The following is a 115,343-nucleotide window of genomic DNA, read 5'->3' on the forward strand; positions in this document are numbered from 1 at the left end:
CTCCAAATTTCTTTGTGGGTATTATTGTCATTTACACGGTTGGGTATTCAGACTCACAGCCGTTGATCCTCAAATATAAACCATACACTCAAACACCGCTTCTCTCGCCATACTTATGAAGCAGTTTTCAAGACCGAGCATTTTCTCAGCATCATTTGCGAAAACAGCTTTCTGATAACAACTGTCGGTCTGCTTCCAAAGCTCCACCTGACGGGAGATAACATCATTGACTTTCAGTTCCATATCATCAAGGTACTTCATGATTTTCCCTTCATTAACGAGCCTGCGAAGCCTGTCGGGACAATGGCTGTCAGAGAAATGAAGATGATACCTGATGAAGTCGGTGTTGTAGGTCTTGCTCTCCTCGGTCTGCGTATCGGCGTTGAAGTGGGTGACGGTAACAGTGTTAGTGTCAAGCTTCCACAGCGGAACGTATTTCTTTTTCAGTGGGCTGTATGCGGTATGTTCGCTTTTATATCTGCTCATACCGTCCACCTCACTTTATGGGCTTTATCATTTCAAGGACGAGCTGTGCGCCGACCTTGAAGCCCTTGCGGAACTCATTGCGGTTGGAGAGATTATGCAGTTCAATATCCGCTGACTGGTACTCATCGAGGATTTCGTCATTAACGGGATAGGCTTTTTTTAGTTCGACTTCTGCCTTGACAAGCCTGTCGAGGGCAGCCTTGTATGAACCGTCCATATCTTCGATCTCGGTCAGGTGGAACAGGTCATAATCGTAAAGTTCATCGAGAATATTTCTACTCATAATAGATACCTCCATTTGGTAGGGTGAGGGATAACGCTTCTCCTCGCCACGATTATTATAGTTTTCATTCTCTGAATACCGACGAGATTGTCATGTCCGTCAGTTCAACTTTTGTTCAACAAAGTTGAACCAAGTTACGATAGAACTTGAAATTTACAACAAGAGCGTTTGCTCTGAATTGCAGATTTTATCGTAATTTCGGCGCTTTTTGAAAAACAGCAAAAGTAAGTGAAACGATACTACTTAGCTCAAAGAGATAATTTCAAATTATTGCATATCAAAGATCGCTCTGTTTTTGGCAGGGCGATTTTTTATTTATGCGCTATTGCATTTTCCCATAATTTATGCTAAAATAATAATAAAGGAGCGATGCAAATGACAAGATTAATCTACCCCGTACTTGCACGGCAAACGACTCTTCCCTTCTACCTCGCGGGAATCGGCATTTCCGACCCCGAATATCACGCCGTCCGCGAGAATGGGCTTACGTCACACCAATTTCTTTTTACCGAAAAAGGCAAAGGCGTGCTTAAAATCGGAGGAGAAACTTACGCGCAACAACGCGGCAATGCCTTTTATCTTGCGCCAAAAACTGCGCATGAGTATTATCCATCAGACGATGAATGGTGCACACGCTGGCTGGTTTTTCGCGGAAAATATGCAGACCAGCTTATGCTTGAAATGGGATTTTCAAGTTTCAACAAAACAAATGAGCTTGATATGCCGAGATCTATAAGTATGTTCAATCGTCTTTATTCATGCGCTGAAAACCCTATAAATCAAGGTGAAAATGCTTCTGCATTACTGTACGAGATCATCATGGCAATGCGCACGGCAATGCTGTCAGGCGACAAAAGTACGACAGATCTAGGCGACATAACTTCACGCGCAATAATGTATATTGAGCAAAATTATGCAAATGATATTCAAGTTGAACAGCTGGCACAGCTTTCGGGAGTGTCGGTGCAGCACTTCTGCCGCGTGTTCAAAATGCGCACGTCTATGCGTCCGCTCGAGTACATTGCCAACCGTCGCATTGCCGCCGCAAAATCGCTGCTGATAAACGCCTCGCTTGAGATCGCCGAGATAGGCAGACAGGTAGGCTACCCCGATCGAAATTATTTCAGCATAGTTTTTCGCCGAATAGAGGGCATATCTCCGCGCGATTATCGGCGCGCCAAAGGCTGCGCAATGCTTTAATGCTAAAATCATAATAATATGCAAAAAAATTTAGCTTGACCAGTCCGCACGCAAGGTGTATAATTATAAAAAACGGAGGTCATCATGCTGGAAAGAAATGTTTTTATAGACGCTGCCGACGCCGATATGCGCGAAAATATGCGCTGGCGCGGCACAGGAATGGTCAGCGCGAACAACTCATCGCGGCTGATGCTCGACTACAAAGCGCAGTCCCCCGATTCATATTGGAAGATCATGGAGTTGACGTTCGGCAAAAGCGGCTTGTGTGTGAGCCATTTAAAGGTTGAAATGGGCAGCGATGTTAATTCGTCATCGGGTACCGAGCCCTGCGTTATGCGATCAGCCGAGGAAAAGCCTGACATTACTCGCGGTGCAGGCTTTCAACTAGCCGCCGATGCGAAAAAAATCAACCCCGATCTTACGCTGGATATGCTTTGGTGGAGCGAGCCGCGTTGGGTCAGCGATTCCGAAAACGTTTTCGAAGCACGTTATGAGTGGTATAAGCGCACGCTGATCGCGGCATACGAGACTTACGGTCTTAAATTTGATTATGTTAGCGCGGTACAAAACGAGCGCGGCGCGGATCTTGAGTGGGTGAAATACCTTGCGGCGAGCCTGCGTGGCGAAATAAACTGCCCCTACGACTTTTCAAAGATCAAAATAGTCGGCGGTGAAGAGGTCTGCACTTGGAATTTTGCTGACAATATGCTTCAAGACAGTGAACTTATGGAAGCAGTTGACGTTATTGGCAGCCACTACACAAGCCGCTCAACGGAAAGTGCGCAGGTAATTGCCAGCAAAAATGGTAAAGAACTTTGGTTTAGCGAAGCCAGCTCGCCTATGGCGTATGCTGAGGGCGTGAGGCGCTTTAACAAATCGGGGCTGAGCGGTATAAACGGCGCGCTCGACATCGCAAACCGCGTTATCGCGATGTATCCGCAGGGTAAAATGACACTGCACGAGTATCAGCCCGTCATTTCTGCCTATTACGATGGTGTTTGTTATTGCCATAAGTCGCTTGTTACAGCATATAAACCATGGAATGGTAATTTTATTCTTGAAAATGGGTTTTATACAGCACTGCATTTTTCACAATTTATTCCTAAAGGGTGGAGATTTATCAAAAATGCTTGCTTCTGTGACGGCGTTGTAGGCGGCGACGGTCACGCAATGGTCGATGTAAAATTCAGCTATCTGACCACCGTTAGTCCGGATTTTAAGGATTATTCTATCGTTGTAACCAATACTTTACAGCAACCGATCAAGTATACTTTTACAGTAAATGGAATAAGAACAGAAAATAAGCCCCTAAACGTCTGGGAAACTCGCGGAGTGAGCGATATGTCTAAACCTTTTGACAGCAAATTCTTTGTTAAAGAGGGCATAATATCCACCACAACCAGTGATAAATTGACTAAGTTTGATGTAACAATACAGCCGATGTCTATTGTCACGATCACAACGCTTGAGCCGAAGTTCACTAAGCCTATTCAAAATTCGTCAAATGAAATTTTTGCATTGCCTTATCGAGATGATTTTCGTTATTCTGACAAGCCAGCCAGTTTTCTGCATGGTCGCGGCGGCGCTCCACTCTATACGACCGACCAAGGCGGCGCATTTGAAGTCGAAAACGGCGCTCTTGTTCAGCAGATCACGCAGGAAATGCGCGCGAATGAGTGGGGCTACACCCCCGAGCCGACCACAACTCTCGGTGACGACCGCTGGTTCGACTATTCCGTTTCGGCAGACGTGGAATTTGCATCGTCAGACGCGCCCGAGAGCAACTACGTCGGCATCGGACTGCGCCACATTCTTGCCTGCGACGCAATGAGCGGATATTCTCTGCGGCTTTACGAATCGAAAAATTGGAAATTGATGTATGACGACAGCATAATTGCGAGTGGATTCGTTTCCATTTTTGGCAGACTTACACTGTTAATTCTGCATGATTTATTGCGAGCATATGTCGGAAATCAGTTGGTAATTGAATACAGAGTTCCCAGTTCGCTTTCGATTGCAAGTGCAGGACGTGCAGCTTTGTATAGTTCATATAACAAAAATTCATTCAAAAACCTTGCAATTGAACCGCTTGGATCTGACGATGCTTACACTTATGCCGAGCGTTTTGACGATACCGATATGCGATTTGAGTACTTCGGCAACTGGGAGCACGAACTAATGAGCAGTTTCAAAAATTACAAGCGTACGCTTTCCAAAGGCACTGTTGGAGATAGCCTTATCTTCAAATTCACAGGCAGTGGCTTTGGAATAATGGGAGCGCAAATCGGAACATCGCAAGTAGAAATGACCATTGACGACGGTGAACAAATGCTTATAACTCCAGCAAGATCAAAGGAAAGAGCTATTACCTGCCGAGCGTTTGATCTATCGGAAGGCGAGCACACTGTTGCGATAAAAGTTATCTCAGGTGACTTTTATGTTGACGGTGCAGAGGTATACCAATAACTGTTTCATATATTTGCATTAGCGGTACGCCGTCTAACGGTTGCACGTTCGTAAAGCCGGCATACCGCAATACTTGCATGAACCGCGCTGCAAATGTCGCGATAATATCCCTTATCTTCTCCGTTCAAATATTCATCAATTACCTTCTCCAATGATTGATATTTATTGTGCTTATTGACCGCACTCATTAGTTTAGAATAGTTATCAATAAAATACTTTTGCAGGCGCAATTCATAGCCAATATGCTCTCTGATATTTCCAATTTTGCCATCCGAGTGTACTGCACAACAGAAATCGCAGACGTAGTGCGCCATCTCGCCAAGCTGAAAAAGCGCCAAAAATGTGCTTTTATTTTCCAGCCTCATCAGCCGCCGAAAGACATATTTTGCCGAACTTTGGTAAAAATGCGGATGCAAAAACTGCGTTGGCAGCAGGTCTGGCGCGGCTGCTCCCAGTGAGAATACCAGCTGCTCTGCTGAATTAAGTCCCGCACGAATTGCCGCGATCTTTGCGATGAGAAAATGTGTCTTTGTTTTCATAAGTTGCCTCCCGATGATCGTCTTGATTTCAGTTATCTGCACTTATTATATCCTGAAAATTGTAAATAATTCTCGTTATAATTTTGTACATATATTAAATCAAGCATATTTGCCTAAAAATCATTAGCAATTTACCGCACAATTACGTCGATTTTTCATATTTTATAATTTCACTTCAGCATTATCAGCAGCATCTCTCGTTGTTCAATACACTCATGCCTGTTCCACCTAGAGATTCCATTTATAGGATTAAATGGTCTGCTCATTTCAGCCGAGATAATTGTCAGTATCGCTGCACTGCTCGGCATGGCAGTTTGAGGTAAAACAAATATTTGCATAAAAACCCCCGTAGGCGCGTGGTCTGCGGGGGTTTAATTTTAGTATTAAATTGTCAAAATCCACCTCTTAGCCGCTTTCATAATTTTTTCCACATTAACAAATAACCCCCCGTTCAAAAACGTTCAAGCAGGGGTTTCAAAGAGAGCTGATAGTCGGACTCGAACCGACGACCAAGGGCTGTAGATAAAGCGACGTCAAATCATATTTTAATTTTTGTGTGTAACCGCCGTAAAATCGGCATTTACGCCGCTTCGGACAGTTCATTTCCAGCTGTGAGCTTACCTACAAATCTGTAGTAGATTTCGATCTGCTGAAACGTACTGCCGTCCTCGGTTTTCTCCCTGTGATGAACAACTATCTTGTCAATCAGCTCGTTCAGAATGGATGCGTCCAGCTTGTCAATTATGGTGTATTTCTTGATAACATTGATGAAGTTGTCCGCACAGTCGGACTGTTTTTTCAGCTCGTTGATTTGGGATTTAAGCTCGGGCAATAATCTGCGTATCTCCGCTTGCTCCGACTCGTAGCTCTACGACATGGATTCGTACCTCTCATCGCTTATCCTACCAAGCACGTTGTCCTCGTAAAGTCTGCTTATGATCTTGTCAAGCTCCTCACAGCGTTTCTGTTTTCTCTCATAGTCCGACTTGAGTTGTTTTGCCTGTTTTTCCGAGTCTGACTGATATTTACGGCTTAAAAGCGACTTAAATTTATCAGTGTCTTGACGATATCGAAACAGATTCCGCTGAATGTCTATCAGCACCAGATTATAGATATTATCAAAAGTAATGTTGTGCGAGGCGCAGTATTCTTTCCCGTGAGTCTTGTACATCCAGCAAGAATATGCTCCGTGGTAACTGCCGTCCTTGTGCTTTTTCTAAGAATAGGTGAGTGCGTGACCGCAGTCTGAGCAGTAAAGAAGTCCCGCAAACATCTGAATTTCTCCTGTTTTAGCAGGACGGTGTTTAGAGTTTAAAATCTTATGAACCGTATTCCATAATTCGTGCGTGATAATTGGCTCGTGGCAATTTTCCGCAACGATCCAGTCCTCTTTCGGATTGCTGACTTTCTCCTTGCTTTTCATGGATTTATTTCGCTTTTTGCCGTAAACCAACTTTCCGAGATACACTTCATTATCCAGTATCGCACGGATAGAAGTAACGTGCCAGTCAAATTTCTTTCGCCAGTAGTCCGACTTGAAGTAGTCGGGATTGTTGAGATTAAAATATGCAATAGGCGTCAATACCTTTTCTTCCCGAAAACTCTTAGCCATTTTGTTGTAGCCAATACCTTCCGAAGCAAGCCTGAAAATTCTGCGGACTACCTCAGAGGCAGGATTGTCAATAATCAGATGATGTCTGTCGTTCGGGTCAATTTTGTAACCAAACGGAGCCTTTGAACCTATGAACTGTCCTGCTTTTGCCTTCGCTTTTTTCGCCGCTTTTGTCTTTTTTGAAACGTCACGGGCGTACATTTCGTTCACCACATTTTTGATAGGGAAGAGCAGATCGTCACCGTTTGTAAGGGAATCATAGTTATCGTCCGCGGCAATAAAACGAATATTGCGCTCCGTAAATCGCTGAACATACATACCTGTTTCAACGTAATTACGTCCAAATCGTGAGAGGTCTTTAACGATAACAAGATCAATTTTACCCTCGTCGATGTCCGAAAGCATTTTTTGAAATGACGGTCTGTCAAAATTTGTTCCGCTGCAGCCGTCGTCGCAGTAGAAATTGTAGTTTGTGATTTTATGGCCTTTGCAGTACTGCTCAAGCAAAATCTTCTGAGTTTCGATCGATACACTTCCGCCGTAGTTCCCGTCATCGACCGAAAGTCTGCAATAGAGCGCCGCCTTGTAATTCTGCTGTTTTTTCATAATAACTCCTTTCCCGGCGGCGGATTTAATAAGCTTCTGCGGTATTTTCCGCAACAAAAGTATATCACAACGATCTCCGAAAAGCCAGTAAAATCCGCTGTCCGTAAAAACATTTGTTGAATGTTACTAAGTCCGTTTGATAAATTTTCACATTGTAACTAAGGAGCAATTACTCACACGCTTTATTCCCTCTTTAAACTCGTCGACGACCTCTCCGACCTGCTCACCCGACTCAAGCTTTCGCAGCATCAGTCCGCTTAGGCTGTCGGCGGCATTTGTTTTACCCTCGAACGCCGACCACACTCGGTATGTCACGCCGTTGATGTAGTGGTCGGTGTACTCCAGTGACTGCACTTTGGGATCGCTCTCGCACAGAGCCTTGTCAAGATTGTATTCTCGTTTGTAAACTTTACCGATGTTCTTTTTTTGCATTCAATTATCGTCCTCCTTGATGTCATTCGGGTTGTTTTGCTTGTGATTTTCTGTCCGATCATTTTAAACAGTCCTTTCATGTAAATTTTTGTTCGTCTTGAAACATTACACCGCCTGAGTAAGATCAAATTCAAGCTGCTCATCAAAACAAAAAACTCGTACACATTTCAGTTTCACGATTTGGCGAAAGGATACAACTATCCCGTTGCTTTACATCGTGCCTGATAATATGTACGAGCTTGACGCTCTGAGTTTAAATATTTTATGTAAGTGATAGGCACACTATTTGATTTTCATTTTATGTTGAACGCTGTCGTTCTGTTTTTAGTATATCATTTTAGAAAGTTTTTGTCAAGTACGGCGATACTTAATTTATATTCTGACTGACTCCTGCAACAACCCCTGTAAACACGCCGATGTACCGCACTTTTTCTCGTTTGCGACCCCTTTAGCCGACCGATTTATCATTTACGACCCCATGAGGCGACCGCTGACAATATGCACAAGACCTACTCTGAAACGTCGTAATTTCGGCGTTTTTGCGGTCAGCTTTGCTGTCCGTTGTGAGGGTCATGGCGGCTTCAGACGCCATGACTTTAACCTGCTCTGAAATATTTCACTTTGCTTTAACTGCTGCATATCGGAGATTTGTGCAGATTGACGAATTGCTTAAATCAGCTATTTCAACTGACAAACCGATTTTGCTTTTGTTATCGCCCACATCGGCTCACAAATCGCTTGTGTCGGGTTTTCAGTTGCTTTTGCTAAACTTACCCGACGGAACAGTTACGCCCACACGTTGCCCACGTTCGCCGATTTTGGTTGACAGTAACTTTGAAATGTTGACAGTAAAAATACGTTTCAATTTTTACCGTCACACCTTGAAAAGCAAGGTTTTACAAGTGTTTTCAGACTTTTTGAATCAGCCTGTTGACAGTAACTCCGCTGCCGTTTTTACTGTCACTACTGTCACGCTCTGATAGCTTTTCCTACTTGAAAAGCTCATTCTCATAACAGAAGAATGAAAAACAACAATCGGATTGTTTTTTTCTGATGCTCCGTTTCGTTACGCACCTAACGACCTCTTTTCTGAGTAGCGAGTATGCATACATTCTTTCTTCTGCTATATTAATATTACTTAGTATGTTATCTTCAAGGTATCTCTCTGTGATACGGAGGGTATCGCAATTATTATAGTCAAACAAAAAAACTGTACATATTTTCAGTTTCAAGATTTACGCAAGAGGATACACTCATCACTCTGCTATGTAATTGTGCCTTAAATATGTACGGGTTCTAAACTTTAAAAGTGTTTGCTTAATGTATGTAAGTGTTATTTCAATTTAATATTATATCAATTGCGTGTTTGTTTGTAAAACGAGTATGCAATTTTTAGCCGTAATGCAATCATCAAATAAGATATTATTTGCATTTTTTCAATTACATATTTGAGAAAAGGCCGTTGCACAGATTTTTAGTCTGTACAACGGTCAATTAAAATAACTTACATTATGCTGATAGTATTCAATAGTTTATCATAATTATCATCAAATACGAAAATGTAGTCACCGCAGGATTCAAAAGTGTACGAACCGCCTTCTTTGATCTCATCAACTGACTGCTTTTTAATAAGACTCCAATCCTCAAGCGAATATGTCAGATATTTACCTTTATAATAGGTTATTGCTTTTTGGGAGTTGGCATAAATGATTCTTTCGTGATTTTTAGTTTTCTTTTCTTCAAAATGTGATGTTTCATAATTCCATAAAATAATTCTGTCACCGTCAATTTGTTCAGATACATTATCTGTAAATCCTTTTGCGTAATGTGAATACTGTGCTATGATAATTAAATATTTATCAGATTGTTTAATCGGCTGATATGAATAATCAATATTAAAAGTTGTCCCGGATTCTACGACTTTACCATTATCTATATTTATTATATAATAGTTGTTTAATTTCCCTGATTTTAGCGGAAACAATATCAATTTATTATCATATAAAGATGCTGTCATATCAGTTTTAGATAAAAAAATCTGTTTTGCATTCTTCTTATTATATACATTGCAAAAAACTGTTTTTTCATTTTTATCAGTTATTTTCAAGTAACAATGATTGCGGTTATTGATAATTTGTATATTGGCAGAAAAAAAATTTTTTTCAACAGTTATATTATAGTCATATGGGCATTTATCTAAATCAATTATTTTCATATCATCAACACTACTATATGCTTTTATGTCATAACGCATATTAATATCGGAATAATTAAGAACATATAATATGTCATCGACGAAATACATATCGTAAATACTATGTGATATGTTATGTATTTTAATAACATTACCAAAATAGTCGAGCTGAAATATTTTTTTAGAATCAACTGAGGGAGAAAAGAATATAAATTCCTCGTCGGCTGTTACAGTAGAAGTTTTTGCAATAGAGATATTACATATTTTATCTATATTTCCTTTTGAATTTTTACAATAGATTCCATCAGAGTCAAGATAAACAATTAAATCTTTAACATGACAAGCATGAGAATAATTATCTTTAACATGGATACTAATATCGCCCTGATTTGTGAATAAATGTCTTAAAATAAGTAAGCCGATAATTATAAATATTAGCGGAAACGCAATCATATTTTTTCTATATTTTTTTCTCATAATAATCCTCAAATTTCTGATTTCACAAAAGCACCTATTAATGAAATAAAACAGGCTGATTGGCAAAATGTTAATGTAAATCAGCCTGCTAAATTATCATATTGAAACGCTGAAATAAAACCTTATTTTTTCTGTATTAAATAACCCACATCAAAAATACAACCCTCTTTATTCGCGATTTCATCAATAGAATTAAAGTAGGTCGTATTTCCATCATTGTGTTGTGCTTCAGTATAGTTGCTGTATCTATTAAATGTCGCTATCATACCTGAGTTATCATCTTTTATTCCAGCAACAGAATGCTGTTTTTGATATGTGACAACTTTTGCGAATGCTCCTAACTCAATTGAACTTTCGTACTTATATGAAAAATAAGCAACATTACCATTTGTAAACTCGCTATCCATTTCTTGAGCTAAAGCATTGCCAAAATCAAATGCATATTCTAAATCACCAATTTTAGGGTTCTTGTAAGTTTTATATGTTAGGTTGAGAGAGTCTAGCCAATCCGATACTTTATCCGGGTTACTACCATAAAAACCATCTTTTAAATAATCGGTTTTATTGGAAAATAATCCACCAGTAACTATATCTAAAACTAAAGCATTATATTCAAACTCTGCTGCGGTTTTGAAAAAGTTAACATTTTCACCAGCTAATGTTGCTGCATTAAAGGCTGCCATTAATTCGCATATTACTCCATGCATAGGCACATCTGCAAACATTAATCCACCATCATCTGAAAAATTTCCGTTGGATTGATTAATAACTAGCATCTTTTCGTTATAAAAATATATATTTTTATCATCGCCATATTTTTTAAGACCAATTTTGGTATTATTCGTGTAATTTTTCATGGCTCTATTGATTTTATCATTAGAAGTATAAGTCCAGCCAACATACTGCATATAAGCATCGCCAAACCTCGTCCAATCAGCAATAGCACAAGTCATAAATCTTGCATTATTTATTCTATCTGTTGATACTGAAATTTGATTGTTTTTATAGCTTAAGTATAAAGGTTTACCTATAGTATCGTTGTTTTCATAATACAAAACTTTTGAGCGTATCACCAGACCATTTTCGCCAAGCAATCCTTTAGCACCGTTATTATAAGGTAGTACTTCCCATATTTGTCCCTGCAAGTTTAAGTCATTGCCCATAAATACAGAATAACTTCCGTCATCATTTAAGTTTAGGGTCAATACCAATTTTTCATTATTCAAGGCATGAATTTTATATCCGGCATCGCACCATTCAAACTTAAATTTCTGATTATTGTTACCTGTATAATTATACATTATCAAAGGCGCCCCTGCGTTAGTGGAGTTGTCTTTTACATCCATATAGTATTCTGGATAAATACCTACCATTTTAGCAAGATAATATGTCTCTCCATCAAGAAAATCATATTTATCGCCTAAAACGTCAGGTTTATCCAAAGGATAAGGATCTTCAATATCCGAATATCCATCACCATCTGAATCGTCATTACTTTCAGGGTTAGAATTCATTATAAAATAATAACCAGCAGTTACTTCCTGCTCTTTGTGATCCATTATAATAGTCTTATAAATCGGTACAGGTTCAATTTCAACACCATCTTCTAATCCGTCATGGTCAGTATCGGGCAGATCGTATCTGGTATGAACTATCTGTCCGTTCTGAACTCGTATACCAGCTAATTCAAATACATCATACAAGCCGTCATCGTCCGTATCTTCTGTATCAAAGAAGGTGTCAAGAGCAATTTTTGAATAAATATCCGCTAAATCATTAGTCGTAATGGCTTTATAGAATTCGCCGTGTGTCATATTTGCCATATGTTCAAGAATTCTATCGTCAGAACCGTTGCCAAAACCAATAGTGTAAATTGGAATTCCCAAATTATCTGCGGTTTTTAAATATGAATCAGAAACACTACATCCACCATCAGACATAAATATAATCATTTTTTTAGGAGCACCGGTCTGTGTCTTTAGTAAACGTATTGATTCATTTATTGATGCGTCAAAATTATTGCCTCCGATAGAATAAATCTTATTCAGCGAGTTTAATAATGTGGTTTTTTGACTTACAGAAGTAAAATTACAAAGTATCTGTGGAACGCTATCTTCAGCTATAATAGCTACATTATCCTTATTTCTTAGAACATTGATAAACGATTCAGCAGCTTTCTTTCTGCCTGCTTCATAGGGATCGTTATATTGCATACTACCTGAACAATCGATAACTAATACTGTACTTAATCCGATTGGAATATGGTCATAAAAACTTGGATATAACTCAGTAGACCATGCCTTATACCATTCTTCCCTATTAACAATCATGTATTTACTAAAGTGCGTAGTCTCCACACTTACATCCACACTTACAGTAGAATTCTCCTCATCAAGCAAGGTATCCAGCTCAACAAAATTATAATTTTCTTCATCATACCATAAAAACAGCAGATTGTCAAACTCGGTATCTCCAAGTTTGGATTTATCCACCACATAAGTAAGCGTAGCTTTATCAAACTGGGAAGTCGTTTCTATCGAGAAAGGCTCACCCACAAGACCGACAACATCAGAGCAGAGTATATCCTTATTCATAATGCTCTCAACGGTTGTTGTCTTTTGAAGATTTCCCGTACCCTCCATAGATACACGGACTTCTGTAACGGCACAATCATCGTTTTCGACTTCATGAATAAATGTCTGTAAACGCTTTTCATCGCCGTCGGAAATGCCGTTGCCATCGCTATCGGGATTCAAAGGATCAGTTTCAAAGTAGATCTCGTCGCCGTCCTCAAGCCCGTCTTCATCGGTGTCAACCTTAAGCGGATCAGTCCCGTAAGTGTTGATCTCTTCTCCGTCTTTAAGACCGTCGCCGTCGGTATCCTCATTGTAAGGCCCTGTGCCAAGCTCATATTCCTGTCCGTTAGAAAGTCCGTCATTGTCAAAATCTTCATCATAATCTGACACACCGTTTTCGTCGGTATCAGGCTTTGTTGGATCGGTTCCAAGCGTTAACGCTTCGTACCCGTCAGGAAGATTATCACCGTCCGTATCGGGATTATAAGGATCAGAGCCTATTTCCTTTTCGATAAGATTTGGCAGACCGTCATCGTCTGTATCGGCAAGATACTGCCAGTCATCAAATGTCCAACTAAGTTCTTCGCTTTCAGTGCCGACCAAATCAGCCCACGAACTGCTGTAATTGATATTAGCTCCGTAGCCGTCGATAACAACATTCTGCGCAATGATAAGTCCGTTCATATTGAAGTTGTCGCAGTCTATGGTAACAGTTCCAAATGGAGCATAGATCAGTCCGTTTACCGAAGCCTAACTGTTTGAGATGTCAATATCACCGAATTTTGAATAGATAACCGTGTTGTTGCCGTTGAGATTTCCGCCGGAAAGATCAACGTCTGAAACTGCTCCGACAGCGTTATTCAGGCTGATATTACCGTCTAAATTCAGTCTGCCCGTTACATAGATCGGATCATTTATATTCAAATTCATATCGGAATATGTGAAGTCCTCGTCGTATGTATCACAGTTTTCGGTGAAATATTTGTCTGCAAGCTTGGTATGAATGAGTATCATATCCTTGTTGACGTCAAATACATCTTCGGTTTCTTCTCCCTCCGTATTATCTTCAATATCGTCATAATCTGTAACAGTGCCGTTGATATTGGGATACTGAGCGGTTGTCGAAAACACGCCGTTTGTATATGCACTGCCATTAAGTGTAAAATAATCTGTATTGACAGCAATACCTGCGGATTCATCAGCCGCAAAAATCGCATAAGGATACCTAGAGATTTCCTCGGCAGACGCAGGAATGACCGAGGCTAGCTTGCTGTCATAGCTAAAGCCAGTACTCCGGATAGCGTTCGCTTGAGCCGTGACTTTGTTTTGAGTTTGAACATATCTTTTCCCTCCATATTTCTTTTTTTGAATTCACAATAAAACTTATAAGTTAAAATAAGCTTTATATTAACAATTATAAAACATTTTAAAGACAAAAGCAACATTATTTAATAAAAAAAAATACAAAAACTAAAAGTTTGTTATATGCTACAAAAATATATAAATTTATTATGCAACGTAACACATACGTTCGACACGTAGCGACATTTAGCGACAAATATAAACAGAAACGATTTATTGATGTTTTCAGATAGATATTTAATTTCTTGAAATAAAAGCAACAACATAATAACCCCCGCTCAAAAACGTTCAAGCAGGGGTTTCAAAGAGAGCTGATAGTCGGACTCGAACCGACGACCTGCGCATTACGAATGCGCTGCTCTACCAACTGAGCCATATCAGCAAATATAACATTAACATTATCATTTTATCACAATTTTTTTCTCTCGTCAAGTGCTTTAATAGTTTTTTTACATTTGCTCATCGCATTGCCGCTTCCGAGATTGCCGCGAATATCAGCACCGCTAGCGCCGCCGGGCTTATCTGCCCCGAGTACGCCGCCAGCGCGAATATCCCCGCGAAACATACCCACGCCAACGCCCGCCGCGCGCCCTCCTTGAAATACAGCGCCGCCAGCCTGCCGCCGTCGAAATGCGCGAACGGCAGCATATTGAAAGCCCCGAGCGCCGCGTTCACCGCGCAAAATTCCCGCAGACCCGCCATGTGCGAAAGCCACGCCAGAAGAAAATTCACCGCGCACCCCGCCGCCAGTATCGCCCCCTCGCGCCGCCTGCTCAGCAGACCCCACCGCGGCACTATCTTGATGCCGCCCGCGTAAAAGCAGACCCGCTCGGGCGGTTGATCGAGCAGACACATTGCCGCGAAATGCCCCGCTTCGTGCAGTATGCACCCAAGCAGCGCCGCGAATATCCCCGCCGAGCCGCCGCCGCCCGCGAAAAATGTGAACATCACCACAGCGAAAAATCCGAAGCAAAAACTTACCCGCACCCCGCCGACTTTCGTTTCCAGCACGCCGCCACCCCCCGTATATCTTATGCCGCCGCCCGCCCGATAATGCAAAAACCGCGCGGCAGATCTCTCCGCCGCACGGCTATGTATCGCTACTGCGCGTTTTCCTTTTTTATCCTGAATATCATCCGCAGCATTGGCGCTAAAAGTCTGGGACTTTTTACAACTACTACCTTCATACGAAATACCTCCCTGTTTTGATGTATTTCATACTATGCGCCCGCGCCGCGTTTTGCTACTCCAGCCTGCTCTGCACTATCAGCAGTAGCCCCTCGGTGAAGCTGATCTCCGCTCGCTCGGCGGTTATCTCGTTCGAGATGCCGATGGGGAAATTTGCGCTGATCTCGCCGTTTTCAAGCGAGTACTTCACGCCCCTCAGCGTCAGTCCGCGCACCTGCTGCGTGTATGCGAAAAGCGAAAGAGAATAGCCCTCGCGCCGCGCCACGCTGTATTTCCCCGCGCCCGCGAGCATTATCTCCTCGCCGCAGCTCAGTATGCGTCCGCGCGCGCCCTCGCTATTTATGAAAGCCAGCACCTGCACGTTCGCGAAAGTGTGGTCAAACCTGCCGCCCATCGCGCCCAGTATCGTGATGTCCCCGCAGCCGCGCCGCAGCGCTTCCCGCACCGCCGCCATCAGGTCGGTGTCATCCTTCTCGCAGGGATATGTGATGTGCTCGCAGTCATCGGGCACGAAATTCAGCGAATCGTAGTCACCGACAGCTAAATTCGGCACTGCTCCCAGTTGCTTGCAGTTTTTGTAACCGCTGTCCGCAGCGATGATGTACGCGCCCCCGAGTTCAAGCCCGTCGGGCAAATGCGGCTCGGGGCGTCCACCTGTAAATATTATGCAGCGTTTCATATAAAACGCCTCCGTTCCTTATTTATGCTCCCATTCTTTTAGCTGCTTCGCCTGCTCGTACATTTCCTTGTAGCTTTCGTGCCGCGAAGCCGCTATCTCGCCGCGCTTCACCGCCTCTATCACCGCACACCCCTTTTCAGACGTGTGGCTGCAATCGGGAAAACGGCAGTCGTCGGTGTACTCGGCAAATTCGCGGAAGCAGCCCGCCAGCTTGTCCTTGAAGATTATATCGTACCTGTTCGTGTCGAAGCTTGAAAATCCGGGCGTATCTGCGATGTACCCGCCCTCGCCCGTCGGGAAAAGCTCAACGTGGCGCGTTGTGTGCCGCCCTCTGCCCAGCTTGCGGCTTATCTCGCCCGTCGAAAGCTCCAGCTCGGGGAAAATGTTGTTCAGCAGCGAGGATTTTCCCGCCCCTGTGTTGCCCGTAAAGGCGCAGAGCTTGCCGCGTATAAATTCGCGCACCTCGGCGCTGCCCTGCCCCGTGGTGTTGTCCGCAAGGAACACGGGTATGCCCGCCATGCGGTACGGCTCGGCTATCTGCGTGCAGTCGCCCTTATCGGTCTTGGTGATCACCACCGCGGGCTCTATCCCCTTGTACTCAGCTATCGCGATGAATTTGTCGAGCAGCAGGAAGTTCGTGCCCGGCTCTTTCACCGATGTCACAAAAAGCAGCGCGTCGAGGTTCGCCAGCGGCGGACGCACCAGCTCGTTCCTTCGCGGCAGTATTTTTTCAATAACTCCGCCGTCCTCGGTCGAAAATTCCACCACGTCGCCGCACATGGGGCTTACGCCTTTTTTCCTGAAAATGCCTCGCGCTTTACATTCATATACGCCGTCGGAGGCTTCTACTGTGTAGACGCCTCCGATAGCTTTGATTATTGACCCGTTCATGCTTATCAATACTGCTGGTCTGTGTTAGAGTTCGCGTCGGGCTGCGAATCAGCAGGCTGCGTATCGGGAATGCTCTCCTCAGGCAGAGTCGGCGTTGTGGTGGTCTCAGCGGGAGTTATCTCCTTCAGCTTGTCCTCCGCCAGACTGCCGGAAAGCTCTATTGTTTCCTTATCGTAGTCGATGTTGTAGGTCGCGTATCTGATATATCCGTTAGATTCGTTGTTTCTGATATAGATTATCAGCGTTTCGGTCTTTTTGCCCGAGATCTCTATGCTTACAGTTCCGCCCATTACGGTCTCGCCGTTAGATATGGTCTTGGTGTAAGCCACGCTGCCGTCGCGGAATACGTCGATGGTGTACGCGCCATGCAGTCCGTCGCTCGGCATCGGTATTCTCAGCGTAAGGTCTATCGGGTCGGTCTCGCCTGTGGAAACGTAGATTATTACCTTAGTTCCTCTATCGACATATGTGCCCTCGGCTTCGCTCTGGTCTACTACCTTGCCCTTGTCGCCGTCGTGCTTCTGCTCCTGTACCTCGTAATCCAGCTTGCTCTCCTTCAGCTTTGCGATAGCCTTAGACTGCGTCATGCCTACTACGTTAGGTACTTTGACCTGTGTTTCAAAAGGACCCTGGCTTACGAATATCTTTACTTCCTTGCCCTCGGGGTACTCAGTTCCCGCCTCAGGCTCGGTCTTTACTACCATTCCCTTGGCAACGTTGTCGTCGTAGATCTCAGTTACTATCGGCGTGAAGCCTGCGCTGGTGATCTCGCTTCGTGCTACCTCGGCGTCTTTGTTTACCATGTTCGGTACGGTGATAAGGCGCTGACCCTTGCTGACAGTTACCTGAAGCGTAAAGCCTTCGCGAACGGTCTTGCCCGTCTGGCTCTGCCACATGATTATGCCTTCCTCGTACTCGTTCGAGTATTCCTCAGTCTTTTCAAATACAAGCTTGTCCTTGTACTCCTGCTCTACCTGTACGATGTTCTGTCCTACGAAGTTCGGTATAGTAACATTTCCCGTGTGGGTAGCTCCGGGGCCGAAGTTCGAGATAGCGTAGTAAGCTATTACCAGCGAAGCGATTATTACGACCGCCACGGTCACGGCGAGCATTATCGGCACTACATAGCTGCGCTTTCTGCCGTCGTCCTCATCGTCATCGTCCTCGTCGTCGTAATCTTCGTCATCGTAGTCATCGGGATAATCTTCATAATCGTTCTCGAGATTATCCTGATAGTTGTTATCGTTCTGGTCGATGAGCGGGTCGAAATATCTTGTAGAGCCGCCCACGCCCGCGGTCTGATCCTTATAGCCGAATACTACCGTCGGGTCCATCTTAAAGGTATCTATATCGCGTATCATCTCCGCCGCCGACTGGTAACGTCTTGCGGGGTCTTTCTCTATCGCGTGCAAAACTATCTCTTCCAACGCCTCGGGTATAGAGGGCATAATATCTCTAGGCGGTACGCACTCTTCCTGCATATGCTTGAGAGCTATCGCCACGGGGGTATCTGCGTCGTAAGGCTTCTTGCCCGTCAGCATCTCGTATAGCATTACGCCTACCGAGTAGATGTCGCTGCGCTCGTCGGTCATATCGCCTCTTGCCTGCTCGGGCGAGATGTAGTGTACCGAGCCGACGGTCTTGTCAGAAAGCGTCTTGCCGTCGATGCGTGAGAAGCGCGCAATGCCGAAATCCATGACCTTTATAGTGCCGTCCTCAAAGAGCATTATGTTCTGCGGCTTTATGTCGCGGTGAACTATGCCCTTATCGTGCGCGTGCTGAAGAGCGCGGAGTATCTGCGTGATGAAGTGCAGAGCGTCCTTCCAGCGCAGCGCTCCCTGCTGCTCTATAAAGTCCTTTAGGGTTATGCCGTCGATGTATTCCATTACTATGAATTTCACATCGTCCGTCAGCCCTACATCGTATATCTTTACGATGTTCGGGTGCGAAAGTACGGCTATCGCCTTGCTCTCATTTCTGAACCTGCGGAGAAATTCCGCGTTGTGCGAAAATTCATCTTTCAGTATCTTTACAGCTACGGTGCGGTTCTCCACGGTGTCTACCGCTTTGTAGACGTCCGCCATTCCTCCCGAACCTATCTGCTCGGTTATCTCGTAGCGATCATCGAGCTTTGTGCCGATATAATTCATAAATTCCAACTCCGTTTCTTTATGTTTCTTTCCTTACCAAATTTATCATTAAAGCGCCCGTGCGCTAAGTTTGCTTGATCTTATCAGTTCGCGATGACAGCGGCTGAGATATTGTCTTTGCCGCCGCAGGCGTTGCAGTAGTCTATCAGGTCTGACACGCCTTTATCCAGATTTTTATTGAACACGCTTTCGTAGATAAGCTGCGGGTGGCAATACGCCGTAAGCCCGTCGGTGCAGAGAAACACCGCGAAATTTCCCGTTTCCTCCACCTCGAAATAATCAGCCTCTACCTTCGGCTCTACGCCTACTGCCCGCGTGATTATATACTTCATTTTGTGGTTCTGCATTTCTTCAAAGGTTATCTCGCCGTGCTTGTAAAGCTCGTTGACGTATGTGTGGTCGTCTGATATTTGGCGAATACCGTCGCCGTCCATCATATACGCCCTGCTGTCGCCCACGTTTACTATATACGCGGTCTTATCCTCTACCAGTACGGCAACGCAGGTAGTGCCCATTCCGTTTTTCTCGATGTCATCGCAGCTTTTTTCGTAAACTATCGAGTTTGCAGCCTGCACAGCGGTGACCATCAAATTGCGTATGCTGTTAGGCTTCATGCCCTGCTGGTAGCCTTCCGATATGCGCCTGTATATCTGATTGGCAGCAAGATCGCTTGCTACCGAGCCTGAGGCTTCGCCGCCCATTCCGTCGCACACAACGGCGAGAGCTGCGTTTTCCGAAAGAAATCCCGCACATATCTTGTCCTGATTTTCATTTCTCACTCTGCCCATGTCGGAATTGTAAGACAGATACAAAACGGATCACCGTCCTTTATCATTAAGTTTAGTTCATCTCGTATTCTCTTCTAAGCTGACCGCAAGCCGCCTCTATATCAGCGCCCAGCGTGCGCCTTACGGTGGCGTTTATCCCCAGCTCGTTCAGGTATTGCTGAAACCTGTGCGCCGCCTTTCGATCAGATGTAAAGCTGCGCTCTTTTATCTTGTTCACGGGGATTATATTTACATGACAGACGAAGTCTGAAAGCAGCGCCGCGAGCTTTTTCGCGTCCTCGCGCGTGTCGTTGTGCCCGTCTATCAGCGCGTATTCAAAGCTTATCCGCCTGCCCGTTTTTGCGAAGTAGTGCCTGCAAGCCGCCATCAGTTCGTTTATATCCCAGCGGTCGTTTACCGGCATTATCGCGCTGCGCTCGGCGTTGTCAGGCGCGTGCAGCGATATTGAAAGCGTTATGCCCAAGTTAAGCTCGGCAAGCTCATATATCCTCGGCACAATGCCGCAGGTGCTCACCGAAACATGCCTCAGCGACATACCGAAGCCCTGCGGGCATGATAGCAGCTTTAAAAACCGCACCACGTTATCGTAATTATCCATCGGCTCGCCGATGCCCATAAGCACCACGCCCGATATTTTGCGCCCGCTCTCGCGCTGCGCCGTGTATATCTGCCCAAGTATCTCGCCCGCCGTAAGGTCGCGTTTGTAGCCCGCGATAGTCGAGGCGCAGAAGCGGCAGCCCATCTTGCAGCCCACCTGTGTAGACACGCAAATGGTGTTTCCGTAGCTGTATTCCATCAGCACCGATTCTATATGGTTGCCATCATCGAGCCCATATAGATATTTTACAGTATTATCGGTACAAGATTCAAGTGTTTTGCATACAAATAGTGATTTTATACAGAATTTTTCTTCAAGGCGCGCTCTGAGTTGTGCAGATAGATTAGTCATTTTATCAAAGCTATCGACATTTTTGACGTGCAGCCACTCAAATATCTGCTTCGCGCGAAATTTCTTTTCGCCCATCGCCAGTATCTCCGCCTCAAGCTCTTCGGGATAAAGGCTGAGTATGTCTGTCTTCTGCTGCTCCAAGTTAACACCTCTCAAATCATCTTCTCACAAATTTTGCTATAAAGAAGCCGTCTGAATCAAAATAGCTCGGCAGCACGGTAAGTCTGCACTCCCCGCCGAACTGCTTTGCGGCTTCGCCCAGCGGCGCGGGTTCAAACTCGGGATGCTCGCGCAAAAATCTGTCCGCCACCTCGTCGTTCTCCGCGCGCGAAAGCGTGCAGGTCGAGTATTGCAGCACGCCGCCCTGCTTCACATACCCCGCCGAAGTTTCCAGTATCTTGTACTGTACTTCTGGCAGTCGGTCAAATTCCGCGAGGTCTTTGTACTTTATCTCAGGCTTGCGGCGAATAACGCCCAGTCCCGAGCACGGCACGTCGCAAAGCACGCGGTCAGCCATCGGCAAGCTCTCGTTAAAAGCTTTAGCGTCGTTCTCAGCCGCCGTAATGCAGCCCAGCCCGAGCCTTTTCGCGCCGCCCGCTATCAGCCGAACGCGGTTTTTGTGAAGGTCGAAAGCCATAAGCTCGCCCCTGCCGCCCATCAGCTCGGCTATCGTGAAGCTTTTTCCGCCCGGCGCTGCGCATAGGTCAAGCACAGTTTCGCCCGCCTGCGCACCCAGCGCTCCGCAGCATATCCTGCTCGAAATATCTTGAACGTGAAAAAGCCCTTTCTTAAAAGCCTCCGCCGATTCGGGCGAAGCGCCCGCTATGTTCACGCAGTCGGCGAAATGCGCGTTCACCTCAGCGCCAAATCCCTCGGCGCGCAGCTCTTCGCAAAGCGCTTCGGGCGTGGTGAGCGTGGTGTTCACCATAGCTGTCACGGGCGGTCTGCCAAGCGAGGTAGCGAGCATCTGCTCAGCCGTCTGTCTGCCATATTCCTGCGCCCACTTTTTCACGAGCGGCAGCGGGCAGGAGTATTCAAAAGCCAGTTTTTCGAGCGGGTTTTTTTGCTGCGGCAGCTTTTTATCCGCCCGCAAAAACGCCCTCAGCAGACCGTTTACATAGCCCTTTACCGCGGGGTTGCGGTTTTTCGCCGCCAGTTTTACCGCCTCGTTCACCGCCGCCGATTCGGGCACGGAGTTCATATATAATATCTGGTAAAGCGCCGTTCGCAGTATGTTGCGAACCTCGGGGTTCAGCTTGTCCGCGGGCTTCGCCGAGTAGCTTTTTATTATCTCGTCAAGCGTCAGCCGCCTTTCGAGCGTGCCGTAAAACAGCGCGGCGCAAAATTTCTTTCCCTGCGCGTCAAGCTGCGAGCGGCTGAAATGCTCGTCAAGCAGTATGTTTGAATAAGAGCTGCTGCCGTCTATCCTGCAAAGCAGCTTTACCGCTGTTTTTCTGGCGTTTTCCAAGTCGTTTTTCTCCTAACTAATTAAGTTCCTACGGTTCGCTCGTGAGCACAGTTCCCGCCTTTACGGGCTTGCCGTTTAGGTAGTCCTGCGCTTTCATGCGCTTGCCGCCCTCGGCCTGTATCTCGGTAAAGCGGATAACTCCCTCGCCGCAGGCTACGTCAAAGCGTTTGCCGCCTACAAATTCGCCCGCCTGCGCCTCAGTTTTCTCGCGCGAGATGATCTCTGAGCGGTAGACCTTTATGCGCTTGCCGTTTAGCCAGCAGAGCGCGCAGGGCGCGTCCGAAAGTCCGCAAATGTGCTTGTGCACCTCAAAAACGGGCTTGCTGAAATCTATCGGGCACATATCTTTCGTGATGATGTGCGCATATGTCGCGAGCGAGTCGTCCTGCTTTACGGGTACAGCCGTGCCGTTTTCCAGCGCCGCCAACGTTTCAAGCAGCATATCAGCGCCTAGCTCGGCAAGTATATCGAACATATCAGCCGAAGTAGCGTTCTCGCCGATGTCTACCGCCTTTTGCAGCAGCATATCGCCCGTATCCAGCCCCTCGGCGAGCTGCATTATCGTAACGCCCGTTTGCGCCTTGCCGTCAAGCACTGAGCGCTGTATCGGCGCTGCGCCGCGGTATTCGGGCAGCAGCGAGGCGTGTATGTTTATGCAGCCGTACTTAGGTATATCAAGCACCTCTTTTGGCAGCAGCTTGCCGTACGCTGCTACTACTATGCAGTCGGGCGCGCATTCTTTCAGCACGCTGATGTACTCATCCGCTTCCTTTTTAAGGCTCTGCGGCTGGTAAACGGGTGTGCCGTGCTCCAGCGCAAGCGTCTTTACGGGCGGCGGCACAAGTTTGTAGCCCCTGCCTTTCGGCTTATCGGGCTGGGTAAACACCGCTTTTACGTTGTGCGCGCCGCTTTCATAAAGCTTTTCAAGCGCCTTTACCGCAAAGTCGGGCGTGCCCATGAATACTATATCCATATATCGCTAATTCTCCTGTTGAGTTATCAGTCGTTCTCAGGCTTCAGCCATTCTTCAACTATGTCTACGAAAAGCTTGCCCTCTAAGTGATCCAGTTCGTGGCATACCGCCTGCGCGAAGAGGTCTTCCGCCTCCATCTCGTACCATTCGCCGTTTCTGTTCTGCGCCTTGAATTTCACGCGCTTCGGGCGGGTGGTCATTCCCCACTGGTTCGGGCATGAAAGGCAGCCCTCCTGCACATACTGCGTTTCGTCAGAGCGCCACGTTATCTCGGGGTTTATCAGCTCGATAACGCCCTCGCCCACGTCTATGACTACTACGCGGCGCAGGTAGCTCACCTGCGGGCCTGCCAGCCCTACGCCGTCCGCCGCGTGCATGGTTTCAGCCATGTCGTCGAGCACCGTGTGCAGCTTTTCGCCGAAGTCGGTAACGGGTCGGCAGACCTTTCTGAGTACGGGGTCGCCGTTTTTAACGATGGTTCTTATTGCCATAAATTTATCCTTTCGCGATTCATGATCCTATATCGCCGTTTATGTCAGCCGAAATGCGCACCTCGCTGAACCTGCGGTCTTTCATGAATCGCACCATGCAGTCAGAGATCAGCGCGTGAAGCTGCTTTGAAACGCGGCATTTTATTATTATCCTGTATCTGTATCTGTTGTTTATCCTGCCCAGCGTGCATTGGGTAGGGCCGAGCACGCGCAGGGGTATCTTTATCTGCTCGTTTACTATCTTGCCGCGCAAAGTCTGCAAGAAGCTGCGCGAGCCTTCTATCGCGCGGCTCTCCATCTCAGATGAAAAATTCACCGCGCATATATCGCAGTACGGGGGAAAAAGCAGCGTTTTTCTCAGCGCCGTTTCCTCCTCGTAAAATTCGTCGTAATCCTGCTGCGCCGCTAGGTTTATAACGTAGTGGTCGGGCACGAATGTCTGTATGAAAGCCCTGCCGGGTTTGTCGCCCCTGCCCGAGCGCCCCGCCACCTGCGTTATCAGCGAAAAAGTTCGCTCGTAGCTGCGGAAGTCGCCCGTGAAAAGCGCTTTGTCGATGGAGATTATCCCCACCAGCGTCACATTCGGGAAATTCAGCCCCTTGGCTATCATCTGTGTGCCAAGCATTATGTCGTACTCGCCGCGCTCGAAAGCCGAAAAGCTCTCTTCATACGCCCCGCGCGTGAACGTTGTATCCGCGTCCATTCTCAGCAAGCGCGCCTGCGGGAAAAGTTTTCCCAGCTCGTCCTCTACTTTCTGCGTGCCCACGCCGCTCTGCCGCAGCTTTTCGCTTCCGCAGGCTGGACATTTCGTCGGCTGAGCCATCGAAAATCCGCAGTAGTGGCACATCAGCCTGCCGTTTTTCTTGTGAAAAGTCAGCGGCAGACCGCAGTTAGGGCAGCTTACAGGCTCGCGGCACTCGGCGCATGACATATACGTCGTGTACCCCCTGCGGTTGAGCAAAAGTATAGCCTGTTCGCCCTTTGCGAGCGTTTCGCTAACCGCTTCGGCAAGCTTTCGGCTGAAAATGCTGCCGTTGCCCGCCGCCGCCTCGCTCTGCATATCTATTATCTCCACCTCGGGCAAGACCGCGTCGGCGTAGCGGTGGCGCATCTCAAAGAGGTGGAACCTGCCCGTTTTCGCGTAGTAAAAGCTCTCGATAGAGGGCGTTGCCGAAGCCATCAGCAGCACGCAGCCGTGGTGGCCGCAGCGCTGTATAGCCGCGTCGCGGGCGTGGTATCTGGGCGATTGGTCTGATTTGTAAGTTCGCTCGCCCTCTTCGTCCATTATTATCAAGCCTATGTTTTCCAGTGGGGCGAACACCGCGCTGCGCGTGCCTATGACTATCTTCGCCTTTCCGCCGCGTATGCGTTTAAATTCGTCCGCGCGCTGCCCCAGCGAGAGCGAGGAATGCAGAAGCGCTATCTCGTCGCCGAAGTACAGCTTGAATTTCTTCACCATCTGCGGCGTTAGCGATATTTCGGGCACCATCATCAGCGCCGTCCTGCCGCTTTTCAGCACGCTGTCTATCAGGCGGAAAAATACCGAAGTCTTTCCGCTTCCCGTAACGCCGTAAAGCAGCGCGCCCGCGGGCTTTCGCGCGTCCACGAGCTGCATTATGCCCTCGTAAGCGGCGGTCTGCTCGGCGTTCAGCTGTATCTCTGTTGGGTCGCGGCGTTCACCTGCGTCGGCAGTCGCCTTGCGCATTACCTCCGTCTTGTAAACGGTTATCGCGCCCTTTTCCTCCAGCCTTTTCAGCACGGCTTTCGTGCAGCCCGTCATGTAGCAGACTTCCTCGGCAGATGCGCTGCCAAGCTCTTTCAGCAGTTTTACCACCGCGCTCTGCTTCGCGCTGAGCTTTTCGTTCGCGCCGCCTGCGAGCATAACCTCGCTCAGCCGCACCATCTGCTCGGTTTCGTCGCCTACCGCGCGCTTGAAAAAGTCGGCTTCCTCCAGCGCGCCTTTATCCAGCAGCGAGCCTACCAGCTCTTTCAGGTGTTTCTTCTCCGCCTCGCCGGCGCCCTTTTCGGGGCTGAGCAGCTTATCGGCGGCGCTCTGCGTTTTAGCCGCGCGCACCTGCTCTATCAGCGCCAGCTCCTCGCCCGTAAAGGCGTTTTCGTCCAGCCCGATATTCGCGAGGGTGTAGTGCGTCTTTATCTTATAAGAAAAGCCGTTTGGCACCATTGTCTTGTAAGCGTCGAAGTATGTGCAGAAAAGGCTGCTCTTCATCCACTCGAGCATGTTGAGCATCTCGGCGTTTATCAGCGGCTCTTTATCTATCAGCGCAAACACAGGCTTCAGCTCGGCGTTGTAATGTTCCAGCGGGTATATCGCTATTATCAGCGCGACCGACTTGCGGTTTCCCCTGCCGAAAGGCACGAGCGCCCTCATTCCCGCCTGCGCCTTATCCGCAAGCTCCTCGGGCAAGATGTAGTCGTAGTGCTTGTCGAAGCTCATCGAAGCGCCGTTTATCACGGTCTTTGCGGCGAAGTAACTTCCCCTCATATGCCGTATTTATCGGGTATCAGAGTCTTACCGCGGGGTCTTCTATAAGCTTGTATTCGCCGGAGGCAAATTCGTCTACCGCTTTTTTTACAGGGCGCTCGTCGAGCACCTTTTTCTCTTCAAAAGCTTCCTCAGTTATCTCTCTCGCGCGCTTTGCAACGCCTACTACGAGTGAATAATAGCTTTCATTGTTCTTTAAAATCTGTACTGCTGCGGGTCTAAGCATTTTTAAGCACCTCATCTATAATTTCTTTCTGGTTCGCGGCTTTAAAGCTTTCCAGCCCCTCGCCGCCGTTTTTTGCTGAATGGAATATATTTTTCAGGTCGCTGACAGCCTTATCGAGGTCGCCGTTGACCATCACATAATCGTAATCGTAAGCGCGCTCTATATCGCCCTTAGCGGTAGAAAGGCGCTTTTGTATCATCTCTTCCGTTTCGCCCGATTCCTGCGCACGGCGATGCAGCCTGCGGTCGAGCGAGCTTATCGAGGGGGGCAGTATGAAGAGCATTACGGCTTCGGGCATCTTCGCCTTTACCTGAAATGCGCCCTGCGGCTCTATCTCCAGCAGCACGTCTATTCCTGCGGCAAGCTTTTGCTCTACGGGCGCTTTCGGCGTGCCGTAGCAGTTCCCGCTAAATTCTGCGTGCTCTAAAAAGCCGTCGTTTTCCGCCAGTCTGCCAAATTCCTCGCGGGTGATGAAGTTGTAGTGCACGCCGTCAAGCTCGCCCTCGCGCGGCGCTCTCGTGGTGCACGATATGGAATTGAATATCTCGTTATCGCGGCTAAGCTCTTTTATAAGCGTGCCCTTGCCGCAGCCCGATGGGGCTGAGATTATAAAAAGCTTTGCGTTATTCATCTTGGTCATCCTCCGTTTTGCCTGCGGCTCTGCCGTAAACGCTTTCAGTCGAGAGGGCTGAGAGCACAACGTGGTCGCTGTCCATAATTATCACCGACCGCGTTTTCTTGCCGCATGAGGCGTCTATGAGCGTTCCGCGGTCGCGCGCTTCCTGCACCAGCCTTTTTACGGGCGCGGATTCGGGCGCTGCCACCGCTATCAGCCTTTCAGCCGATATGAAGTTGCCGAAGCCTATGTTTATCAGCTGCATACGCTTTTACTCCACGTTCTGTATCTGCTCGCGTATCTTCTCAATCTCGCTCTTTAGGTCTACCACCGTTTTTGTGATCTCTAAGTCTGAGCATTTCGAGCCTGTGGTGTTTACCTCGCGGTTCATCTCCTGCACCAAAAAGTCGAGCTTTCTGCCTACCGGCTCGCTGCTGTTTATCAGCGTGCGGAACTGCGCTATGTGGCTGTGCAGGCGCACCGTTTCTTCGTCCACAGCAGTCTTTTCCGAGAATATCGCCGCCTCGGTAAGCACCCTGCTGTCGTCTATATTGCGGTCTTTCAGCAGCTCGGTGAGCTTTGCGTAAAGTTTCTCGCGGTAAAGGTCGTTCACCTTGGGCGAGCGCTCCTCTACGCTCTTCACCATCTGCTCGATGAAGCCCAGCCGCGAAGCGATGTCGTCGTGCATCTTCACGCCCTCCACCTCGCGCATCTCTACGAATTTTTCGAGCGCGCGCTCGGCGGTCTGCTTCACCTGCTCCCACACCTGCTCTTCATTTTCCTGCGTTTTCACTACTGTGAAGAGGTCGGGCAGGCGCATTATGTCTGAAAGCTTCAGGTCGTCCTCAACCTCAAGCTCGGGGGCGGCGGCGCGCAGCGCGTCGAGGTAGCCGTGCGCTATCTCTTTATTCACCGTGATGTCGGCGTTCACGCCCTCTTTATTGTAGATGTAGACCGAGACTTCGACCTTGCCGCGGGTTATCTTTCCGCCCAGCAGCGATTTCAGTTTCTCGTCCAGATAGCCGTAAGCGCGGGGCGTGCGCGCCGTAAATTCGTAAAAGCGGTGGTTCACCGAGCGGATCTCCACCAGTATCTCTCTTTCTTCGAAAGCGGCTCGTTCTCTGCCGAAGCCGGTCATAGATCTCAGCATTTTCAATACCTTCTTTACTTCATTTATAAAAGCACAAATTATCCTATCATAATATTATACCACTTTTTCGGCTCAATATCAAGAGTTGTTAATGATTTGTTGCTTATTTTTTTACCGTTTATTCTTACAGACATATGCCATAACGTCCGCCGCGCCCTGCGCTATGAGAACATTGGGGTAATTCGCAAAATCTTCCGCCATAGTAGAGCCTGTCAGCACTCCCGCGAAGTCTACGCCCGCTCTCTGCGCCGTTTCCGCGTCGATGAAGCTGTCGCCGACGTAAAGCGTTTCCGACTTTTCCGCGCCCAAGCCCTCTATACATTTCAGCAGGCCGCAGGGGTCGGGCTTAGCCATGCCGCTCGGCACGTCCTCGCCGCCTATGATAAGGTCTGCGGGCGTTTCACCCGCCTGCGCAGCGAAAGTATCCGCTATGCGGTAGCGGTATTTCGTAGAGCAAATGCCTATCTTCACGCCGTGCGCGCGCAGGTCTTTCATAGCCGCTATAACGCCGCTGTAAAAGAAGGTGTTTTTCACCATCACCTCGTCCGCCTTTTTGACGTAGGCGACGCGCATATCCTCGCGCTGAGGGTTATTCGGCGTATCGGTAAGCAGGTCGAAAGCGTCTACCAGCGTCATGCCTATCGTGTCATATATCGTCTTATCGTCCTTTGGCGGATAGCCGAACTGCTCTAAAACGTGCTTGAAGCATATCAGTATGCCCTTCGACGAATCGGCGAGGGTGAGGTCGAAATCAAAAATGCAAGCTTTGTACGCCATATTATTCCACCGTTACCGACTTAGCAAGGTTTCTCGGCTTATCTACATCGTTGCCCTTGAGCACGGCGGTGTAGTAAGCGATAAGCTGTAAGGGCACTACCGCAGGCAGCGGCATGAGTATATCGTCGATGGTCGGCAGACCTATCTTATACTCCGCAACGTCGCTCTCGATGGTCTTGTAGCTGTGCGTAACGAATATTACCGAAGCTCCGCGCGCCTTTACTTCCTTTACGTTGCTGACGGTCTTGTCAAAAAGCTCGCGCTGAGTAGCCACCGCGATAACGGGCATACCCTCGGTAACAAGCGAGATAGTGCCGTGTTTCAGCTCGCCCGCCGCGTATGATTCGGAATGTATGTACGAGATCTCTTTCAGCTTCAGCGAGCCTTCCATAGAAAGCGCGTAGTCAAGACCTCTGCCGATGTAGAGCAGGTTGCCCGCGTTTATCAGCTTGGAAGCTATGTACTTGCACTGCTCCGCCTGCTGGAGAACTACGTTTATAAGGTCGGGCACGCTCTGTAGCACGCCTGTAAGTCTGCGGCACTCCTCTTCGGAGATAGCACCCTTTGCGAAAGCCAGCTCGAATGCTATCAGGTAGAAAACCGCTATCTGCACGATGTAAGCCTTTGTGGAAGCTACCGAGATCTCAGGGCCTGCGTGGGTGTAAAGCACCATATCGGCCTCGCGCGCGATGGAAGAGCCTTTTACGTTTACAATGGCGAGGGTATCAGCGCCGACGTTTTTGGAAAGGCGCAGAGCCTCGAGCGTGTCAGCCGTTTCGCCCGACTGCGATACTACTATAACAAGGTCTTTATCGCTGAGAATAGGATTGCGGTATCTGAATTCGCTCGCTACGTCTACCGTTACGGGCACGCGCGCGAGCTGTTCTATAACGTATTTGCCTACCAGTCCCGCGTGCATAGCCGTTCCGCAGGCTACTACGAAAATGTTCTGATAGCCCGAAAGCTTCTCAAGCGTCATTCCGCACTCGCTGAGGTCTGGCATACCCTCGTTTATGCGCGGGGTGATGGTGGTCTTTATAGCGGTAGGCTGGTCGTTTATCTCTTTGAGCATAAAGTGCGGGTAGCCGCCCTTTTCAGCCGCTTCCATATCCCAGTCGGCGGTCATTAGCTCTTTGTCTACGGGCATACCGTGAATATCGTAAATGCCCGCTTTGCCGTCGTCGAGGACCACTATCTCGTCCTGATCTATAAGGTAATAATTTCTTGTATACTTGATTATAGCGGGCACATCGGAAGCTATGAAAGCCTCGTCTTCGCCAACGCCTACTATCAGCGGAGAATCCTTGCGCACGGCGTAAACGCGGTTCGGAAAATCTTTGAACATCATGCCCAGCGCGTAAGAGCCTTCTATCTCGCCCAGCACCTTCTGTATAGCCGCCATGGGGTCGCCCTCATAGTAATAGTCGAGCAGCTTTGCAACTGTTTCGGTGTCAGTCTCGCTCTCGAAAGTATAGCCTTTCTTTATCAGAAAAGCCTTTATCTTCTGGTAATTCTCGATTATTCCGTTATGTACTATGGTAACTCTTGCGCTGCCGTGGGGGTGAGAGTTTATGTCAGAGGGTTCGCCGTGGGTAGCCCAGCGGGTGTGACCAATGCCGCAGGTGCCGTTTATCCAGCCCTCTTTTTGCAGCTTTTGCTCCAGTACGGCAAGTCTGCCCTTTGATTTTGAGATCTTTATTTCGCCGTTTTCAAAAACAGCCACTCCTGCCGAGTCGTAGCCGCGGTACTCCAGCTTTTTCAGCGAGTCTAGCAGCACTTTTGTGCAATCTTTCTTTCCTACATATCCTACTATTCCGCACATGATAATTTACCTCCTGTTCGGACTGTTGTGTATATTGCTTATAGTTATCCTCGTTGGTTTACATAATATGTATATCCGCACGTTTCTGCATACAGAAATACACATTATATCATACCACATAACGCCGATAAAATCAATAGTATTTTTATGAATTTACGCAACTTTTTATCCCACCGCAAAAAAGCGCCCCCGCGCCGCTTGTTATTGCGGGCGAAAGCGCTCCATTGTGTTTTTCAGTTGTGAAGTCTGTATCAAACTCTCTCTGCGATGAGCGTACCCATCTGCGAGCAGCTTACGGGCTTGCAGCCCTCAGACATTATGTCGCCTGTTCTGTAGCCCTCTTCGAGAACCTTGGTAACGGCAGCCTCTACCGCGTCGGCTTCTTCTGTCATATCGAAAGAATATCTCAGCATCATAGCCGCCGAAAGTATAGTAGCTATCGGGTTCGCCTTATCCTGACCTGCGATGTCGGGTGCAGATCCGCCGCTCGGCTCATACAGACCGAACTTAGTTTCGTTCATGCTTGCGGAGGGCAGCATACCGATAGAGCCAGTTATCATAGAAGCTTCATCTGAAAGAATATCGCCGAACATATTTTCAGTTACCATAACGTCGAACTGCGCGGGGTCGCGAACCAGCTGCATAGCGCTGTTGTCTACCAGCATATGCTCAAGCTCTACCTCGGGGTAATCCGCCGCCACCTCGGTAACTATCTTTCTCCAAAGGCGCGAGGAATCGAGAACGTTCGCCTTATCTACGCTGGTGACTTTCTTTCTGCGCTTCATAGCTACCTCGAAAGCCTTTACAGCTATACGTCTGATCTCTTTTTCGTTGTAGGAAAGGGTATCTACCGCGGTCATAACGCCGTCAACTTCCTCAGTCTTGCGTGCGCCGAAGTAAAGTCCGCCCGTAAGCTCGCGCATTATCAGCATATCGAAGCCCTTAGCCGAGATCTCTTCTTTCAGCGGGCAAGCTCCTGAAAGCTGCGGGTAAAGCAGGCAGGGACGCAGGTTAGCAAAAAGACCCAGCTCCTTGCGTATCTTTAGCAGACCTGCTTCGGGGCGCAGGTCAGCGGGAAGCTTGTACCAAGGTGATGTGGTGGTGTTGCCGCCGATAGAGCCCATCAGCACGGCGTCGCTCGCCTTGCACTCAGCGATGGTTTCGTCGGTAAGCGGCACGCCGTTGACGTCGATAGAGCAGCCGCCCATAAGAAGCTGAGTATAATCAAACTTGTGTCCGTACTTTTCAGCCACCTTATCGAGCACCTTCATAGCCTCGGTAACTATCTCAGGGCCTATTCCGTCGCCCTTTATAACAGCGATCTTCTTATTCATCATGTATCATTTCCTTTCAAAGGGATTTTGTCATAATACAATTATAACACGTTTATCTCAAAATTGCAATAGCGCGCAAAAAATATCCCGCAAAGCGTTTTCAGCCCCGCGGGATATTTTCTCATAAGTCATTTGTCATTTGCAGACAGTGTTTTATTTTTTCAGACGTGCATTCTTTATCCTGCCCGCCGCGAGCATCAGCCCTTCGGTAAACACGGACATAGGTATCAGCCCACACTTAAAGCGAAGCAGCAGCCCCGTCACCGCCCATATGCAGACCTCTGCCGCCAGTATCGTGAGCGCGCGGCGGCGGTATACCCGCACCTCGGCTTCGTCGAGCGGCTTGTTGTGGTCTTCTACGGGGGAAAGCAGCGCGCAGAGCGCCGCGCCAGCCGCCATGATCACAGCGTACCCCGCCGCACCAAACGGCAGGAGTTTCAGCGCAGCCAGCACCGCGGCTATCATCGCGAGCGATAAAAAATAGCACCTCAGCGGAGTTTCAGAGTGGTATCCTCCGGCATAGCTTCTCAGCGGTATGTAGCAGACCAGAAAAGCTATGCTTTCAAATACCATGCCGAAGATCAGCCCTACTGCCGCGGTGCTTATGATGTTGAGCAGCATGGTGAGCGCCATATCGAAGCCGTAGCGGTAAAGCGCCGCCTCGCTCTCGGCTATCACTCCCCTGCCGCAAAGCCCGCGGGTAAGCTTATCTGCGGTTTTCTCAAACATCAGAATTTGCGGAGCTTCTTGCTCTCAGCAGGCATTTCGGGCTGGTGCGAGATAAATACGCAGGTGGAGTTTACGTTAGAGATGGTAACTGCCATAGCCAGTGCCGCGAAAACCTTGCCTAAGCGGGTGCTGATCTTAAAAAGTTTGCTCTTCAATTTTTTCACCTCCCAAGTTTTCAATTTGTATGTACATTATACACTACTTTTTAAAACTTGTTTGCTGAAATGTAGTGAACTGCCGGGGAAATGTCAAAAATAACATTCAGCCGCTCTTTTGGCGAGCGGCTGGGTTATCAAAATCTTCATATTTATATATATTGTGCCAATTTGCATTGGTTTACGCTGCGTACATTATCAGCGAGATCTCATACCAGTTATCGGAAACTTTGGCGCGCATATCGCCGCCGTATTTGTGAACTATCCGCTCCACGCTTTTCAGACCCAAGCCGTGGTTTTCGTGGTCGCGCTTGCGGCTGCCGTCCTCTGGCATTATGCCGTCGAAGGTGTTGCCGAAATACACTTTAAGATACCCCTGCTTATAGCGAATGCTTATCTCCAGCTTTTTACGCTCGTCAGCTGGCAGCTGTTCAAGCGCTTCTAGCGCGTTGTCGGCGAGATTTCCTATTATTACGTTCAGGTCAAATTCGGTGAAGCTCAGGTCTTTCGGCACTACTATATCGTACTTCTGCTCTATGTTATCGTGCAGGCGCGCGAGTTTGTAATTGAGCATACTGTCGATAAGGTCGTTGCCGCTGTCTATCAGCTTTTTATCCGCCGCCGTGCTGCTTTTCACAGTTTCCAGATACTCCAGCGCTTCGGCGTACTTTTCCTTTTCTATCAGGTCTTTCAGCCGCAGAAAATGGTTGTCCATATCGTGCTTCAAACAGCGTATGCGAAGCTGAGATTGCTGAACTACCTCCAGCTGGTTTTGTATAGCCTTGTTCTGGCTCTCCATCACCTCTCTTTCGCAGCGCTCAGAGAAGAGGTCTATCACGTTATCGTACAGGTAGAAGATGTCTATATTTATCAGCAGTAGTATCACCGCGGTGATGAGCGAAACAGGGTTCAGACCCTTAGCGGCAAAGTAGGCTATGAATATGCTGCCCAGCGGCACGAAAAGCAGCGTGACGTAATACATAGCGGGCGTTCTGCCGAGGATGTCTTTCTTCATATGCAGACACTTGTTGCTGAGGTCTGCCGCTGCAATTATCACCAGCGATGTCGCGAAGCCCTCGCTGAATACCGCCGACTCTATATGCATCATATTCTGCAAGGTCATGACGAGCACGTCGCAGCCCATCGTGATAGCGTATATCGCCGCGACGTTCAGCACCCGCCGGATCATACCCTCTTTGTAAAGAAAAGTTATCGCGAAAAAGGGCAGGATGTTTGAGGCAAGCGTTATCGCCCAGTTGTGAAACAGCAGGTACGCCCCGCTGTTTATCGCGAAATACGCGGTATATAGGGCGGCTTCGAGTTTGCGGCTTCTGCTGCGCTCTTGAAAAAATACATTTGCGAACATATACATACCGTATATATGAAATAAGTTGGAAAACAAATAAAATAATGTCTGCACTCCTTATTTCCTCCTCATGAGTTTCTCAGTTATCTCCATTCTGTTCGCCCTGCTTACGGGCAGCTGTTCGCTGTTCACGCCTATCATTATCACAGAAGCGGACGTGAATTTCTCAACGAAATTGATATTTACCAGATATGATTTATGTATCCGCACAAAATCTCTGAAACGCGAATCGCGCTCTATATCAGCCATTTTGCCGTAAAAGTTATAGTCGTTATTCAAAGTGTGTATTACCAGCCTTCTGCCGTCGCTCTCAAAATAGCGTATGTTTGAGATGGCAACGCGGTTGATTATCTTATTTGAAAGAAACTCAAAGACATTTTTGCCGAATTTATAATCGGCAACATAAGAATCCAGCAGCTCTTTCATGCGCTTGTAACACACGGGCTTTTCGATGTAGTCATACGGGCGTATCTTTATCGCGTCGATGGCGTATTCCTTGTATGAGGTAACGTAAACTATCGCCGCGTTGTCGTTTCGCCATATAGAGCGCAGTCTTTTGCCAAACTCTATACCGTTCATCTCCCCGCCGTCTTTCGAGAACTCTATGTCTAAAAAGATCAGATCATACATATCCTCGCGCATAACGGCGTTCATCAGTTCCTCGCAGGAGGTGAAGCATTTTACTTCAAAATCCATATCTGAGGTGGTAACATACTCCCCTATATATTTCCTTATGGTATCGCAGATGTTTTTTTCGTCGTCCGCTATTGCCACTCTTATCATAAGTAATGCACCGCCCTTTCGTATTTATTGTAGCATTGTTTGCACTAAAAATCAAGTGTTTTTAGAGAAGTTTGTCAAATTTAGGCGAAAAATTATTGCATAAAATTTCCCTGTATGCTCCATAATATTTCCAAAGGGGCTGCGCTTTCCGATTTCGCGCACCGCCCGTGCGGCAAGCCGCTAAGAATTTTAAATCGGGGAAAGGCTTGAAAAAATATCATGAGATCTATCAAAGACAGTAAGATCGCCAAGCTCATCGGCGGAAAAGGCGCATACATCACCCTCGCGGCGGTAGTGCTGGCGGCGGGCGGCGCAGGCGCTGCGGCTTACGGCAAGGCGGTAAAAAACGCCGAGAAAAGCTTCGACTATTCGTTTTCCCAAAGCGGGCTTTCATCGCTTTCCGACTCTGCCGCGCAGGCAGACAATAAGCAGAGCGGCGTGGCGAAGGACTCTTCTTCATCTTCTCGCGCGGAAGACCCTGACGAAAAGACCCAGCCGAATGTTATGCCCGTAAACGGCGATATTCTCGAACCGTTCAGCGGCGGCGAGCTTGTGAAAAGCGAAACGCTGAACGTTTGGAAAACCCACGACGGCGTAGACATCTCCGCCGAAGCGGGCACGCCGGTAAAGGCTATGAACAAGGGCGAGGTAACGCAGGTGGAGAAAGACACGCTTTGGGGCTACACCGTTATCATCGACCACGGCAGCGGCGTTATGGGCTACTACTACAATCTCTCCTCAGCCGTTTCGGTAAAGGAGGGCGACAAGGTGCAGTCGGGGCAGGTTATCGGCGCGGTAGGCGAAACTGCCGAGATCGAGGCGGCGAGCGGCCCGCACCTACACTTCGGGCTGAAAAAGAACGGCGAGTGGATAGACCCCGTTTCGTTCATCGACCCCTACGCGAACAAGTAACGAAAAAAGACCGGCTGAGCACCGGTCTTTTCTTATGTCTGTATGTTTGTATCACTTTTCCTGATTGAAATATACGTCGTACCATACTAGGAAGGTGTATACCGTCCAGATCTTGCGCGAGTAGTCGTAATGACCTGCGCGGTGCTCGTCGAGCAGCTCTACCAGCTTATCGGTATTGAAGAACTTCTGCGAGTCTGCCGAGAGGAACTTATCTTTTACAACGTTGTAGTATTCATCCTCTTTCAGCCATACGCGTATAGGCACGGGGAAGCCGAGCTTTTTCTTGTTTGCGGTCTGCGGCGGGCAGGCTTTCAGCGCGGCAAGGCGCATAGCGTACTTAGTGTTTTCGCTTGTAACGCGGTATCTCTTCGGTATGCGCTCAGCAAGCGTCATTACTTTCTTATCGAGGAAAGGCACGCGCAGCTCGAGCGAATGAGCCATGCTCATCTTATCCGCTTTCAGCAATATATCGCCCGTCATCCAAAGGTGCAGGTCTAGGTACTGCATCTGCGTTACGGGGTCGTTATCAGCGCACTTATCGTAAAAAGGCTTGGTGATAGCCTGCGGGTCGGGGGCGGAGGTGTTTATTTTCAGCAGCTCCTTGCGCTCCTTCGGCGTGAACATATACGCGTTGCCGATAAAGCGCTCCTGCAAGTCCTGACCGCCGCGGATAAGGAAGTTTACGCCGTGTTTATGCGGCAGGTGCGAAGCAGCCTTGCCTACGGCTCTTCTTATCGGCTTCGGTATCTTCTCGTAGCTCGCCATATCGTCGGGGTTATGGTAGATATTGTATCCGCCGAATATCTCGTCAGCGCCCTCGCCAGAGAGTACTACCTTTACCTTTTCGGCAGCAAGCTTGCAGACGAAGAAGAGGGCTACCGCAGCGGGGTCGGCGAGCGGTTCGTCCATATGGTACTGTATCTTCGCGAAATTGCCCCAGTAATCTTCGGGGGAGATAACGCGCGAGGTATTTTCTTTGCCGATGTACTTCGAAAACTCCTTAGCGTAGCCTATCTCGTTGTACTTTTCGTCCTCGCCGAAGCCTACGGTAAAGGTCTTATCGACGTTTGCGACAGCGGCAACGTAGCTGGAGTCAACGCCGCTCGAAAGGAACGAGCCTACCTCAACGTCGGCTATCTTGTGCGCCGAAACGCTGTTTTTGAAAGTATCGGTAATGTCGTTTACCCAGTCTTCAAGCTCGGGCTTTTCATCGGGGGTAAATTTTATCTCCCAGTAGCGCTTTACATCGAGCTTGCCGCCGCAGTAGGTGAAGTAGTGCGCCGCGGGCAGCTTGTATACGTTCTTGAAAAACGTTTCGGTGGTGGGCGAATATTGGAAAGTAAGGTAATTTTCGAGCGCCGAGGTGTTCAGCTCTTTCTTGAACTCGGGGTGCTCGAGGAAGCTCTTTATCTCGCTGCCCCACATGAGCGTTTCGCCGAATTTGCCGTAATACACGGGCTTTATGCCGAAGAAATCGCGCGCGCCGAATACTAAGTCTTTATTTTTATCGTAGATAACGAAGCCGAACATACCGCGCAGCTTATTCAGCAGCGTTTCGTAGTCCCACTGCTCGTAGCCGTGGATAAGCACTTCGGTATCAGCCTTGCTCTTGAACTTGTGTCCCGCTGCGATAAGCTCTTCGCGCAGTTCCTGAAAATTATATATCTCGCCGTTGAAAGTGATGGCGACAGAGCCGTCCTCGTTGAACATAGGCTGGCTGCCCAGCTCGGAAAGGTCGATTATGGAAAGTCTGCGAAAGCCCATAGCCACCTTTTCGTCAACGTACTTGCCCGCCTGGTCGGGGCCGCGATGAGCTATTCTGTCCATCATTTTTTCCACCACGATGGAAGCGTCGTTTATATGGTTGGTAAATCCAACGAAACCACACATATGTAAATTACCTCCTGGTCAAATGGTCTGTAAAATTGAGTACACTATACATTATACTACAAAGCTGCGCTTTTTGCAATGCTTTTTCAAAATTTTATTGCGCAAGCATTTTGGCTATCACTTCGCGCGCCTCGTGCAGGTCGCGGCAGATGTGCACCGCTTTTTCGCGCATCTCGTCGTCGGGCGGCAGTATGTCGGGCACCATTACGGGCTTCATTCCCGCAGCGTGTGCCGCGCGTATACCGTTGTACGAGTCCTCTACGGCTATCGCCTCGGCGGGGTCTGCGCCCAGCTTTTCGCAAGCGGCGAGGTAAATATCGGGCGCAGGCTTGCCGTGCTCAGCCATATCTCCGCCTACCACGACGCTGAAATAGTCGAGAAATCCCGCGTCGCCAAGCTGGCTCGTCACGGTAACATATCTGGTAGATGAAGCCAGCGCGGTAGGCACGCCGCTCTCTTTTAGGAAGTCGAGTATCTCGCGCACGCCTGTCTTTATCGGCATGCCACGCTCGGCTATCGTCTTGTGCATCAGGGCGGAAAGCTCGGCGCGCAGACCGGCGACGTCAAGTCCCTCACCGTAAGCCTCGCGCAGGATAACTATGCTCTCGGGCGTAGTTCTGCCGATACAGCGCTTGCAGACCTCTTCTATGCCCTCAAGCCCCTCGCGGTCGGCGAGCAGCTTCCAGCACTCCAGGCTGAGGCGCTCGGTATCGAAGATAACGCCGTCCATATCAAAAACTACTGCTGATATTTTTGCTGACATTTTTATCCTCCGTTTACTTGAAATACATATACAGATTGCACTTTATCATGCCGTTATACAGCTTGCGCTTTTTGTCTGCCTTTTTGCCGAAGAATTTCTCAAAGTCCTCGTCTGGCGAGATTATCACGGCGGGGTGCGAAGAGTCGGGCTTTATGCGTTCGCCAAGGCGCTTGTAAAGCTCTTCCGCCTGCTTTATCTCAAGCATTCTCTCGCCGTAGGGCGGGTTGCAGATAGTTATAGAGCCTTCGGGCGGGGTGAATTTCATAACGTCCTGCTCTTTTACGGTTATCTTTGAAGCCACGCCCGCCTTTTTCGCGTTCATGATGCTGAGGTCTACCGAAGCTGGGTCGATGTCTGAGCCGTAGGCGTGGAAAGTTCCCTCGCGGTCGAGCTTCTCCATAGCCTCAGCGCGCTCAAAGCGCCAAAGCTCGGCGGGTATTTGATCCCACTTCTCCGCCGCGAAGCTTCTGCGCAGACCAGGCGCAACGTTCAGCGCCTTGTAAGCCGCCTCGATGAGAAAAGTTCCCGAACCGCACATGGGGTCGCAGACGACACTGTCCGCGCGCACGCGTGCGAGGTCGATTATTCCCGCCGCCAGTGTTTCCTTTATCGGCGCGGCGTTTGAGGTGCGGCGGTATCCGCGCTTGTGCAGACCCTGCCCCGTAGTATCGAGGTAGATGGTGCATACGTCTTTCATTATGTTGAACTGAAGCTGGTGCAAAGCGCCGTCCTCTGCCAGCCATTCCATGTTATATTTCTGACCCAGCCGCTTGCACGCCGCCTTTTTGATGATGCTCTGGCAGTGCGGTATGCTGTGCAGTTTTGAGTTAAGGCTGTGACCCTTTACGGGGAATGCGTCGTTTTTGCCGATGTACTGCTCCAGAGGCAGCGCGTATGTGCCCTCGAAGAGCTGCTCGAAAGTTTCCGCGCGGAAGCTTCCCAGCTCTATCAGCACGCGCTCTGCGGTGGCAAGGCAGATGTTCGCCTTAGCTATCAAAGCGGAGTCGCCGTCGAACGATATTTTGCCGTCGGTAACGGTAAGGTTTTTGCCGCCCAGCTTTGTTATCTCAAATTTCAGCACGCTTTCCAGTCCGAAATGGCAGGGGCAGCAAAGTCTTATCTTCTGCATAAAAACATCTCTCCTGACAAAAAAGGCTGCCGCACTTTTTCGTGTAACATCGTCGTTACGGGTGCGGCAGCCGCAATATTTTTGTGATACAGGCTGCGAAGAAATTATCCGTGGTAGCCTGAGCAGGTCTGCGGGATATTCGAAGCCTTGTAGTAGCCTACGTCTGTCGAGCCGCAGTAATCTCCTGCAATAAGTCCCGTTTTGGTGCAGTAGCGAAGCTCCTTTACCGAGTCGGGCATTTCAAAATCGTGGTTCTTTTCGTTTTCAGCAACATCGCCGAAGAGGTTTTTCCATATAGCGCCGATGTTCTGGTACTGGTCGGTAGGTATCTTCTTCCACTTCTCGTAACCTATCCATACGCCGCTCACATAGTCGGGCGTGCAGCCTACGAAGTTCAAGTCTACCCAGTCAGACGAAGTACCCGTCTTAGCGGCAACTACGGTATTGTTAAGGCGTGCATAGCGTCCCGTACCTTCCGATTCGGTGACTACCTTCTGCATCATCTTGTTCATAACGTAAGCGGTCGAGTCGCTTACAGCCTGCTTATAGCCGTCGCTGTGCTCGTAGATAACTGTTCCGTCGGCTTCCTCTATGCTGGAAATGTAGGTAGTTTCATACTTCTTTCCGCCGTTGCCGAATATCATATAAGCGCCTACCAGCTCTTCGAGACACATACCCTGATGCATACCGCCGACGGTCATAGCCGAGTAGTCGGGGTCGTAATCATCATCAAGGGTGGTAACGTCGAGCTTTTCCTTGAGGAAATTGAAGCAGTAAGCGGGGGTCATCTTCTGTACGAGCTGCGCGGGTGCGGTGTTGAGCGACTTCATTATCATCTGCCAAGAGGTGTAGCTCTTGCCCGACCAGTTAGCGCTCTCGCCGTATTCCGAGTAGTTTACAGGCCACTTTTCATTCTGTCCGTCGTTATCGGCGTCTATCTCTATAGGCTCGTCCACTATCAGCGAGGAGTAGGTTATCAGGTCTTGATCCAGCGCGGGCGCGTAGGAAGCTATCGGCTTGATACACGAACCGGGCGAACGCCTGCCCTGCGTTACTCTGTTGAATATAAGACTCTTTTTCTTCTTAGTTCTGTCGCTGACTATCGCCTGCACTTCGCCGTTGTAGTTCATGCAGATAAAGCCTGATTTCAGCTTGTCGCCGTCAAAGCTCCATGTCTGGAAGTTGGAGTTATCGCGCATCTGCTCCTCCATCTTCTCCTGCATATCTATATCCACAGTGGTGTAAACGGTGTAGCCGCCCTCGTTAAGGCGGGTCTGCGCTTCGTCCCAAGAGATGCCCTTCACTTCCGAGATCTCGGTTATCGCCTGATTTATAGCGGCGTCCATGAACCAAGATGTCGGGCCCTGATCGTCGGGAATATCATTCTCTTCCTCTACTGAGGAGAAATCGTGGTCGCCGTAAACTTTGAGCTTGTCAGCCTGCTTCTGCGCCTTGTCGTACTCATCGTCCGAGATAGCGCCGTTTTCCAGCATTTTGTCAAGACAGTAGTCAAGACGTATGCGGTTTTTATCCTTATGCTCCAGCGGATTGTACATAGCGGGGCCTTTTATCATGCCCGCGAGCGATGCCGCCTGCGCAAGGTTCAGCTCGGAAACGTCCTTCTTGAAGTAGAAGTTCGCCGCCGCCTGTATGCCCACTATCTCGTCCACCGAAGTACCGAATTCGATAACGTTTAGGTAAGCTTCGATGATGTCTTCTTTGGTGTACACCTTTTCGACGTTTATCGCGCGGAATATTTCGCGTATCTTACGCTCTACGCCCTCAGCGCCGAGCGCCGCGTCATCGTCGGTGATGTTCTTTATCGTCTGCTGCGTGATGGTAGAACCGCCCTGCTGCGAGCCGAGCAGCGTTTTCGCGATAGCTACGAATGTACGCTTAAAGTCTACGCCGTCGTGCGAATAAAAGCGCTCGTCCTCAGTGTAAACGAAAGCGTCCTGAACGTAAGAAGGTATCTGCTCGAGGTCTACCCAAGCCGCCTTGCGGTTGGCGTTCTTTATGCCGTAATACAGCAGGTACTCTTCCGAGTCCTCGTCGTCCTCATCGTAATCGGGATTTTTATACATAAATCTCGAAACGTTGCTGGTAACTACGTTTTCGTCGAGGCTTACAGTAGTGGTAGTATCCGCAAAATTCAGTATATAGATGGTAAGCGCCGTCGCGAATATCGAGCCTGTAATGATAACTATCATAAAGCAGGAAAGCGCGAGCGTGCCGACTATCTTCAGCACTCTTACGAAAGGGTTCACGCCGTTTTTATTGTTCTTCTTTTTGTTGTTTTTTGCGCGCTTTGCGTCTTTATTTCCGCTGCCGAAATTTGCGTTTACGTTAGCGTTAGGGTTCGCATTAACGTTTACGCGGTTTTGCGGCGGGCGGTTTCTCATATTCTGAGGGCGCTGGGCACGCGGGTTATTTCTCTTTTTCTCTTCCATAATCAAAACCTTTCTCTGCTTTGATCGAGTAGCTAATAAACAAAACGGGGACGCTGATAACGCCCCCCGCATTGTTTCATTGTAAATTAGTCTTCGTCGTCAGTCTCAGCATCAGCAGGAAGCAAAGCTCTCATGGAAAGACTGATTCTCTTCTTATCAAGGTCAATCTCAGTGATCTTAGCTTCAACGGTCTGACCTACTGAAAGAATATCAGCAACATTGTCAACTCTCTGATTAGCGATCTGAGAGATGTGGATAAGTCCGTCGATACCGTCGATGATCTGTGCGAAAGCGCCGAAAGAGGTGATAGAAACTATCTTAGCAGTTACTACCTGACCAACCTCATAGTTAGCCTTAAAGATCTCCCAAGGATTTTCGGAATCCTTCTTGTATACGAGCGATACCTTACCGGTCTCGGGGTCGATGTCCTTGATGCGAACTTCGATCTTATCGCCGATGGATACTACGTCGGAAGGATGCTTTATTCTCTTCCAGCTGAGGTCAAGCTTGCGAACAAGTCCGTCTACTCCGCCGAGGTCTACGAATACGCCGTAATCGGTGATGGACTTAACTTCTCCCTCGATAACGTCGCCAGCCTGTGCGGTTTCAAAGAACTTAGCCTTTGCAGCCTCTCTCTGCTCGCGCTCTACGGCTCTGATAGAGCCTACAGCCTTCTGTCTTGCCTCGTTGACCTCAAGGATCTTGAACTCTACGGTCTTGCCCTTCATATCGTCGAGGTTGCCGCCGCGTGCTACTGCCTGCGAAGCGGGTACGAATACGTTGACGCCGTTGGAAGCAACGATAAGGCCGCCCTTTACGACTCTTACTACGCTGCCGGTGAGGATAGTGCCCTCTTCCTTAGCTGCTGCGATCTTTTCAAGACCCAGAGCTGCGTCTACCTTCTTCTTAGAGAGCTGTACTATGCCCTCCTGGTCGTTGGTCTGGAGAACTATCAGCGCGATGGTCTCGCCAACAGATACTACGTCCTCAGGCTTCTTTGTAGGATCGTCGGTAAGCTCGCCGGGCATGATATAGCCGGTGTGCTTGGTTCCGATGTCAACGATAACTTCGCCGTTGCCGTTGATAGCGGTAACTACGCCCTCTACCTTCTGACCCTTATGTATCTTCTTCAGAGTCTTCTCCATTTCCTCCGCAAAATTAAATTCTTCTTCAACATTGTTCAACATTTCACTCATGGCCTGTTGTACCTCCTTGATTATATAAGCCGGGGTTGAAGCACCGGCAGAAATCCCGATAAATCTTGTTTTCGATAAGTCTTCGTCTGCCAGCGTACTTTTCAGCTCATCGGCATTCTCTACCTGTATGGTGCGGCAGTGCTTTTCGCAAACCTGCGCCAGCTTACGGGTGTTAGAGCTGTTTTTTCCTCCGGCAATTATCATCAAATCTGCTTGCAGTGAAAGCTTTTCGGCTTCCTCCTGTCTGGTTGCGGTAGCGCTGCATATAGTGTCGAATATCTCGGCGTCGGGCATTGCCTGCGCTATGTATTCCCTGCACTGCTCCCACAGTCGTTTGTTGTAGGTCGTCTGCGAAAGCACGCACAGCTTTTCGCCCGCAAGCGGCTTTAGCCGCTCTTTCAGCTCGTCCATATCGGCAAATACATACGAATCTCCCTCGCAGAAGCCTCTTATGCCGCACACCTCAGGGTGGCTGGCGTCTCCCGCGATGAGCACTGTTTTACCCTCTGCGGATTTTTCCAGCGCTATCTTCTGTATCCTGCTGACGAACGGGCAGGTAGCGTCAACATACTGTGCGCCGCGCTTTTCCAGCTCGCGGTAAACAGCCCTGCTCACGCCGTGCGAGCGTATAATAACTGTTTGTCCCGGCTGCACCTCATCAAGCTCTATGGCTTTACAGCCGCGTGCTTCGAGGTCTGCGACGACGTTGCGATTATGGATAATCGGACCTAATGTCACAACATTATTTCGGTTATCTAATTTATTATACACTATTTTTACGGCTCTGTCTACACCAAAACAGAAACCTGCGGACTTTGCAACGCAAATTTTACAATTTATTAACATTTAATGCACCAATTCTGTAATAGAATTCATTATCTCCTTCTTCAATATCTTCAAATTTTTAGGACTGGCGTCGGTAGTGCCCAGCTCGGCGGGGTCTATCGGTTTGCCATAGCGAACTACCACTTTCTTTTTGCGGCAGAGCTTTTCGCCCTCAAAATTTATTCCTACGGGCACTACCTTGGTCTGCGCGACAGCCGCTATCAACGCCACGCCGGTCTTGCCCTTGCCTACCTTGCCGTCTTTAGAGCGTGTGCCCTCGGGGAAGATAACAAGGTTTCTGCCCGACTCCAGCTTTTCTATCGAGGTGTCGATGACCGCGGTATCGCCCGTGCCGCGTACTACGGGGAATGCGCCCCACGCCTTTATCAGCAGGGTGAAGAAGATGTTCTGCTTAAAAAGCTCTTCTTTAGCCATGTAAGATATTGGCACACGCGTCATCAGCGCGATGAATACCGGGTCGCCGTAGCTGCGATGGTTTGAGGCGAAAATGTTTCCGCCGTCGGTCGGCACATTCTCCACTCCCTCGTAGCTCAGCTCAAAGAAGTGCTTGAAAATAAAGCGGACGAATGGGCGTACAACGTTGTAAAAGCCCTGACGTATAGGATTTATCTTATGCGTTTTGGTGATAGGGCGTACCTCCATCACGGGCTTGTGGCGGTCTGAGCATTTTAGTTCAGATTTTTTTTTTGAGCCGTCGGGCTGTTCCCTTACGGCGTTCACTAGGCGCACTATCTCATCCGCCGCCTGCTCTATCGTCATGCTTGTGCTGTCTACCAGCGTGGCGTCCTCCGCCTGTTTCAGCGGTGCGATCTCGCGGTGGGTGTCGTTATAGTCGCGCTGATTTATGTCGGCGAGCACCTCTTCGTATGTCGAGGGGTCGCCCTTTTCGGAAAGCTCTTTGTACCTGCGGTTCGCGCGCTCCTCAGCCGAAGCTGTGAGGAATACTTTTACCTGCGCGTTTGGCAGAACTACCGTTCCAATATCCCTGCCGTCCATTATTATGTCGTTCTCAGCGGCTATGCTGCGCTGAGTGTCCAGCAGAAATGCCCTTACCTCTGGGTATTTGGAAACTGCCGAAGCCGCCATAGAGATCTCGGGCGTGCGTATCTTATCGGAAACGTTCTCGCCGTTTACCAGCACCGCCTGCGCGCCCTCTATGTAAGTCAGCCTTACCGCAAGCCCATCAAGTACCGCCGCTACCTGCGCGCCGTCGTTGACGTCAGCTCCACGGGTGATAGCGTAGTAGGCGATAGAGCGGTAAAGCGCCCCCGTATCGACGTAAACAAAGCCCAGCTTTGCCGCCACGGTTTTGGCGATGGTAGATTTGCCCGCGCCCGAAGGGCCGTCGAGCGCAACGTTTATGCTCATTATCTTTTACTTCCTTTCGGGAAAATATTCATCTTTACAGTGAAAAGTCACATTTATATTATCTCACATTTTTTCAAAAAAATCAAGCGGCGCGCAAAAAAATCACCTAATTTTCATCTTTTGCGTATCTGCCATGATCTGCTTTAGAAGCTCTGCGCGCAGGCGTATGCCGTGGCGAAAGCTATCTGCAAATTAAAGCCGCCCGTGTAGCCGTCCGCGTCGAGCACTTCGCCTATAAAATGCAGACCGCGCACCAGCTTCGACTCCATAGTTTTCGGCGAGATCTCTTTCACGTCCACTCCGCCGCGGGTGATTATCGCCTCGCTGACGGGGCGCAGACCCTTTACTTCAAATGTGAGGGCGTGTATAGCCGAGCAAAGCGCCGCGCGCTCCGCCTTAGTTATCTGATTTACCTTTTTCTCGGGCGGTATGCCGCTGCGCTTTATCACAAGCGGGATAATGCTTGCGGGCAGCAGTCTGCCGATCGAGTTGTCAAAATCGCGGTTGGGCACTTCGGCGAAGTCGCGCTGCACGCGCTCGTCAAGTTTTTTATCGTCAAGCGCGGGCTTTAGGTCTATTGAAAAAGTGTACCTGCCCGCCGTTATGTCCTGCATATGCGCCGAGGCGGAGAGCACCAGCGGACCGCTCATGCCGAAGTGCGTAAAAAGCATCTCGCCCTGCTGCTCGAACACGGGCTTGCCCGCCGAGTTGTCGGTAACGGTGAGCTTGCAGTTTTTGAGCGAAAGCCCCATAGCCTGCGCGCAGTCGCTTCCGCAAAGCTCTACCGGCACCAGCGAGCCGCACAGCTCGGTAACGGTGTGCCCCGCCTGCCGCGCAAGCTTGTAGCCATCGCCCGTAGAGCCTGTTTTTGGGTACGAAAGCCCGCCCGTCGCGACTACTACTTTATCGGCGCGGTACTCGCCCCTGCCGCCAAGCACGCCTTTCACCTCGCCGCCCTCTATTATAAGGCTGCGCGCCGAGTCTGTAACTATCTTAACGTCGGCGCAGTTCACGGCGTTTATCAGCGCGCCCGAAATATCCTTGGCGTTATCGCTGACGGGGAAAACGCGGCTGCCGCGCTCAGTTTTCAGCTCTATCCCCAGCGACTCAAAAAAAGCCATAGTGTCCTCGGGCGAAAAGCGGCTGAGCGCTGAGAAAAGGAATTTTGAATTTCGCGGTATGTTCGCCATCACCGTCTGCACGTCGCAGTTATTGGTAACGTTGCACCTGCCTTTTCCCGTAATGTTCAGCTTGCGGCAGGGGTGTTTCTCGTGCTCCAACACCGTTACTTCGTGCCCCAGCCACGCCGACTGCACGGCGCACATCAGCCCCGAAGCGCCCGCGCCAATTATCAGTATTTTCATTATATTGCTGTATTCTCCAATTTATTTATTACTGTAAACTTCGTACTCTTCCCATATCTTTTCCAGTTTTTCAAAGCTCTTGCGCACCTTTTCGGTGTTGCTTATCGAAACTGCCGCTATCAGCGCGTTTATAAGGCTCAGCGGGGCTACCAGCGAGTCGGCGAAAGAGTTCATATCGCTGCGCGCGATAAGCAGGTCGTTTGCAAATGGCGCGAGCGGTGAAGCCTCAGAGTCGGTAACGGCGATAACGTGCGCACCGTGCGCCTTAGCATACTCAAGCATCTGCGCGGTCTGCCGCGAATAGCGCGGGAAGGATATGCCTATGATAACGTCCTTGTCGTCTATGCGCATAAGCTGCTCAAAAAGCTCGCTCGTGGTGGTGTTTCGCAGCTGCTTGACGTGCGGGAACATAAGCGAGAAGTAGTAATTGAGGAATTTTGCCAGCGGCTCGGCGCTTCTCGCGCCCAAAATGTATATCGTGTTGCAGCGCTCTATCGCGCTCACGGCGTTGGAAAAGTCGGTCTTTGAAGTTTCTTCCAGCGTCAGCCTTATCTTCTCGATGTCGCGGGTCAGCACCTGTTTCAGTATGTCCTCGCCGCTCAGCCTGTCGTTCGTTACCTCTATCCTCTGCACCGCCGTAAGCCTGTTTCGCATAAGCTCCTGCAGTGACCTTTGCAGCGCGGGGTAGCCGTCGAAGCCCAGCATAGAGGCAAAGCGCACCACGGTAGATTCGCTCACGCCGACTGTTTGACCCAGCTTTTGCGCCGTCATGAAAGCCGCTTTATCGTAATGCTCGAGTATATACGCCGCTATCAGCTTGTGCCCTTTCGAGAGCGCAGGCGTCTGCTCTTTGATTGTAGTAAACAGATCTTTTTCCATCTTAATCCACTTCTTCTCCCTATTCAAACATTTCAGCCGAGCGTTTTTTTAGCCGCTCTTTGCGCTTTTCGGTAAGGTCGCGCCTGATATGCCAGCCGTCCTCCGCGCGCTCGAGAATGTCGCCCTCTTTTACAGCTTCGCCGCCCAGCGCTTCAAGCGGCAGGTCTTCGTGCTCGCCGCCGTCGCCGATGAGCACGGCGTATCCGCCCTCCTGCCTATCTACCGAATATATCATATCATTTACCGCCTTTCGCGGCGTCGGCGGTGTCAAAAGGCTTTACGGTAAGCCCCTTGCCGTCCGACTCAAATGCCAGACTGCCGTCCTCAGCCGTAACGTACACATTTTTGACGTACTTGCATATGCGCGAGTACGTTTCCTCGTCGGGGTGGCCGTATTTGTTATCCGCCCCGCAGGAGATCACCGCGTACTGCGCGCCCACCTCTTTCAGCCACTGCGATGTGCTCGAAGTATCGCTGCCGTGGTGACCGACTTTCAGCACGTCCGCTGAAACATCGCAGCCGCGCTCCAGCAGCTCGCTTTCCTCCTGCTTTTCGCAGTCGCCCGTTATCAAAAAGCTGTTTTCGCCGTGCGTCAGCCGCAGCACCACCGAGTAATCGTTGAGATTTGAATACTCGCCCTCGGCGGCGTAGGTCTGCACGCTTATCTCGCCCAGCTCGAAGCTTTCGTTGCGGGCGGCGCGTATCTTCAAGCCTTTGTCCGCCGCCGCGTCGAGCAAGTCCTCGTACACCGAGGAAGTGGGCGTGAGGTCGTCGGGCACGCGCGGCATTATTATCTTGCCTATCTTAAAGCCCTCTACTATCTCCGCCGCTTCGCCTATATGGTCGGCGTGCGGGTGGGTGAGCACCAGATAATCCAGCTTTTTCACGCCGCGCTCTTTCAGATGATTTATCAGCGTGTTTTCGCCGTCGCGGTCGCCCGTGTCGATGAGCATATATTTCCCATCGCTGCAAACGAGCGTGCTGTCGCCCTGACCCACGTCTATGAAATCTACCTCGGCGTCGGCGTTTTCGGCGGCAGGCTTATCGCCCGCGGCTGTTTGGAGTACACCCGTTTTCTCGAGCACGAAAATCGCGAGCGCCGCCATCAGCACCAGTACGGCTTTTATAAGCTGCGCGCCCGCCTGCTTTTTCGCCCTGCCTTTATTTGCAGCCATGCCCGCTCATCGCTTCTTTCTGCCGTTCGGCTTTACGCGCTGAGGGGTCTTTGCGGCGGGATTTCTGCCATTCGCATTTCTGCCGCGGGCGTTTCTTTCCCCGCGCTTAGCCTGCTTTTCGCGCTGCATTTTCAGGTATACCGAGTCGGGGCGGACGAGCTTGCCCGCGCCGTTTCCGATGAGGTCTTCCCTGCCCGCCTTGCAGAGCGCTTCTATCACTCTGCGCTGATTCTCGGGCTTGTAATACTGCAAAAGCACGCGCTGCATAGCCTTTTCCTCCGGCTTTTTCGCAACGTACACCGGCTCTAACGTGTAAGGGTCGAATCCGGTGTAGAACATACAGGTCGAAAGCGTGCCGGGGGTGGGGTAAAAGTCCTGCACCTGCTCGGGGTGTATGTGGTTCTCTTTTAGGAACATCGCCAGCTCCACCGCGTCTTTCAGCGCAGAGCCGGGGTGCGAGGACATCAGGTAGGGCACCAGGTACTGCTCTTTGCCCTTCTGCCCCGTTATCTCGTAAAACTTTTTCTGAAAGCGCTTGTACGCCTCTATATGCGGCTTGCCCATTTTGTCGAGCACCGCCGCCGAGCAGTGCTCGGGCGCTACTTTCAGCTGACCGCTTATGTGGTACTCTATCAGCTCGCGCATGAAAGCTTCGTCCTTATCCTCTATCAGATAATCGTAGCGTATGCCCGAGCGTATGAAAACCTTCTTTATCTTAGGTATCTTGCGCATCTCGCGGAGTATATGCAGATACTCGGTGTGGTCGACGTGCAGATTTTTGCAGGGCGAGGGCGCTAAACACTTCTTGCCCTTGCAAAGTCCGTATTTGAGCTGCTTTTCGCATGAAGGCCCGCGGAAATTTGCGGTAGGTCCGCCTACGTCGTGTATGTAGCCCTTAAAGCCCTCCATCTCGGTGAGCTTGCGCGCTTCTTCAAGCACGCTCTCTTCGCTGCGAACGGTCACGCGCCTGCCTTGGTGCAGGGCTATCGAGCAAAAGTTGCAGAAGCCGAAGCAGCCGCGGTTGTGCGTTACCGAAAAGCGCACTTCTTCTATCGAGGGCACGCCGCCCTCTTTTTCGTAGCAAGGGTGATACGCGCGCTCATACGGCAGCGAATACACCTCGTCAAGCTCTGCCGTTGTGAGCGAGAGCGCGGGGGGATTTTGCACCAGCATTTTGTCGCCGTGGCGCTGAATTATCGTCTTGCCGTACACCTCGTCCTGCTGGTCGTACTGTATACGGCAGGATTTCGCGTAAAGCTCTTTGTTCTCAGAAACTTCCTTGAAAGATGGGCACTGCACCGCTCCGTAAGGCGTTTCGCGCGGGTCGCAGAGGTAGCAAGTACCGCGCACGTCGCGTATGGTCTTTACGTCCTCGCCCGCCGCGAGCCTGTCGGCTATCTCTATCATCGAGTGCTCTCCCATGCCGTACATCAGCAGGTCGGCGCGGGTGTCTGCCAGTACCGAGGGCATCACCGTATTGCTCCAGTAATCGTAATGCGCAAAGCGGCGCAGAGATACTTCAAGCCCTCCGCAGAGCACTGGTATCTCGGGCGCGGCGTTTCGGCAAAGGTTGCAATATACAGTAGCCGCGCGGTCAGGGCGTTTGCCGTTTCTGCCGCCCGCCGAGTATGCGTCGTCGGCGCGGGGGCGCTTCGCTACCGTATAATGCGCCACCATAGAGTCTATATTGCCCGCCGATACCAGCCACGCAAGCTTAGGCAGACCCAGCCGCAGTACGGACTTCGGGTCTTTCCAATTTGGCTGAGCTATCACGCCTACTGTGTAGCCGTGGTGCTCGAGCAGGCGGGTGATTATCGCCGCGCCGAAGCTCGGGTGGTCTACATAAGCGTCGCCCAGAATGTAAACAAAGTCGAGCTGGTCTATACCGCGCTCGCGCATATCTTCTTTTGAAATAGGCATAAAAGCCATGATATTAAAACCTCCGAATGGGTCAAGGGTTATTTGGGCGGCTGATACCGTCAGCTTCTGCCCTGTCTTTCATACCACTCTTCTTTTGTCAGCAGTATCTTTCTCGGCTTCGCGCCCTCCTGCGGGCCGATTATGCCCATAGCCTCTATATCGTCCATTATGCGGGCGGCGCGGGGAAAGCCCAGTTTCAGCTTGCGCTGTAAGAACGCGGTGGAAGCGTTGCCCGTTTCCACGATTATCGTTATCGCCTGATTTACAAGGTCGTCGTCGGGGTTTATCGAGATCTCGGCGTCCTCCTCGTTTTTCGGCTTCGGCATATTCTGCTCTACCTCGTGGATTATCTCCTGATTATAGTCAGAGCCGTGCTCAGTCTTGAGGAAATTTACCACCTCGCGTATCTCGGCGGTAGATGCAAAGCCGCTCTGTATACGCATAGGCTTCGGAAAGCCGACGGGTTTATACAGCATATCGCCCCTGCCCAGCAGCTTCTCAGCGCCTACTTCGTCGAGTATTACGCGCGAGTCGGTGTTGTTGGAAACCATCAGCGCGGTACGCGAAGGTATATTCGCCTTGATAAGACCTGTAAGTACGTCAACTCGCGGCGACTGCGTAGCTATCAGCATATGCATACCCGCCGCACGGGCGAGCTGTGCCAGCCTCATTACCGATTCCTCTACCTCGTTCTTCGCGGCGAGCATGAGGTCGGCGAACTCGTCTACTACTATTACTATCTGCGGCAGCTTCGTGCGTTCGCACTCAGGGTCGCTCGCCAGCATCTCGTCCACCATCTCGTTGTAATCTTCAATATTCTTAGTGCCGTTTGCTTCAAAAAGCTTGTAGCGGCGCATCATCTCGTTCACCGCCCAGCCCAGCGCGCCTGCGGCTTTCAGCGGCTCGGTAACTACCGGTATCAGCAGGTGTGGTATGCCGTTGTACATGGGAAACTCTACCTTTTTCGGGTCTATGAGTATCAGCTTTACCTCGTCGGGCGAAGCGTGGAATAGAATGTTCAATATGATAGAGTTTGTAAATACCGATTTACCCGAACCGGTAGTACCCGCTATCAGCATATGCGGCATACTCGCGATATTGCCGATGACAATATTGCCCTCGATGTCCTTGCCGACCGCGAAAGAAAGCTTGCCCTTAGCGCGGCGGTAATCCTCGCTGTCGATAAGCTCGCGCATCGAAACGCTGTCGCGGTGGATATTCGGTATCTCTATGCCTATCGCGGGCTTTCCGGGGATAGGCGCTTCTATACGAACGCTGTCGGCGGCGAGATTAAGCGCTATGTCGTCCGCCAAGCTCGTTACCTGCTTTACCTTTACGCCCGCCGCAGGCTGAAGCTCGTAGCGGGTAACGGCAGGGCCGCGGTGTATTCCTATAATGCGGGTCTTTACGCCGAAAGTTTCCAGCGTTTCTACCAGCTTCGAGGATTTTTCCTGTATCTCGCGCTGCACCTCTTCCTCAGAGCAGGTGCGCTTCGCCTCTTTGAGTATCTCTACGGGCGGGGCGATGTAAACGGGCTTGCCGCTCTTTTCTTCGGCAAATACCGCCGTCTGTCCGCTCGGCTCTATCGTTATCTTAGGCGGACGCTGCGGCTCTCCCGCCGCTTTTCTTATAAGCTCGTCCAGCTTTATCTGCTCGGCAAGCTTCTGCTTTTCCTCAGCCACCTGCTCGGCGCGGGCGGCGTTTTTCGACTTTTTCTTGCCGTCGGGCTTTTTAGCAGGCTCTTCCGCTGGCGCGGGCTGTTCGGGCGCTTCCTCCCACGGCGGCAGGTCGTCGGCGTGGGCTGGCTCATCGGGCACGCTGCCGAACTGCTCCGCCTTGCCCTCTGCGGCAAGCTCTTCTTCACGCAGCTTTTCCATCTGCATCTTGTGTATCTTCGCGATGTCTACGCGGCGCTTTTTCTTTTCGCGCGCGCGCCTTTCCGCACGGCTCTCGGCAGGCTGCGGGGTGTCCGCCCTGCGCGCAGGTTCGGCGGGAATATCGCGGTCGTCGTAATAATCCTCAGCCGCGCGCTCCGCCCTATCCTCGGCAATAGCCTTCGCCCCGCCGACGAACGGGCGCGAAAAAGCCCGCAGCAGCTGCGGAAGCGTAATATCCGAAAGCAGCAGCGCGAAAAGCACTATCAGCAGTACTATTATAATAGCAGCACCCGTTTTGCGGAAAAGCGCCAGCAGCGTCCAGCCGAACACCGCGCCCGCCAGTCCGCCGCCATGAAGCGTAACGCCGTCTAGGTAAAGTCCGCGCAGTTTCAGCCAAAAGCTCGCGCCCTCAATGGGTCTGCCGAAAAATATCTGCGCCGCGCCGCTCAGTAGGAAGATCATTACCAGCCCCTGCACTGCGCGCGATATGACCGCGCTGCGCGATTTTTCCGAAGCTATCGTGAGCGCCAGATAGATTATGAAAATGCCGAATACGAACACCGAAGCGCCCAGCAGACCGCGGTTCAGGTCGTAAAGCGCGTTCCACAAGCCGTCGCCTTTCACGAACGTAACTATCAACTCAAAAATGCCGTAAAAGAACATTATGAAAGACCAAAAGCGGCGGCGTTCGCGAAAGCGCGCCTGCTCCATCTCCTCAAGCTGCTTTGCCGTAGGCTTTTTCGCGCGCGTTTTTGCCGCGGAAGAGCCGCCCGAGGACTTTTTCTGCCCAGCCGCGCTCTTGCTTTTCGCCGACTGCGTTGTTTTTTTCTCTGCCAATTTATGTACCTCAATATAAATATTTTAAACTCTCTATCCTAATACTTCAAATATGTAAAAGCGGAAGTTTCATTCCGCCTTTTCTATCTCCTTATACAGCCAGCCGATGGCGTCCGAAAGCCCGCCCAGCTCGTCTATAAGCCCGCATTTTACTGCGGCTTCGCCGTCTATCACCGTGCCGACATCCATTACTATCTCGCCCGTAGCCATCATAAGCTCGCGAAATTTTTTCTCAGTAACCGACGAATTATCGGTGATGAAGCGTATTATCCTATCCTGCATTTTCTGAAAATATGAAAGCGTCTGCGGCACGCCTACCACTGGGCCGTTCATGCGAACGGGGTGTATAGTCATGGTCGCGCTGGGCACTATAAATGAGCGCTTTGCGCACACCGCCAGCGGCACGCCTATCGAGTGGCCGCCGCCGAGCACTATCGAAGCGGTGGGCGTTTTCATGCCCGCCACCAGCTCGGCTATCGCCAAGCCCGCCTCCACGTCGCCGCCTACGGTGTTGAGTATTATCAGCAGCCCCTCGGCACGCTCGTCCTGCTCGATGGCTACCAGTGATGGGATGATATGCTCGTATTTGGTAGTCTTGTTATCCGGCGGCAAAATGTAGTGTCCCTCCACCTGCCCGATGATGTTCAAACAGCAAATGCTGTGCTTTCCGCCCTCTGCCGAAACTATGCCAAATTCCTTGATAGCCGCGGCGTTTTCGTCAACGGCGGAGTTTGGCTGAGCCTGCGCGGCGTCGGCAAGGGCGTTCAGCAAGTACGGCGAGTATGATATATGGTTCGTTTTGCCTTTTTTAGATTTGCATTTTTTAGCTGACTTAGAAGATTTAGACATATCCCGACCTCCGAAAAGAATATTACTGATGATATTCTTGCCTTTGGAGGCGGGAAATATACGCGCTTTCAGCCGAAAAATGCAGGGTATCCGTCACAAAAGAGCGTGATATGCCGAAAAAATGCAGGCTGATGACGGCGCAAATTCACATATATATTTATAGTATCACAATTCCAGAGCAATGTCAAGAGAAATAACGCACAAAAAAACGCATGGCGATTTTACCATGCGTTCGGCGGTATATCGGGCGCTCAGCCCAGTTTTTTCAGGTTTTCTGCGATTATCAGCTTGTGGGTAAAGCCCTCGAGCTTGTTTTTAACGTCGCCGTCTTTGATGAAAAGCAGCGTGGGCAGCGCGGTAACGTCGAAACGCTGCGCCAGAGCGCCCTCGGCGGAAATATCGCACTTCGCGATAACAGCGCTCTCGCCCAGCTCTTCGCCAAGCTCGGTCAAGCCCGCCTCGGTGCGTTTACAGTGCACGCAGGTGGGCGAGTAAAATTCTATCACCAGCGGCTTGCCCGCGGCGGCGGCTGTTATCTCATTATAATTTGCATTTGTAAGCTCAGTAATCATGTTTTTTTACCTCCGTTATTATAATAGTATATTTTCAAACTTAACTTTTCATATCTGTTTAATATGATTTAATAGAATTATACCACCGTCAGCCCCGTTTGTCAAGAGATTTTTGTGAATATTTTCTTAATCCTACAAATCACATATAACTAATAGGTTATATATGTACAATTCATATGGAAATTGTGGGTTTGATATGTGAGTTTCTACAAAATTACCCGAATGGTGTTGACAATTCGCGCAAAACAGGGTATAATGTTAACCATAGTAATCATATCGAAAAGATATGAATTCAAAGGGAGAGTCAACAATGATACTTTTTACCCGCCGCGGCAAACGATGTCTAAGCTGAAAGCTTACACATCACCCTACTCATTACTAAATACAAACGAGGTTGTCGGCTATGTACATTGAACTAAAAAATATAAACAAAACTTTCGGCGATTTCAAGGCTTCGGATAACGTAAGCTTCGGCATCGAAAAAGGCAGGCTGATAGGTCTGCTCGGCCCAAGCGGCAGCGGCAAGACCACTATCCTGAGAATGCTCGCAGGTCTGGAAAAGCAGGACAGCGGCGATATTTTAATCGACGGCAAGAATGTAAACGACCTGCCGCCCAGCGAACGCGGCATAGGCTTTGTTTTCCAGAGCTACGCGCTCTTCCCTTTCATGACTGTTTATGATAACATAGCTTACGGTCTGAAAGTTCAGAAGAAAGATAAGGCTTTCATAAAGGCGCGCGTGGCGGAGCTGCTGGAGCTTGTGGGACTTCCCGATGTAGGAAAGCGCTACCCCAGCCAGCTCAGCGGCGGTCAGCGCCAGAGAATAGCTCTCGCACGAGCCCTCGCCCCCTCGCCCGAGCTTCTGCTGCTCGACGAGCCTTTCGCCGCCATCGACGCTAAGGTAAGAAAAGAGCTTCGCACATGGCTGCGCGAAACGATAGATAAGATAGGCATAACGAGCATTTTCGTTACCCACGATCAGGACGAGGCGATAGAGGTCGCGGACGAAATCGTGATCACGAACAAAGGCAGAGTAGAGCAGGTGGGCAACCCCGTAGAGATCTACTCCGAGCCGAAAACGCCTTTCGTAGCGCAGTTCATCGGTCAGTCGGCTATGATAGAAGATTACGGCAGGCTGAAAGGCTTTGAGCAGAGCGGAGAGGGCAACACCGCCATTATCCGCCCCGAATTTATAGAGATAAACAAATTTGAGGACGGCGGCTACCACCAGTTTGAAAGCTCGATGGAGGACGCAGTAGTAGAGGACGTATTCTTCCGCGGCAGCGCTTTCGAGGTACGCGCCGATATAAACGGCATCTCGATAACCGGCAGATACCCCCTCAGCTCGCCCCGTCTGAAAAAAGGCGACAAGATAAAAATACTCATCAAAAAGCTTTACACCATCAGCGGCAACAGCACAGAGATACTTGTGAACAAGGCGCTCGATGATTCCGAGCTTTACTATATCTAAAAAGGAGGGCTTTTTAAAATGGAACAGAACAGCGGCAAAAAGTCCTCGGCAGGACAAAAAATACTTAAATGCGGCGTAATATCGTGGATAGTAATAATCGCGGTGTGGGCGCTGGGAGCTATGAGCATAAAGGACGAATACTTCCTCCCCAGCCCGAAACAAACGCTGATAAGCATAAAGCTGCTTATAGAAAACGGCACGCTTTGGGCAGACATCGCGGCGAGCGCGGGCAGAGTTATAAAGGGCTGGCTGTTGGCGATAGTTTTCGCAGTACCGCTCGGACTTATGGTCGGCAACTTCCGCGTAGTGCGCTGGCTGGTAGAGCCTATACTCAGCTTTTTCAGATTCGTACCCGCCATCGCGCTGACCACCCTCTTCCTGATGTGGTTCGGCGTAGGCGAAGAATCGAAAGTAGCGCTTATCTTCTACGCTTCATTCTTCCCGATGTTCGTAAACACCATCGCGGGCGTGGCTTCCACCGACAAGCAGCTTGTAGAAGCGGCTTCCTGCATGGGCGCTAAGAAAGCAAGAGTATTCTTCACAGTAGTAGTACCCTCGGCGGTATCCAACATCTACACGGGCATACGCCTAGGTCTAAGCTCCGCCATCATCTGCGTTATCGCGGCGGAAATGCTGGTAGGCAGCGACGGTCTGGGCTACCTGATAAACAGCTCAAAGCTTTACTACAAAACAAGCTGGGCGTTTGCAGGTATAGTCACCCTCGCAGTCATAGGCTTCGCGGCTGACAGACTGCTGCAATTCATCGGCAGGAAAAAGCTCAGCCACTTCGGAGTAAAGTAAACACCATACATAAAAATATAAAAAATACAAACAACGTAAAATTACAGGAGTTGAATCAAAATGAAAATAAATAAGATAATTTCGGCACTCGCAGCATCGGCACTCAGCATTTCCCTGCTCGCGGGCTGCGGAAATTCGGGCAGCGGCGACACCCCTAAAGTAGTAAAGGGCAAAAACGGACAAGACCTGCAAACGCTGCGCCTTGCGGTAATGACGGGCAACCTCGACCACTACGCTTCATACGTCGGCGTAGAGCAGGGCATTTTTGAAAAGTACGGCATAAACCTCGAGATAACCGAGTACGCTTTCGGCATAAACACCATCGACGCTATTGCGAACGGCAACGCGGACGTTGGCGACATGGCTGACTACGCCGCAGTGAACCGCCTCGGCACCACCCTAGACCAGACGAACCTCGTGATGTTTTCAGAGCTGAACGGCGGCGAGATAGGCGACGGCGGACTTTATGTAGCGCCCGAGTATGAAAACGACCTCTCAAAGCTTGACGGCAGCAAGGGCTTTGTAACGCAGATAGGCACGGTAAACGAGTACCTTAACAGCCAGGCTATCGCTTACTTAGGTCTTGACGAGAGCAAACAGAAGATTATAAATACCGATTCCGCGCAGTCGGCGCTTGCGCTGGCTAAGAGCGGCGACGCTTCCGCCACCATCGCGAGCGGCTCGAACGCAAAGTACCTCGAAGAAGTGGGCTGGAAGCTGGCAGTCACCTCGCAGGATCTCGGCGAAGTTACAGGCGCATACTACTTCACCTCTGACAGCTTCATCGACAAGAACACCGACCTGCTGGCGAACTACCTCAAAGCCATCAACGAGAGCTACGAGTATGTAAACGCACACATGGACGAGAGCGCCGAGTACCTCGAAGGCAAGATAGGCGTAAAGGCTGACGACTTCAAGCTTCAGTGGAAAGTACAGGGCTTCAGCACAGGCTTCAGCGAGGAAGCGGCACAGCACCTCGAGAGCATTCAGAAATGGGCGCACGACCACGGCAAGTACGACTCTGACTACAACGTGCGCGACTTCATCGACACAAGAGCGGCGAAGATAGCTTTCCCCGACAAGACCACTGTCAAGAACACCAAAAAATAATAATCAAACGAAATTTTAAATACTGATAAGGAGCGATACACTATGGGTTATCCAAGCATTTTCCCTACGGGAGTAACACTTTACAACAAAGAAAAGGCATACGGCGGCTACACGATTTTCCCCTCGGCTAAGGGCGCGCTGCTGATAGATATGAACGGCAACGAGGTAAAGCTTTGGGCAGGTCTTTGCGGCTTCCCGAACAAGATCCTCCCCGGCGGATATGTAATGGGCAATACGGGCGTAAGAGGCGGCAAGTACGCTTATCAAGACCAGCTCGACCTCGTGCAGGTAGACTGGGACGGACACATAGTTTGGAAATTCGACAAGACCGAACTTGTGGCAGACCCCGGAAAAGACCCCGTATACATGGCTCGTCAGCACCACGATTATCAGCGCGAGGGCAGCACCGTAGGCTACTATTACCCCGGCGGAGAGCCTAAGACCGACAGCGGCAACACCCTTATCCTCACCCACGAAAATCTTTACAACCACGATATTTCCGACAAGCGCCTTATCGACGACAAGATAATCGAGGTCGATTGGGAGGGCAATATAGTTTGGAGCTGGCGCGCGAGCGACCACTTTGACGAGCTGGGCTTTGACGAAGCGGCTAAGAACGTTCTTTTCAGAAACCCCGGTCTGCATGAAGAAGCGGGCGGCGACTGGATGCACATCAACAACTTTTCCACCCTCGGTGAAAACAAGTGGTACGACGCAGGCGACGAGCGCTTCCACCCCGACAACATCATTTTCGACGCGAGAAACTCGAACATTCTCGGCATCATCGAAAAGAAAACGGGCAAGATAGTTTGGCGCTTAGGCCCTGACTTCAACGAGAGCGAAGCTACTAGAAAGCTCGGCTGGATAATCGGTCAGCACCACCTGCACATGATACCGAAGGGTCTGCCCGGCGAAGGCGACCTGCTGGTATTCGATAACGGCGGCGAGGGCGGCTACGGCGTGCCCAACCCCGCTTCGCCCACAGGCGTGAACAACGCTCACCGCGACTACTCGCGCGTGCTGCAGTTCAACCCCATCACCCTCGAGATAACCTGGCAGTACACTCCCCTCGAGGCGGGCAGCCTGCTCTTTACCGACGCTTCTAAATTTTACAGCTCGTACATCAGCTCGGCTCAGCGCCTGCCGAACGGCAACACGCTGATAACCGAAGGCTCTGACGGCAGACTTATAGAAGTTACCCCCGAGCACGAGATAGTTTGGGAATACATAAACCCCTACTTCAAGAAGCTGGGCGGCAATTTCCTCTGCAACATGATCTACCGCGCATACCGCGTACCTTACGAGTGGGTACCGCAGGCGGAAAGACACGAGGAAGTTTCGGTAGAGCCGCTAGACGTCAGCACATTCCGCGTACCGGGCGCTTCCGCAGGCGCGGGCACGGGCGAAGTTACCGCGGTAGACGGCATCGACCCGACCAAGCCTATACCGCTTACAGGCTCTAACGCTGACGAAGACGGCGACGATGACGAGCGCATAGACTTCTGCGTAGCTTCTATCAAGAAGAGCGAGATAGAGAGCATAAACTAAGCCATAGTGAATAAAATACAGCAAAAAAGAGGACAGTTCCCGATCATTGGGAGCTGTCCTCTTTCGTATATCGAATATGCTTAAATATCAGCGAATGTCTTTTTTCTTCATAGCCGCTATGCCGATGACAGTCGCGATCACGAGGTAGATAACGCATACCACTATCATGCGCGTGGTGGTGTCGCTGTCCTGCGCGGGGCTGAAGCCCGTTATAGCGTTGCTGGGAACGTAGTCTGCAATGCTGAAATCATCGGAAATATCAACATACTTGTGCAGCACCATATCCGCCACCTGATACAGCAGAGTAGGTATGCCCGAAGATAGCGCCACGCCGAAAGCTATCGAAACAGCCGTGCTGCGGGTTATCATTATCACCATGATTATCACGGCGGCGATGGTGATGTGCGAAAGAAGCTGTATGCCGAGAGCCTTTGCGAAGTCCTCTCCGCTGCCGAAAACAACGTCTACCTTGCACTTCGACTCGATAACGGCTTTCGCTATCGCCATCGAAACGCCCCAGCTTATCAGCATGGCAAATATGGTGTACACCGCCGAGCAGATAAGCTTTGCGAGCACTATCTTGCGCCGCGCAACGCAGCCGCCGAGGTTTTTGATGTAGCCGTTTTTGCTGTCGGAATTGGCGAAGATAACTAAGTATATGCTGAGCGGCAGAAGCAGGTTCATTCCGCTTGTCATCATAGTAAGAATATCTGCGGCGGAGTAGCTGTTTTTATTAGCGGCATTCATAAGCGTGCCGACCGTGCCGGTCATTGTCGGGTCGTCGCTGGTCGCGTCCTCATAATCCGCCGTCATGGTGACTGATACTCCGTTCTCGTCATCATTATCCTCAGCAGGCTCGTGCAAAAGCGCTATCAGCAGAGCGTTTGAGAGAATGGTTATCGCCGTAGTGGCTATCGCTATTATGGTCATTATGTAAGTAGATCTCGACTTTTTCATCAGAAAAAGGTTAGAACGTATAAGGTCAAACATTTCCGACACCTCCCGTAAGTTTGAGGAAATAATCTTCCAGCGCCTCGCTGTGGGTGCATATGCTGTATACCCAAAGCCCCGCCTTTGCCATCGCGAGAGTTATCTGCGCGCTTTCGTTGGTGCGCTCGAAAATGCCTATCGTGTTTTCGCCGACAAGTCTGAAATTATTAAAGCCCATTTCCTGAAGCACGTCCGCCGCCTTATTTATGTCGGAAACGCTTATGTCGATATGCGAGCTGCATTTTGCCATAAGCTGCTCGCGCGTCAGCTCTTCTATCATCACGCCGTTATTGATTATTCCGAAAGATGTCGCTACCTTCGCAAGTTCTTCCAATATGTGGCTCGAAATTATAATGGTTATCCCGCGCTCGGCATTCAGCCTGTGCAATACGTCGCGCACCTCGGCTATGCCCTGCGGGTCAAGACCGTTGATCGGCTCGTCGAGTATCAGCAGCTCGGGGTCTGCCACCAGCGCCATAGCTATGCCCAGCCTTTGGCGCATACCGAGTGAGAATTTGCCCGCGGCTTTTTTGCCAACGCCGCCCAGCCCCACCAGCTCAAGCAGCTCTTTTTCTTTCTGCGCCGAGTTTTTCACGCCGAAAGCCAGCGCTTTGATGTGGATATTATCAGCGGCTGAGAGGTTTGCGTAAATTCCCGGGGCTTCTATCAGCGCGCCCACACGCCTCATCATCTTCACCCGCTCAGCGCCGCGCTTGCCGAAGAGGGTAAAGTCGCCCGCCGAGGGTGCAGCCAGCCCGCAGATCATCTTCATAAGCGTGGTCTTGCCCGCGCCGTTTCTGCCGATAAGCCCGTATATCTCGCCTTTTGAGATATTCATGCTGACTCTGTTCACGGCGGGCTTGCCGTGGTATATCTTAGTCAGCGAATCTGTTGTTAGCAGATATTCCATATTCAGTCGCCTCCATATGTATATTTTTTTTCGTATGTATTATAAAGTATATCATAACGCGCGCGCTTTGTCAACAAAAGCTTTTACTTTCATCTGTATAATATTATACATCATATAGTATCAATTGTCAATAGCCACGAGCAAATTTTTTCATAAAAAAAGCGCATGACGCTCCATTTTTCGGAACGCCATGCGCAAAAGTTTCAAAATTATTCAGCGCCAAGCTGCTCGTTTAGCTCATCTACCATCATTTGCAGCTTTTCGCGGGTGATGTCGGCAATGCCGCAGAAGCTGAGGATAGCGTGCAGCGGCAGGTCGCCCGCCATAGCCAGCGCCATCTCTTCCCCGCTCTCGCCCAGCGCGTCCGCGCCGCCGTTCGTGCCAATATCCACCGACTTCATCAGCTTTGCAAACATCGCAAGACCCTCTGGCACGGCGGTTATGTCACCGCAGGCGCTGTCGAGCGTGAATTTCACCGGCAGCTTTTCCCTGCCGTTAAAGCGCACCGCGTCGCTCAGGCGAATATCCGCCGAGGAAGCGCCGATGAGCACCTCGTACCTGCCGCTTTCGGCGAACCACTTGTGCAGCTTCACCGACCAGTATGCGAATGCGCTCTGGTCAAGGCGGAAAGCTATACGCTTGCTCTCGCCAGCTTTCAGAAAGACCTTTTCAAAGCCTTTCAGCTCCTTTTCGGGGCGGATAACGGAGGCTTCAGTAGGGGCGATGTAGAGCTGCACCGTTTCCGCGCCGTCGCGGCTGCCGATGTTTTTCACCGTCAGCTCGGCTGTAAAGCTCTTGCCCTCGCTGACCTCGTGCGCTGAAATGCGCAGGTCTGAGTACTCAAACTGCGTATAGCTCATGCCGTATCCGAACGGGAAAAGCGGCTTTATCTGTTTTTTATCGTAATATCTGTAACCCACGAACACGCCCTCAGCATAGTTCACGTCGTCGCCCTCGCCGGGGAAATTGAGGTAAGAGGGGTTGTCGGCGAGCTTTTGCGGGAAAGTTTCCGCAAGCTTTCCGCTCGGGTTCGCCCTTCCGTAAAGCAGCGCTATCTCGGCTTCGCCAACTGCCTGACCGCCCAGATACATCTCGATCAGACCCTTTATCTTCCCGATGAAAGGCATCTCTACGGGCGAGCCGTTGTGCAGGAGGACTACTATATTTTCGTTGACCTCGCTGAGCTTTTCTATAAGGCGAAGCTGGCACTCAGGCATACGCATATGCTTTCTGTCGTAGCCCTCAGACTCAAAAGTATCGGGCAGACCAGCAAAAACCACCACCTTATCGGCGTTTTTCGCAGCTTCGAGAGCCTCGTTTTCCAGCGCTTCGTCAGCCTCATTGCCCATATTAAAGCCGCGCGCATAAGTAACGCCCGCTATGTCGGACGCCGCCTGCACGGCGGATACGGTTTTGTAAGAATTTATATGCGAGCTTCCGCCGCCCTGATAGCGGGGCTTTTCGGCGAACGCGCCCACGAAAGCGACCTTTTCGCCCTCTTTCAGCGGAAGTATATCGCCGTCATTTTTCAGCAGTACCGCGCAGTTTTCGGCGATCTTTGCGGCAAGTTTGTGGTGGCGGTCTTTATCCCATACCACCTGCGGTTTTTCCTCGCTGCCGCGCTGAACCAGCTCCAGCACGCGGCGCACGCAATTATCCAGCTCTTCCTCGCTAAGCTCGCCGCTCTCCACCGCCTTAACTATCGCGGCGTCGTTCTTGCCCATGCTTGCGGGCATTTCGAGGTCAAGCCCCGCGCGGATAGCCTTTGCGCGGTCGTCAACTGCGCCCCAGTCGCTCATCACAAGTCCGCCGAAGCCCCAGTCTTCGCGCAGAATATCCGTAAGCAGCAGCTTGTTCTGCGAGGAATACTCGCCGTTTATCTTGTTGTACGAGCACATCACCGTCCAAGGCTTAGCGTTTTTCACCACCGATTCAAAAGCGGCGAGGTAGATCTCGTGCAGAGTTCTCTCGTCGATATTTGCGGAAACGCTCATGCGGCGGCTCTCCTGATTATTAGCGGCGAAATGCTTCAGCGAAGTGCCAACGCCCATGCTCTGCACGCCCGTTATATGCTCCTCAGCCATCTGCGAAGCGAGGTAGGGGTCTTCCGAGAAGTACTCAAAATTTCTGCCGCATAGGGGCGAACGCTTGATATTACAGCCGGGGCCGAGTATAACGGAAACGTTTTCCGCGCGGCATTCCTCGCCCAGCGCCTTGCCCAATTCTTTGAGCAGACCGCGGTCGAAAGAGCAGGCAAGCGCCGAAGCTGATGGAAAGCAGACCGCCTCGATAGCCTCGTTAGGGTTCTGCGCGCCCTCGCGGTTTTTGCGAAGTCCATGCGGGCCGTCGCTAACCATTATCTGCGGTATATCCAGCCGCTCTACGGGTTTGGTGTGCCAAAAATCCGCGCCCGAGCAAAGCGCCGCCTTTTCCTCAAGCGTAAGCTCTTTCAAGATAGTTTCTATGTTCATGAGATCATTCCTTTCCCTCAATATAAAAAGTAGACTCCATATCCGCGATGTGCGTTGCCAGCGCCAGCGGGTAAAGCTCCAGCGCTTTGCCTATCGTGTTCGTGTTCTCTTCGCCCGAAAAGCCCATGTGCCAGCGTATCGCCATAGCTTCGTCGCGCGTCAGCCGCATGAACCCGCTCACTATGTACACGCTCTTCTCGCCGTGGCCGTAGGGCAGCATATCGTGGTACTCGTAGTAGGGCACTTTTTCCCAAACGCCCTGCTCGTTCTTCGCGTTGCGGTAGCTCACGCGGTAAAGGTTTATCTTGCAGAGGTCGTGCAGCAGCGAGGCTATCGCTATGCTCTCCTCAGTGTACTCCAGCCCGTACTGCTCTTTCACCCGCTCGCGCTCCAGATATGAGCACAAGCAGTCGTAAACGTGCAGCGAGTGCTCGCACAAGCCGCCCTCATAAGCGCCGTGGTAGCGGGTAGAGGCGGGCGCTGTGAAAAAGTCGCTCCCCTCAGAATCCAGCCACTCCAGCAGCTTGTCCGCGCCGCGGCGGGTTATCTTTTCATTGTATATACTGATAAATCTTTCCTTGTTTGCTAATACGTCAGCAGGCATACCGCGCCTTCCTTTCTGTTTGCCGCCGCGTCAGCCCAGACGCAGCATTTCGTCGATGCAGACTCTCGCTTTCGCGATAAGCTCGGGCGACATGAATATCTCGTTCTCCTCAGCCGCGGGACTGCCTATCGCTTCGCATACGCGGTAAACGTCCATCAGCGAGGTGAGCTTCATGTTCGGGCAGAGTATTTTTTTCGAGAGTATGTAAAATCTTTTGTCAGGGCACTTATACTGCAAATGCTCCGCTATGCTCATTTCTGTGCCGATTATAAACTCCTTAGCTTCCGACTTCTCGGCGAAATTCATTATTCCCGAAGTAGAGCCTACATAGTCTGCCTGCTCTGATACGCCTGGCACGCACTCGGGGTGCACCAGCACCAGCGCGTTCGGGTGAGCCTGCTTCGCGAGCCTTACCTCTTCGGGGTTGACCGCCGCGTGTACGGGACATCCGCCTTGAAGCAGCTTTATATCCTTATCGGGACAGGCTTTCTGCACAAATGCGCCGAGGTTGCAGTCGGGTATGAAAAGTATCTTCTTATCCTCCATAGCGCTTACTATCTTCACCGCCGAGGACGAGGTAACGCAAACGTCGCATACGGTCTTGAGCGCCGCGGTGGTGTTTATGTAAGCCACTACCTTGCGCTCGGGGTCTTGCGCCTTTATCATCTCTATCATCTCAGGCTCCATCTGCTCAGCCATAGGGCAGCCCGCCGCTGTGTTCGCGAGGTAAACGTGCTTTTCGGGCGAGAGCATCTTAGCCGTTTCCGCCATAAAATGCACACCGCAGAAGACTATATTCTTGTTCGTAACTTTAGAAGCGTCTACTGAAAGCTTGTAGGAATCGCCCGTAAAGTCGGCAGCCTCTACTATCTCTCTGCCCTGATAGCTGTGCGCCAGTATGCAGATGTCTTTTTCTTTTTTGAGCTTTTCTATCTTCTGCTGTATCTCATAAACCGTATTTACATTTTCCATAATTATTTCTTTCCTTTCAGAATACCGAGTACTGCGGCATTATCTTTTATAATCATTATACACTACTGCAAACATGATGTCAACCATTTAATGTGTAGAATATCCTAGCTGATTTTTGACATATATCGCGTTTGCGCCTTGACCGCGCGGGGTTTATATGATATAATACAAAAGAGGCGTACTGCACAAAGCGGTGCGCCTCTCTCGCCGTATCATTTCTCGGCTCAGAAATTGTCCGAGATGTATTTTTCAGCCGATGCAGCCGCGTTAGCGCCGTCAGCCGCAGCGGTAACTACCTGCCGCAGCGGTGTGGTGCGAACATCGCCCGCAGCGAAAAGTCCCGCAGCGCTGGTAACGCAGTCCTCGCCCGCAGCGGCGTAGCCGCCCTCAAGTTTGCAGACGCCCTCGAGAAGCTGAGTGTTCGGCACGCTGCCTACCGCGCAGAATATGCCGTCGAGCGCCAGGCTCTTTTCCTCGCCCGCCTGCTCGTAAACTATGCCCTCGGCGTTCGCGCCGCCCGTGATCTCTTTGAGCTGCGCGCTCATTATCTTCACGATGTTTTCGGTATCGTCCACCTTTTTCTGGAGCGACTTGTTCGCGCGGAACTCATCGCGCCTATGCACGAGGTAAACGGTCTTTGCAAGCTTAGAAAGGTAAAGCGCGTCGCCCAGCGCGGTATCTCCGCCGCCTATGACCGCCACCGTCTTATCCTTGTAGAAAAATCCATCGCACACCGCGCAGAATGATATGCGCTGCTTGTCCTCGCCCTTGACGCCGAGATGGCGGTATGAAGTGCCCGCCGCGTAAACTACCGCCTTAGCGGTCTTTTCGCCGCCCAGCTTGAACTTGACGTGCCAAACGCCGTCCGCCTGTTCCAAGCTTTCAACTTCGCCCTCGTAAAACTCCGCACCAAGCGTTTCAGCCTGCTCGCGGAACTTCTCGCCCAGCTCGTAGCCGCTGAGTCCGTAAAGACCGGGGTAATTTTCCACTCTATCGGTGACGGAGATCTGTCCCGTACCCATGTAGTCTTTTTCCACTACCAGCGCGCTGAGCATAGCCCTTCTGGCGTATATCGCCGCGGTAAGTCCCGCAGGGCCGCTGCCTATTATAATAATGTCTGTCATTTTTCATCAGCCTCCTTTATATATAATACATCGGTTCCGCATTTTTTTCAAGTGTTTCTTCGCTGTATCTCTGAATAAAATTTTTGAGAGTTATATTTTTCGCCAGCCCGTTAAGCTCGCGCTCAAATCTGCTCCAGAGTACTTCGTCCAGCACTTCCGAAAGCTGCTTGTTTTCGGCGTTCACCATAGCCACGTCGCTGCCCAATACGCTGGGGTCGAGCGCGTCGATTATCTCTTTCAGAGTTATCTCGTCGGCGCTTTTGGCGAGGATATATCCCCCGCGCGAGCCTTTTATACCTTTTATAAGCTTTGCGTGGCGCAGCGCTGAGAGCACCTGCTCTAAATATTTACATGAGAGCGCCCTGCGGTCTGCTATGCTGTACACCGTTACAGTTTCGCTGTTTTCTGAATTAAGGGCTATATCGGCTATCGCGATAATGCCGCACTCTACCTTTGTAGATATTTTCATAGCGTTCCATTCCTTTCATACTAGAATTTGGTCAAAATCAGTTTCCTACTATTCATACAATTCCTATCAACATAATATATTTTATACTTTTTTCGTCAGAATGTCAAGGGTTTTTATAAAACTTCGCTGATTTTTAAAAATTATGTTAAATTTATAGTTATCCTATTGACTTTGTATGATTTAAGTGCTATAATATATCCATACCAAGGGGAAACCTATTTAAGACCAGTATTTAGTATTAGCATATCACTACCTTTTATAATGCAGGCTTCCCGAAAAATGAAATGGGGGAATATCCTTTGAAATTCAATACTTCTTTGCTGCACGGCGGCTTTTCACCTGAAAAGGGTACGGGCGCTACGCTCACGCCGATATATCAGGTAAGCGCTTTCGCGCAGGACTCTGCCGAGCAGCTTGAAAAAGTTTTCAATAATAAAGCTCCCGGTTTTGCGTACACGCGGATAAGCAATCCTACCGTAGCGGCGTTTGAAAACCGCATAAACGCGCTCGAAAAGGGCGTCGGAGCAGTAGCCTGTTCATCGGGCATGGCGGCTGTTACGATGTCGCTGCTCAATATCTTGCAGCAGGGCGACGAGGTCATCGCGGCAGCGGGGCTTTTCGGCGGTACTATCGACCTTTTCGGCGACCTAATGGCTTTCGGCATAAAAACGCGCTTTGTAGAGCACGTCACCGCCGAGGAGATAGAGCCTTTGATAAACGATAAAACTAAAGCCGTGTTTGCCGAGCTTATCGGCAATCCTAATCTCGAGGTGGCAGACCTTGAGGAAGTATCGGCTCTGGCGCACTCGCACGGCGTGCCGCTCATCATCGACGCTACTACCGCAACTCCTTATCTGATACACCCGTTCGATTTTGGCGCAGATATAGTGGTGCACTCAAGCTCGAAATACATAAACGGCGGCGGAAACTCGATAAGCGGAATAATAATCGACAGCGGCAGCTTCAAGTGGAACTGCGAGCGCTACGCGGGGCTTGCCGAGTACAAGAAATTCGGAAAATTTGCATACATCGCGAAGCTGAGAAACGGAATTTGGCGCAACGTGGGCGGCTGCCTCGCGCCGATGAACGCTTTCATGAACAGCGTGGGTCTGGAAACTATGGGCCTGCGTATGGAGCGCAGCTGCTCTAATGCGCTGGCGCTCGCGAAATTCTTTGAGAGCTGCGAGGGCATAGAGGTAAACTACCCCGCGCTTGAAAGCAGCCCATTTTACCCGCTTTGCAAAAAGCAGCTTAAAGGCATGGGCGGCGCGATAGTTACCATACGCGCAGGCTCTAAAGAGCGCGCATTCAAGCTGATAAACGGGCTGAAACTCGCGGTGAACGCGACCAACATCGGCGACGTGAGAACGCTAGTCATACACCCCGCCAGCACGATATACACCCACAGCAGCGAAAAGCAGCAGCTCAGCGCGGGCGTATACGGCGACACCATAAGGATAAGCGTCGGAATAGAGGACGCCGAAGACCTTATACAAGATTTCAAACAGTCAATAGAGAATATCTGAGGAGGATAATATATAATGGCAACTGATTACTCAACACTGAAAAAAGGCGGATTTATGCGCCAGAAGCAGAAAAACAACTTTTCACTCAGACTGCGAGTAGTAGGCGGCAACCTTACCGCAAAGCAGCTCGCGACAATAGCAGAAGTTTCAGATAAATACGGCGAGGGCTATGTGCACCTCACTTCGCGCCAGAGCGTAGAGATACCTTTTATAAAGCTCGACGACATCGACGAAGTAAAAGCGGCGCTGGCTGCGGGCGATACCGAGCCGGGCGTTTGCGGCCCCAGAGTAAGAACTATCACAGCTTGTCAGGGTGCAGCCGTCTGTCCTAGCGGCTGTATCGACACCTATGCGCTGGCTAAAGAGCTTGACGAGCGCTACTTCGCCCGCGAGCTGCCGCACAAATTCAAGTTCGGCATTACCGGCTGCCAGAACAACTGCTTAAAATCCGAAGAGAACGACGTGGGAATAAAGGGCGGCATAAAAGTAAAGTGGCGCGAAGCCGACTGCATACACTGCGGAGTTTGCGCTAAAGCCTGCCGCCGCAACGCCATCACCATAGAGGACGGCGAGATAAAGGTAGACGAGAGCCTCTGCAACTTCTGCGGACGCTGCTACAAAGCCTGCCCGACCGAAGCTTGGGACACCATACACGGCTACATAGTTTCATTCGGCGGACTTTTCGGAAACACCATCAATAAGGGCGAAACTATAATACCCTTTATAGAGGACAAGGAAACTCTCATGAAGATCTGCGACGCCGCTATAATCTTCTTTGAGAAAAACGCAAACGCGGGCGAGCGCTTTAAATTCACCATCGACCGCGTGGGCAGGGAAAAGTTTGAAAAAGAAATACTGGAGGTATATAACAATGGCTGAATTTAAGATCGACGATACGGTAGACATCACCGACGTAGTCTGCCCTACCACATTCGTAAAGGCAAAAGTAGCCCTCGAAGAGCTTGACGAGGGACAGATACTCGCCATAAGAATGAACGACGGCGAGCCTGTACAGAACGTGCCCCGCAGCGTAAAGGAAGAGGGTCACAAGATACTCAAGCTGATAAACAACGAGGACGGCACATACGACCTCATAGTAGAAAAGGTGGGAGATTAAAAATGGCAGTAAAGGCAAACGGCGAAACTTTTGAAACCGAGATAGCAGAGAGCGGAAAGCTAGTGATAGCAGATTTCTATTCAGATTCCTGCGTGCCCTGCAAGCGAATGTCCCCGCTGCTTGCCGAAGCCGAAGAGCAGAGGGAGAATGTGAAGCTGGTAAAGCTGAACATAAATTTCGACGCTGACACCGCTGTAAAATACGGCGTTTCGGCTGTACCAACGCTTATATTTTTCAAAGACGGCAAAGAAGTTTCCCGACTCACGGGCGCGGTAAAGAGAGCCGAGCTCGAAGCGGCGATAGAAGCTAACGAATAAAATTTTATACAATATGTAAGGAGAAATGTTATCATGACTATCACAGCAGCAGGAAATAAAAAGGAAGTTGCAGACGGACTTACCGTAGCGCAGCTCATCATCGACGAAAAGGTAGAAACTCCCGAATACGTTACCGTTACCATAAACGATGAGTTCGTAGAGAGCGGCACATTCGAGAGCACCGTGCTCAAAGACGGCGACGTAGTAGAATTTCTCTATTTCATGGGAGGCGGACAGTAATGGCATTTACTAACGAACAGATAGAGCGCTATTCGCGCCACATTATCCTCAAAGAGGTAGGCGTAAAGGGGCAGAAAAAGCTGATGAACGCTAAGGTGCTCATCATCGGCGCGGGCGGACTGGGCGCACCTGCGGCTATGTACCTCGCGGCGGCGGGCGTAGGCACTATCGGCATTGCGGACGCTGACGAAGTAGATCTTTCAAACCTGCAGCGCCAGATAATCCACGCTACTGAGGACGTGGGCAAGGCTAAGGTACAGTCGGCTAAGGAAACTATGGAAAAGCTGAACCCCGACGTAAAGGTAAACACCTACCGCACATTCGTTGACAGCGAAAACATAATGGATCTGATAAAGGACTACGATTTTATCATCGACGGCACCGACAACTTCCCTGCCAAGTTCCTTATCAACGACGCCTGCGTAATGGCGAAAAAGCCCTTCTCGCACGCCGGTATCATACGCTTTAAGGGTCAGCTTATGACATACGTTCCCGGTCAAGGCCCCTGCTACCGCTGCGTATTCAAGAACCCGCCCCCGAAGGACGCTGTACCTACCTGCAAGCAGGCGGGCGTTATCGGCGCTATGGGCGGCGTTATTGGCAGCTTACAGGCTATGGAAGCTATCAAATACATTATCGGCGTAGGCGACCTGCTTACAGGCTACCTGCTTACCTACGACGCTCTGAAAATGGAGTTCCGCAAGGTAAAGCTGCCGAACGACAAGCATAAGTGCGCGGTATGCGGCGATGAGCCTACCATTACCGAGCTTATAGACTACGAACAGGCAGAATGCGACGGTGTACATCTATGATAAAACTAAGCAAAAGCGATTTTGAAAAAATACTTGCTCACGCTGAAAGCGAGCTGCCGAACGAGGCTTGCGGCCTTATCGGCGGCGTTATAGAGGACGGCGTAAAGATAATCAAGAAAGTTTACCTACTGACCAATATCGACCACTCAAACGAGCACTTCTCTCTCGACCCGAAAGAGCAGCTCGCGGCGGTAAAGGATATGCGCGCGCAAGGTATCTCCCCGCTGGGCAACTGGCACTCTCACCCCGAGTCGCCCTCGCGCCCCTCTGAGGAGGACAAGCGTCTGGCTTACGACAGCAAGGCGAGCTACATGATACTCTCGCTTATGAACAGAGATGAGCCTGTGCTCAACTCTTTCAAGATCAATGGCAGCGACGCCGAAAAGGAAGAGCTTGTCATAGAATAATAATCCTGACAAAGGCAAAGTATGAAAAAGAAAACAAAGCGGGCTGACCTCTAATTTCAGTGAGATCAGCCCGCTTCGTTTATGCCGTTATAACGTTTAAGCAATTATCCTACGTTTTATCTTTTTCATCTTTCGCCGCATCTGCCTTCGGCTTATCTTTATCTATATCGGCCTCGTCCGCCGCGCTTTCCTCGTTGATAAATTCCGCCTCTATCGGCTCATCATCGGCGCTGTTCTTCGGCGGCAGCTTCGGCAGGGGCGTTTCCTTAGCCTCAAACCAGAATGTCGAGCCGCTGCCCTCTTCCGAGATAACGCCGAATGCGAACTCGTGCATTTTCAGTATCTCTTTGCATATCGAAAGGCCTAAGCCTGTGCCGACAGTTTCGCGGCGCACCTTTCCGCCGCGGTAGTAGCGGTCGAAGACCTGCGAAAGCTTGTCCTTCGCTATGCCCTGCCCATTATCGGTGACTTCTATGCGCACTATTCCGGGGCGGTTTATCTGCTTTATGCGTATGCGCTTTTTCTCGCCGCTGTAATTGATAGCGTTGTTTACGAAATTGTAGAGCACCTGCGCTATCTTTTCGCGGTCGGCGCAGATGGTGCGGTCGTCGTCGGGCTCGAAAGCTATATCGTAGCCGTTTTGCTCTATCATCAGCGTATAGCGTTTCAGCACGTCCTCTATCTGCTCGTGTATCGAATAATCGGTCTTGTTCAGCTCCATATTCGAGCTTTCAAGCTTCGAAAGCTCCAGTATCGAATTTACGAGGTTCGAGAGGCGGTCGGCTTCGTCTATTATTATCTGGCAGTGCTTCTCGCGCTTTACGGGGTCGTTGCCCGAAAGGTCGCGTATCATCTCGGCGTAAGCCTTTACCATAGTAAGCGGCGTGCGAAGGTCGTGAGATATATTGGCTATGAGGTCTTTGCGCAGGTCGGTCACCTTTTTGACCTCATTTCGCGCGTCGTCCAGCACGGTAGCCAGTTCTTCTATCTCGCGGTAGCCCTCGGCGGAAAATTCTACTTCGTAATCGCCCTCGCCGAATTTCTGCGCCGTTTCGGTAAGCTTTTCTATCGGCCTTGCCACGCGCGCAGAGATAAGCACGGTGACTATGAAAGCCAGCTCGAAGAGGATTATCGTGATGTACACGAGCTGCTCGCGGATAATGCTTACGGTAGAATCTATCGGCTCTACCGGCGCTTCGATGAATACATACATCGTGCTGCCCTCGCTGTCAGAAAAGCGCTTGCAGTAGAATATCTCCTCCGCGCCGAATTCGTCGCTGTGCTTTATCGTGGTAAGGCTGTCCTCGTTGGAATTTTCCAGCTCGCTGCGGAAGCGGTAGATGGTCTTGCCGTAATTTTTGCTCTTATCCTTGCTGAAAAATGAAAAGTTGCCCATGTTGTTTTCCATTATCAGCTCTTTGCCTGATTCGTCGCATATCATGACGAACATATTGTTATTAAAAGCCGTCTGCCGCGCAAACGAGCGCGCTTCCTCCAGCTCAGAAGAATTGTAGCTGTTTATAACGCTTTCAGCGCTGTCCGCGGCGGTGCGTATCCTAGCCGAGCGATAATACTTCGGCAGGAAAAAATACTGGAAAAGCCAGAGCAGCGCCAACACGAAAAGCACGAAGAACATGAAATATGTCCACACATACGTTTTCAGCGTGCGGCGCTTGCGGAATTTGGCGAAGCAGCGGCGCTTTTTCCTGCCGCCTTTTTCCTCGGCAGCCGCGCCCTCCGCCCGCGCAGGCACTTCTGCTTCGGGCTTTTTCTTATCAGTTGATCTTTTCAAACTTGTAGCCCATTCCTCTCAGCGTTACTATCAGGTTGCGGTACGGGCCTAAGCTGTTGCGCAGCATCTTGATGTGTGTATCTACCGTGCGGTCGTCGCCGTAGAAATCAAAGCCCCATACCTCTTCCAGCAGCTTTTCGCGCGAAAGAGCGATGTTCATATTCTTCACGAGGTAGAAGAGCAGGTCGTACTCCTTCGGCGTCATCTGCGCCTTTACGCCGTCTATAAGCACTTCGCGCGCGGTGAAATTTATAACAAGACCCTTATAGGTGATGACGTCCTCGGTCTTTTTAGCCGAGTTCACGCGGTTCATCACGGCGCGGATCCTCGCCATAAGCTCCTTGGGCGAAAAAGGCTTTACAACGTAATCGTCTACGCCTATCTCAAATCCGAAAAGCTTATCATACTCCTCGCCGCGGGCGGAGAGCATTATCACTGGTATATCCTTTATCTTCTTTATTTCCTTGCAGGCGGAGTATCCGTCGAGCTTCGGCATCATGATGTCCATAACTATGATGTCGAAATCGTTTTTCTTCACGCACTCAACAGCCTCCATGCCGTCGGCGGCCTCCGTTACCTGAAAATCGTTAAATTCTGCATACTCGCGTATTATGTCGCGGATACGCTCTTCATCGTCTACAACCAAAAGCTTTGGCATATCAATTACCTCCGTTTAAAAGAGAGCGGGTACAGCGCTCGCGCCCTTTCACATTTTTCTGTTATTATCCTACCATACTTATATGTATATTTTGTGAAAATACCAAAAAAATATAAGCAAATATACCAAAGCTTTATCACTTCATGAGCGCTTCCACGAGTATCTTTATACCAAGCAGTATGAGAATTATGCCGCCGCAGGCCTCTGCCTTAGTCTTGTACTTGTCGCCGAAAATGCTGCCTATCTTTATGCCCGCCGCCGAGAATACGAATGTCACCGCGCCGATGAAAGATACCGCGGGTACTATATGCACCTCGAGAAAAGCGAATGTAACGCCTACCGCCAGCGCGTCGATACTGGTAGCTATCGCGAGCATGAACATTTTTTTCGCGGACATGGAAGCGTCGGCGTCAGGCTTTTCCTCCTCGCCCAAGAGCGCCTCTTTCAGCATATTCGCGCCGATGAGCACCAGCAGCACAAAGGCTATCCAGTGCGCGTATTTAGTTACCATATCGGCAAAGCTCCTGCCCAGCAGAAAGCCGATAGTAGGCATAAGCGCCTGAAATCCGCCGAACCACAAACCTGCTGTCGCCATGTGCTTAAAGCGTATCTTGCCCAGCGACAGCCCCTTACAGACTGAAACGGCGAAAGCGTCCATAGAAAGCCCTACCGCGAGAATGAAAAGTTCCAGAAGTCCCATCTTAAAATACCTTCCTTGTATCAAATTACAAAAAAAGACCCACGGACAAAAACACTTAGAGCGTTTTCGTCCATGAGTCTCATCGTTCCAATAAAAAAAAATCGGTATGCGCCGCCGGGCGGTAACTCGCCGCCATTATGTCGAACTGCGCCGCGCGAAAATCAGCCGCAAAAGCTATCCGCGCCGACTACTCCCTCAAAGAGATTATACTATATACTAACATATTTTATTACCCGTGTCAAGGGATTCGCGGAAAAAATTTCACAAGGCTAACATTCTAATATCACTTAATTTTTTTAGTATATTTTACATTTCCCTATTGATAATTCCTACAAGATATAGTATAATAGAAATAGTGTATTGATTTGTTTTGTGTGTACGCACTTTTCCCAAGGGGTGACATTTTGAAAAAAAGCAACGAAAAGACCAAATACATATACGCGGGGCTTACGGCTTTTGCAGTGCTGGCGGCGGGAATGCTTATGATATACATAATCTTCCGCAAGAAAGAGCTTGCCGCGGCGGTAGAGGTGGTAAAGAGCATACTCGAGCCTTTCATAATAGGCGGCGTGCTCGCCTACCTGCTCGCACCGCTCTGCAATACTTACGAGCGCTGGATGAACAAGCTGCTGCCCGATAAGAAATGGAAACCGAAGCTTGCCGCTACCCTCGCGGTCGCCATGAGCTCGCTCTCGGCAATAGCGGTGATAGCCGTGCTGGTGCTGCTTATAGTGCCCGCTACGCTGAAAAGCTTGGTATCGCTGGTGCTCTCAGTGCCGGGGCTTGTTATGGACTTTATCAACTGGTCTAACGAACGGCTGGCAGACTACCCGCAGCTAAAAAAATACCTGATGAATGCGGTAGACGTGGTGTACGATAAGTTCGACAACTGGACTCAGCTCCAGCTTATGCCCTCTATACAAACTCTGCTCAGCGGCGTGGGAAGCAGTATCTCGCTGATATTCACGTTCGCGCTGAATATCGTGATAGGCTTTATCATCTCGATATACCTGCTGGCTTCGCGCAAGCTTTTCGCGCGGCAGTCTAAGATGCTGCTATACGCGGTGTTTCGTCCAAAATCCGCCGACCTCATCTTCGGCGAGGTAAAGTACGCGGACAGAATGTTCAGCGGCTTCCTGCGCGGCAAGGTGCTCGACTCGGCGATAGTGGGACTGATCTGCTTCGTATTCCTAAAGATAATGAATTACGAGGACGTTATGCTGATAAGCGTTATCGTCGGCGTTACGAACATAATCCCCTTCTTCGGGCCATTTATCGGCGCTATACCCTCGGCTCTGCTGATATTCGTCACCAGCCCGATAAAATGCGTTTACTTCGTGATATTCATATTCATACTCCAGCAGTTCGACGGCAATATACTAGGGCCTAAGTGCATGGGCAGTACTACAAAGCTTTCGGCATTCTGGATACTTTTCGCGATACTGCTTTTTGGCGGACTTATGGGCTTCGTTGGCATGATAATAGGCGTGCCGCTCTTCGCCGTAATTTACGATATTGTGAAAAAGCTGGTCTACTTCCTGCTTCACAAGCACGGCAGAGATGATATGCTGCCCGCCGAAACGGAAGACACCGCCGACCCGCCCGACGGAGCGGAGGAACAGCCTGCTTCTGCCGAACCTGTTCAGACGGCTCAAACGGCTGACAACGCAGCACCTGCTGAATAAAAATCTATACGGGACGCATTCCGCAATTCGGAAGCGCCCCGTTTTTTATTTCAGTATGTCCTTAAAAAAATCCGCCGAGCTTATCCCTGCGGGACGGTTGAACCTGCCCATGAACGAGAGCGAACTTTCGTCGCCGACCGCCACGCGGTTCACGCGCTCCTCACAGCTCAGAGTCACCTCAAAGCCGAACTGGCGCACTATCTCCTCGGTAAGCTCGCTGCGCATGCCGTAGGGGTAGGCGTAAGTTACCGGCTCTTCGCCCTTTGGCAGGGCTTTCTCCAGTATCTTCAAGGCTTTGTGGGTGTCGTTGCGCAGAGCGCGGCAGTAGTCCTCGTCACTCTCGCCCGCCATCTGCGAAACGCCCCGCCGCTCGCCCAAAGCGTGCATATCCCAAGAATGGCAGGCAAGCTCGCACCAGCCGCTAAGCGCCATAGTCCGCGCATTTTCGATGTCCATAGTCGAGTAGGCGGGGTTCGGCGAAGCCTCCTCGGCGGCGGCGGTGCACCACTCCCCTACCAGACAGAAAACGCCCTTGCATTTGTATTTTTCAAGCAGCGTAAGCACATAATAGAAATTATTGTAACAGCCGTCGTCGAAAGTAAGCACTATCGGCTTTTCGGGCAGCGGCGTGCCGTTTTTTACATGATCGGCGACTTCGGTGCAGAAAACGGGCGTGTAGCCCGACTGCGTGATGTATTCCAGGTCGGCTTCAAGCTCGGCGGCGGAGAGAACGTATTCGCCCGACTGCGACTCGCCTTTTACAACGCTGTGATACATGATTATCGGCAGATCTGTGCCATCGCCCTCAGCGGCAGCGCGATCGGCGGAAAACGAGCGTACCAGCCCGCATACCAGCACCGCAGCGGCAGCGGCAGCCATCAAGGCCGCTGCACGGTATATCCTTAAACTAGCAAACATAGACGATTACCCCTTTTCTTATCTTATCATAGAATTTGTATGTAAAAAAATTTAGTAAAATTCCAAAAAATCTTGATTTGCTCTTGTTTTTTTTGTTGAAATCTGATATAATATTTATTAGACTATTACACGCCTGCACCCGCGCAGGTTTGATAAATGGGGGTACATAACCGTGAGATCTATACGTTCAAAAATCATGCTCGCCATGCTTTCACTGGCTTTGGGAATATCAGTGCTGCTGTGCGTGATCTTCCTTATATACATTAACATTTCCACGAAGCACACGCTGGCTGTTACGATGCGCTCGCTCGCAAGCGAAACAGCCGTGAGCTTTGACTACATGATAAACGAATATATCGAGCGCGCAAGCCGCGTGGCGCTCGATGCCGATTACGAAGCGCTTGATACGCCGCAGAAAAAAACAGCCGCTTTAGACGAAGCTTTCAGCGACAACGCCCTCATCAGCGACTTTGCGGTGTACTCTTCATCAGGTTCGCAGCTGGATTCAGACGGCTCGCGCTGCGCAGACGTTATCACCGAAAACGACATTTGGAACGCCGCAAAGCGCAAGACGGCTACCCTTACCGACATCGTAACAGTAGACAACGAGAACTTCTTCGCTATACTTGTGCCTTCTAACGATGCTACCTTCATTTCGGCGATAGTTCTGAACTGCACATCTATCAACGAGACGCTGATAGCGGACGACGAACTGAACAGCACAGTATACATTATAGAGAATAACGGTGAGATAATATTCCAGTCTAACTCTTCAGGCACGAAATACGCGAACAGAAATCCGATAGAGCTTGCTAAAACCGACGAGAATTACCAGAGCATGGCTGACGCTTTCAGCAACGCGCTCAACGGCAAAAACGGCAGCACCGAGTACGAGCTTTCAAAAGAGGACTACGCGGTGGGCTACTCAGCAGTTTCAAACTTTGGCGGAACGCTTATCGCGAGCGTACCGACAAGCAGCTTCAACGCCATGACGGCAACATCAATGCGCGTGATGATTCTTGTTGCGGCAAGCGTTATAATCGTAACATTGCTGGTTTCTGTGCTCTTTGCACGCAGCATCTCTCACCCGATAGTTTCCACAACGCAGCGTTTGCGCAAGCTTTCTCAGGGCGATATCTCCACCCGCGTAGACGTTTGGTACTCGCGCGACGAGTTAGGCATACTTTCCAACTCGCTTGAAGAAACGATAGTCAGCCTGCGCCAATACATCAATCTGATACAAGTAGCGCTCCAGCAGATCGCCGAGGGCAACCTCTGCCACCGCATGGAGGGCAACTTCAAGGGCGATTTCCTCAAGATAAAGACTACGTTCAACGAGATTTTCGAGTCGCTTTCCGAAACCTTCGACTCTATCAACCACTCCGCCGAGCAGGTGACATCGGGAGCGGTTCAGGTTTCCAACTCGGCTCAGGCGCTTTCGCAGGGCGCGACGCAGCAGGCAAGCGCCATCGAAGAGCTTTCGGCTACGCTGGGCGGCGTTTCGGATCAGGTAGCACGCAACTCCAGCGACGCTAAGGACGCGTACCGCCGCGTAAGCGACAACTCGACCGCGATCTCAAACTGCAACAGCGATATGTCGAATATGCTGGAGGCTATGGAGCTGATAAATCAGACTTCCTCCGAAATTGCAAACATCATCAAGGTCATCGACGAGATCTCGTTCCAGACCAACATACTCGCGCTGAACGCGGCGGTAGAGGCGGCACGCGAAGGCTCGAAGGGCTTCGGCGTAGTTGCGGACGAAGTACGTCAGCTCGCGACAAGATCGGCGGAGGCGGCAAAGCAGAGCTCGGCGCTTATCGAGCGCTCGGCGAACGCTGTAAAGCGCGGCACGGCGATCGCGCAGGAAACTGCAAAGTCGCTTGAAAATACAGTTAAGAGCAGCGACAAAATACAGGAACTGATGAAGAACATCGCAGACGCCTCGGCTGAGCAGTCGGAGGCGATCTCGCAGATAAACACGGGCGTTGACCAGATCTCGGCGGTAGTTTCTGCCAACACAGCTACTGCTATCGGCTCAGCTTCCGCAAGCGAAGAGCTTTCGGGACAATCGCTGATACTCAAGAACATGATAGCAAGATTTAAGCTTTCCGACAAGCCCGGCGACGAACTGCCGAGCGACAATGACGGCGACGAAACGCAGGAAAATGAAGAGGAAGAGCAGATCAAAATAGATCTCGACGACAAAGACGACAAGTACTAATATAAATATTTGAAACCGAAACAGGAGGGTTCAAAACATGAAAAGAAGAATTGGAATTTTAACGAGCGGCGGCGACTGCCCCGGACTGAACGCGACCATACGCGGTGTGGCGAAAGCTTGCTATGAAAAATTTGGCAGCGATGTAGAGATCATCGGCATACAGGACGGCTACTCGGGACTGATAAACAACCAGTGCAAAATTATGCAGCCCTCAGATTTTTCGGGAATTTTGACCACCGGCGGTACGATCTTCGGTACAAAACGCACGCCTTTCAAGATGATGAAAGTGGTCGAAGAGGATAATGTTGACAAAGTTAGAAATATGAAAAAAACTTACAAAGACCAGAAGTTGGACTGCCTACTCACTCTTGGCGGCAATGGCACGCACAAGACGGCTAATCTGCTTGCCGAAGAGGGACTGAACGTCATCGGTCTGCCAAAAACGATCGACAACGATATTTGGGGCACGAGCGTGACTTTCGGCTTCCACACCGCAGTTGACATCGCGACCGACGTTATCGACCGCCTGCACACCACCGCGAATTCGCACGGACGCATTCTTGTTGTCGAGATAATGGGCAACAAAGCTGGATGGCTGACGCTGTATTCGGGTATCGCGGGAGGCGCGGACATGATCGTTATCCCCGAGATCCCCTACGATATCGACAAACTCTGCGCGGCGTGCGAAAAGCGTGCACAGCAGGGCAAGGGCTTCTCGATTCTTGCAGTTGCCGAGGGCGCATTTGACGTCGAAGAGGCGAAAATGAAGAAAAAAGAGCGTGCTAAGGCGCGCGCAGAGGCTGGAATCACGACCGCTTCAAACCGCATCGCGACCCAGATACAGACCTCGACCGGACTTGAAACACGCGTTTGTGTGCCGGGACATATGCTTCGCGGCGGCAGCCCGAGCGCTTATGACCGCATTCTTGCAACGCAATTTGGCGTACACGCGGCTGAGCTGATCGCGCAGAACAAGTTTGGCTATGCGGTAGCAAAGATCGGCGACAAGATCTCTGAAAACAAGCTTTCGGACGTTGCAGGCAAAACTAAGTTCGTTCCCGCCGACGACCAGATGGTAAAGACAGCCAAAGACATCGGCATTTCGTTCGGCGACTAAAATGCGATACGACATTCAAAACTTGAATTTCCTAAGATACCCATATGGAGATGAAGCGATAATCGGCACACTGAAAGTAGTTGCTGTGCTCGACCAGTCAATGCAGATCGGCTCGCTCGTTTCGCATATATCGCACGATCAGATCTCGGTCAACGCAATGAAACCGTACGACAGCATTTCCGAACATTTCCGCATTTACCGACCCGACGTGCTGATAATCAGCACCGATTCCGTCGATCTCGAATGGTTTATCGCGCTGACTCATGAGCTGGAGAGCGAATTGATGTACATGCCGATGCTGGTAAACATTGCGCAGAAACGCACACCCGAACTTGACCGACTCGCGGCGAAGTACCAAGGATTTTACTTCATCAAACCACCGTTTGACCCTGCAGCACAAGCACGGCACATTGAAAAATTTCTGATAACAAAGGTTGTCACGAAAGAGTTTTACTACAAAAAAGTGATTGAATGCATAAAGCTTACATTACGATCAATGCACTGTTCGCCAACAGCGGAGGGATTTGAACCACTGGCAGAAACTGTATTCCAAGTAGTTGTTAACCCATTTAAACGTTTCAACTTTGAGCGCGATGTTTACCCATCTATATCAAAAGAACTAAAACTGACGACCGAATTCATTAAAATCAGCATTGACAGACTCATTGCAAACGCACTGCCTCAATTTACGGACGCTGAAACGAGCATTGCTTTTGAGGGTAACGATCTGAAAAACGAAATGCCTTCCAGCGCAGAATTTATCCACGCAGCGGCATTCATAACCTCATTTCCCTGTCGAAAGATCCTGCGAAACATTGAAGATGAACCTTTCTTTAAGGCCGGGGCACGAATAAAGTATTTTAAACCGACTTTTTAGTCGGTTTTTTTATACACAAAACAAAAACGCTGCCGATCGCTCGACAGCGTTTTATATTTAAAGAAGTTTATTCTTTACTAGTCGCTCAGATTAGTCCTTCTTCTTGGAAACTGCCATAGCAGCACCAGCAAGGATCACACCAACAGCGCCGAGTGCAGCAGCACCGGTAGAGGGGTTGGTATCAGTCTTGCCACCCTGAGAAGAGGTGGTGGAAGAAGTGGTGCCAGCTGCGCTGCTGCTTCCGGTGGAAGTAGTAGCATCAGAGGAAGAATCAGCCTCAGAAGAAGAATCAGCCTCAGAAGAGCTGTCCTCAGAAGAAGTCGACTCGCAAGAGCAGATTCCGCTCATGTCGCCAAGACCGGAAACGTCGAATACAAGATCAAGGTCAGTACCCTTGAGGTCTGCCAGATTGATAGGAGAATCAGCCTTGGTATCGCCGTACTCGTTGTAGATCTCGATTCTGTAGCTGGTCTTGTTGTTTTCGATGTTGCCATACTTAACCTTTTTAGCGTCGAAATTGATTTCCTGACCGTCAACCTTTACAGCCTTAAGAGTAGCTGCGAAGTCAGGGTACAGAAGCTCTCTGTCTTCGATAGTTTCGTCAGCAGCACCATCATATACGTCAGCGATGTCAACTACGAGAACAACTGCGCCGTCATAAGCGTCATTGTCCTTAACATTTCCATCGTCGTCTCTCAGAGTGTAGGAAAGGGTGTACTCTCCATCGCCCTCAATGTGAGTGGTGGACTTCCAGTCCTGAGGATACCAGCCGCCAGCAGCGAAACCGAGAGTAGCATCAAGCTCTACTACGTCAGCGCATCCGCATCCGCAAGCGCCGGCTGCTTCGTCCCAATTCTTGCAAGTATCAGAAGTGCATCCGCATCCGCAGGGGCACTCTACGACCTCAGCAGGCTCAGCAACAGTTACAGAGCTAATAGAAGCGTCGTAAGCAGAGAAGAGCAGTCCGCCGTAGTTATTATTTTCCTCATAAGCTTCACGAATTGCAGCTACACCCTCAGCAGTAATTGTAAATGTGAAGGACTCAGCGTCAGCGTTGTAAACGAGTATAGAGCCATCGTTCTGGAGCAGAGGAGCACCGGTGTAGTCCTTGAGCTGCTCGTCAGTGTAGTTCTCCTTAGCCTCAAGACCCTTGATATACTCGGTCAGCTTAGGCCAGCCAGCAGCCATAATTCTGGGCGAGAGGATATGGTATGTATCATTGCCAAGAATCTTGTAGTTTACAGTTACCTGCAGGTCCTTGCCCTCGGGAAGGTTTGCAAAATACTTGTAGTCTACAGAACCCTGCGAACCCCAAGCGCTGTACTCCTCAGCAGAGGTGTCAACGGTCTGAGGAAGCTCATAAACTTCGCTGTCAGAAGAAGAATCGTCGCCGCCCTCGTTAACCTGTACGTCAGCAATGGTAGCTTCGAGAGTGAAGTCGCCAACAGCCTCGAGGTCAGCCCAGTTAGAGTCATAGCCGAACAGTGAAGCGGTTGTTTTAGTGATGGTCTCGCCATTGTTGTCCTTGCCGCCGAAGTCGATAGCTACAGAACCGGACTTCTCATAGTCGCCTTCACCGGTAATTGTGTAATTAATGGTAGCGGTCACGGTCTCGCCTTCAGCAAGAGTAACATCATCGCCCATGTAGAACTGGATGCCGGCATCACCGATAGTAGCATCGCTGCCCTTAGAAGCCTCAGCGAGGTCCTTTGCGTTGCCGGTCAGGGTGAGCTTTCCGTCAGCACTGAACTTGGTATCAACAGACTGCCAGTTCCAGGAGCCGTTGCCCATTACATAAACCTGCGCGCCAAAATTCTCAGCTTTTACTTCGGTAGCAGCGGAAGCGCTTACCATAGTAATGAGAGAAGCAGCGAAAGCAGTAGCCGAAAGTCCGGCCAGAATCTTAGTTGCTTTCATTTTAAAATTCCTCCATTAAAAAAATTTTTTTCAAGTGCGAATATACCATGAGCGTATGACCCGCCCCTGATAATCATAGCTATATTATATCACATGTTTATCATATTTGCAATAGTCATTTTGACTAAATCCATGATAAACCATCGTGCATTTTTACCAAATTGTAATCAATTTTCACCGTTTTTATACTAATATATGAAACTTTTTAAATATTATCTTCTAACAAATTAGCCGAATTTGTTAGACCATATGCAACAAAATTTCATATAGGATAATCGTTGAAAGGCGGAAAACTGCCGCGTTTCCGCCTTTGCTCTCAGCCCTCTGCGTAGATCTGCGAAAGCTTTTTCAGCCTTTCTCCCGCTATCTCAGCGGCGTACTGCGGCGCAAGAATCTTTGCGCCATCGCCCAGACCGAAAAGCCAGCCCCAGAAGTTTGGCGAGAGCTTGACTTCTGCTTCTATTGTAAAACAGCCGTCCTTTTCGCGGTGCATCTGTACCTTATCCCCAAATTTTTCGCACACCGCTTCCGTTAAGCTATCTATAAACTGTATTTTCAGCACTTCGGAAGTGCCCTCGCCGAGTTCTCCGCCCGATTTCAGACGGCGCAGCTCCCGCTCTTCCTCTTCGGTGAGCGGATGGCGCTTCTCGCTGCCGACGGCTATATCTGTAAGCCTTTCCGCGCGGTAACGGCATATCTTCTGCTGCTTTTCGCACCAGCAGATAACGTAGTACCTCTCGCACTCCCAAACTATTTGGTAGGGCGATATAGTCACGCGCTCCTCTGCCCGCTTGCCGCCTTTTTTCTTCTCGCCCGAGTTATCAGTGCAGGTAAATTCGGCGCAGCGGTCGGAAAGTATAGCCTCCTGCAAAACGTCCACAGCGCGATACACGGCGTCAGACTGCGTTTTTGTGCGGTTCTCGTTATGTATCGAGCGGCGCAGCCCGGGCGCGTGGTATTCGCTGGTAAGAGTTTGCAGCTTTTTGATTATCTCATTCGATCTTTTGATCGTCAAATATTTTGAGGAAGCCACAGCGTTAGCAAGCGCTTTCAGCTCCTCGTCGGTAAACAGCCGCTCGCCCATGTAATAAGCGTTAGAGTGGCCGATCTTAGTAGTTTCGATATTCAGCCCCGCGTCGCACAGGGTAGCAATATCGTCATATATAGTCTTGCGCTCCGCCTTTATGCCCATAGCCCCGAGAATATCTATAAGCTGATTTCCCGTTATAGCGTGGCTCTCATCGGTGCGCTGATTAAAAAGCTGCTCCATTATAAGCAACTTTTGCTTCTGCTTTGATACGCCTGCCAATTTAATTAACCCTCCCCGCTCGTCTTTTTGCTTTTTTCCCCGAGCATATGTTCGTGCACTTTGGTGCAGCTGCCGTCGGGGTTTATGATCGTCGTGTTATTGAGCTGAGCGCGCAGTGAGCCCGTAACGGCTGCGCGGTACTCGTTTCTCAGTGCCTGTCTTTCGCTCTGCTCTTCGGGAGTAAGCTCCCTCTCGCGGGCGATGGCGGTGAGTTCCGACAATCTCGCAATTTTTTCACTCTCCATAATTTTTTCTCCTCTTTCTTTCGTGCGCACCGTCTGCATACGCGGAGCTCCGCCCGAGGTCTTGCCCTCGGCACCGCCTTGAACGACTGCCCGAAAAAATACGGTATTACACAAGTACCGTTTCGGCGATCTGCTGATTTATTTTTTGGACTCTTGGCATTTTTAAGTCTTTTTCGCCATGCTTTTTGATATAAAAGTCCATAAAAAGTCCCACAAATCTGCCGTGAATATATTATACCACACTTTTCGTGAGATTTCAACGTTAATTTTGCACAAAGTGTCCGATAATTTTCCCTCAATTTATACAAAAAGCTCACCCGTTCATCACTAAGCGAAGCGCTTGCGGATGTTCTTCTCGGCGAACGGCGGCGGTTTAAAAATTTGCACAGAGTTTGTGCATTGTGTACAAAAATAGCTTTCCCCTCTTGACTTTTTGCGAAAATCGGTTATAATTAGACTTAGAGAAAAGAACATTTGTTCTTTTATGAATTCAGTCGCCTCTTTCCACTCACCCCAAAATCTAGGAAGAAGCCGAAGCGCGGGCAGCCGCCTGCGCTGCAAAATGACGGCGTTTTGCGCCGAACGAAAGGAATATGCCATGAGAAAAAAGAAAAATGCAAGAATTGCAAACGTTCAGACCCTCCCCGCGCCCTGCCCGCAGATCAGCACCGACTTGCTTCGGCTGACCGAGCAGTACAGGCGCGACGAGGAGAACATCTCCCTACAGATAGAGAAGCTGCGTGCGAGGATAAAGCAGCGCCCCGAGCCGCATGAGCTGGAGCAGCTTGAATTTCGCATCGACGTGCTGCTTTGCGAAAGGCGCGAGCTGCGCGCGGCTGCCGACCATATGCTCAGGCTCGCCGCGCCGCCCCCGCCAAGCCCAAGTCTGCTCGCAAGGGAGCGTGGCGCTTCGTGAGTCTGCTTTCGCGCCGCTGCATCGCGGGAAACTCTGAATATCTTGAAAATTTGATAGAAAATGAATTGACCGAAAGGCAAAAATGTTATATAATTAAATATTACAGGGACGGCGAAACGGTGCGCTCGATAGCGCAGCAGCAGGGCGTTTGCCCATCGACCGTGAGCAGGACTATCCGCCGCGGAATGGCGAAGCTGATGAAGACTGCCGAAGCCGCCCGCAGGCTGAGAAGCTGAGATACATAAATTGTAAAAAACACGCTCGGGTATACCTTATTAAACAGGGGGTTATCCGAGCGCAGAATGAGGGATACGCATGAGCTTGAATAAATTCGCAGAAGATTACGCCGCTTCTGGCATTTCGCGGCTGCATATGCCGGGGCACAAGGGGTGTAAGATACACGGTCTTGAGCCGCTCGACCTCACCGAGATAAAGGGCGCGGACTCGCTTTTTGAGAGCGAGGGCGTGATAGCGCAAGGCGAGCGGCGCACGGCGGAGATATTCGGCGCGCGTACTACCTGCTGGTCGGCGGAGGGTAGCAGCCTTTGCATAAAAGCGGCGCTAGGCTTAGCCGCGCGGCATTTCGGCAGGCGTATGACCGTAGCCGCTCCGCGAAACTGCCACCGCGCGTTCATAAGCGCCTGCGTGCTGCTGGACATCGACGTAAAGTGGATATTCCCCGAGAGCGGCTCGGCACGGCTTTGCGAGTGCGGCGCTGCGCCCGAAGCGGTGGAGAAAGCGCTGGCGGGCGGCGGAGTTGACGCGGTGTACATCACCTCGCCCGACTACCTCGGCGGAATTTCGGACATAGGCGGGATAAGCCGCGTTTGCAAAAAGCACGGCGCTCTGCTCATCTGCGACAATGCCCACGGCGCGTATCTGAAATTTGTAGGCGAGGGTATGCACCCGCTAGACCTCGGCGCGGACATAGTATGCGAGTCGGCGCACAAAACGCTCCCCGTCTACACGGGCGGGGCGTACCTGCACATTGCGAAAAACGCGCCCGCCGACTTTGACGAGCTGGCGAAGCCCGCGATGGTGCTCTTCGGCTCGACAAGCCCATCATACCTGATAATGGGATCGCTCGACCGCTGCACCGACCTGCTGGAGGGCGACCTGCCCGAAATGCTGCGCGCCTGCTGCGAAAGAACGGCGCGGACGAAAAAACTGCTCGCCGAGCGCGGCATCAGCGACATTTCGCGCGAAGCCATGAAGATCACGATAGACGCGGTGAAGATCGGGTATACGGGCGTGCAGCTCGCCGAGATGATGCGCCGCAGCAAGATGGAGTGCGAATACGCCGACGCGGAGGTAGTAGTGCTGATGCTCTCGCCCTACAATCCCGAGCGGGATTTCGAGCGGATAGAGCGCTTTTTCAGCGGGCTGGAGCTGCGCGAGCCGCTGGCTATCCCCTGCCCGCCCGAGCCGCTGCGCCCCGAAAAGGTGATGAGCCTGCGGCAGGCCGAGCTTAGCCGCGCCGAGCGGATAGACGTTGAAAAAGCCGAGGGCAGGGTGTGCGCACGCAGCGCTATGTCCTGCCAGCCCTCGGTAGCGGCGGTGATGGGCGGCGAAAAAATTTCCGCAGAAGCGATAAAAATTCTCAAAAGGTATAGCATTTTGCAGATAGATGTGTTATAATAGATATGAGCAGCAAAATGCTGCCGCTTACGCTTTAAAATAAGGAGAATGATCTCTATGAAACTGGTTTACGCCATAGTAAATAACGACGACAACTACGCCGTATCAAAGGCGCTGCTGAAAAAGGGCATACGCGCTACGAAGCTTGCATCTACGGGCGGATTTCTCTCGGCGGGCAACACTACTTTTATGATCTGCTGCCGCGAAGAGGACGTTGACACCGTTATCGACACCTGCAAAGAACATTCGCGCAAAAGAAAGCAGTTCGTGCCCAGCTCGACCATTATCGAGCCTGACGGCGGCGGTTCGTACCCTGTGGAAGTCACCATAGGCGGCGCTACCATATTCGTTACCGACATCGAGCGCTTCGAGCAGGTATAAGGGGCGGGCAAAATGATAGAGCTTTGCGAAAACCGCTCGGCAGCCGACCTCACCTCCTCGCTGATAGCCAAGGGGCGCGAGCCGCACTCGATAATGATATGCGGCGAGAAGGGGCTGGGCAAAAAGCTCATCGCGAAGCTGATAGCCCAGCAGTTGCTGTGCGAAAATGGCACTGGCACGCCCTGCGGGGTATGCCGTGCCTGCCGTATGATAGAGGACGGCGCGCACCCCGACTTCATAACAGCCCCCGCCAACGCGCTCGGTAACTACAAGGTAGACGACATACGCGCGCTGACGGCCGACGCGCAGATCTCACCCAGCGAGGGCAGGTACAAGATATACCTTATCCCCGATATGGACAAGTCTGTGCAGACCTTACAGCAGATACAAAACACGCTTCTGAAACTGATAGAAGAACCGCCCGAATCGGTAGTAGTGATACTTACGGCGAAGAGCAAGGAGATATTTCTCGACACGATAATCTCGCGAACGCTGATATTGCAGGCGGAAGAGGTAGAGCCTGCCGCCGCGCAGGGCTATCTTGAAGCGCACGGGATAGACCGCGCTATGGCTGAGGAAGCTGTGCGCCGCCACGGCGGAAACATCGGCAGATGCCTAGACTACTGCGGCGACGAAAAGCTGCGCGCGGCGGCGGAGTATGCGGAAAACGCTGCCCTTGCCATTGCGCAGCGCAGCGAATACGGTCTGCTGAAAGCGCTGGCGGAGTGCGAGCTGAAAAAGGAAGCGCTATCTGCCGTGATGGTGTACCTGCAGCGGATAATGCGCGACGCCTGCCGAATGAGAGCGGGTGCGCCCGCGCCGAGGGTTTTCTCGCAGAAAGTATGCGGGGCGCTGAGCGAAAGCTTCACCACCGCGCGGCTGGCGGATATTTACGACACCACGGGCGAATTTCTGCGGCGCATAGCGGGCAACGGTCTGCTTTCGGCGATACCCGCCGCGTACACGGCGAGCATATTTGCGTAAATGAGCGTTTTTAAATTGAAAGGACTTTAAAATGGCAATGGTAAAATACATCGGCGTTCGTTTTAAGAAGGTCGGAAAAATATACTACTTCGCGCCCGGCGAGCTGGACATACACTGCGGCGACAAGGTGATTGTAGAAACGGTGCGCGGCGTAGAGTGCGGTGAAGTAGTTCTCGCAGACCGCGAGATGGAGGAATCGAAGCTGAATTCGCCGCTGAAAACGGTAATACGCTTGGCAACGAAAAAAGATTTCGAGATGATCGAGAAAAACAAGAAAAAGGAAAAGGAAGCTTTTGCTATATGTGAAGAGAAGATACGCAAGCACGGTCTGAAAATGGATCTGGTGGACGTAGAGTGTACTTTTGACAACAACAAGCTGCTCTTTTACTTCACTGCCGAAAACCGCGTAGACTTTCGCGAGCTGGTAAAAGACCTTGCGAGCGTTTTCCGCACCCGTATAGAGCTGCGGCAGATAGGCGTGCGCGACGAAGCGAAAATGCTGGGCGGTTTAGGCATATGCGGACAGCCATTCTGCTGCTGCCGATTTATGGGCGAATTTCAGCCCGTATCGGTAAAAATGGCTAAGGAACAGTCGCTATCGCTCAACCCGACTAAGCTTTCGGGCACTTGCGGCAGGCTGATGTGCTGCCTGAAATTCGAGAGCGAAGCATATCAAGATCTGCTAAAGACCACGCCGAAAACGGGAGCATACGTCAAGACCGCCGAGGGCAAGGGCGTAGTTACCGACGTAAACCTGCTTACAGGCACGCTGAAAGTCAAGATAGATAAGTCGGACAACCTGCTTACCGTCAACAAAAAGGACGTAGAGGTAATAAAGGACTCAGTTATCCGCGTTGACAAGAACGAGATGCGCGCGCTGAAACAGCTTGAGGGCAAGTAAGGGAGATGAGCGGCGATGCCTTCGATAGCAGTACACCTCGCGGCGGCGGATATTCTCGCTGAGCCGCTTAAAATTAAAGATATGCCCGCCTACCTGCTGGGCTGCATAGCGCCCGACCGGGTGAATGCCGACGGATTCGCGCCCGCCGAGCAGCGTTACGCGGCGCACATACGCTCGCGCAACATTGAGCAGTGGAAAGCGAACATCGTGAAATTTTGCCGCGAGCGTGCGGAAACGGATTTCATAAAAGGCTTTGCGCTGCATCTTTTTACAGATATAGCTTGGGACGAAACGGTACAGCCACAGCTTTTTGAATATCTGCGCGGCAAGGGCATTGCCGAGGACGAACTTAACAACGCGAAATGGGACGAACTGCGCGGCTTTGACTCGCTGCTCTCGAAAAGAGATAACTATCCGCGGGACATAGAGCTGCTGCGGCGCTCGACGGCGGATTCGGCAGGCGACGCAGGCATCGACAAAGCGGGGCTGGAAAAATGGCGCGACAAGATAACGGCTTTGCAGTACCCCTACCCGCCCTGCGGTTTTCTGAGCGAAGAGCACATAAAGACCGCGGCGGAGCTTGCTCTGCTTTACATGGAACAGGTATTTGAGATATAAAAAAACAGCCGAACGGTCAGCTAAGATCGTTCGGCTGTATGCGTATTCTGGAATATCAGCCCTGAGCTGTTTCGGGAATCTTTTCGGGCTCGAGAATAGAGGTGCAGTGCGGGCATCTTACCGCCTCGATGTCAATATCGGTCTTGCAGTAAGGGCACTTTTTGGTGGTAGGGGCGGCGGCTTCCTCGTGCTTGCCGAGGGACATGAGCTTATTGATAGCCTTCATAAGCATGAAGATAATGAAAGCCATAATGAGGAAATTGATAACAGCGGTAAGGAACTTGCCGTACTCTATGTACTGACCCGTGCTGAAAAGCTCAAAATGGCCCGCTACTTTAGCGCCGCCGATAGAATTGATGATAGGATTGATAAAGCTTTCGGTGAACGATGTCACTATGTCCTGAAAAGCGGCACCGATGATAACGCCGACGGCGAGGTCCATAACGTTGCCCTTTAGCGCAAACGCTTTAAATTCCTCAATAAATTTCTTTACTACTCCGACCTTTTCATTCTCCATTGCGAAAACATTCCTTTCACATTTACTCACCCGCGGCGGGGCGGTGATACTGTAATTAGATTATAGCACAAAGCAGGCGAAAAATCAACGATTTTCGTTGAAAAATGATAATTGTGAACAATTTGTAAAAGGTGACATAAACCCCTTTACAAGTGTGAAATGTTGTGGTATAATAATAAAGCTGAAACGAGCAAGGCAAGATTACAGTTGAGATCACACTGGGATATAGCCAAGAGGTAAGGCAGCGGACTTTGACTCCGTCATTCCGCTGGTTCGAATCCAGCTATCCCAACCATCTGTTTGCTCATTTCAAAAGAATAAGCAAATTGGGGTATCGCCAAGTGGTAAGGCAGTGGACTCTGACTCCACCATTCCGTAGGTTCGAATCCTTCTACCCCAGCCAAAAGTAAAGCAGACGTTTTTCTAGAGCGTCTGCTTTTTTTCTATTTGGATATTGATTTTTTGCGGGGGTTGTTGTATAATAGAAATCACAAAACATATCGAGTATCGGGCATAATTTAATCAAAAGGTGATCGTGACAGATGAAAAAGATATTCTCAAAAAAGGCGGCGTATCTGCCGTCAATAATTTTCGTTACAATGCTGGTGACCATCGCCGTTTGCTGCGACCCACCCTCTTTGGTCGGAAGGTCGGCGCTTATACGCCTTGCGGTAACTATACCGCTCAATATTTTATTTCAGATCTTGCTTTACCTCTTAGCGGCGACGCTGCTTTTTATAGCTTTTCATTATTTGCTGCGCGAAAGAAGCATCGTAAAGCGGCGTATCGCCGATCTGATATTAGGAATAATATGTATTCTCTTCTGCTGTACGCTTATTACGGACAGCTATCTTTCGCCGCTTCGCGGAAGCATTAAGGGCGATTTCCGGGCATGGACGGATATTTTGTCAGACCTGAACGGCGGCGACAACGTATGTATCGAAAATTTGAATATCAAAACTTACCGTATGCCGGGGCACACTTCGCATAGGTCCGCAACTAACGACTCGTATTATATCGTCGCTGTTGACGAAGACAAGAACAGTTTCAGGTTTGCAATAACCGCAAAAGACATGGCGCTGATATTCGGCGATGACGACTACGAGCCAAAATACGGAAAGATCGAATACTATAAAAATTCCGGACTGGTAAAAGCAATAACGCTTTACGATGAAGTCACGGCGAAATGAAGAGAAAACACATACATACAGAACAAGCCCCCCGCACAACTGCGAGGGGCTGTTATTTTTTCTATTCTGTTACTCCGCCGACTGCCTTTTCACCTTCGCCACGACCGCAGCTGCCGCGAAAAGCACTACTGCGAAGAGCGCCTCTATGCCAAGATAGCTCAGATATTTGCCGAGCGAATAGCCCTCGTCCGAAAGACCGAATAGCATATTGTTCGCGCGGACAAGCCAGTACGCGGGCAGGAATGAAGCCGCTTTCAGCACACCGTCGCCCAGCAAGTCTTGCGGTACGAATACGCCGCAGAGGAACGCCATTCCAAGGCTCACCGTGTTGCCGATCATGCTGCAAACGTCGTCGCCCGCTATGCCGAACTGCGCTATCAGCACCGTAATGCCTACCGCCACGACCATGAAAATGAAGCTGTTCAGCATCGCCAGCAAGCCTGTTTTGCTGAACATCTCTCCGCCGTAGCAGGCGACACCCAGTATCTGAAAAACCAGCCATATCGCCGCCGTGAGCGTGCCCGTCGCGCAGAAAAGCTGCATATTCTTGCTTGCCAACGGCAGCGCTGAGCAGTCTATCCTGCGGCGCAGATCAAGCGTATTGAAAGCCGAAAGTATCGGCGTGAAGCAAACTATCATTATCACCAAAAATATGTAGGCAAGATACTGCGTGAAATAGCTGAGTCTGCTGCCGGGATTGCCCGCCGAGAAATTTTCTACCGTAACGTCAACGTGCTGCTCCTGCGCTTCTGCGGCGGCGCGGCAGGCTTCGCCGCTGCCCATGCCCGAAGCCGAGTACATCTCAGCCGTCTTTACGAACTGCGTGAGCTGACCCTCAAAAAGCTGCGATTCATAAGTGCCCGAGGCGCTCACCATTTCAAAAAGCCCATCGCCCTCGCCCGCCGCGACAGCTTCGCCAAAGCCCGCTTTTATCGTCAGCGAGCAGTTGAGCGTGCGGTAATATATCGCGTCTTGAAGAGCGCCATCGCCGCCGTCTATCGTCACTATCTCGTGATTTTCCGATATGTAGTCGCGCAGGGAACGGCTCGCTTCGGTATTATCCATATCGGCAACGCTTATTTTCAGCTTTTTGTCGCTGTAATCCTTATCCTGCTGAGCGTTTGCCGTCATTATAAAGCATATCAGCGCGAATATGCCGAAGTACATCAGTATAGTTACCAGTCTTTTCCGCGCCATTTTCATGAACACCTTATAAACTTGCATATCTGCGCCTCCTTGTAAGATAATATCCGCCCAGCGTGAAGATCACGGCGTATCCGCCGAGGGTGAGCAGGTTTGCCGTCAGCCTGCCGCTTCCGCCGTAGATGTTCAGCGCCAAAAAGCTGTTTGAGATCAGCGCGGCAGGGTTTATCCTATTGAACCACGGCGCGTACCGCTCTACCAGCGCGTACATATTGCCGACACAAAGCCCGCTGAGGAAGCAGAAAAACATTGATACCGAGATAAGTATGCCTATTTTCATGCCCTCGCTCATTTTGCCGATCGCGCCGATGAAAAAGCCCATGCTCGCGCTCACCAGCACACCCACCGCCGTAACGCCGAAAAGCGCGGGCAGCGGCGCGCCGAAATCTACTTTCAGCGCCAAAGTGAGGTATAAAAGCGTTACCCCCGAGCAGATAAGGTTCAGTATCACCGCCGCTGTCAGCGCCGCCGTTACGCTTTCAAGCTTGTGCACCGGCGAAACTGATTTGCGCGCGCCAAGCTCTGAAAGATTTGCCTGCACGCTTATCACAAGACCCAATCCGCTGAGCGCGCCGAAAAGGCAGTTCATAGCCAGCAGATTATAAAAATACTGCACATACGGATCGGCGCTGTCGCCCGACATCTGCCGCGCTTCCACAGGCGATATTTCGGCGCTCATAGCCTCTATCACCTGTCCCAGCTTCTGCGGGTCGGCGTTCGCCGCGTCGGTTATCACCTTTACATTCACCTCGTAATTATCGAGTAACGAGCGTATTATCGAAGCGGCGGTGCTCTCGCTCTTTACCGAAAGGCGAATATCGCTGCCGTTTACGAATATCACGCCGCTGACATCGCCGTTCTCCAGCTTTTTCATAGCCTTGCCTTCGGCTAAATATTCGGGCGCGAAAAGCGCGTCACCGCCCTCAGACAGGCTGTCCATCACCTCGGTAAAAGTCGCGTTTTCCTGCTCGGTGCATACAGCTACGGGTATCTCTTTAAAAAGCTCGTCGCTCTCATACAGCCCACTGAAAGCTATGTTGAAAAAAGTGCCCAGTATTATCGGAAAAGCCAGCATCCAAAACATAGCCTGCCTGTTTCGCAGACCTGTGAGCAGTTCGTATTTCAAAAGATGTAAAAACATTGCTCAGCCCCCCCTCAGCTATCGCGAAGCTGCTTGCCGGTTATCTCTAAGAAAACGTCGTTGAGCGTGGGCAGCTCGGAATAGACCCTGCCGAAGCGTATATCCTTTTGCTGTAGCAGTGTCAAAAGGCGGATGAGATTGTGCTTTCCGCCCGAGAATTTCACCTCTGCCCTGCCCTCGATGTACTCGGCTTCGTAAACGTGCGGCAGCGCGCGTATCTCCTCCAGCAGCTCGGCGCTCTGCTCCATAAGCTCTACCGTTATCTTCTCGGTATTCTTTATCTGCTTTTTCAGCTCTTCGGTAGTGCCCAGGGCTATCTGCCTGCCCTTATCCATTATCGCGATGCGCGTGCATATCTGCTCCACCTCTTCCATATAGTGAGATGTATAGATTATCGTAGCGCCGTGCCTATTCAGCTCCTGTATGCCCTCCAGTATCTTATTGCGGCTCTGCGGGTCTACCGCAACTGTCGGCTCGTCGAAGATTATCAGCTTCGGCTTGTGCGCTATGCCGCAGGCGATGTTTAGGCGGCGCAGCAGACCGCCCGAAAGCTTCTTCGGGTAAAATTTCACGAAATCCTCCAGCCCTACGAACTCCACGGCTTCCTCAACGCACTTTTTGCGCTCCGCCTTATCCTTTATATAAAGCCCGCAGAAATAGTCGATGTTCTCATAAACGGTAAGCTCATTTATCACCGCTACGTTCTGCATTATAACGCCTATCTTGCTCTTTACCTTGTAATTATCGGGCGACATCTCTTCGCCGAATATCTCTACGCTGCCCTTATCGAAACTCAGCAGCGAGAGCAGGCAGTTTATCGCGGTGGTCTTGCCCGAGCCGTTTGGTCCGAGCAGACCGAAGACCTCGCCCTCATATATCTCCAACGAGAAATGGTCGAGCGCTATAAGCTCTTTGTAACGCTTTACCAAATTTTCTATCTTCACTACGGGTGTGCTCATGTATATCATATCCTTTCATCAAACCGTCATGCGTTGCGTTTTGCAGATGTTATCTCTATAATACTAGTATAATGCAGGCGGCGGCTTTTTTCAAGTGCAAAATGTAATGACTTTTGCGGCGTGGCGTGACATTTGTAATTCGCGCGGGGTATGCCTTTGCGCAAGATCTACATATAAGGCAGGCGGCAGGACAGTTAAATTGTGAAAAAAACATTAAATATAAAACAGTTCTGAATTTTTAGTTAAATATGACAAAAAGCGTTTACATTTTTCAGTCAATATGTTATAATAACTTTTAGCGTTAAAACAATTTGAACAGTAAGATCTTATATGAAAGGGAATGTAAAGAAATGAAAAATTTAAGAGGGTTATTTTCAAGAGTTTTTTCCGCCGCCGCTGCGGCAGTTATCGCGGCAGGCTGCGCACTAAGTGCTTACGCCGCCGATACTTCCGACGTAGAACTTGATACTTCCGAAGCTATCTCGGTAGGCAACTGGGGCACCAGTGCGAAGTACCAGTACGATACTTTCGACACCACCCGAATGACGAAAGATTCTGAGATAAAAGTAGAATTTTCTATGGATACCGAAGCGAACAAGCTTTCAAGCTCGCCGATAGAGCTGGTATTCCAGAGCTGGGAGTCTCCCGACACATCTATGGCGCAGCCCGACGGCTCGGTATGGGCAAAAGTATCCGCCGCAGAGTTTGACAAGACCACCGCGGCATTCAAGTACGACGACATAGTAAAAGCATACGGCACCGATAATTTCGAGAAGGTAAGCTGCATATGCTTTACCGCTACCGACGTTGCCGATATTACGGTAAAGAAGGTAACTGTTACTAACTGCATCGAAAAGGGCAGCCACTACGTCGATAAAGAAGAGCAGAAGGAACAAAACAAAAACAACATGATATTCACCATAATCGGCATAGTTGCGGGCATTGTTATCGCCGTTGTCATCATAGTAGTTATCATGAACAAAAAAAGCAGCTCGGCTTACGACGTTGCTTCGGGCGAGTTCGTTTCCAAAAAGGACACCAAGAATTAAGGACTAAAAAACATACAAAGCGTCACCGTGTGCTGCGGCGGCGCTTTTATACTATTACAATAATATAATAAGGAGATACAGAAATGCTGACATTTGAAGAACTAAAGAAAAACAGCGAGGTAAACGCATATATAATCCAAGCGGATGCTTCGCTCAAAGCGCTGGGATTTACCGAGCACAGCTTCGCGCACGTAGGCGTGGTGGCGGAGAACGCGCGGTATATACTGCAAACGCTGGGCTACCCCGAGCACGACCTCGAGCTGGTGCAGATAGCCGCTTATCTGCACGACATCGGCAACTTGGTCAACCGCATAGAACATTCGCAGAGCGGCGCGGTAATGGCTTTCAGCCTGCTGAACAGACTGGGTATGCCGCCGGAGGACACTGCCGTTATCGTCACCGCGATAGGCAACCACGACGAGGGCACGGGCGTAGCGGTGAACCACATAGCCGCCGCGCTGATACTCGCCGATAAATCAGACGTGCGCCGCAGCCGCGTCCGCAACACCGACAAGACCACCTTTGACATACACGACCGCGTGAACTACTCGGCGAAAAGATCGAGCCTGAAAATAAACGGCGAGCACACACTTATAAAGCTGAAACTCTCTATCGACACGCAGTACGGCTCGGTGATGGACTATTTCGAGATATTTCTAGACCGCATGATAATGTGCCGAAAAGCAGCAGAATTTCTGGGGCTGGAGTTTAAGCTGATAATCAACGAACAGCAGCTGATTTGACAGCTTATTTGATAAAGTACTCACTTGAAATCTGCCGAAAATTGTGGTATAATAGTTGCAGTCGCAGACAACAAAAGGGGTGAACCACTTTGGATAAAATAATGCTGCTCATGGGCATACTGCCCTCAGTCATAATAATGGTGATAATCTTCAAAAACGCAGTTATCAAGCACAAGCCTATGCGAAAGCTGGCTTCGGTATTTGCGATAAGCGCTATCTCGGTAGTGCCCGCAGGCATACTAGAGGGCATCGGCTCGGCGCTGATGCAGGCTTTTATCGGCGGCGACCCGCGAAGGGTCTACTACCCAGATATGGATTCATACCTGATATATCAGCTTGTCTTTTACGTCGCGGTAGTCGGCATAGTGGAGGAAGCCTGCAAGTTTTTTACATTCAAATGGATAGTTTTCCACGACCGCAGTTTCGACAACACCTACGACGGAATAATCTACGGCGCGGCTTCGGCGCTCGGCTTTGCTACGCTTGAGAACATACTTTACATATCGCAGGCAAGCAGTCAGCTCATGGTAGCTTTGCTGCGCGCGGTGCTTTCGATACCGCTCCACGCCGTTACGGGCATACTCATGGGCTACTACTTCGGCTTATCGAAATACCGCAGGTATAATAACGTTCGCCCGAACACCCGTCCCGAGCGGTTCGCGTACATATTCTCGGTGCTGATACACGGCGTTTACGACTACCTCGCGACGGCTATGAGCGCAGACGAAGACCGCAGCATATGGCTGATAGCGCTCATCTGCATGATGATACTCATTTACGCGATGATAGTGCGCTGCATATACTGCGCGCGGAAAAATTCGCACAACATCTACAACAAATACTACTACGAACAGCTTGGCGGGCAGATGCAGGACATGATGGGCGGCAAGACCTCGGAAAACCCGACGTTTTTCGGCGTGCCGCTGCCGATGATGTACCGCAGAAATCCCAACGTTTTCAATCCTTACGACCCATATTCTTACACGCCGCCCCCACAGCAATATCAGCAATATCAGCAATATCAGCAATATCAACAGTACCCGCAGTATCAGACTCCGCCGCAGCCTCAGCAGCCCAGATACTGCGTTCACTGCGGCAAGCCTATCTCATCGGCATCGCGCTTTTGTCCTAACTGCGGCAAAGAGATAGAGCGCCGGCAGCCATCGCAATACCCAAACACGCAGAATATGCAGTAACACATTTTTCGCCTTTTCATATCATGTAATATAAGCCGCGCGGGTCACAAAGACCTGCGGCGAAAGGCTTAAATAATTACCCGAAAAGGAGAAATCGTTATGTGCGGAAACAATTGCTGGTGGATCATCATCCTTATCCTTCTCATAGTTTGCTGCGGCGGATGCGGCAACTGGGGCGGCTGCGGCTGCGGAAATAACTGTGGCGGATGCGGCAACGACTGCGGATGCGGCTGCTGATAACATCTGAATAATTCCCTTACAGCGCCTGAGCCTAAAAACTCGGGCGCTGTTTATTTGTATAAACCGCACATTTTTCTGTCACGAGATTTGCCAATGTTGTACATGATTTTTTGGACAATCATCACAATGTGTCCTAAAAAGTATTGACAGTATAAATGTTATAGAATATAATATATATAAATCATATATATTATGAAAAAGCGGATAAAAAGCTCCGCAAAAACGGAAATTTTGGAAAGGATGAGATTCACATGATTCGGGCAGAATGGAAATCAATTCTGAAAAACCCGCTCATGATAATAGTTCTCATCGCGATAATCGCGATACCTACTATCTACGCGGGTCTGTTCCTAGCCTCGATGTGGGACCCATACGGAAACATCGACAAGCTGCCGGTAGCGGTGGTAAACAAAGACGAGTCGGTAGAGTACGAGGGCACTACGCTTGACGTAGGAACTGAGCTGGTGAAAAAACTCAAAGAAAACGACGAGCTGCAGTTCAACTTCGTAGACGCGGAAGCGGCGCAGGAAGGTCTGGAAAACGGTACTTACTACATGGTAATAACCATTCCTGAGAACTTCTCGGCAAACGCTGCTACGCTGATGGACGAAAAGCCAAAGAAGATGGAGCTGGAGTATGAAACAAACCCCGGCAAAAACTACATTGCCAGCAAACTCAGCGATACCGCGCTGAGCAAGATACAAACGAGCGTTTCGGAAGAAGTTACAAAGACCTACTCCGAAACAGTCTTCGACCAGCTTACCGGCATAGGCGATTCGCTAAGCTCGGCGGCTGACGGCACGGGAGAGCTGGAAGACGGCCTCAGCCAGATCTCAGACGGCAACAAGAAGATAACCAAAAATCTGAAAAAGCTCGCCGAAAGCACAGTTACCTTTAAGGAAGGTTCTGAGGAGCTGGAAAGCGGACTGAAAGAATACACTGACGGCGTTTCTCAGGTAAACGAGGGCGCTAAGAAACTTGACGACGGCGCTAAGACGCTTTCAAGCTCGGCAAGCTCTGGCGTTTCGCAGCTTAAAGACGGTACTTCGAGCCTGAAAAAGGGCGTAAGCTCTTACACATCGGGCGTTGGCCAGGCTGCGGCGGGCGCTTCTGAGCTGAACAAAAACAGCAAGGCGCTAAACGACGGCGCTTCGCAGCTTTACAGCGGCTCTAAGCAGCTTTATGCGGCGGGCACGGCTGTACAGAGCGGACTACAGCAGATCTCAGATTCGCTGGCGACCAGCCTTTCTAAGGAAAACAAAGCTACCCTCTCGACGCTGACGGCAGGCTGCGATTCGCTGAAAAGCGGTATCGACGAGCTGTACACAAGCGTTTCGGGACTTGAGCTTCCCGACGTTTCGGCGGCGGCGACAGGCATAACCACATCGGCCGCGAACATTGGCGCTGACGCTACGGCGGCGGGCGGAAACCTCGCGAATATGCAGACATATCTGACCTCGCTCGCGACCGCTTACCCCGAGATAATGACCGACGCTAACTTCTCAGCTCTCGCGGGCGAGATAAGCACCTGCGCGGGCAACGTTTCCGACATAGGCACACAGCTTGGCACGCTCAAGACTGCGGCAGGCGGACTTGCTTCGCTGAGCAGCATGGGCGACAGCATCACTGAGCTGCAGAACGGAGTTGCGAAGATAAAGAAAGGCTCTGACCAGGTACTCCCCGGCGCTAAGCAGGCTATAAACACCCTTGAGGGCGGACTTGTAAGCATTCAGAGCGCTCTCGACCGCCAGGGCAAGACTGCTGAGGACATGGGTCTTATACAGGGCATGATCCAGATAAACGGCGGACTCAGCACACTTTCGGGCGGCGCTAAGGAACTCAGCGCGGGCACTAAGACATACACCGCAGGCGTTAAAGACCTCAACAGCGGCCTTAGCAAGATACATTCAAATTCCGCAGCGCTCAACAGCGGCGCGGCCACTCTTGACAGCGGCGTAAGCAAGCTTTCGAGCGCGCTGACCAGCGGCGTAAAGACGCTTACCGACGGTACGAGCACGCTTTACAGCGGCACTAAGAAGCTTGACGCGAACAGCGCGAGCGTAAAGAAGGGCGCGGCTGCACTTACAGACGGCGCTGAGCAGATCTCCGAAGGCGCTTCCAAGCTGCACAAGGGCAGCAAAGATCTGGGCGACGGCGTATCCGACGCTCACGACGGCACAGGCACTTTAAAGAGCGGCCTTACCGACGGCGCTGACGAGATAGCTTCCATAAACACCAACGACGATACTTACGATATGTTCTCCGCTCCCGTAGAATCGAGCAAGCAGGAGTACACGCATGTTCCCGATAACGGCCACGCAATGGCGCCTTACATGATGTCAGTAGGACTTTGGGTAGGCACGCTGGCATTCTGCATCATGTACCCGCTCACTAAGGTAAACGGCGAGCTGAAATCAGGATTCAGATGGTGGCTGGCTAAGGCTACGGTACTGCACGTTCTGACGCAGATAATGGCGGTGCTCATGCTCTTCGTACTGCACAAAGCGTGCGGCTTCACGCCGGCAAGCTGGAGCAAGGCGATAATAGTCGCGTGCATGGCTTCCATCGCGTTCATGTCGATACAGTACTTCATGAACGTAGCTATGGGCAAGGTAGGCTCGTTCCTCATGCTGATATTCATGGTAATACAGCTCGCAGGCTCGGCAGGTACTTACCCCGTAGAGATCTCGGGCGCATTTGTAAGCAAGATACACGCGCTTGTACCTTTCACATACACGGTAGACGCTTTCAGAATCGCTATCGCCGGCAAGGGCAGCATAGTTCCCTGCTGCATAGTAATGGGCATTTTGGTAGTAGTATTCTCGGTACTTACAGTTATCCTCTTCCACTTCCGCGCTAAATGGAAGGAAACCGGCAGAAGATGCCTGTACGACTTTATTGAAGATAAGGGTCTTGCATAATTTTATAAAATGTGATATAATTATATCGGTCGATATTCGATCTTGAAAAAAGAATCAATTCGCCGATTATTATAAAACAAACAGTAAATGTGTAAAAAGACAGGTGAAAGAAATGCCTACACAGCAATATCTTACAAAGCTATGCAAATCGTTTTACGAATTCAAATATGCGCTTTACAAAGTGATAGACAGCCTTTGCCGCGAAGAGGGCATAACGAATATGCAGGCTATGATGCTTTTCATGATAAAGTCTGAAAAGGCTATATCGGTAGGCGCACTGAGCAGCATCTTCAATATGACCCACTCAAACGCTTCGGCACTTTGCAAAAAGCTCGAGCGCGACGGGCTGGTCTGCCGCACACGCTCAAAGACCGACGAGCGCACGGTGCTGATAACGCTTGGCGAGCGCGGCGAAGAGGTGCTTTCGCGTATGCTGAAAAACGGCGCGGGCATCAGCGACTCGCTGGGCGAGATACCGCAGGACCGTCTGGACACGATAATAGAAACGATGAATGAAGCAACGCATATGCTTTCGCAAATAGTTAAGTAATATGGATAACGCGTCTGAGCAAAATCTGGCGCGTTATTTTTTTGCGACACTGAACAAACTTACGCAAAAAGTCAAGCCGAGTCCATCTTGATATGATATAATGTAAACATAGAAAGTATACTTCCTTAGTTCGCAGAAGAAAGCAGGTGCATTTATTGAAAGACTTTTACATTTTCGCATGCTCGCTGGAATACATTGAGAACAACCTAAGCGGCGGGATAACGCAGGAGAAAATAGCGGCGCACTGCTGCTGCTCGCTCTCGGCGCTGCAAAAGATCTGGAAATACTGCACCCACGGCGGCATAATGACATACGTCAAAAAGCGCCGCATAACACTCGCCGCCGCAGACCTGCGCCGCGGAGAGCAGGTGCTGGACACCGCCGTGAAATACGGCTACGGCTCTAACGAAGCTTTTACTCGCGCTTTTCGCAGCGTGTGGGGCGTGAACCCTTCGGAATTTGCGAGGTCGAGAAGCTTTACCTCGATGTATCCGAAGATCAACAAGAATTATTATAACGGAGGTACTTTTATGAGCAAAACAAGATTTGATCTCACCGAACTTTACGATAAACTTCAGGACAAAAAGGGCACATACCTTGCCTGTTTCGACATCAAAAATCTGCACCGCATAAACACTGAGATAGGCAGAAAAGCGGGCGACGACGTGATAAGCGCCTGCGTAGAGCACATCGACTCGGCGCTGAGCGAGAACATGATGGCTTTCCGCATCGGCGGCGATGAATTTGTAGTCGCTACCGGCTGCACCTCGCCCGAGGACGCAGCGGCTTTCGTCAAAAAAGTCACCGACCGCAACGGCGAAACTATACAGTCCTGCGGCGAAACGCTCACCATTCATCTGCACAGCGGGATAATGCTTTACGGCGAGGACAGCGAGGGCGAAGCGATATACGACCGGTTTGAAAACAGCCTCGACCGCGCAAAGCCGTAGACCACACTTGATTTTCGCCGCCGTTTGTGCTAAAATTATAGACGGGTGATAAAAATGGCGGACAAAAGATACTGCCGCTGCTCGGATGACGGCAGACCCGAATTTTACGGCTGCGGAAATCTCTCCGCGCCCGCGGGGTTTGTGCACCAGCGGCGGACGATGGGCTGCATGGTGCTGATATATGTGCTGGCGGGCGAGCTGCACATTTCGGCAGGCGGGCGGCTGCACGATGTGAAAAGCGGCGAATATATACTGCTGCGCGCGGGCGAAGAGCATTTCGGCACACAGCGCTCGTCGGAGGATATTTCCTACTTTTGGGTGCATTTTAAGTGCGGCGAGTGGCGCGGCGCGGACGCGGAGGAACTTCGGCAGACTGCAGGCAAGGGATACATCGCCGCGGAGCACGCCGCCGAGCGCGGGGGCAGGCTTCCGCAGCTTTTCCGCCAGCTTTTAGACCTCTCGCTCGCGCCGCCGCCATATCGTGAGAAGCTCGCCGCCTGTTCGCTGGAGCTGCTGCTGACCGAGCTTTCGCGCGAGTGCTGCGCCGAGATCTCTAGCAGCAGCAACGAATTTTCGCCGCTGATAACCTCGGTGCGGGTGTGGACGGCTGAAAACTGCGCCCGCCGCCTCACCATAGCCGAGATAGCCGCGCAGTTTCACTACAACGCCGAATACCTCAGCTCGATCTTCAAGAAAGAAACGGGCGAAACGCTTTCGGCATATCTGCTGCATTCGCGGATAGAGCGCTCAAAAGCCCTGCTGACGGCGGGCGCGAGCGTAAAGGAGGCGGCGTTTTCCAGCGGATTTTCCGACGAAAAATACTTCATGCGCCAGTTTCGCAGGCTTGAGGGCACTACTCCCCTGCGATTCAAAAACGCTTTTGCAAAGAAAAAAGTCAATAACAGATAAAAAATACCGCAAAACCTTTTACAGTTTTGCGGTATTCGCATTTATATTATTCCCACATTTGAAAGCTTATCTGTGAGTAAAATAAACGGTGTAGACCTCGTCCACGATGTCGTAAAGCGGCTTGAACTCTATGTTCTTCTGCTGATTTTTGGTGCGGTAGCAGGTCTGCTTCCAAGGGAAAGTGCCGTAGGTGTGCTCGGAAAGCGGCGCGAAGATTTCTTCGGGTCTGGAAATATCACCGCTGATTCCACAATCGCTGTCGGTAATACCTGCGAGCACTATCGGGCCGTCCACCGCGGCGCAAAGCTCGGGGGAATCGGACAGGGTCTGCATATTTATCTTGCTCGGGAAGAACACCTTTATCTCGTCGCTGCCCCACTCGCGGCGCAGGATCATAAAGCCGCCGCGTATCTCGGGCTGAACGCTCTCGCCGTTTACGGAAAGCTTCACCTCGCCGCTTACCCAGCAGGGCAGGCGCAGAGCAAGCTCAAAATCGGCGGGTTTATCGGTATTTACGTTGAATTTCAGCGCCCAGCGATTCATTCTGCCGTCGTCGCGCTCGTCGAAAAACGCCTGATCGTTGTAATATTTCATATCGCTCGTCTGCTCAAAGTGCACCTTAGCGCCCGCCAGCTCGAAATCAGCCTGCGAGGAGATGTACTGCGCAACGCTGAGCCTATTCATTTCCTCGTCGATGAAGTAGATGAGGTCGGGGTAGATGGTCTGCGCCTGCACCATAGTGCCATGGCAGCACCAGAAATCGTGAGTTTTGCTGCCCCACTTCTTCTTGCTGCCCGCTTTGAGCGGCAGGAAGTAGGTCGGCGTGCCCGTGTAGGGGTTCTGCTGCGCGAGGAAGCCGTTGTAAAGGCAAAGCTCGATGTAATCGGCATACTTAGCCTCGCCCGTTACGCGGTAGAGGAAGTCGGCGGTGCGCACCATATTATAAACGGTGCAGAACTCCTGATCGGTAGCGCTGAGGAACTCTGCCTGACGGTATGGGGGCACCCAAAACTCGCCCGCGTTCGCGCCGCCCGTGCAGTACATTCCGCGCTTTTCTACCGCGCTCTGCCAAAAAAGCTTCACGCGCGTGAGCCACTTTTCGTCGCCGGTAACTTCGTAAAGCTTAGCCGCGCCGTGCGAAAGGGGTATCGAAGCGTTCGCGTGGCAGTTGGTGAGGGGGTCGCCGCCCTTTTCGAGGTCGGTGAACATACCCGCGCCGCTGTATTTTTCGGCAAGCTTGAGGTACTTTTCATCGCGGGTAAGCTCGTAAGCGCGCGCCCAAGCCTCGAGCATACCGCCAGACTCGCCCTTGCAGACGGCGTAGGGGGAAACCTTTTCCGTTTCGGCTATCCACTCGGTGTACCAGTCGGCGAGGTTTGAGAGCACCTCGAGAGCCTGCTCGCTGCCCGCGTCGGCGTAAGCGTCGGCAAGGCCCATTATCGTCTTATGCATAACGTACTGCGGCGACCAAACGTGATCGCCCGTTATCATCTTATTGAAATATTTTTCTGGGATAGAGCCTGCCCATTTGCCGCCGTTGAGTTTCTGGCAGCGTGCCAGCTCGGCAATCATAAAATCGAGCTTAGATTTCAGCGCGGCGTCGCCCTCGGAAGCGAATATCGCGGCTGCGGCGCTGAGCCAGTGACCGAGAAAATGTCCGCGAAGCTGGCAGGTAGGCGCTTCCCAGCCCCAGTGCAGCTTAGCAGAAGAGGGGTCTTCCAACACCTGAAGCCCCGGCATTACAACGCCCGCTTCGAGATAAAAATTCTGCAAAAGGCACTGCGTTTCAAGCTCGGATATGTAACCACGCTCGGTTTCCATGCGCTCGCGGAAAAGTCCGGGCAGCAGCTTTACATTTTTCTTTCCAACTGACTTCAGCATAATAAAACCCTCCGTATCGTTTGATCGTGTATCACATTATACCACAAATAAGCGCATTTGTCGGTAGACTATTCCGCAGAACTAGTAGACTAATCGCATATCATATCCGACGGGCGCGGTATCGGGCGCTTTCGGCGACGACCTCAGAAAAGGCATACTCGCCGCGATAATTTCCCCTATACTGCTGCTCGTCGGGCTGTTTTTCTGCCGCAAAAGCGGACGCACATCGCGCAACTGAATAAAAATCAAAAGCTGTACGGATTTTAGTCATCCATACAGCTTTTTTTCAATAGTAATAATCTAAATATATCTTGTAACCGCTCTTGCCGGGGTCGCCCCTGTACGTTTTTATCCAGCCGAACTGGCCGTCTTTGTAAGTGTACAGCCAGCGGTCGTCATTGCGTTTTTCGCCATATATCGTCAGCTTTTCGCCCTTGTTGATGTAGATCTTGCTGGTGGAGTTTTCGTTAGGCTCGTTTCTCAGCATAAGCTCGTTCACGCGGCTGACGACTTCGTATCGCTCAGATGAATGAAGAGCGATCTGAGGTTCAGTTACATTGGCTACTTTCTGCACCGTATCTTTGAGCAGCTCCGCCCTGCACCAGCCGTACTCACTGCCGTACTGAGTATATATCCACCTGACGTTGTCCGTATGCTCCTCGGCGTAGACCGTCAGCATTGCCCCCGGCGAAACATCGCATATCAGCGTGTACTGCTCGCTCGGACCTTTGCGCATCTGCACGAGCGTACCGTCGCTCGGCGCGAAAAGGCAGCCGCTCTCCGCCATTACCGCAGGCGCGTAAGGCGTGTCGATCTTTTCATCTGAGCTGTTTTCGGCAGTCTGTTCGGTCTGCTCGGTCTGCTCGGTCTGTGCGTCGGCGTCAACAGCCGCAGCGCTCGACACCGCCGAATTTTGGTATACGTCAGCTTCGCTCTCGCCGCCGTTCGCTCCGCGCTTCACAACTATCGCGACCACCAGCGCCGCCATACATATACAGCAGACCGAGCATATCAGCGCGGGCAGGAGTATCTTGAACCTGCTGACGTCCGCGCCCTGATTTTTGGGCGGCTGTTTTTGACCGCAGTATATACAAAAATCCGAGCCATCGGGCAGGGGGTTCCCGCAATATTTACACTTCATTTCCATCACTCACTTCAACTCCGCCCCGCCCCACTCAACAGCGGCAAAGCCTTTGCGCTCGAACCCGCTGAGCTTCTGCTCGGGAATGTCTATCTTCTCCTCAAGCGGGCGGTATGTCATGAACACGCGCAGCAGGCTGTCGGGCTTCGGGGATATATCTAGTTCGTAATTATCGGTGTAGATGTCGCTTTGGAACGCTATCTGATTATACTTATTGTGCTCCATTCGCGGCAGCCAGTATACTATGAATTCGTTGCGCTCGTCCTCGTTAAGACCCAGTATTTCAAGCTTTTCGCGCAGGAATTTTTCGGTATCTTCGCCCTTTACAACAAAGCCCTGCGACATATCATAATGTGCACGGTCGTTCACGCTGTCCCAGAAAAGATAGTGATAATTTCCGCCGTCAGCTTTGTTGACTAGCTTGCCGTCGGGGTAGGCGGTAACGTTCCAGCCGTTGCCATATGCGGGGTATGTTGTCGAGATCTCGGCATTTTTCGCAGTAAGCTTTACGGAAACATCGGTCGGGCGCTGGGGGTAGAGGTAGATGACGGGTTTCGCCGCGCCGCCCTCATATTGAACGTAAGCTTTGTAGTCCGAACTGTCGTATTCACCCCTGTATGCCATTATCCAGCCGCGCTGACCATTATACTCGGTGTATATCCATTTGCCGTTATCGTCGTCGTTGTAGCCGTACTCCTCCATCGCCGTGCCGCTGTCGATGCTGTCCATCGCGGCGTAGCTCTTGTCGGGGCCTTTGCGCAGGGTCAGATCATTAACGACCACTGTAAAATGCGGGTGATAGTCATCTTCAATGTAGTTATCCGGCTCGACTATATCGTACTCTATCGGCAGACTGTACGAAAGATATTTTTCCGTGCACCAGCCATACACGCCGTTGTACTCGACATACGCCCACGTTTCGCCGTCGCCGCTGCGCTCGGCATAAACAGCTAGTTCGTAACGGCGAGGTATCTCAGTTTTGTAAGCATATTTATATCCCGGCCCGATGCGCATAGTCAGCGGGTCTTTCTTGGTCGCGACATACATAGTTCCGACGTAGCTCGTGCTGTCGGGGGTTACCGGTATCTTATATTTATCCTGCGTAGTAGTGGTGGCGGGCTTGGTCTGCGGAGCGGTAGTCTGCGCAGTGGTTTTCTCCTCGGTCTGCTCCGTCTGCGGCTGTTCGGTTTGATCGGTCTGTGTCGATTGCTCGGTTTGAGCGGCTGCGGCTGTCTGGGTCTGCGGGGCGCTGTTTTCATCGGCGCTGTCCGTTTTTACACTGCCGCGGGTCAGCACTATCGCCGCGACCATCGCCGCCATGCACACGCAGCACACCGAGCATATCACCGCGGGTATCAGAAACCGAAAGCGCTTCGGCGAAGCGGGCGGCTCGGGCGGAGCGTAAATATCGCCGTTTATCGTGCCGTACTGCTCATATTGTTCCGGCTGTTCATATTGGTCATACCGGTCGTACTGATACTGCTGCTCAGGCTCATCTGCGCCGCGCGATAATTTGTTACCGCAGGCGGGACAAAACGCCGAATCATTCGGCAGTTCTTTTCCACATTTCGGGCAAAACATATATATCACTCTTTCTATAATTCCTGTATTTTTTAACAAACGTTATACGCTATACCTTTATAATACCTTTATAATATAATAGCACATACGCGCCGCCGTGTCAACATTATTTTCCGACTAAAAAAAAGCGCGACCTGCTGCGGACGCACCTTTTTGTTTCATATTTCTATAATATCCGCTACCGCCTTGCCGTTTTTCTTCAAGCAGTAGACTATGTGGAATTTGTCGCCGATAACGGGGCGGCTTTTTTTGACGAAAAATTTTCCCGTATGTTCGCCGCCGCGGGAATCGTTATAGCGCATCTTACATTCATATGCGAACTGGTCTATCTGCTTCACGCTGACCACCTCGGCGAGCGCGGGCTTACCGTTTTTGGTAAGCATACGGTTGACTATCGAATCGTGATGACCCATGAAAAATACCACAAATCCCGAGATCCAAAGCGCTGTCATTATCACCGCGGAAACGGCTATCAGCGAATTTGAAGGCGGGCAGTAGACCTTTTCGGGGTAGGAATCTGTAACGAGCGCCGTAAAGCTCTCACCCTTTGAAGTGCGGCGGTTCATAGTCGCCTCAGCCAGTATTTCCTCGCCTGTATCATCTGTATAAACGGCGTGCACGAGCTGCTTTCCCTTTTTATGCTCCTCCACCGATACCACACGGCACTGCACTTCAGTACCATTACGCAGGTAGTTCATAGCGGAAGAAACGCTTTTCACACAAAGCCACGGAATGAAAATTATCATAGCGAGGCCGATGAGCGAAAGCATCAAAGCGCGCACCCCATTGCCCTTCTGCATATATATCCCCCTTTTTACGAGCGCTTTTGCCAGCGTTCGACAAGATATATTATAGCACAGATATTACGAGATGTCAATGATTTTTTGTACAAATAATTAAAAAAGACCGACTTGGCAATTTATTAACCCTTGGGCAAAATGTCAATATTTTTATATAATTGGATAATCTAACGATATACCTATACTCTAAAATTTATGCAAGCAATATATTCAAAGATATATATTACCGTGCTCATTTACGCATCATCTCGCACCCCGTAAAATAATGCAGAAGTATCTCCTCGCAGCCGCTTCCCTGCTTCGCCATTTCGTTCGCGCCGTGCTGACTCATGCCTACCAAATGCCCGCAGCCCAGCGCGCGGCAGGTGAATTCCCCGTCGGCATATTCTACCTCTATGTGCTGCGATGGCAGGTCGAGCAGCGCGCATATCCGCGACGCTTCGCATATCTCGCCGCCCACGCGCATTTTCAGCACCGTGCCGCCCGGAGAACGCTCCGCCGCAGTCAGCCAGCCCTCAGGCTCGCCGCTAAGGTCGCAGTCGGTGAACTCCGCCGTCAGCAGCCTTTTCATCTCCGCTTCGCTGTAATCCCGCACCGTTTCGCACTCCTCAAGCTCGGCGTCCCACTCGCTATCGACCGATGTCAGATACGGTATCTCCTCGCCCCACATCACCTGCGCCGACTCGGTCTTGCCGTAGGATATGCCGTGAAACGCTACCAATATCGGCTCGCCCTGCCAGCTGAGCGTGAGCGGTTCGGCATATTCAGCCGCAGCGGTTATCTTTTTCAATGCCGCACCGTAACCGTCGCCGTAGACCTCCCGCGCCTGATCTTCCGTGAAAAACGCCTGATAGCGGCTGCCGTCATCGCTCATATGTGCGCCGCGCAGATCCGCCGCAGGCTCGGCGCTCTCGGCAAGTATACGCCGCCGCGCATATGTAGAAGCCAGCACCGCCTGCGCTTTCAGCGCCTCGTCCTCAAAATCGGCAGGCATCTGCGCAAATACCGCGCCTATTATGTAATCCTTCATGCTGTACTCAGCCACCCTGCCCGTTTCCTCACAGAGTATCTTCACAGTTTCGTAACCTTGCAAACCGCCCGCGGCAGCTTTTTCCGACTCGCGCCGCGCATATCCAACGCAGGGTATCAGCAGCAGCAGCACTGCAAAAACTGCAATAAGCTGTAAGTAATCTTTCATAAATATCGTCCTTTCTTTTGCTTCAGGGTGTGAAAATGAATAACTCTGCTCGATAAAATTCATATTTTCATCAAATAAAACAAATTGCTTTTAGCCAAACGGCTATGTTTGTGCAAATCTAACTTGACAAATCGGAAAAAATGTTGTAAAATATTATTTATATAATTACGTGAGAATTATTTGTATATTATTGCTGCGCATATTTTGGCGCGGAGAAAGCGAGATGATCTTTATATGTCAAACGAAACAGCGAGGAATATGCTTTACCAGCAATTTGTTGCCAATAACGCCATCGACCCTAAATACTACGATAAATATGTGGTAAAAAGAGGTCTGAGAAATTCCGACGGCACCGGCGTAATGGCTGGTCTTACCAACATCTGTAACGTTCACGGATATGTAATAAACGAAGGCGAAAAATCTCCGATACCGGGCAAACTCGTATTCCGCGGATATGATATCAAAGATCTCGTAGAAAACGCCGTAAAGGAAAACCGCTTTGCATATGAGGAAACGGTGTATCTGCTGCTGATGGGCAATCTGCCTACTCACGAAGAGCTTGCGGCTTTTACCGAGCTGATGGACGAAAACCGCCAACTGCCGCCCAACTTCTTTGAAGATATGATACTCAAAGCGCCCTCGAGAAATATAATGAACAAGATGGGACGCGCCCTGCTCTCTTTATATTCATATGATGAAAACCCCGAAAACAGAAGTCCAGAATTTGAAATGGCTACCGCTATCTCGATAATCTCGAAGCTGCCTAATATAATGGTATCGGCATATCAGGTAAAGCGCAGAGTTTACGACGGTCAGAGCATGATAATGCACCCGCTGATAAAGGGGCAGTCTACCGCTGAGATGATACTTTCAGCCCTGCGCCCCGACCGCAAATTCACCGACGAGGAAGCCAAGCTGCTCGACATAGTGCTTATGCTGCACGCTGAGCACGGCGGCGGAAACAACTCTACTTTCACCTGCCGCGTACTTACATCTTCCGGCACCGACCCATACTCGGCATACTCGGCGGCTATCGGCTCGCTGAAAGGCCCGAAGCACGGCGGCGCTAACATCAAAGTTAACGAGATGTTCACCTGCGTAAAAGAACATGTGCGCAACTGGGATGACGAGGGCGAAGTTGCCGACTTCCTAAGAAAGATACTAAATAAAGAAGCTTTCGACCACACGGGTCTGATATACGGTATGGGCCACGCGGTATACACCCTTTCCGACCCCCGCGCCGTGATACTCAAGGCCAACGCCGAGAAGCTCGCGCACGGAACTGAGTTTGAGAAAGAGTTCCGCCTGCTGGAGTCCATCGAGCGCCTTACTCCCGAGCTTTTCGCTGAGAAGAAGGGCGATATAAAGGCTATGTGCGCGAACGTAGATATGTACTCGGGTCTGGTATACAGAATGCTGGGCATACCCGAAGACCTCTTCACGCCGCTCTTCGCCGTATCGCGTATGGCAGGCTGGTGCGCTCACCGCTTTGAAGAGCTTGTAACGGGCAAGAGAATAATCCGCCCCGCATACAAGGCTGTAATGAAAGAGCGCGAGTATATCCCGATAGACGAAAGATAACACATCATCATACTGATTATAACGCTCCCTTTCGGCGAAATATGCCGAAGCGGGGCGTTTGTTTTAATATATGTGTACTGAGATATTTATATATTAAAGCAACACCGCACAACTATTGTGTTCGTATTGCGACGTCAGATTATTCGTCAGATTGTACTAAATGACGACGGCAAGCTGGCGCTTTCCAAGGAGTTTTGGTGCAATATGACGAGAAATATGCAAGCAAGACGTGCACAAAGCCGAAGGCGGTAGTTGTGCGGTGTTGCCTTAAATATACCTGAAATATGCAGATATGCGGAAAATAATGTTGACATATCGGAAATAATATAGTATTATATATAATGGATATATCCGATGTACGCATATCGGCATATCATATATATCGCGGACATATATATTTCAGGAAAATGCCCTGACAAAAAGACGGAGATGAACAGATATATGCATATACATAAAAAAGCTGATATACTGCGCCGAGCGATATGCGCGATATGCGCGGCGGCGGTATTTATATGCGGCGGGGCGACGGCTTTTGCCGAGGGCGAGCCGAGCTTCGACGTAGAAGTGAACGTGCCGCCTAAGACGGTATTTTTGGGCGACTCGATAGCGGCGGGCTACGGGCTGAAAGGGTACGACAAAAATGACCTTACCAAGTGTCCCTCATACGCCAATATCCTTGCCGAGGTATTTAAGTCAAATCTGCCGGAAGAGGCGGATTTTGCTTACGAAAACCTCGCGATAAGCGGCTACACCTCGCAGGAGCTTCTCGACCTGCTGAAAGGCGGCACCTGCGACAAAGCGCTTTCAGACGCCGACGCCGTAGTGGTATCCATCGGCGGAAACGATATGCTGGGCGTGTTTCTGGGGATAATGGGCAAGGACAACAGCGTAGGAGATATGGTGAACAGATCGCTTTCGCTGAGCGACGACCTCGATACCGCGCTTGCGCCTTTCCACGAAAAGCTCTCAGCCATTACCGACGAGATACACGACCGCACCAAAAACGCCGACTGCAAGCTTATCATACAGACCCTTTACAACCCTTTTGAGGGGCATGTTATCTCATTGCTGGACAAGCTGGGCGAGGAGAAGATAGGCAAGCTGAATGAAACTATTTTCTCGCTTTCGGAAAAAGGCGAGAATTATTTGGTCGCAGACGTGGCGTCAAGCTTTAAGGGCAGAAATCAGGAGCTTACCAACATAAAGGATATGGATATACACCCCAACGCCGAGGGTCACCAGCTCATAGCAAAAACGCTGGAGGAGCTTATAGAAAAACAGACATTTACATACCACGACGACAAGGCGGAAGCGGAGTATGTCAGCGAGCAGAAAGTAAAAAAGGCAGAGGAAGAAAGAAGATCAGACCGCAGAAAAAATATAGGCATAGCGGCGGGCGCGGCGGCTGCCGTAACAGCCTGCGCAGCGGTCGGCATAAGCATAGGCGTACACAAACGCAAGACGAAAGAATGAGGATATTTGTATGAGATCATTTCTTGTAGATTTTGAGAACGTAAAATCAAAGGGGCTGGTGGGCATAGACCAGCTGGGCAGCGACGACCATGTAGTTATATTTTACAGCGAAAACTCCGACACCATAAGCTTTGAGATGCACTGCAGCGTTATGCGCGCGGCGGCGAGCGTGGAGTATATGAAGGTGAACGTCGGCGGCAAAAACGCCCTTGATTTCCAGCTCTCTACCCTGCTGGGATACATGGTGGCGCAGCAGAACAACTCGCACATTTTCATTATCAGCAACGATAAGGGCTTCGACAAGCTGCATGATTTTTGGGAGAACACTTTCAATGACGCACCGCCCTGCGTGGTATTCAGAACGCAGAACATCGTGGCGGCGCTCAATTACGCAAAGTCGCACAAGGCGGCTTCCATCGAGCTGGGCGACATAGCGGAGCAGGCGGAAGAGCTTATCGCCGAAACAGTCGCACTGCCCGAGAAGACGTATGTCCCCGAGGAAAAGCCCGCGAAAAAGGCGGATATGGAGATAATGGTGCCCGAGGCGATGATACAGGCTTTTCGCCCCGACAAGGAGAAAGCGAGCTCGAGCAAGCCCGCGCATGAGCGCAGGATAGAGATAACCACAAACGCATATATTCCCGAAACATCTGCGCCGAGCGAACCTAGCGAACCGAGCGAGCCCGCAGCCCGCCCCGCCGACATCACCGACGCGCAGTTCGCGAAGTACATGGATATAGCGCGCGCCGCCGAAGGCGAAGAGCTGCCGCTCAGCCTTTTCAAGCTGGAAGAGGGCAGACTGCGCAATGTACTCAATGAGCTGAACCGCTCGATATGCCTGCGCGACCTGCGCAAAGTTCTGGTAGCGGCGATGGGCTGCGAGGACGGCGAGTACATCGCTTCCGAGCTGACCGACAATTACGACAGGATAAAAGCGCGGCTGGCTGAACTTAGCGCGCAGGAGCAGGAAGCTGAAACTGCCGATGATGCCGAGAACGCCGAAAACGCCGCCGAGCCGAAAAAGGTAGACGCAGATATGAAGAAAAAGCTGCA

The 115,343-nt window shown here is 50.6% G+C and carries 107 protein-coding genes and 3 tRNA genes (1 of these 110 running past the window's edge); 40 read left to right on the top strand and 70 right to left on the bottom strand.

The features are described from left to right. Positions 1-69 precede the first annotated feature (69 nt). Together LI114_RS04095 and LI114_RS04100 are read right to left on the bottom strand one after the other, a co-directional pair. The gene (locus tag LI114_RS04095) at positions 70-486 is read right to left on the bottom strand and encodes a hypothetical protein (protein ID WP_227219568.1); all 417 of its coding nucleotides are present in this window, start codon (positions 484-486) and stop codon (positions 70-72) included. A gap of 10 nt (positions 487-496) precedes the next feature. Next, on the bottom strand, positions 497-769 hold the full coding sequence (locus tag LI114_RS04100; RefSeq protein ID WP_227219569.1) for a DUF6809 family protein: 273 nt from the start codon (positions 767-769) through the stop codon (positions 497-499). Positions 770-1,144: 375 nt separating this feature from the next. On the opposite strand from LI114_RS04100, the gene LI114_RS04105 reads away from it, so the two are divergent. Together LI114_RS04105 and LI114_RS04110 are read left to right on the top strand one after the other, a co-directional pair. Continuing rightward, complete coding sequence (locus LI114_RS04105) at positions 1,145-1,969, top strand: AraC family transcriptional regulator (RefSeq protein ID WP_227219570.1); 825 nt, start codon at positions 1,145-1,147, stop codon at positions 1,967-1,969. A gap of 84 nt (positions 1,970-2,053) precedes the next feature. Next, positions 2,054-4,435 carry a glycosyl hydrolase family 59 gene (locus LI114_RS04110; protein WP_227219571.1) on the top strand — a complete coding sequence of 794 codons (2,382 nt, stop codon included), beginning with the start codon at positions 2,054-2,056 and terminating at the stop codon, positions 4,433-4,435. Between the two features lie 5 nt (positions 4,436-4,440). On the opposite strand, the gene LI114_RS04115 is transcribed toward LI114_RS04110, so the two are convergent. The 5 genes from LI114_RS04115 to LI114_RS04135 all read right to left on the bottom strand — a co-directional run bounded on the left by LI114_RS04115 (position 4,441) and on the right by LI114_RS04135 (position 7,624). Further along, the gene (locus tag LI114_RS04115) at positions 4,441-4,974 is read right to left on the bottom strand and encodes a zinc dependent phospholipase C family protein (RefSeq protein ID WP_227219572.1); all 534 of its coding nucleotides are present in this window, start codon (positions 4,972-4,974) and stop codon (positions 4,441-4,443) included. Between the two features lie 580 nt (positions 4,975-5,554). Further along, on the bottom strand, positions 5,555-5,806 hold the full coding sequence (locus tag LI114_RS04120) for a DUF4368 domain-containing protein (RefSeq protein ID WP_227219573.1): 252 nt from the start codon (positions 5,804-5,806) through the stop codon (positions 5,555-5,557). Positions 5,807-5,842: 36 nt separating this feature from the next. Beyond that, entirely contained in the window at positions 5,843-6,145 is a 303-nt protein-coding gene (locus LI114_RS04125) for a hypothetical protein (protein ID WP_227219574.1), read from the bottom strand. Between the two features lie 45 nt (positions 6,146-6,190). Further along, on the bottom strand, positions 6,191-7,192 hold the full coding sequence (locus LI114_RS04130) for a recombinase family protein (protein ID WP_227219575.1): 1,002 nt from the start codon (positions 7,190-7,192) through the stop codon (positions 6,191-6,193). A gap of 147 nt (positions 7,193-7,339) precedes the next feature. Beyond that, entirely contained in the window at positions 7,340-7,624 is a 285-nt protein-coding gene (locus LI114_RS04135; protein WP_227219576.1) for a hypothetical protein, read from the bottom strand. Positions 7,625-8,196: 572 nt separating this feature from the next. Here LI114_RS04135 and LI114_RS04140 point away from each other — a divergent pair. Next, positions 8,197-8,604 carry a hypothetical protein gene (locus LI114_RS04140; RefSeq protein WP_227219577.1) on the top strand — a complete coding sequence of 136 codons (408 nt, stop codon included), beginning with the start codon at positions 8,197-8,199 and terminating at the stop codon, positions 8,602-8,604. Positions 8,605-9,128: 524 nt separating this feature from the next. On the opposite strand, the gene LI114_RS04145 is transcribed toward LI114_RS04140, so the two are convergent. The 26 genes from LI114_RS04145 to LI114_RS04270 all read right to left on the bottom strand — a co-directional run bounded on the left by LI114_RS04145 (position 9,129) and on the right by LI114_RS04270 (position 35,271). Continuing rightward, positions 9,129-10,295: a hypothetical protein gene (locus tag LI114_RS04145; RefSeq protein ID WP_227219578.1), complete on the bottom strand. Its 1,167-nt coding sequence runs from the start codon at positions 10,293-10,295 to the stop codon at positions 9,129-9,131. A gap of 122 nt (positions 10,296-10,417) precedes the next feature. After that, positions 10,418-13,555: a VWA domain-containing protein gene (locus LI114_RS04150; protein WP_227219579.1), complete on the bottom strand. Its 3,138-nt coding sequence runs from the start codon at positions 13,553-13,555 to the stop codon at positions 10,418-10,420. Positions 13,556-13,621: 66 nt separating this feature from the next. Continuing rightward, positions 13,622-14,002, bottom strand: coding sequence for a hypothetical protein (locus tag LI114_RS04155; RefSeq protein ID WP_227219580.1), 381 nt, complete (start codon positions 14,000-14,002; stop codon positions 13,622-13,624). A gap of 540 nt (positions 14,003-14,542) precedes the next feature. Continuing rightward, a tRNA-Thr gene (locus tag LI114_RS04160) sits at positions 14,543-14,615 on the bottom strand. A 77-nt stretch (positions 14,616-14,692) separates the two neighbouring features. Beyond that, a complete protein-coding gene (locus LI114_RS04165) occupies positions 14,693-15,244 on the bottom strand; it encodes a hypothetical protein (protein ID WP_227219581.1) in 552 nt (183 codons plus the stop codon). 89 nt (positions 15,245-15,333) lie between these two features. Continuing rightward, complete coding sequence (gene spoVM / locus LI114_RS14350) at positions 15,334-15,420, bottom strand: stage V sporulation protein SpoVM (protein WP_227219669.1); 87 nt, start codon at positions 15,418-15,420, stop codon at positions 15,334-15,336. Between the two features lie 56 nt (positions 15,421-15,476). Beyond that, positions 15,477-16,100: a thiamine diphosphokinase gene (locus tag LI114_RS04175; protein WP_227219582.1), complete on the bottom strand. Its 624-nt coding sequence runs from the start codon at positions 16,098-16,100 to the stop codon at positions 15,477-15,479. Between the two features lie 18 nt (positions 16,101-16,118). Beyond that, positions 16,119-16,991 (bottom strand): ribosome small subunit-dependent GTPase A, encoded by an 873-nt coding sequence (gene rsgA / locus LI114_RS04180; protein ID WP_227219583.1) that lies wholly within the window; start codon positions 16,989-16,991, stop codon positions 16,119-16,121. A 5-nt stretch (positions 16,992-16,996) separates the two neighbouring features. Next, positions 16,997-19,141: a Stk1 family PASTA domain-containing Ser/Thr kinase gene (gene pknB / locus LI114_RS04185; RefSeq protein ID WP_227219584.1), complete on the bottom strand. Its 2,145-nt coding sequence runs from the start codon at positions 19,139-19,141 to the stop codon at positions 16,997-16,999. 83 nt (positions 19,142-19,224) lie between these two features. Continuing rightward, positions 19,225-19,953 (bottom strand): Stp1/IreP family PP2C-type Ser/Thr phosphatase, encoded by a 729-nt coding sequence (locus tag LI114_RS04190; RefSeq protein ID WP_227219585.1) that lies wholly within the window; start codon positions 19,951-19,953, stop codon positions 19,225-19,227. 28 nt (positions 19,954-19,981) lie between these two features. After that, positions 19,982-21,019 carry a 23S rRNA (adenine(2503)-C(2))-methyltransferase RlmN gene (rlmN, locus tag LI114_RS04195; RefSeq protein ID WP_022127968.1) on the bottom strand — a complete coding sequence of 346 codons (1,038 nt, stop codon included), beginning with the start codon at positions 21,017-21,019 and terminating at the stop codon, positions 19,982-19,984. A gap of 16 nt (positions 21,020-21,035) precedes the next feature. Further along, the gene (gene rsmB, locus LI114_RS04200; protein WP_227219586.1) at positions 21,036-22,346 is read right to left on the bottom strand and encodes a 16S rRNA (cytosine(967)-C(5))-methyltransferase RsmB; all 1,311 of its coding nucleotides are present in this window, start codon (positions 22,344-22,346) and stop codon (positions 21,036-21,038) included. A gap of 28 nt (positions 22,347-22,374) precedes the next feature. Next, positions 22,375-23,319, bottom strand: a complete 945-nt coding sequence (fmt, locus tag LI114_RS04205) for a methionyl-tRNA formyltransferase (protein WP_227219587.1) — start codon at positions 23,317-23,319, stop codon at positions 22,375-22,377. A 26-nt stretch (positions 23,320-23,345) separates the two neighbouring features. Continuing rightward, positions 23,346-23,810 carry a peptide deformylase gene (gene def, locus LI114_RS04210; protein ID WP_022127965.1) on the bottom strand — a complete coding sequence of 155 codons (465 nt, stop codon included), beginning with the start codon at positions 23,808-23,810 and terminating at the stop codon, positions 23,346-23,348. Positions 23,811-23,829: 19 nt separating this feature from the next. Then, a complete protein-coding gene (priA, locus tag LI114_RS04215; RefSeq protein ID WP_227219588.1) occupies positions 23,830-26,313 on the bottom strand; it encodes a primosomal protein N' in 2,484 nt (827 codons plus the stop codon). A 19-nt stretch (positions 26,314-26,332) separates the two neighbouring features. Further along, entirely contained in the window at positions 26,333-26,539 is a 207-nt protein-coding gene (locus tag LI114_RS04220; RefSeq protein WP_022127963.1) for a DNA-directed RNA polymerase subunit omega, read from the bottom strand. Then, positions 26,532-27,170: a guanylate kinase gene (gmk, locus tag LI114_RS04225; RefSeq protein ID WP_413770896.1), complete on the bottom strand. Its 639-nt coding sequence runs from the start codon at positions 27,168-27,170 to the stop codon at positions 26,532-26,534. The genes LI114_RS04220 and gmk overlap by 8 nt, the downstream gene beginning before the upstream one ends. After that, positions 27,163-27,420 carry a DUF370 domain-containing protein gene (locus LI114_RS04230; RefSeq protein WP_022127961.1) on the bottom strand — a complete coding sequence of 86 codons (258 nt, stop codon included), beginning with the start codon at positions 27,418-27,420 and terminating at the stop codon, positions 27,163-27,165. The genes gmk and LI114_RS04230 overlap by 8 nt, the downstream gene beginning before the upstream one ends. A gap of 6 nt (positions 27,421-27,426) precedes the next feature. Then, positions 27,427-28,305: a YicC/YloC family endoribonuclease gene (locus LI114_RS04235; protein WP_022127960.1), complete on the bottom strand. Its 879-nt coding sequence runs from the start codon at positions 28,303-28,305 to the stop codon at positions 27,427-27,429. A 111-nt stretch (positions 28,306-28,416) separates the two neighbouring features. Further along, entirely contained in the window at positions 28,417-29,082 is a 666-nt protein-coding gene (locus LI114_RS04240) for an HAD family hydrolase (protein WP_227219590.1), read from the bottom strand. Position 29,083: 1 nt separating this feature from the next. Beyond that, positions 29,084-30,904, bottom strand: coding sequence for a glutamine--fructose-6-phosphate transaminase (isomerizing) (glmS, locus tag LI114_RS04245; protein ID WP_022127958.1), 1,821 nt, complete (start codon positions 30,902-30,904; stop codon positions 29,084-29,086). Between the two features lie 251 nt (positions 30,905-31,155). Beyond that, positions 31,156-32,238, bottom strand: a complete 1,083-nt coding sequence (gene leuB, locus LI114_RS04250; RefSeq protein ID WP_227219670.1) for a 3-isopropylmalate dehydrogenase — start codon at positions 32,236-32,238, stop codon at positions 31,156-31,158. A 153-nt stretch (positions 32,239-32,391) separates the two neighbouring features. Then, positions 32,392-32,967 carry an accessory gene regulator B family protein gene (locus tag LI114_RS04255; protein WP_227219591.1) on the bottom strand — a complete coding sequence of 192 codons (576 nt, stop codon included), beginning with the start codon at positions 32,965-32,967 and terminating at the stop codon, positions 32,392-32,394. Beyond that, entirely contained in the window at positions 32,967-33,122 is a 156-nt protein-coding gene (locus LI114_RS04260) for a cyclic lactone autoinducer peptide (RefSeq protein ID WP_022127956.1), read from the bottom strand. The genes LI114_RS04255 and LI114_RS04260 overlap by 1 nt, the downstream gene beginning before the upstream one ends. Before the next feature lie 181 nt (positions 33,123-33,303). After that, complete coding sequence (locus LI114_RS14270) at positions 33,304-34,542, bottom strand: sensor histidine kinase (RefSeq protein ID WP_227219592.1); 1,239 nt, start codon at positions 34,540-34,542, stop codon at positions 33,304-33,306. Positions 34,543-34,545: 3 nt separating this feature from the next. Beyond that, the gene (locus LI114_RS04270) at positions 34,546-35,271 is read right to left on the bottom strand and encodes a LytR/AlgR family response regulator transcription factor (protein WP_227219593.1); all 726 of its coding nucleotides are present in this window, start codon (positions 35,269-35,271) and stop codon (positions 34,546-34,548) included. Positions 35,272-35,490: 219 nt separating this feature from the next. On the opposite strand from LI114_RS04270, the gene LI114_RS04275 reads away from it, so the two are divergent. After that, positions 35,491-36,183 (top strand): M23 family metallopeptidase, encoded by a 693-nt coding sequence (locus LI114_RS04275; RefSeq protein WP_227219594.1) that lies wholly within the window; start codon positions 35,491-35,493, stop codon positions 36,181-36,183. A 51-nt stretch (positions 36,184-36,234) separates the two neighbouring features. On the opposite strand, the gene asnB is transcribed toward LI114_RS04275, so the two are convergent. From asnB to LI114_RS04345, 14 genes are all read right to left on the bottom strand, one after another. Continuing rightward, on the bottom strand, positions 36,235-38,073 hold the full coding sequence (gene asnB, locus LI114_RS04280; protein WP_022127952.1) for an asparagine synthase (glutamine-hydrolyzing): 1,839 nt from the start codon (positions 38,071-38,073) through the stop codon (positions 36,235-36,237). 94 nt (positions 38,074-38,167) lie between these two features. Beyond that, positions 38,168-38,836: an HAD family hydrolase gene (locus LI114_RS04285; protein ID WP_227219595.1), complete on the bottom strand. Its 669-nt coding sequence runs from the start codon at positions 38,834-38,836 to the stop codon at positions 38,168-38,170. 13 nt (positions 38,837-38,849) lie between these two features. Then, entirely contained in the window at positions 38,850-39,965 is a 1,116-nt protein-coding gene (locus LI114_RS04290) for a THUMP domain-containing class I SAM-dependent RNA methyltransferase (protein ID WP_227219596.1), read from the bottom strand. 104 nt (positions 39,966-40,069) lie between these two features. Beyond that, positions 40,070-42,415, bottom strand: a complete 2,346-nt coding sequence (locus LI114_RS04295) for a transglycosylase domain-containing protein (protein ID WP_227219597.1) — start codon at positions 42,413-42,415, stop codon at positions 40,070-40,072. Positions 42,416-42,501: 86 nt separating this feature from the next. After that, entirely contained in the window at positions 42,502-44,457 is a 1,956-nt protein-coding gene (locus tag LI114_RS04300) for a bifunctional 4-hydroxy-3-methylbut-2-enyl diphosphate reductase/30S ribosomal protein S1 (protein WP_227219598.1), read from the bottom strand. After that, positions 44,458-45,825 (bottom strand): (d)CMP kinase, encoded by a 1,368-nt coding sequence (gene cmk / locus LI114_RS04305; RefSeq protein WP_227219599.1) that lies wholly within the window; start codon positions 45,823-45,825, stop codon positions 44,458-44,460. It lies immediately after the preceding gene. 143 nt (positions 45,826-45,968) lie between these two features. Then, a complete protein-coding gene (locus LI114_RS04310) occupies positions 45,969-47,189 on the bottom strand; it encodes an NAD(P)/FAD-dependent oxidoreductase (RefSeq protein WP_227219600.1) in 1,221 nt (406 codons plus the stop codon). Positions 47,190-47,210: 21 nt separating this feature from the next. Beyond that, entirely contained in the window at positions 47,211-48,068 is an 858-nt protein-coding gene (locus LI114_RS04315) for a MurR/RpiR family transcriptional regulator (RefSeq protein ID WP_227219601.1), read from the bottom strand. Between the two features lie 19 nt (positions 48,069-48,087). Then, positions 48,088-48,303 (bottom strand): DUF3006 domain-containing protein, encoded by a 216-nt coding sequence (locus tag LI114_RS04320; RefSeq protein ID WP_227219602.1) that lies wholly within the window; start codon positions 48,301-48,303, stop codon positions 48,088-48,090. Position 48,304: 1 nt separating this feature from the next. Then, entirely contained in the window at positions 48,305-49,243 is a 939-nt protein-coding gene (locus LI114_RS04325) for a ComEC/Rec2 family competence protein (RefSeq protein ID WP_227219603.1), read from the bottom strand. 6 nt (positions 49,244-49,249) lie between these two features. Then, positions 49,250-51,172 carry a YgiQ family radical SAM protein gene (locus LI114_RS04330; protein WP_227219604.1) on the bottom strand — a complete coding sequence of 641 codons (1,923 nt, stop codon included), beginning with the start codon at positions 51,170-51,172 and terminating at the stop codon, positions 49,250-49,252. Between the two features lie 50 nt (positions 51,173-51,222). Beyond that, positions 51,223-53,877, bottom strand: a complete 2,655-nt coding sequence (locus tag LI114_RS04335; protein WP_227219605.1) for an FtsK/SpoIIIE family DNA translocase — start codon at positions 53,875-53,877, stop codon at positions 51,223-51,225. A gap of 69 nt (positions 53,878-53,946) precedes the next feature. After that, the gene (locus LI114_RS04340; protein ID WP_319638291.1) at positions 53,947-54,726 is read right to left on the bottom strand and encodes a ClpP family protease; all 780 of its coding nucleotides are present in this window, start codon (positions 54,724-54,726) and stop codon (positions 53,947-53,949) included. 251 nt (positions 54,727-54,977) lie between these two features. Beyond that, positions 54,978-55,298 (bottom strand): thioredoxin family protein, encoded by a 321-nt coding sequence (locus LI114_RS04345; protein WP_022127939.1) that lies wholly within the window; start codon positions 55,296-55,298, stop codon positions 54,978-54,980. A gap of 403 nt (positions 55,299-55,701) precedes the next feature. Here LI114_RS04345 and LI114_RS04350 point away from each other — a divergent pair, with 403 nt between their 5' ends. Genes LI114_RS04350 through LI114_RS04365 form a run of 4 tightly spaced genes read left to right on the top strand, consistent with a single transcriptional unit; the run spans position 55,702 to position 60,228 of the window. Then, positions 55,702-56,769, top strand: coding sequence for an ABC transporter ATP-binding protein (locus LI114_RS04350; protein ID WP_227219606.1), 1,068 nt, complete (start codon positions 55,702-55,704; stop codon positions 56,767-56,769). 18 nt (positions 56,770-56,787) lie between these two features. Further along, positions 56,788-57,570, top strand: coding sequence for an ABC transporter permease (locus tag LI114_RS04355; protein WP_227219607.1), 783 nt, complete (start codon positions 56,788-56,790; stop codon positions 57,568-57,570). Positions 57,571-57,630: 60 nt separating this feature from the next. Next, a complete protein-coding gene (locus LI114_RS04360) occupies positions 57,631-58,680 on the top strand; it encodes an ABC transporter substrate-binding protein (RefSeq protein ID WP_227219608.1) in 1,050 nt (349 codons plus the stop codon). Between the two features lie 42 nt (positions 58,681-58,722). Continuing rightward, the gene (locus tag LI114_RS04365; RefSeq protein ID WP_227219609.1) at positions 58,723-60,228 is read left to right on the top strand and encodes an aryl-sulfate sulfotransferase; all 1,506 of its coding nucleotides are present in this window, start codon (positions 58,723-58,725) and stop codon (positions 60,226-60,228) included. 87 nt (positions 60,229-60,315) lie between these two features. Here LI114_RS04365 and LI114_RS04370 read toward each other — a convergent pair whose 3' ends face one another. From LI114_RS04370 to LI114_RS04400, 7 genes are all read right to left on the bottom strand, one after another. Then, a complete protein-coding gene (locus LI114_RS04370; protein WP_227219610.1) occupies positions 60,316-61,218 on the bottom strand; it encodes an ABC transporter permease in 903 nt (300 codons plus the stop codon). Beyond that, positions 61,211-62,128, bottom strand: coding sequence for an ATP-binding cassette domain-containing protein (locus LI114_RS04375; RefSeq protein ID WP_227219611.1), 918 nt, complete (start codon positions 62,126-62,128; stop codon positions 61,211-61,213). The genes LI114_RS04370 and LI114_RS04375 overlap by 8 nt, the downstream gene beginning before the upstream one ends. A gap of 209 nt (positions 62,129-62,337) precedes the next feature. Continuing rightward, positions 62,338-64,599 (bottom strand): glycoside hydrolase family 3 C-terminal domain-containing protein, encoded by a 2,262-nt coding sequence (locus LI114_RS04380; protein WP_227219612.1) that lies wholly within the window; start codon positions 64,597-64,599, stop codon positions 62,338-62,340. Positions 64,600-64,603: 4 nt separating this feature from the next. Beyond that, positions 64,604-65,203 carry a hydrolase gene (locus LI114_RS04385; protein ID WP_227219613.1) on the bottom strand — a complete coding sequence of 200 codons (600 nt, stop codon included), beginning with the start codon at positions 65,201-65,203 and terminating at the stop codon, positions 64,604-64,606. A gap of 30 nt (positions 65,204-65,233) precedes the next feature. Next, the gene (nadA, locus tag LI114_RS04390) at positions 65,234-66,175 is read right to left on the bottom strand and encodes a quinolinate synthase NadA (protein WP_022127928.1); all 942 of its coding nucleotides are present in this window, start codon (positions 66,173-66,175) and stop codon (positions 65,234-65,236) included. Positions 66,176-66,399: 224 nt separating this feature from the next. After that, on the bottom strand, positions 66,400-67,299 hold the full coding sequence (locus LI114_RS04395; RefSeq protein WP_227219614.1) for an NAD(P)/FAD-dependent oxidoreductase: 900 nt from the start codon (positions 67,297-67,299) through the stop codon (positions 66,400-66,402). A gap of 16 nt (positions 67,300-67,315) precedes the next feature. Then, entirely contained in the window at positions 67,316-67,768 is a 453-nt protein-coding gene (locus LI114_RS04400; protein WP_227219615.1) for an RrF2 family transcriptional regulator, read from the bottom strand. 299 nt (positions 67,769-68,067) lie between these two features. Between LI114_RS04400 and LI114_RS04405 the strand changes: the two genes are divergently transcribed. Genes LI114_RS04405 through LI114_RS04435 form a run of 7 tightly spaced genes read left to right on the top strand, consistent with a single transcriptional unit; the run spans position 68,068 to position 72,187 of the window. Then, a complete protein-coding gene (locus LI114_RS04405) occupies positions 68,068-69,294 on the top strand; it encodes an O-acetylhomoserine aminocarboxypropyltransferase/cysteine synthase family protein (RefSeq protein ID WP_227219616.1) in 1,227 nt (408 codons plus the stop codon). 15 nt (positions 69,295-69,309) lie between these two features. Then, positions 69,310-70,173 carry a 4Fe-4S binding protein gene (locus tag LI114_RS04410; RefSeq protein WP_227219617.1) on the top strand — a complete coding sequence of 288 codons (864 nt, stop codon included), beginning with the start codon at positions 69,310-69,312 and terminating at the stop codon, positions 70,171-70,173. After that, entirely contained in the window at positions 70,166-70,411 is a 246-nt protein-coding gene (locus tag LI114_RS04415) for a sulfurtransferase TusA family protein (RefSeq protein ID WP_022127923.1), read from the top strand. Before LI114_RS04410 ends, LI114_RS04415 begins: the two co-directional genes overlap by 8 nt. 2 nt (positions 70,412-70,413) lie before the next feature. Beyond that, complete coding sequence (locus LI114_RS04420) at positions 70,414-70,728, top strand: thioredoxin family protein (RefSeq protein WP_227219618.1); 315 nt, start codon at positions 70,414-70,416, stop codon at positions 70,726-70,728. 33 nt (positions 70,729-70,761) lie between these two features. Continuing rightward, entirely contained in the window at positions 70,762-70,968 is a 207-nt protein-coding gene (gene thiS, locus LI114_RS04425) for a sulfur carrier protein ThiS (protein ID WP_022127921.1), read from the top strand. Beyond that, entirely contained in the window at positions 70,968-71,780 is an 813-nt protein-coding gene (thiF, locus tag LI114_RS04430) for a thiazole biosynthesis adenylyltransferase ThiF (protein WP_227219619.1), read from the top strand. Before thiS ends, thiF begins: the two co-directional genes overlap by 1 nt. Then, entirely contained in the window at positions 71,777-72,187 is a 411-nt protein-coding gene (locus LI114_RS04435; RefSeq protein WP_227219620.1) for a M67 family metallopeptidase, read from the top strand. Before thiF ends, LI114_RS04435 begins: the two co-directional genes overlap by 4 nt. 109 nt (positions 72,188-72,296) lie before the next feature. Here LI114_RS04435 and LI114_RS04440 read toward each other — a convergent pair whose 3' ends face one another. From LI114_RS04440 to LI114_RS04450, 3 genes are all read right to left on the bottom strand, one after another. After that, positions 72,297-73,979 carry a sensor histidine kinase gene (locus LI114_RS04440; protein WP_227219621.1) on the bottom strand — a complete coding sequence of 561 codons (1,683 nt, stop codon included), beginning with the start codon at positions 73,977-73,979 and terminating at the stop codon, positions 72,297-72,299. Then, positions 73,963-74,637: a response regulator transcription factor gene (locus tag LI114_RS04445; protein WP_227219622.1), complete on the bottom strand. Its 675-nt coding sequence runs from the start codon at positions 74,635-74,637 to the stop codon at positions 73,963-73,965. The genes LI114_RS04440 and LI114_RS04445 overlap by 17 nt, the downstream gene beginning before the upstream one ends. 136 nt (positions 74,638-74,773) lie before the next feature. After that, positions 74,774-75,337, bottom strand: coding sequence for a manganese efflux pump MntP family protein (locus tag LI114_RS04450; RefSeq protein ID WP_227219623.1), 564 nt, complete (start codon positions 75,335-75,337; stop codon positions 74,774-74,776). Positions 75,338-75,741: 404 nt separating this feature from the next. Here LI114_RS04450 and LI114_RS04455 point away from each other — a divergent pair, with 404 nt between their 5' ends. Next, the gene (locus LI114_RS04455) at positions 75,742-77,022 is read left to right on the top strand and encodes an AI-2E family transporter (RefSeq protein ID WP_227219624.1); all 1,281 of its coding nucleotides are present in this window, start codon (positions 75,742-75,744) and stop codon (positions 77,020-77,022) included. 45 nt (positions 77,023-77,067) lie between these two features. Here the strand turns inward: LI114_RS04455 and LI114_RS04460 are convergent, their stop codons facing one another. Further along, entirely contained in the window at positions 77,068-77,940 is an 873-nt protein-coding gene (locus LI114_RS04460) for a polysaccharide deacetylase family protein (protein WP_227219625.1), read from the bottom strand. A gap of 172 nt (positions 77,941-78,112) precedes the next feature. Between LI114_RS04460 and LI114_RS14275 the strand changes: the two genes are divergently transcribed. Genes LI114_RS14275 through LI114_RS04475 form a run of 3 tightly spaced genes read left to right on the top strand, consistent with a single transcriptional unit; the run spans position 78,113 to position 82,158 of the window. Further along, positions 78,113-80,164: a methyl-accepting chemotaxis protein gene (locus LI114_RS14275; RefSeq protein WP_227219626.1), complete on the top strand. Its 2,052-nt coding sequence runs from the start codon at positions 78,113-78,115 to the stop codon at positions 80,162-80,164. 37 nt (positions 80,165-80,201) lie between these two features. Further along, positions 80,202-81,281 (top strand): 6-phosphofructokinase, encoded by a 1,080-nt coding sequence (locus tag LI114_RS04470; RefSeq protein WP_227219627.1) that lies wholly within the window; start codon positions 80,202-80,204, stop codon positions 81,279-81,281. A gap of 1 nt (position 81,282) precedes the next feature. Further along, positions 81,283-82,158 carry a hypothetical protein gene (locus LI114_RS04475; RefSeq protein ID WP_022127911.1) on the top strand — a complete coding sequence of 292 codons (876 nt, stop codon included), beginning with the start codon at positions 81,283-81,285 and terminating at the stop codon, positions 82,156-82,158. Positions 82,159-82,248: 90 nt separating this feature from the next. Here LI114_RS04475 and LI114_RS04480 read toward each other — a convergent pair whose 3' ends face one another. The 3 genes from LI114_RS04480 to LI114_RS04490 all read right to left on the bottom strand — a co-directional run bounded on the left by LI114_RS04480 (position 82,249) and on the right by LI114_RS04490 (position 85,629). Beyond that, a complete protein-coding gene (locus LI114_RS04480; protein WP_227219628.1) occupies positions 82,249-84,075 on the bottom strand; it encodes an NPXTG-anchored protein in 1,827 nt (608 codons plus the stop codon). Positions 84,076-84,391: 316 nt separating this feature from the next. Further along, positions 84,392-85,384, bottom strand: coding sequence for a helix-turn-helix transcriptional regulator (locus tag LI114_RS04485; protein WP_227219629.1), 993 nt, complete (start codon positions 85,382-85,384; stop codon positions 84,392-84,394). 5 nt (positions 85,385-85,389) lie between these two features. Continuing rightward, positions 85,390-85,629, bottom strand: coding sequence for a DUF896 domain-containing protein (locus LI114_RS04490; RefSeq protein ID WP_227219630.1), 240 nt, complete (start codon positions 85,627-85,629; stop codon positions 85,390-85,392). 598 nt (positions 85,630-86,227) lie between these two features. Here LI114_RS04490 and LI114_RS04495 point away from each other — a divergent pair. The 7 genes from LI114_RS04495 to LI114_RS04525 all read left to right on the top strand — a co-directional run bounded on the left by LI114_RS04495 (position 86,228) and on the right by LI114_RS04525 (position 91,067). Next, the gene (locus tag LI114_RS04495) at positions 86,228-86,545 is read left to right on the top strand and encodes a hypothetical protein (RefSeq protein ID WP_227219631.1); all 318 of its coding nucleotides are present in this window, start codon (positions 86,228-86,230) and stop codon (positions 86,543-86,545) included. Then, the gene (locus LI114_RS04500; RefSeq protein WP_227219632.1) at positions 86,542-86,781 is read left to right on the top strand and encodes a helix-turn-helix domain-containing protein; all 240 of its coding nucleotides are present in this window, start codon (positions 86,542-86,544) and stop codon (positions 86,779-86,781) included. The genes LI114_RS04495 and LI114_RS04500 overlap by 4 nt, the downstream gene beginning before the upstream one ends. Before the next feature lie 79 nt (positions 86,782-86,860). Next, positions 86,861-88,183 carry a PLP-dependent transferase gene (locus LI114_RS04505; protein WP_227219633.1) on the top strand — a complete coding sequence of 441 codons (1,323 nt, stop codon included), beginning with the start codon at positions 86,861-86,863 and terminating at the stop codon, positions 88,181-88,183. Between the two features lie 57 nt (positions 88,184-88,240). Next, complete coding sequence (locus LI114_RS04510) at positions 88,241-88,564, top strand: cyclic-di-AMP receptor (RefSeq protein WP_227219634.1); 324 nt, start codon at positions 88,241-88,243, stop codon at positions 88,562-88,564. Positions 88,565-88,576: 12 nt separating this feature from the next. Then, positions 88,577-89,548, top strand: a complete 972-nt coding sequence (locus LI114_RS04515) for an ATP-binding protein (RefSeq protein ID WP_227219635.1) — start codon at positions 88,577-88,579, stop codon at positions 89,546-89,548. Positions 89,549-89,585: 37 nt separating this feature from the next. Next, entirely contained in the window at positions 89,586-90,449 is an 864-nt protein-coding gene (locus LI114_RS04520) for a stage 0 sporulation family protein (protein WP_227219672.1), read from the top strand. A 15-nt stretch (positions 90,450-90,464) separates the two neighbouring features. Further along, positions 90,465-91,067, top strand: a complete 603-nt coding sequence (locus LI114_RS04525) for a zinc dependent phospholipase C family protein (RefSeq protein ID WP_227219636.1) — start codon at positions 90,465-90,467, stop codon at positions 91,065-91,067. A gap of 55 nt (positions 91,068-91,122) precedes the next feature. Here the strand turns inward: LI114_RS04525 and mscL are convergent, their stop codons facing one another. Further along, positions 91,123-91,584 carry a large conductance mechanosensitive channel protein MscL gene (gene mscL / locus LI114_RS04530; RefSeq protein WP_227219637.1) on the bottom strand — a complete coding sequence of 154 codons (462 nt, stop codon included), beginning with the start codon at positions 91,582-91,584 and terminating at the stop codon, positions 91,123-91,125. Positions 91,585-91,803: 219 nt separating this feature from the next. Between mscL and LI114_RS04535 the strand changes: the two genes are divergently transcribed. The 3 genes from LI114_RS04535 to LI114_RS04545 all read left to right on the top strand — a co-directional run bounded on the left by LI114_RS04535 (position 91,804) and on the right by LI114_RS04545 (position 92,774). Next, positions 91,804-91,879: transfer RNA gene (locus LI114_RS04535), tRNA-Gln, on the top strand. A gap of 32 nt (positions 91,880-91,911) precedes the next feature. Next, positions 91,912-91,987 (top strand) — tRNA-Gln (locus tag LI114_RS04540). Positions 91,988-92,126: 139 nt separating this feature from the next. Then, the gene (locus LI114_RS04545; RefSeq protein WP_227219638.1) at positions 92,127-92,774 is read left to right on the top strand and encodes a hypothetical protein; all 648 of its coding nucleotides are present in this window, start codon (positions 92,127-92,129) and stop codon (positions 92,772-92,774) included. A gap of 69 nt (positions 92,775-92,843) precedes the next feature. Here the strand turns inward: LI114_RS04545 and LI114_RS04550 are convergent, their stop codons facing one another. From LI114_RS04550 to LI114_RS04560, 3 genes are read right to left on the bottom strand one after another with little or no spacing between them, the layout of a single operon-like run. Then, positions 92,844-93,998 (bottom strand): ABC transporter permease, encoded by a 1,155-nt coding sequence (locus LI114_RS04550; protein WP_227219639.1) that lies wholly within the window; start codon positions 93,996-93,998, stop codon positions 92,844-92,846. After that, on the bottom strand, positions 93,985-95,118 hold the full coding sequence (locus LI114_RS04555; protein WP_227219640.1) for an ABC transporter permease: 1,134 nt from the start codon (positions 95,116-95,118) through the stop codon (positions 93,985-93,987). The genes LI114_RS04550 and LI114_RS04555 overlap by 14 nt, the downstream gene beginning before the upstream one ends. Before the next feature lie 14 nt (positions 95,119-95,132). Next, positions 95,133-96,077 (bottom strand): ABC transporter ATP-binding protein, encoded by a 945-nt coding sequence (locus tag LI114_RS04560; protein ID WP_227219673.1) that lies wholly within the window; start codon positions 96,075-96,077, stop codon positions 95,133-95,135. A gap of 350 nt (positions 96,078-96,427) precedes the next feature. On the opposite strand from LI114_RS04560, the gene LI114_RS04565 reads away from it, so the two are divergent. The 8 genes from LI114_RS04565 (at position 96,428) to LI114_RS04600 (ending at position 104,635) form a co-directional block, all read left to right on the top strand. Beyond that, positions 96,428-97,126 carry a hypothetical protein gene (locus tag LI114_RS04565; RefSeq protein ID WP_227219641.1) on the top strand — a complete coding sequence of 233 codons (699 nt, stop codon included), beginning with the start codon at positions 96,428-96,430 and terminating at the stop codon, positions 97,124-97,126. Positions 97,127-97,209: 83 nt separating this feature from the next. After that, a complete protein-coding gene (locus LI114_RS04570) occupies positions 97,210-97,869 on the top strand; it encodes an HD domain-containing protein (protein WP_022127894.1) in 660 nt (219 codons plus the stop codon). An 89-nt stretch (positions 97,870-97,958) separates the two neighbouring features. Beyond that, positions 97,959-99,065, top strand: a complete 1,107-nt coding sequence (locus LI114_RS04575; protein ID WP_227219642.1) for a PrsW family glutamic-type intramembrane protease — start codon at positions 97,959-97,961, stop codon at positions 99,063-99,065. A gap of 99 nt (positions 99,066-99,164) precedes the next feature. Further along, complete coding sequence (locus LI114_RS04580) at positions 99,165-99,302, top strand: hypothetical protein (protein ID WP_022127892.1); 138 nt, start codon at positions 99,165-99,167, stop codon at positions 99,300-99,302. A 254-nt stretch (positions 99,303-99,556) separates the two neighbouring features. Beyond that, positions 99,557-102,226 carry a YhgE/Pip family protein gene (locus LI114_RS04585; RefSeq protein ID WP_227219643.1) on the top strand — a complete coding sequence of 890 codons (2,670 nt, stop codon included), beginning with the start codon at positions 99,557-99,559 and terminating at the stop codon, positions 102,224-102,226. Between the two features lie 112 nt (positions 102,227-102,338). Beyond that, positions 102,339-102,776 (top strand): MarR family winged helix-turn-helix transcriptional regulator, encoded by a 438-nt coding sequence (locus LI114_RS04590; protein ID WP_022127889.1) that lies wholly within the window; start codon positions 102,339-102,341, stop codon positions 102,774-102,776. A gap of 155 nt (positions 102,777-102,931) precedes the next feature. Then, the gene (locus tag LI114_RS04595) at positions 102,932-103,726 is read left to right on the top strand and encodes a diguanylate cyclase domain-containing protein (protein WP_227219644.1); all 795 of its coding nucleotides are present in this window, start codon (positions 102,932-102,934) and stop codon (positions 103,724-103,726) included. 54 nt (positions 103,727-103,780) lie between these two features. Next, positions 103,781-104,635 (top strand): helix-turn-helix domain-containing protein, encoded by an 855-nt coding sequence (locus tag LI114_RS04600; protein ID WP_227219645.1) that lies wholly within the window; start codon positions 103,781-103,783, stop codon positions 104,633-104,635. A gap of 66 nt (positions 104,636-104,701) precedes the next feature. Here LI114_RS04600 and LI114_RS04605 read toward each other — a convergent pair whose 3' ends face one another. The 5 genes from LI114_RS04605 to LI114_RS04625 all read right to left on the bottom strand — a co-directional run bounded on the left by LI114_RS04605 (position 104,702) and on the right by LI114_RS04625 (position 111,236). Then, complete coding sequence (locus LI114_RS04605) at positions 104,702-106,516, bottom strand: beta-L-arabinofuranosidase domain-containing protein (RefSeq protein ID WP_227219646.1); 1,815 nt, start codon at positions 106,514-106,516, stop codon at positions 104,702-104,704. A 286-nt stretch (positions 106,517-106,802) separates the two neighbouring features. After that, positions 106,803-107,663 carry a zinc-ribbon domain-containing protein gene (locus LI114_RS04610; protein WP_413770898.1) on the bottom strand — a complete coding sequence of 287 codons (861 nt, stop codon included), beginning with the start codon at positions 107,661-107,663 and terminating at the stop codon, positions 106,803-106,805. A gap of 3 nt (positions 107,664-107,666) precedes the next feature. Further along, positions 107,667-109,238: a zinc-ribbon domain-containing protein gene (locus LI114_RS04615; protein WP_227219648.1), complete on the bottom strand. Its 1,572-nt coding sequence runs from the start codon at positions 109,236-109,238 to the stop codon at positions 107,667-107,669. Between the two features lie 158 nt (positions 109,239-109,396). Then, positions 109,397-110,038 (bottom strand): hypothetical protein, encoded by a 642-nt coding sequence (locus LI114_RS04620; protein WP_227219649.1) that lies wholly within the window; start codon positions 110,036-110,038, stop codon positions 109,397-109,399. A gap of 232 nt (positions 110,039-110,270) precedes the next feature. After that, positions 110,271-111,236, bottom strand: a complete 966-nt coding sequence (locus LI114_RS04625) for a SpoIID/LytB domain-containing protein (RefSeq protein ID WP_227219650.1) — start codon at positions 111,234-111,236, stop codon at positions 110,271-110,273. A 234-nt stretch (positions 111,237-111,470) separates the two neighbouring features. On the opposite strand from LI114_RS04625, the gene LI114_RS04630 reads away from it, so the two are divergent. The 3 genes from LI114_RS04630 to LI114_RS04640 all read left to right on the top strand — a co-directional run. Continuing rightward, positions 111,471-112,817 (top strand): citrate/2-methylcitrate synthase, encoded by a 1,347-nt coding sequence (locus LI114_RS04630; RefSeq protein WP_227219651.1) that lies wholly within the window; start codon positions 111,471-111,473, stop codon positions 112,815-112,817. A gap of 441 nt (positions 112,818-113,258) precedes the next feature. Beyond that, complete coding sequence (locus tag LI114_RS04635) at positions 113,259-114,290, top strand: SGNH/GDSL hydrolase family protein (protein ID WP_227219652.1); 1,032 nt, start codon at positions 113,259-113,261, stop codon at positions 114,288-114,290. A 10-nt stretch (positions 114,291-114,300) separates the two neighbouring features. Then, positions 114,301-115,343: the 5' portion of a PIN domain-containing protein gene (locus LI114_RS04640; RefSeq protein ID WP_227219653.1), read on the top strand. 883 nt of this gene lie beyond the right edge of the window; 1,043 of the gene's 1,926 nt are visible here — the first part of the coding sequence; the start codon lies at positions 114,301-114,303; its stop codon lies off the right edge, out of view.

It is taken from the genome of Ruminococcus sp. 210702-SL.1.03, from assembly GCF_020559915.1.
GTDB lineage: Bacteria > Bacillota > Clostridia > Oscillospirales > Ruminococcaceae > YE71.

Excerpts from the sequence above, each read along its gene's own strand:
- LI114_RS04600 (WP_227219645.1), top strand. The coding sequence starts at position 103,781 with ATGGCGGACAAAAGATACTGCCGCTGCTCGGATGACGGCAGACCCGAA.
- LI114_RS04545 (WP_227219638.1), top strand. The coding sequence starts at position 92,127 with ATGAAAAAGATATTCTCAAAAAAGGCGGCGTATCTGCCGTCAATAATT.
- LI114_RS04275 (WP_227219594.1), top strand. The coding sequence starts at position 35,491 with ATGAGATCTATCAAAGACAGTAAGATCGCCAAGCTCATCGGCGGAAAA.
- LI114_RS04520 (WP_227219672.1), top strand. The coding sequence starts at position 89,586 with ATGGTAAAATACATCGGCGTTCGTTTTAAGAAGGTCGGAAAAATATAC.
- LI114_RS04285 (WP_227219595.1), bottom strand. The coding sequence starts at position 38,836 with ATGTCAGCAAAAATATCAGCAGTAGTTTTTGATATGGACGGCGTTATC.
- LI114_RS04380 (WP_227219612.1), bottom strand. The coding sequence starts at position 64,599 with ATGAACATAGAAACTATCTTGAAAGAGCTTACGCTTGAGGAAAAGGCG.
- LI114_RS04570 (WP_022127894.1), top strand. The coding sequence starts at position 97,210 with ATGCTGACATTTGAAGAACTAAAGAAAAACAGCGAGGTAAACGCATAT.
- LI114_RS04505 (WP_227219633.1), top strand. The coding sequence starts at position 86,861 with ATGAGCTTGAATAAATTCGCAGAAGATTACGCCGCTTCTGGCATTTCG.
- cmk (WP_227219599.1), bottom strand. The coding sequence starts at position 45,825 with ATGAGCATAAACGTTGCGCTCGACGGCCCTTCGGGCGCGGGCAAATCT.
- LI114_RS04130 (WP_227219575.1), bottom strand. The coding sequence starts at position 7,192 with ATGAAAAAACAGCAGAATTACAAGGCGGCGCTCTATTGCAGACTTTCG.
- LI114_RS04350 (WP_227219606.1), top strand. The coding sequence starts at position 55,702 with ATGTACATTGAACTAAAAAATATAAACAAAACTTTCGGCGATTTCAAG.
- glmS (WP_022127958.1), bottom strand. The coding sequence starts at position 30,904 with ATGTGCGGAATAGTAGGATATGTAGGAAAGAAAGATTGCACAAAAGTG.
- LI114_RS04480 (WP_227219628.1), bottom strand. The coding sequence starts at position 84,075 with ATGAAAGCAACTAAGATTCTGGCCGGACTTTCGGCTACTGCTTTCGCT.
- LI114_RS04230 (WP_022127961.1), bottom strand. The coding sequence starts at position 27,420 with ATGCAGCTGATAAACATAGGCTTCGGCAACTTCATATCGGCTGAAAGG.
- LI114_RS04580 (WP_022127892.1), top strand. The coding sequence starts at position 99,165 with ATGTGCGGAAACAATTGCTGGTGGATCATCATCCTTATCCTTCTCATA.
- LI114_RS04620 (WP_227219649.1), bottom strand. The coding sequence starts at position 110,038 with ATGCAGAAGGGCAATGGGGTGCGCGCTTTGATGCTTTCGCTCATCGGC.
- LI114_RS04365 (WP_227219609.1), top strand. The coding sequence starts at position 58,723 with ATGGGTTATCCAAGCATTTTCCCTACGGGAGTAACACTTTACAACAAA.
- gmk (WP_413770896.1), bottom strand. The coding sequence starts at position 27,170 with ATGAATAACGCAAAGCTTTTTATAATCTCAGCCCCATCGGGCTGCGGC.
- LI114_RS04375 (WP_227219611.1), bottom strand. The coding sequence starts at position 62,128 with ATGGAATATCTGCTAACAACAGATTCGCTGACTAAGATATACCACGGC.
- LI114_RS04095 (WP_227219568.1), bottom strand. The coding sequence starts at position 486 with ATGAGCAGATATAAAAGCGAACATACCGCATACAGCCCACTGAAAAAG.
- rsgA (WP_227219583.1), bottom strand. The coding sequence starts at position 16,991 with ATGAACGGGTCAATAATCAAAGCTATCGGAGGCGTCTACACAGTAGAA.
- LI114_RS04135 (WP_227219576.1), bottom strand. The coding sequence starts at position 7,624 with ATGCAAAAAAAGAACATCGGTAAAGTTTACAAACGAGAATACAATCTT.
- LI114_RS04340 (WP_319638291.1), bottom strand. The coding sequence starts at position 54,726 with ATGTCTAAATCTTCTAAGTCAGCTAAAAAATGCAAATCTAAAAAAGGC.
- LI114_RS04105 (WP_227219570.1), top strand. The coding sequence starts at position 1,145 with ATGACAAGATTAATCTACCCCGTACTTGCACGGCAAACGACTCTTCCC.
- LI114_RS04355 (WP_227219607.1), top strand. The coding sequence starts at position 56,788 with ATGGAACAGAACAGCGGCAAAAAGTCCTCGGCAGGACAAAAAATACTT.
- pknB (WP_227219584.1), bottom strand. The coding sequence starts at position 19,141 with ATGAATTATATCGGCACAAAGCTCGATGATCGCTACGAGATAACCGAG.
- def (WP_022127965.1), bottom strand. The coding sequence starts at position 23,810 with ATGGCAATAAGAACCATCGTTAAAAACGGCGACCCCGTACTCAGAAAG.
- LI114_RS04220 (WP_022127963.1), bottom strand. The coding sequence starts at position 26,539 with ATGCTTAGACCCGCAGCAGTACAGATTTTAAAGAACAATGAAAGCTAT.
- asnB (WP_022127952.1), bottom strand. The coding sequence starts at position 38,073 with ATGTGTGGTTTCGTTGGATTTACCAACCATATAAACGACGCTTCCATC.
- LI114_RS04510 (WP_227219634.1), top strand. The coding sequence starts at position 88,241 with ATGAAACTGGTTTACGCCATAGTAAATAACGACGACAACTACGCCGTA.
- LI114_RS04630 (WP_227219651.1), top strand. The coding sequence starts at position 111,471 with ATGTCAAACGAAACAGCGAGGAATATGCTTTACCAGCAATTTGTTGCC.
- LI114_RS04635 (WP_227219652.1), top strand. The coding sequence starts at position 113,259 with ATGCATATACATAAAAAAGCTGATATACTGCGCCGAGCGATATGCGCG.
- LI114_RS04460 (WP_227219625.1), bottom strand. The coding sequence starts at position 77,940 with ATGTTTGCTAGTTTAAGGATATACCGTGCAGCGGCCTTGATGGCTGCC.
- LI114_RS04515 (WP_227219635.1), top strand. The coding sequence starts at position 88,577 with ATGATAGAGCTTTGCGAAAACCGCTCGGCAGCCGACCTCACCTCCTCG.
- LI114_RS04415 (WP_022127923.1), top strand. The coding sequence starts at position 70,166 with ATGGCTGAATTTAAGATCGACGATACGGTAGACATCACCGACGTAGTC.
- mscL (WP_227219637.1), bottom strand. The coding sequence starts at position 91,584 with ATGGAGAATGAAAAGGTCGGAGTAGTAAAGAAATTTATTGAGGAATTT.
- thiS (WP_022127921.1), top strand. The coding sequence starts at position 70,762 with ATGACTATCACAGCAGCAGGAAATAAAAAGGAAGTTGCAGACGGACTT.
- LI114_RS04100 (WP_227219569.1), bottom strand. The coding sequence starts at position 769 with ATGAGTAGAAATATTCTCGATGAACTTTACGATTATGACCTGTTCCAC.
- LI114_RS04565 (WP_227219641.1), top strand. The coding sequence starts at position 96,428 with ATGAAAAATTTAAGAGGGTTATTTTCAAGAGTTTTTTCCGCCGCCGCT.
- LI114_RS04270 (WP_227219593.1), bottom strand. The coding sequence starts at position 35,271 with ATGATAAGAGTGGCAATAGCGGACGACGAAAAAAACATCTGCGATACC.
- LI114_RS04625 (WP_227219650.1), bottom strand. The coding sequence starts at position 111,236 with ATGAAAGATTACTTACAGCTTATTGCAGTTTTTGCAGTGCTGCTGCTG.
- LI114_RS04605 (WP_227219646.1), bottom strand. The coding sequence starts at position 106,516 with ATGCTGAAGTCAGTTGGAAAGAAAAATGTAAAGCTGCTGCCCGGACTT.
- LI114_RS04295 (WP_227219597.1), bottom strand. The coding sequence starts at position 42,415 with ATGGAAGAGAAAAAGAGAAATAACCCGCGTGCCCAGCGCCCTCAGAAT.
- fmt (WP_227219587.1), bottom strand. The coding sequence starts at position 23,319 with ATGGATATAGTATTCATGGGCACGCCCGACTTTGCGGTAAAGGCGCTT.
- LI114_RS04585 (WP_227219643.1), top strand. The coding sequence starts at position 99,557 with ATGATTCGGGCAGAATGGAAATCAATTCTGAAAAACCCGCTCATGATA.
- LI114_RS04330 (WP_227219604.1), bottom strand. The coding sequence starts at position 51,172 with ATGGCTTTTATGCCTATTTCAAAAGAAGATATGCGCGAGCGCGGTATA.
- LI114_RS04475 (WP_022127911.1), top strand. The coding sequence starts at position 81,283 with ATGCGATACGACATTCAAAACTTGAATTTCCTAAGATACCCATATGGA.
- LI114_RS04435 (WP_227219620.1), top strand. The coding sequence starts at position 71,777 with ATGATAAAACTAAGCAAAAGCGATTTTGAAAAAATACTTGCTCACGCT.
- LI114_RS04255 (WP_227219591.1), bottom strand. The coding sequence starts at position 32,967 with ATGTTTGAGAAAACCGCAGATAAGCTTACCCGCGGGCTTTGCGGCAGG.
- LI114_RS04150 (WP_227219579.1), bottom strand. The coding sequence starts at position 13,555 with ATGAACGGACTTATCATTGCGCAGAATGTTGTTATCGACGGCTACGGA.
- LI114_RS04315 (WP_227219601.1), bottom strand. The coding sequence starts at position 48,068 with ATGGAAAAAGATCTGTTTACTACAATCAAAGAGCAGACGCCTGCGCTC.
- LI114_RS04125 (WP_227219574.1), bottom strand. The coding sequence starts at position 6,145 with ATGTACAAGACTCACGGGAAAGAATACTGCGCCTCGCACAACATTACT.
- LI114_RS04370 (WP_227219610.1), bottom strand. The coding sequence starts at position 61,218 with ATGTTTGACCTTATACGTTCTAACCTTTTTCTGATGAAAAAGTCGAGA.
- LI114_RS04110 (WP_227219571.1), top strand. The coding sequence starts at position 2,054 with ATGCTGGAAAGAAATGTTTTTATAGACGCTGCCGACGCCGATATGCGC.
- LI114_RS04490 (WP_227219630.1), bottom strand. The coding sequence starts at position 85,629 with ATGGAGAGTGAAAAAATTGCGAGATTGTCGGAACTCACCGCCATCGCC.
- LI114_RS04615 (WP_227219648.1), bottom strand. The coding sequence starts at position 109,238 with ATGTTTTGCCCGAAATGTGGAAAAGAACTGCCGAATGATTCGGCGTTT.
- LI114_RS04410 (WP_227219617.1), top strand. The coding sequence starts at position 69,310 with ATGGCAACTGATTACTCAACACTGAAAAAAGGCGGATTTATGCGCCAG.
- LI114_RS04290 (WP_227219596.1), bottom strand. The coding sequence starts at position 39,965 with ATGCAGAAGATAAGACTTTGCTGCCCCTGCCATTTCGGACTGGAAAGC.
- LI114_RS04240 (WP_227219590.1), bottom strand. The coding sequence starts at position 29,082 with ATGGCGTACAAAGCTTGCATTTTTGATTTCGACCTCACCCTCGCCGAT.
- LI114_RS04420 (WP_227219618.1), top strand. The coding sequence starts at position 70,414 with ATGGCAGTAAAGGCAAACGGCGAAACTTTTGAAACCGAGATAGCAGAG.
- LI114_RS04175 (WP_227219582.1), bottom strand. The coding sequence starts at position 16,100 with ATGAAACGCTGCATAATATTTACAGGTGGACGCCCCGAGCCGCATTTG.
- LI114_RS04325 (WP_227219603.1), bottom strand. The coding sequence starts at position 49,243 with ATGGCTGCAAATAAAGGCAGGGCGAAAAAGCAGGCGGGCGCGCAGCTT.
- nadA (WP_022127928.1), bottom strand. The coding sequence starts at position 66,175 with ATGGAAAATGTAAATACGGTTTATGAGATACAGCAGAAGATAGAAAAG.
- LI114_RS04385 (WP_227219613.1), bottom strand. The coding sequence starts at position 65,203 with ATGCCTGCTGACGTATTAGCAAACAAGGAAAGATTTATCAGTATATAC.
- LI114_RS04320 (WP_227219602.1), bottom strand. The coding sequence starts at position 48,303 with ATGATATATTCGGTAGATAGGCAGGAGGGCGGATACGCCGTGCTCATC.
- priA (WP_227219588.1), bottom strand. The coding sequence starts at position 26,313 with ATGAGGGGAAGTTACTTCGCCGCAAAGACCGTGATAAACGGCGCTTCG.
- LI114_RS04560 (WP_227219673.1), bottom strand. The coding sequence starts at position 96,077 with ATGAGCACACCCGTAGTGAAGATAGAAAATTTGGTAAAGCGTTACAAA.
- LI114_RS04360 (WP_227219608.1), top strand. The coding sequence starts at position 57,631 with ATGAAAATAAATAAGATAATTTCGGCACTCGCAGCATCGGCACTCAGC.
- LI114_RS04525 (WP_227219636.1), top strand. The coding sequence starts at position 90,465 with ATGCCTTCGATAGCAGTACACCTCGCGGCGGCGGATATTCTCGCTGAG.
- thiF (WP_227219619.1), top strand. The coding sequence starts at position 70,968 with ATGGCATTTACTAACGAACAGATAGAGCGCTATTCGCGCCACATTATC.
- LI114_RS04115 (WP_227219572.1), bottom strand. The coding sequence starts at position 4,974 with ATGAAAACAAAGACACATTTTCTCATCGCAAAGATCGCGGCAATTCGT.
- LI114_RS04445 (WP_227219622.1), bottom strand. The coding sequence starts at position 74,637 with ATGCCAAAGCTTTTGGTTGTAGACGATGAAGAGCGTATCCGCGACATA.
- LI114_RS04555 (WP_227219640.1), bottom strand. The coding sequence starts at position 95,118 with ATGTTTTTACATCTTTTGAAATACGAACTGCTCACAGGTCTGCGAAAC.
- LI114_RS04310 (WP_227219600.1), bottom strand. The coding sequence starts at position 47,189 with ATGAAAATACTGATAATTGGCGCGGGCGCTTCGGGGCTGATGTGCGCC.
- LI114_RS04550 (WP_227219639.1), bottom strand. The coding sequence starts at position 93,998 with ATGCAAGTTTATAAGGTGTTCATGAAAATGGCGCGGAAAAGACTGGTA.
- LI114_RS04400 (WP_227219615.1), bottom strand. The coding sequence starts at position 67,768 with ATGAAAATATCTACAAAGGTAGAGTGCGGCATTATCGCGATAGCCGAT.
- LI114_RS04140 (WP_227219577.1), top strand. The coding sequence starts at position 8,197 with ATGGCGGCTTCAGACGCCATGACTTTAACCTGCTCTGAAATATTTCAC.
- LI114_RS04235 (WP_022127960.1), bottom strand. The coding sequence starts at position 28,305 with ATGCTGAGATCTATGACCGGCTTCGGCAGAGAACGAGCCGCTTTCGAA.
- LI114_RS04495 (WP_227219631.1), top strand. The coding sequence starts at position 86,228 with ATGAGAAAAAAGAAAAATGCAAGAATTGCAAACGTTCAGACCCTCCCC.
- spoVM (WP_227219669.1), bottom strand. The coding sequence starts at position 15,420 with ATGAAGGTAGTAGTTGTAAAAAGTCCCAGACTTTTAGCGCCAATGCTG.
- LI114_RS04345 (WP_022127939.1), bottom strand. The coding sequence starts at position 55,298 with ATGATTACTGAGCTTACAAATGCAAATTATAATGAGATAACAGCCGCC.
- leuB (WP_227219670.1), bottom strand. The coding sequence starts at position 32,238 with ATGAATAAGAAGATCGCTGTTATAAAGGGCGACGGAATAGGCCCTGAG.
- LI114_RS04300 (WP_227219598.1), bottom strand. The coding sequence starts at position 44,457 with ATGTTAATAAATTGTAAAATTTGCGTTGCAAAGTCCGCAGGTTTCTGT.
- LI114_RS04470 (WP_227219627.1), top strand. The coding sequence starts at position 80,202 with ATGAAAAGAAGAATTGGAATTTTAACGAGCGGCGGCGACTGCCCCGGA.
- LI114_RS04450 (WP_227219623.1), bottom strand. The coding sequence starts at position 75,337 with ATGGGACTTCTGGAACTTTTCATTCTCGCGGTAGGGCTTTCTATGGAC.
- LI114_RS04395 (WP_227219614.1), bottom strand. The coding sequence starts at position 67,299 with ATGACAGACATTATTATAATAGGCAGCGGCCCTGCGGGACTTACCGCG.
- LI114_RS04145 (WP_227219578.1), bottom strand. The coding sequence starts at position 10,295 with ATGAGAAAAAAATATAGAAAAAATATGATTGCGTTTCCGCTAATATTT.
- LI114_RS04590 (WP_022127889.1), top strand. The coding sequence starts at position 102,339 with ATGCCTACACAGCAATATCTTACAAAGCTATGCAAATCGTTTTACGAA.
- LI114_RS04610 (WP_413770898.1), bottom strand. The coding sequence starts at position 107,663 with ATGGAAATGAAGTGTAAATATTGCGGGAACCCCCTGCCCGATGGCTCG.